Annotated in this window: 108 protein-coding genes, 3 tRNA genes, 1 other RNA gene, 4 pseudogenes and 1 other annotated feature; of the genes and pseudogenes, 50 read left to right on the top strand and 66 right to left on the bottom strand. The window is 46.3% G+C overall.

Translation table 11 applies throughout. The features are described from left to right. The coding region (locus tag HH682_RS09720; protein WP_214237472.1) for an IS1 family transposase at positions 1–127 on the top strand (127 nt) is incomplete at its 5' end. A gap of 121 nt (positions 128–248) precedes the next feature. Here the strand turns inward: HH682_RS09720 and HH682_RS09725 are convergent. From HH682_RS09725 to HH682_RS09735, 3 genes and pseudogenes are all read right to left on the bottom strand, one after another. Further along, positions 249–815, bottom strand: coding sequence for a hypothetical protein (locus HH682_RS09725; protein WP_214237373.1), 567 nt, complete (start codon positions 813–815; stop codon positions 249–251). 1 nt (position 816) lies between these two features. Next, positions 817–1,260: a hypothetical protein gene (locus tag HH682_RS09730; protein ID WP_214237374.1), complete on the bottom strand. Its 444-nt coding sequence runs from the start codon at positions 1,258–1,260 to the stop codon at positions 817–819. Between the two features lie 80 nt (positions 1,261–1,340). Further along, a pseudogene (locus HH682_RS09735) lies at positions 1,341–1,688 on the bottom strand (site-specific integrase); the annotation flags it as partial. Positions 1,689–1,761: 73 nt separating this feature from the next. On the opposite strand from HH682_RS09735, the pseudogene HH682_RS09740 reads away from it, so the two are divergent. Continuing rightward, positions 1,762–2,097: pseudogene (locus HH682_RS09740) on the top strand (IS1 family transposase); the annotation flags it as partial. Between the two features lie 110 nt (positions 2,098–2,207). Here the strand turns inward: HH682_RS09740 and HH682_RS09745 are convergent. The 4 genes from HH682_RS09745 to nhaA form a co-directional block, all read right to left on the bottom strand. Further along, on the bottom strand, positions 2,208–2,654 hold the full coding sequence (locus tag HH682_RS09745; RefSeq protein ID WP_214237375.1) for a DUF943 family protein: 447 nt from the start codon (positions 2,652–2,654) through the stop codon (positions 2,208–2,210). Continuing rightward, complete coding sequence (locus HH682_RS09750) at positions 2,647–2,913, bottom strand: DUF3289 family protein (RefSeq protein WP_250318652.1); 267 nt, start codon at positions 2,911–2,913, stop codon at positions 2,647–2,649. Before HH682_RS09750 ends, HH682_RS09745 begins: the two co-directional genes overlap by 8 nt. Further along, positions 2,894–3,145 (bottom strand): hypothetical protein, encoded by a 252-nt coding sequence (locus HH682_RS09755; protein ID WP_214237376.1) that lies wholly within the window; start codon positions 3,143–3,145, stop codon positions 2,894–2,896. The genes HH682_RS09750 and HH682_RS09755 overlap by 20 nt, the downstream gene beginning before the upstream one ends. A 908-nt stretch (positions 3,146–4,053) precedes the next feature. Then, positions 4,054–5,199: a Na+/H+ antiporter NhaA gene (gene nhaA, locus HH682_RS09760; protein ID WP_214237377.1), complete on the bottom strand. Its 1,146-nt coding sequence runs from the start codon at positions 5,197–5,199 to the stop codon at positions 4,054–4,056. Between the two features lie 205 nt (positions 5,200–5,404). On the opposite strand from nhaA, the gene HH682_RS09765 reads away from it, so the two are divergent. Together HH682_RS09765 and HH682_RS09770 are read left to right on the top strand one after the other, a co-directional pair. Then, the gene (locus HH682_RS09765) at positions 5,405–6,427 is read left to right on the top strand and encodes a S66 family peptidase (RefSeq protein ID WP_214237378.1); all 1,023 of its coding nucleotides are present in this window, start codon (positions 5,405–5,407) and stop codon (positions 6,425–6,427) included. A 204-nt stretch (positions 6,428–6,631) separates the two neighbouring features. Then, positions 6,632–7,223: pseudogene (locus HH682_RS09770) on the top strand (recombinase family protein). A 21-nt stretch (positions 7,224–7,244) separates the two neighbouring features. Here the strand turns inward: HH682_RS09770 and HH682_RS09775 are convergent. From HH682_RS09775 to cysS, 4 genes are all read right to left on the bottom strand, one after another. Then, the gene (locus HH682_RS09775) at positions 7,245–8,441 is read right to left on the bottom strand and encodes an aspartyl protease family protein (protein ID WP_214237379.1); all 1,197 of its coding nucleotides are present in this window, start codon (positions 8,439–8,441) and stop codon (positions 7,245–7,247) included. A gap of 231 nt (positions 8,442–8,672) precedes the next feature. After that, on the bottom strand, positions 8,673–8,849 hold the full coding sequence (locus HH682_RS09780) for a hypothetical protein (RefSeq protein WP_214237380.1): 177 nt from the start codon (positions 8,847–8,849) through the stop codon (positions 8,673–8,675). Positions 8,850–9,120: 271 nt separating this feature from the next. Further along, on the bottom strand, positions 9,121–10,851 hold the full coding sequence (locus tag HH682_RS09785) for a phosphoethanolamine transferase CptA (protein WP_214237381.1): 1,731 nt from the start codon (positions 10,849–10,851) through the stop codon (positions 9,121–9,123). A 302-nt stretch (positions 10,852–11,153) separates the two neighbouring features. Beyond that, the gene (gene cysS, locus HH682_RS09790; RefSeq protein WP_214237382.1) at positions 11,154–12,533 is read right to left on the bottom strand and encodes a cysteine--tRNA ligase; all 1,380 of its coding nucleotides are present in this window, start codon (positions 12,531–12,533) and stop codon (positions 11,154–11,156) included. A 207-nt stretch (positions 12,534–12,740) separates the two neighbouring features. Here cysS and ppiB point away from each other — a divergent pair, with 207 nt between their 5' ends. From ppiB to HH682_RS09820, 6 genes are all read left to right on the top strand, one after another. Then, positions 12,741–13,235, top strand: a complete 495-nt coding sequence (ppiB, locus tag HH682_RS09795) for a peptidylprolyl isomerase B (RefSeq protein WP_214237383.1) — start codon at positions 12,741–12,743, stop codon at positions 13,233–13,235. After that, positions 13,235–13,951 (top strand): UDP-2,3-diacylglucosamine diphosphatase, encoded by a 717-nt coding sequence (locus tag HH682_RS09800; protein WP_214237384.1) that lies wholly within the window; start codon positions 13,235–13,237, stop codon positions 13,949–13,951. Before ppiB ends, HH682_RS09800 begins: the two co-directional genes overlap by 1 nt. Positions 13,952–14,059: 108 nt before the next feature. Next, positions 14,060–14,569, top strand: a complete 510-nt coding sequence (purE, locus tag HH682_RS09805; protein ID WP_214237385.1) for a 5-(carboxyamino)imidazole ribonucleotide mutase — start codon at positions 14,060–14,062, stop codon at positions 14,567–14,569. Then, a complete protein-coding gene (purK, locus tag HH682_RS09810; RefSeq protein ID WP_214237386.1) occupies positions 14,566–15,627 on the top strand; it encodes a 5-(carboxyamino)imidazole ribonucleotide synthase in 1,062 nt (353 codons plus the stop codon). The genes purE and purK overlap by 4 nt, the downstream gene beginning before the upstream one ends. A 98-nt stretch (positions 15,628–15,725) precedes the next feature. Beyond that, entirely contained in the window at positions 15,726–16,511 is a 786-nt protein-coding gene (locus HH682_RS09815; RefSeq protein WP_214237387.1) for an SDR family oxidoreductase, read from the top strand. Positions 16,512–16,586: 75 nt separating this feature from the next. Continuing rightward, entirely contained in the window at positions 16,587–17,444 is an 858-nt protein-coding gene (locus tag HH682_RS09820) for a thioredoxin family protein (RefSeq protein ID WP_214237474.1), read from the top strand. A gap of 4 nt (positions 17,445–17,448) precedes the next feature. On the opposite strand, the gene cueR is transcribed toward HH682_RS09820, so the two are convergent. Next, on the bottom strand, positions 17,449–17,856 hold the full coding sequence (gene cueR, locus HH682_RS09825) for a Cu(I)-responsive transcriptional regulator (protein WP_214237388.1): 408 nt from the start codon (positions 17,854–17,856) through the stop codon (positions 17,449–17,451). A 93-nt stretch (positions 17,857–17,949) separates the two neighbouring features. Between cueR and HH682_RS09830 the strand changes: the two genes are divergently transcribed. From HH682_RS09830 to ybaK, 3 genes are read left to right on the top strand one after another with little or no spacing between them, the layout of a single operon-like run. Next, the gene (locus tag HH682_RS09830) at positions 17,950–18,153 is read left to right on the top strand and encodes a cation transporter (RefSeq protein ID WP_214237389.1); all 204 of its coding nucleotides are present in this window, start codon (positions 17,950–17,952) and stop codon (positions 18,151–18,153) included. After that, the gene (locus HH682_RS09835; protein WP_214237390.1) at positions 18,146–18,967 is read left to right on the top strand and encodes a TraB/GumN family protein; all 822 of its coding nucleotides are present in this window, start codon (positions 18,146–18,148) and stop codon (positions 18,965–18,967) included. The genes HH682_RS09830 and HH682_RS09835 overlap by 8 nt, the downstream gene beginning before the upstream one ends. Beyond that, on the top strand, positions 18,964–19,443 hold the full coding sequence (gene ybaK / locus HH682_RS09840) for a Cys-tRNA(Pro)/Cys-tRNA(Cys) deacylase YbaK (RefSeq protein WP_214237391.1): 480 nt from the start codon (positions 18,964–18,966) through the stop codon (positions 19,441–19,443). Before HH682_RS09835 ends, ybaK begins: the two co-directional genes overlap by 4 nt. Here ybaK and HH682_RS09845 read toward each other — a convergent pair. Beyond that, positions 19,440–20,306, bottom strand: a complete 867-nt coding sequence (locus tag HH682_RS09845) for a LysR family transcriptional regulator (protein WP_214237392.1) — start codon at positions 20,304–20,306, stop codon at positions 19,440–19,442. The two genes, ybaK and HH682_RS09845, sit on opposite strands and share 4 nt — an antisense overlap. Before the next feature lie 76 nt (positions 20,307–20,382). Here HH682_RS09845 and HH682_RS09850 point away from each other — a divergent pair, with 76 nt between their 5' ends. Continuing rightward, positions 20,383–20,817 carry a PACE efflux transporter gene (locus tag HH682_RS09850; RefSeq protein ID WP_214237393.1) on the top strand — a complete coding sequence of 145 codons (435 nt, stop codon included), beginning with the start codon at positions 20,383–20,385 and terminating at the stop codon, positions 20,815–20,817. A gap of 129 nt (positions 20,818–20,946) precedes the next feature. Continuing rightward, positions 20,947–22,638 carry a YbaL family putative K(+) efflux transporter gene (gene ybaL, locus HH682_RS09855; RefSeq protein WP_214237394.1) on the top strand — a complete coding sequence of 564 codons (1,692 nt, stop codon included), beginning with the start codon at positions 20,947–20,949 and terminating at the stop codon, positions 22,636–22,638. Between the two features lie 32 nt (positions 22,639–22,670). Here ybaL and HH682_RS09860 read toward each other — a convergent pair whose 3' ends face one another. The 8 genes from HH682_RS09860 to apt form a co-directional block, all read right to left on the bottom strand. Continuing rightward, positions 22,671–23,972, bottom strand: coding sequence for an inosine/guanosine kinase (locus tag HH682_RS09860; RefSeq protein WP_214237395.1), 1,302 nt, complete (start codon positions 23,970–23,972; stop codon positions 22,671–22,673). Positions 23,973–24,055: 83 nt separating this feature from the next. After that, entirely contained in the window at positions 24,056–25,015 is a 960-nt protein-coding gene (hemH, locus tag HH682_RS09865) for a ferrochelatase (RefSeq protein ID WP_214237396.1), read from the bottom strand. An 87-nt stretch (positions 25,016–25,102) separates the two neighbouring features. After that, complete coding sequence (gene adk / locus HH682_RS09870) at positions 25,103–25,747, bottom strand: adenylate kinase (protein ID WP_214237397.1); 645 nt, start codon at positions 25,745–25,747, stop codon at positions 25,103–25,105. A gap of 109 nt (positions 25,748–25,856) precedes the next feature. Next, a complete protein-coding gene (gene htpG, locus HH682_RS09875; protein ID WP_214237398.1) occupies positions 25,857–27,725 on the bottom strand; it encodes a molecular chaperone HtpG in 1,869 nt (622 codons plus the stop codon). A gap of 105 nt (positions 27,726–27,830) precedes the next feature. Further along, a complete protein-coding gene (gene recR / locus HH682_RS09880; RefSeq protein WP_214237399.1) occupies positions 27,831–28,436 on the bottom strand; it encodes a recombination mediator RecR in 606 nt (201 codons plus the stop codon). Next, a complete protein-coding gene (locus HH682_RS09885; protein ID WP_214237400.1) occupies positions 28,436–28,765 on the bottom strand; it encodes a YbaB/EbfC family nucleoid-associated protein in 330 nt (109 codons plus the stop codon). The genes recR and HH682_RS09885 overlap by 1 nt, the downstream gene beginning before the upstream one ends. Before the next feature lie 53 nt (positions 28,766–28,818). Continuing rightward, positions 28,819–30,723, bottom strand: coding sequence for a DNA polymerase III subunit gamma/tau (dnaX, locus tag HH682_RS09890; RefSeq protein WP_214237401.1), 1,905 nt, complete (start codon positions 30,721–30,723; stop codon positions 28,819–28,821). Then, positions 29,419–29,480: a sequence feature (DnaX frameshifting element), on the bottom strand. It overlaps the preceding gene by 62 nt. A gap of 153 nt (positions 30,724–30,876) precedes the next feature. After that, positions 30,877–31,431 (bottom strand): adenine phosphoribosyltransferase, encoded by a 555-nt coding sequence (apt, locus tag HH682_RS09895; protein ID WP_214237402.1) that lies wholly within the window; start codon positions 31,429–31,431, stop codon positions 30,877–30,879. A 127-nt stretch (positions 31,432–31,558) separates the two neighbouring features. Here apt and priC point away from each other — a divergent pair, with 127 nt between their 5' ends. Together priC and HH682_RS09905 are read left to right on the top strand one after the other, a co-directional pair. Beyond that, positions 31,559–32,050: a primosomal replication protein PriC gene (gene priC, locus HH682_RS09900; RefSeq protein ID WP_214237403.1), complete on the top strand. Its 492-nt coding sequence runs from the start codon at positions 31,559–31,561 to the stop codon at positions 32,048–32,050. A 57-nt stretch (positions 32,051–32,107) separates the two neighbouring features. Further along, a complete protein-coding gene (locus HH682_RS09905; RefSeq protein WP_214237404.1) occupies positions 32,108–32,275 on the top strand; it encodes a DUF2496 domain-containing protein in 168 nt (55 codons plus the stop codon). On the opposite strand, the gene acrR is transcribed toward HH682_RS09905, so the two are convergent. Further along, positions 32,245–32,910 (bottom strand): multidrug efflux transporter transcriptional repressor AcrR, encoded by a 666-nt coding sequence (gene acrR, locus HH682_RS09910; protein ID WP_214237405.1) that lies wholly within the window; start codon positions 32,908–32,910, stop codon positions 32,245–32,247. The genes HH682_RS09905 and acrR overlap by 31 nt on opposite strands. 166 nt (positions 32,911–33,076) lie before the next feature. On the opposite strand from acrR, the gene HH682_RS09915 reads away from it, so the two are divergent. The 4 genes from HH682_RS09915 to HH682_RS09930 all read left to right on the top strand — a co-directional run bounded on the left by HH682_RS09915 (position 33,077) and on the right by HH682_RS09930 (position 38,315). Continuing rightward, the gene (locus tag HH682_RS09915; RefSeq protein ID WP_214237406.1) at positions 33,077–34,255 is read left to right on the top strand and encodes an efflux RND transporter periplasmic adaptor subunit; all 1,179 of its coding nucleotides are present in this window, start codon (positions 33,077–33,079) and stop codon (positions 34,253–34,255) included. 28 nt (positions 34,256–34,283) lie between these two features. Further along, positions 34,284–37,400, top strand: coding sequence for an efflux RND transporter permease subunit (locus HH682_RS09920; RefSeq protein ID WP_214237407.1), 3,117 nt, complete (start codon positions 34,284–34,286; stop codon positions 37,398–37,400). Positions 37,401–37,717: 317 nt separating this feature from the next. Continuing rightward, on the top strand, positions 37,718–38,059 hold the full coding sequence (gene tomB / locus HH682_RS09925; protein WP_250318653.1) for an Hha toxicity modulator TomB: 342 nt from the start codon (positions 37,718–37,720) through the stop codon (positions 38,057–38,059). A gap of 31 nt (positions 38,060–38,090) precedes the next feature. Continuing rightward, positions 38,091–38,315, top strand: a complete 225-nt coding sequence (locus HH682_RS09930) for an HHA domain-containing protein (RefSeq protein WP_214237408.1) — start codon at positions 38,091–38,093, stop codon at positions 38,313–38,315. A gap of 82 nt (positions 38,316–38,397) precedes the next feature. Here HH682_RS09930 and ffs read toward each other — a convergent pair. Continuing rightward, positions 38,398–38,494: signal recognition particle sRNA small type (gene ffs, locus HH682_RS09935), an RNA gene on the bottom strand. 126 nt (positions 38,495–38,620) lie between these two features. Here ffs and HH682_RS09940 point away from each other — a divergent pair. Beyond that, positions 38,621–38,935 (top strand): MGMT family protein, encoded by a 315-nt coding sequence (locus HH682_RS09940; RefSeq protein WP_214237409.1) that lies wholly within the window; start codon positions 38,621–38,623, stop codon positions 38,933–38,935. Between the two features lie 25 nt (positions 38,936–38,960). On the opposite strand, the gene HH682_RS09945 is transcribed toward HH682_RS09940, so the two are convergent. Then, the gene (locus tag HH682_RS09945) at positions 38,961–39,431 is read right to left on the bottom strand and encodes a YbaY family lipoprotein (RefSeq protein WP_214237410.1); all 471 of its coding nucleotides are present in this window, start codon (positions 39,429–39,431) and stop codon (positions 38,961–38,963) included. 173 nt (positions 39,432–39,604) lie between these two features. Here HH682_RS09945 and HH682_RS09950 point away from each other — a divergent pair, with 173 nt between their 5' ends. Then, positions 39,605–40,477 carry an acyl-CoA thioesterase domain-containing protein gene (locus HH682_RS09950; RefSeq protein WP_214237411.1) on the top strand — a complete coding sequence of 291 codons (873 nt, stop codon included), beginning with the start codon at positions 39,605–39,607 and terminating at the stop codon, positions 40,475–40,477. Between the two features lie 50 nt (positions 40,478–40,527). Here HH682_RS09950 and amtB read toward each other — a convergent pair whose 3' ends face one another. The 3 genes from amtB to HH682_RS09965 all read right to left on the bottom strand — a co-directional run bounded on the left by amtB (position 40,528) and on the right by HH682_RS09965 (position 42,816). Further along, on the bottom strand, positions 40,528–41,817 hold the full coding sequence (amtB, locus tag HH682_RS09955; RefSeq protein ID WP_214237412.1) for an ammonium transporter AmtB: 1,290 nt from the start codon (positions 41,815–41,817) through the stop codon (positions 40,528–40,530). A gap of 25 nt (positions 41,818–41,842) precedes the next feature. Then, positions 41,843–42,181: a P-II family nitrogen regulator gene (gene glnK / locus HH682_RS09960; RefSeq protein WP_092675984.1), complete on the bottom strand. Its 339-nt coding sequence runs from the start codon at positions 42,179–42,181 to the stop codon at positions 41,843–41,845. Between the two features lie 179 nt (positions 42,182–42,360). Beyond that, complete coding sequence (locus tag HH682_RS09965; RefSeq protein ID WP_214237413.1) at positions 42,361–42,816, bottom strand: Lrp/AsnC family transcriptional regulator; 456 nt, start codon at positions 42,814–42,816, stop codon at positions 42,361–42,363. 107 nt (positions 42,817–42,923) lie between these two features. Here HH682_RS09965 and queC point away from each other — a divergent pair, with 107 nt between their 5' ends. Beyond that, positions 42,924–43,619, top strand: coding sequence for a 7-cyano-7-deazaguanine synthase QueC (queC, locus tag HH682_RS09970; RefSeq protein ID WP_214237414.1), 696 nt, complete (start codon positions 42,924–42,926; stop codon positions 43,617–43,619). 34 nt (positions 43,620–43,653) lie between these two features. On the opposite strand, the gene HH682_RS09975 is transcribed toward queC, so the two are convergent. The 8 genes from HH682_RS09975 to bolA form a co-directional block, all read right to left on the bottom strand. Continuing rightward, positions 43,654–43,983 carry a ComEA family DNA-binding protein gene (locus tag HH682_RS09975; RefSeq protein ID WP_214237415.1) on the bottom strand — a complete coding sequence of 110 codons (330 nt, stop codon included), beginning with the start codon at positions 43,981–43,983 and terminating at the stop codon, positions 43,654–43,656. Between the two features lie 133 nt (positions 43,984–44,116). Then, positions 44,117–45,985 (bottom strand): peptidylprolyl isomerase, encoded by a 1,869-nt coding sequence (ppiD, locus tag HH682_RS09980; RefSeq protein WP_214237416.1) that lies wholly within the window; start codon positions 45,983–45,985, stop codon positions 44,117–44,119. 173 nt (positions 45,986–46,158) lie between these two features. Further along, a complete protein-coding gene (hupB, locus tag HH682_RS09985) occupies positions 46,159–46,431 on the bottom strand; it encodes a nucleoid-associated protein HU-beta (protein WP_214237417.1) in 273 nt (90 codons plus the stop codon). A gap of 171 nt (positions 46,432–46,602) precedes the next feature. Beyond that, positions 46,603–48,960 (bottom strand): endopeptidase La, encoded by a 2,358-nt coding sequence (lon, locus tag HH682_RS09990; protein WP_214237418.1) that lies wholly within the window; start codon positions 48,958–48,960, stop codon positions 46,603–46,605. A 180-nt stretch (positions 48,961–49,140) separates the two neighbouring features. Next, positions 49,141–50,412 (bottom strand): ATP-dependent protease ATP-binding subunit ClpX, encoded by a 1,272-nt coding sequence (gene clpX / locus HH682_RS09995; protein WP_214237419.1) that lies wholly within the window; start codon positions 50,410–50,412, stop codon positions 49,141–49,143. An 89-nt stretch (positions 50,413–50,501) separates the two neighbouring features. Beyond that, positions 50,502–51,125, bottom strand: a complete 624-nt coding sequence (gene clpP, locus HH682_RS10000) for an ATP-dependent Clp endopeptidase proteolytic subunit ClpP (protein ID WP_214237420.1) — start codon at positions 51,123–51,125, stop codon at positions 50,502–50,504. Between the two features lie 218 nt (positions 51,126–51,343). After that, entirely contained in the window at positions 51,344–52,642 is a 1,299-nt protein-coding gene (gene tig / locus HH682_RS10005; protein ID WP_214237421.1) for a trigger factor, read from the bottom strand. A 278-nt stretch (positions 52,643–52,920) separates the two neighbouring features. Then, entirely contained in the window at positions 52,921–53,235 is a 315-nt protein-coding gene (bolA, locus tag HH682_RS10010) for a transcriptional regulator BolA (protein WP_214237422.1), read from the bottom strand. A 157-nt stretch (positions 53,236–53,392) separates the two neighbouring features. Here bolA and HH682_RS10015 point away from each other — a divergent pair, with 157 nt between their 5' ends. The 8 genes from HH682_RS10015 (at position 53,393) to HH682_RS10050 (ending at position 62,125) form a co-directional block, all read left to right on the top strand. Then, complete coding sequence (locus HH682_RS10015) at positions 53,393–53,977, top strand: lipoprotein (RefSeq protein WP_214237423.1); 585 nt, start codon at positions 53,393–53,395, stop codon at positions 53,975–53,977. Between the two features lie 42 nt (positions 53,978–54,019). Then, on the top strand, positions 54,020–55,492 hold the full coding sequence (locus tag HH682_RS10020; protein ID WP_214237424.1) for an AmpG family muropeptide MFS transporter: 1,473 nt from the start codon (positions 54,020–54,022) through the stop codon (positions 55,490–55,492). Positions 55,493–55,883: 391 nt separating this feature from the next. Continuing rightward, the gene (cyoA, locus tag HH682_RS10025) at positions 55,884–56,810 is read left to right on the top strand and encodes a cytochrome o ubiquinol oxidase subunit II (RefSeq protein ID WP_214237425.1); all 927 of its coding nucleotides are present in this window, start codon (positions 55,884–55,886) and stop codon (positions 56,808–56,810) included. A gap of 2 nt (positions 56,811–56,812) precedes the next feature. Further along, positions 56,813–58,795 carry a cytochrome o ubiquinol oxidase subunit I gene (gene cyoB, locus HH682_RS10030; RefSeq protein ID WP_214237426.1) on the top strand — a complete coding sequence of 661 codons (1,983 nt, stop codon included), beginning with the start codon at positions 56,813–56,815 and terminating at the stop codon, positions 58,793–58,795. Then, on the top strand, positions 58,795–59,403 hold the full coding sequence (locus HH682_RS10035; protein ID WP_214237427.1) for a cytochrome o ubiquinol oxidase subunit III: 609 nt from the start codon (positions 58,795–58,797) through the stop codon (positions 59,401–59,403). Before cyoB ends, HH682_RS10035 begins: the two co-directional genes overlap by 1 nt. Continuing rightward, on the top strand, positions 59,403–59,732 hold the full coding sequence (locus tag HH682_RS10040; protein ID WP_092675588.1) for a cytochrome o ubiquinol oxidase subunit IV: 330 nt from the start codon (positions 59,403–59,405) through the stop codon (positions 59,730–59,732). The genes HH682_RS10035 and HH682_RS10040 overlap by 1 nt, the downstream gene beginning before the upstream one ends. Before the next feature lie 14 nt (positions 59,733–59,746). Continuing rightward, complete coding sequence (gene cyoE, locus HH682_RS10045) at positions 59,747–60,637, top strand: heme o synthase (RefSeq protein WP_214237428.1); 891 nt, start codon at positions 59,747–59,749, stop codon at positions 60,635–60,637. A gap of 126 nt (positions 60,638–60,763) precedes the next feature. After that, positions 60,764–62,125 (top strand): MFS transporter, encoded by a 1,362-nt coding sequence (locus tag HH682_RS10050; protein ID WP_214237429.1) that lies wholly within the window; start codon positions 60,764–60,766, stop codon positions 62,123–62,125. A 61-nt stretch (positions 62,126–62,186) separates the two neighbouring features. On the opposite strand, the gene HH682_RS10055 is transcribed toward HH682_RS10050, so the two are convergent. Next, positions 62,187–62,678 carry a YajQ family cyclic di-GMP-binding protein gene (locus HH682_RS10055; RefSeq protein WP_214237430.1) on the bottom strand — a complete coding sequence of 164 codons (492 nt, stop codon included), beginning with the start codon at positions 62,676–62,678 and terminating at the stop codon, positions 62,187–62,189. Between the two features lie 99 nt (positions 62,679–62,777). Between HH682_RS10055 and panE the strand changes: the two genes are divergently transcribed. Both panE and HH682_RS10065 read left to right on the top strand, forming a co-directional pair. Next, positions 62,778–63,695, top strand: coding sequence for a 2-dehydropantoate 2-reductase (gene panE, locus HH682_RS10060; protein ID WP_214237431.1), 918 nt, complete (start codon positions 62,778–62,780; stop codon positions 63,693–63,695). Beyond that, positions 63,652–64,248 (top strand): DJ-1/PfpI family protein, encoded by a 597-nt coding sequence (locus HH682_RS10065; RefSeq protein WP_214237432.1) that lies wholly within the window; start codon positions 63,652–63,654, stop codon positions 64,246–64,248. Before panE ends, HH682_RS10065 begins: the two co-directional genes overlap by 44 nt. A gap of 30 nt (positions 64,249–64,278) precedes the next feature. Here HH682_RS10065 and thiI read toward each other — a convergent pair whose 3' ends face one another. Further along, positions 64,279–65,727, bottom strand: a complete 1,449-nt coding sequence (thiI, locus tag HH682_RS10070; protein WP_214237433.1) for a tRNA uracil 4-sulfurtransferase ThiI — start codon at positions 65,725–65,727, stop codon at positions 64,279–64,281. A gap of 216 nt (positions 65,728–65,943) precedes the next feature. Here thiI and xseB point away from each other — a divergent pair, with 216 nt between their 5' ends. From xseB to dxs, 3 genes are read left to right on the top strand one after another with little or no spacing between them, the layout of a single operon-like run. Further along, complete coding sequence (xseB, locus tag HH682_RS10075; protein WP_214237434.1) at positions 65,944–66,183, top strand: exodeoxyribonuclease VII small subunit; 240 nt, start codon at positions 65,944–65,946, stop codon at positions 66,181–66,183. 2 nt (positions 66,184–66,185) lie between these two features. Next, a complete protein-coding gene (gene ispA / locus HH682_RS10080) occupies positions 66,186–67,085 on the top strand; it encodes a (2E,6E)-farnesyl diphosphate synthase (RefSeq protein WP_214237435.1) in 900 nt (299 codons plus the stop codon). Between the two features lie 19 nt (positions 67,086–67,104). Then, complete coding sequence (dxs, locus tag HH682_RS10085; RefSeq protein WP_214237436.1) at positions 67,105–68,970, top strand: 1-deoxy-D-xylulose-5-phosphate synthase; 1,866 nt, start codon at positions 67,105–67,107, stop codon at positions 68,968–68,970. 60 nt (positions 68,971–69,030) lie between these two features. Here the strand turns inward: dxs and thiL are convergent, their stop codons facing one another. The 5 genes from thiL to nrdR all read right to left on the bottom strand — a co-directional run bounded on the left by thiL (position 69,031) and on the right by nrdR (position 72,624). After that, a complete protein-coding gene (gene thiL, locus HH682_RS10090) occupies positions 69,031–70,005 on the bottom strand; it encodes a thiamine-phosphate kinase (protein ID WP_214237437.1) in 975 nt (324 codons plus the stop codon). A gap of 63 nt (positions 70,006–70,068) precedes the next feature. Further along, positions 70,069–70,488 carry a transcription antitermination factor NusB gene (gene nusB / locus HH682_RS10095; protein ID WP_048911678.1) on the bottom strand — a complete coding sequence of 140 codons (420 nt, stop codon included), beginning with the start codon at positions 70,486–70,488 and terminating at the stop codon, positions 70,069–70,071. Positions 70,489–70,504: 16 nt separating this feature from the next. Next, positions 70,505–70,975, bottom strand: coding sequence for a 6,7-dimethyl-8-ribityllumazine synthase (ribH, locus tag HH682_RS10100; protein WP_214237438.1), 471 nt, complete (start codon positions 70,973–70,975; stop codon positions 70,505–70,507). A gap of 78 nt (positions 70,976–71,053) precedes the next feature. After that, a complete protein-coding gene (ribD, locus tag HH682_RS10105; RefSeq protein WP_214237439.1) occupies positions 71,054–72,172 on the bottom strand; it encodes a bifunctional diaminohydroxyphosphoribosylaminopyrimidine deaminase/5-amino-6-(5-phosphoribosylamino)uracil reductase RibD in 1,119 nt (372 codons plus the stop codon). Beyond that, on the bottom strand, positions 72,172–72,624 hold the full coding sequence (gene nrdR / locus HH682_RS10110; RefSeq protein WP_214237440.1) for a transcriptional regulator NrdR: 453 nt from the start codon (positions 72,622–72,624) through the stop codon (positions 72,172–72,174). The genes ribD and nrdR overlap by 1 nt, the downstream gene beginning before the upstream one ends. A 177-nt stretch (positions 72,625–72,801) precedes the next feature. On the opposite strand from nrdR, the gene lysM reads away from it, so the two are divergent. Beyond that, positions 72,802–73,239, top strand: a complete 438-nt coding sequence (gene lysM, locus HH682_RS10115) for a peptidoglycan-binding protein LysM (RefSeq protein WP_214237441.1) — start codon at positions 72,802–72,804, stop codon at positions 73,237–73,239. A gap of 37 nt (positions 73,240–73,276) precedes the next feature. Here lysM and proY read toward each other — a convergent pair whose 3' ends face one another. From proY to phoB, 4 genes are all read right to left on the bottom strand, one after another. Then, entirely contained in the window at positions 73,277–74,647 is a 1,371-nt protein-coding gene (gene proY / locus HH682_RS10120; protein ID WP_214237442.1) for a proline-specific permease ProY, read from the bottom strand. A 61-nt stretch (positions 74,648–74,708) separates the two neighbouring features. After that, positions 74,709–76,049, bottom strand: a complete 1,341-nt coding sequence (gene brnQ / locus HH682_RS10125; protein ID WP_214237443.1) for a branched-chain amino acid transport system II carrier protein — start codon at positions 76,047–76,049, stop codon at positions 74,709–74,711. Positions 76,050–76,533: 484 nt separating this feature from the next. Further along, the gene (phoR, locus tag HH682_RS10130; RefSeq protein ID WP_214237444.1) at positions 76,534–77,829 is read right to left on the bottom strand and encodes a phosphate regulon sensor histidine kinase PhoR; all 1,296 of its coding nucleotides are present in this window, start codon (positions 77,827–77,829) and stop codon (positions 76,534–76,536) included. An 11-nt stretch (positions 77,830–77,840) separates the two neighbouring features. Then, positions 77,841–78,530: a phosphate regulon transcriptional regulator PhoB gene (gene phoB / locus HH682_RS10135; RefSeq protein ID WP_214237445.1), complete on the bottom strand. Its 690-nt coding sequence runs from the start codon at positions 78,528–78,530 to the stop codon at positions 77,841–77,843. 186 nt (positions 78,531–78,716) lie between these two features. Here phoB and sbcD point away from each other — a divergent pair, with 186 nt between their 5' ends. The 3 genes from sbcD to rdgC all read left to right on the top strand — a co-directional run bounded on the left by sbcD (position 78,717) and on the right by rdgC (position 84,604). Beyond that, on the top strand, positions 78,717–79,940 hold the full coding sequence (gene sbcD / locus HH682_RS10140) for an exonuclease subunit SbcD (protein ID WP_214237446.1): 1,224 nt from the start codon (positions 78,717–78,719) through the stop codon (positions 79,938–79,940). Between the two features lie 3 nt (positions 79,941–79,943). Beyond that, positions 79,944–83,615: an AAA family ATPase gene (locus HH682_RS10145; protein WP_214237447.1), complete on the top strand. Its 3,672-nt coding sequence runs from the start codon at positions 79,944–79,946 to the stop codon at positions 83,613–83,615. Between the two features lie 77 nt (positions 83,616–83,692). Beyond that, positions 83,693–84,604, top strand: coding sequence for a recombination-associated protein RdgC (gene rdgC, locus HH682_RS10150; RefSeq protein ID WP_214237448.1), 912 nt, complete (start codon positions 83,693–83,695; stop codon positions 84,602–84,604). A gap of 40 nt (positions 84,605–84,644) precedes the next feature. Here the strand turns inward: rdgC and ppnP are convergent, their stop codons facing one another. Further along, positions 84,645–84,929: a pyrimidine/purine nucleoside phosphorylase gene (gene ppnP / locus HH682_RS10155; RefSeq protein ID WP_214237449.1), complete on the bottom strand. Its 285-nt coding sequence runs from the start codon at positions 84,927–84,929 to the stop codon at positions 84,645–84,647. A gap of 60 nt (positions 84,930–84,989) precedes the next feature. Beyond that, positions 84,990–85,517 carry a shikimate kinase AroL gene (gene aroL / locus HH682_RS10160; protein ID WP_214237450.1) on the bottom strand — a complete coding sequence of 176 codons (528 nt, stop codon included), beginning with the start codon at positions 85,515–85,517 and terminating at the stop codon, positions 84,990–84,992. 237 nt (positions 85,518–85,754) lie between these two features. Here aroL and HH682_RS10165 point away from each other — a divergent pair, with 237 nt between their 5' ends. Beyond that, a complete protein-coding gene (locus tag HH682_RS10165) occupies positions 85,755–86,432 on the top strand; it encodes a DUF2076 domain-containing protein (protein ID WP_214237451.1) in 678 nt (225 codons plus the stop codon). A gap of 15 nt (positions 86,433–86,447) precedes the next feature. Here HH682_RS10165 and HH682_RS10170 read toward each other — a convergent pair whose 3' ends face one another. Further along, a complete protein-coding gene (locus HH682_RS10170) occupies positions 86,448–86,888 on the bottom strand; it encodes a YaiI/YqxD family protein (protein ID WP_214237452.1) in 441 nt (146 codons plus the stop codon). A gap of 90 nt (positions 86,889–86,978) precedes the next feature. On the opposite strand from HH682_RS10170, the gene proC reads away from it, so the two are divergent. Further along, on the top strand, positions 86,979–87,791 hold the full coding sequence (gene proC, locus HH682_RS10175; RefSeq protein ID WP_214237453.1) for a pyrroline-5-carboxylate reductase: 813 nt from the start codon (positions 86,979–86,981) through the stop codon (positions 87,789–87,791). Between the two features lie 116 nt (positions 87,792–87,907). Here proC and HH682_RS10180 read toward each other — a convergent pair whose 3' ends face one another. The 3 genes from HH682_RS10180 to HH682_RS10190 all read right to left on the bottom strand — a co-directional run bounded on the left by HH682_RS10180 (position 87,908) and on the right by HH682_RS10190 (position 89,131). Further along, positions 87,908–88,210, bottom strand: a complete 303-nt coding sequence (locus HH682_RS10180) for a PsiF family protein (protein ID WP_214237454.1) — start codon at positions 88,208–88,210, stop codon at positions 87,908–87,910. Between the two features lie 370 nt (positions 88,211–88,580). Continuing rightward, positions 88,581–88,871 (bottom strand): I78 family peptidase inhibitor, encoded by a 291-nt coding sequence (locus HH682_RS10185; RefSeq protein WP_214237455.1) that lies wholly within the window; start codon positions 88,869–88,871, stop codon positions 88,581–88,583. A 71-nt stretch (positions 88,872–88,942) separates the two neighbouring features. Then, positions 88,943–89,131, bottom strand: a complete 189-nt coding sequence (locus HH682_RS10190; protein ID WP_214237476.1) for a hypothetical protein — start codon at positions 89,129–89,131, stop codon at positions 88,943–88,945. Positions 89,132–89,280: 149 nt separating this feature from the next. Here HH682_RS10190 and HH682_RS10195 point away from each other — a divergent pair, with 149 nt between their 5' ends. After that, positions 89,281–89,463: a hypothetical protein gene (locus HH682_RS10195; RefSeq protein WP_214237456.1), complete on the top strand. Its 183-nt coding sequence runs from the start codon at positions 89,281–89,283 to the stop codon at positions 89,461–89,463. 2 nt (positions 89,464–89,465) lie between these two features. Beyond that, positions 89,466–89,768 carry a hypothetical protein gene (locus HH682_RS10200; RefSeq protein ID WP_214237457.1) on the top strand — a complete coding sequence of 101 codons (303 nt, stop codon included), beginning with the start codon at positions 89,466–89,468 and terminating at the stop codon, positions 89,766–89,768. Between the two features lie 27 nt (positions 89,769–89,795). Here the strand turns inward: HH682_RS10200 and HH682_RS10205 are convergent, their stop codons facing one another. From HH682_RS10205 to HH682_RS10215, 3 genes are all read right to left on the bottom strand, one after another. Beyond that, positions 89,796–90,227, bottom strand: coding sequence for an OsmC family protein (locus tag HH682_RS10205; protein ID WP_214237458.1), 432 nt, complete (start codon positions 90,225–90,227; stop codon positions 89,796–89,798). A gap of 64 nt (positions 90,228–90,291) precedes the next feature. Further along, entirely contained in the window at positions 90,292–91,314 is a 1,023-nt protein-coding gene (gene adhP, locus HH682_RS10210; RefSeq protein WP_214237459.1) for an alcohol dehydrogenase AdhP, read from the bottom strand. 134 nt (positions 91,315–91,448) lie between these two features. Continuing rightward, positions 91,449–92,732: a cystathionine gamma-synthase family protein gene (locus HH682_RS10215; protein WP_214237460.1), complete on the bottom strand. Its 1,284-nt coding sequence runs from the start codon at positions 92,730–92,732 to the stop codon at positions 91,449–91,451. A 316-nt stretch (positions 92,733–93,048) separates the two neighbouring features. Between HH682_RS10215 and HH682_RS10220 the strand changes: the two genes are divergently transcribed. Beyond that, positions 93,049–93,864: an RNase A-like domain-containing protein gene (locus tag HH682_RS10220; protein ID WP_214237461.1), complete on the top strand. Its 816-nt coding sequence runs from the start codon at positions 93,049–93,051 to the stop codon at positions 93,862–93,864. 8 nt (positions 93,865–93,872) lie between these two features. Further along, on the top strand, positions 93,873–94,211 hold the full coding sequence (locus tag HH682_RS10225; RefSeq protein ID WP_214237462.1) for a contact-dependent growth inhibition system immunity protein: 339 nt from the start codon (positions 93,873–93,875) through the stop codon (positions 94,209–94,211). Between the two features lie 15 nt (positions 94,212–94,226). Here the strand turns inward: HH682_RS10225 and HH682_RS15830 are convergent. From HH682_RS15830 to ffh, 6 genes and pseudogenes are all read right to left on the bottom strand, one after another. Then, positions 94,227–94,559 (bottom strand): annotated as a pseudogene (locus tag HH682_RS15830) (hypothetical protein); the annotation flags it as partial. 134 nt (positions 94,560–94,693) lie between these two features. Next, positions 94,694–95,041 carry a 50S ribosomal protein L19 gene (rplS, locus tag HH682_RS10240; protein WP_048912526.1) on the bottom strand — a complete coding sequence of 116 codons (348 nt, stop codon included), beginning with the start codon at positions 95,039–95,041 and terminating at the stop codon, positions 94,694–94,696. A gap of 41 nt (positions 95,042–95,082) precedes the next feature. Further along, on the bottom strand, positions 95,083–95,844 hold the full coding sequence (trmD, locus tag HH682_RS10245) for a tRNA (guanosine(37)-N1)-methyltransferase TrmD (RefSeq protein WP_214237464.1): 762 nt from the start codon (positions 95,842–95,844) through the stop codon (positions 95,083–95,085). Positions 95,845–95,877: 33 nt separating this feature from the next. Then, positions 95,878–96,426, bottom strand: coding sequence for a ribosome maturation factor RimM (gene rimM, locus HH682_RS10250; protein ID WP_214237465.1), 549 nt, complete (start codon positions 96,424–96,426; stop codon positions 95,878–95,880). An 18-nt stretch (positions 96,427–96,444) separates the two neighbouring features. Continuing rightward, positions 96,445–96,693, bottom strand: a complete 249-nt coding sequence (gene rpsP / locus HH682_RS10255) for a 30S ribosomal protein S16 (protein WP_214237466.1) — start codon at positions 96,691–96,693, stop codon at positions 96,445–96,447. A 142-nt stretch (positions 96,694–96,835) separates the two neighbouring features. After that, on the bottom strand, positions 96,836–98,197 hold the full coding sequence (ffh, locus tag HH682_RS10260; protein WP_214237467.1) for a signal recognition particle protein: 1,362 nt from the start codon (positions 98,195–98,197) through the stop codon (positions 96,836–96,838). 168 nt (positions 98,198–98,365) lie between these two features. On the opposite strand from ffh, the gene HH682_RS10265 reads away from it, so the two are divergent. From HH682_RS10265 to HH682_RS10275, 3 genes are all read left to right on the top strand, one after another. Next, positions 98,366–99,157: a cytochrome C assembly family protein gene (locus HH682_RS10265; RefSeq protein ID WP_214237468.1), complete on the top strand. Its 792-nt coding sequence runs from the start codon at positions 98,366–98,368 to the stop codon at positions 99,155–99,157. Positions 99,158–99,168: 11 nt separating this feature from the next. Continuing rightward, the gene (locus tag HH682_RS10270; protein ID WP_214237469.1) at positions 99,169–100,446 is read left to right on the top strand and encodes an HlyC/CorC family transporter; all 1,278 of its coding nucleotides are present in this window, start codon (positions 99,169–99,171) and stop codon (positions 100,444–100,446) included. A 157-nt stretch (positions 100,447–100,603) separates the two neighbouring features. Next, positions 100,604–102,430: a glycoside hydrolase family 15 protein gene (locus HH682_RS10275; RefSeq protein WP_214237470.1), complete on the top strand. Its 1,827-nt coding sequence runs from the start codon at positions 100,604–100,606 to the stop codon at positions 102,428–102,430. A gap of 177 nt (positions 102,431–102,607) precedes the next feature. On the opposite strand, the gene luxS is transcribed toward HH682_RS10275, so the two are convergent. From luxS to HH682_RS10300, 5 genes are all read right to left on the bottom strand, one after another. Beyond that, positions 102,608–103,123 carry an S-ribosylhomocysteine lyase gene (gene luxS, locus HH682_RS10280; protein WP_092675735.1) on the bottom strand — a complete coding sequence of 172 codons (516 nt, stop codon included), beginning with the start codon at positions 103,121–103,123 and terminating at the stop codon, positions 102,608–102,610. Positions 103,124–103,271: 148 nt separating this feature from the next. Further along, on the bottom strand, positions 103,272–104,834 hold the full coding sequence (gene gshA / locus HH682_RS10285) for a glutamate--cysteine ligase (protein WP_338049335.1): 1,563 nt from the start codon (positions 104,832–104,834) through the stop codon (positions 103,272–103,274). A 182-nt stretch (positions 104,835–105,016) separates the two neighbouring features. Beyond that, positions 105,017–105,093: transfer RNA gene (locus HH682_RS10290), tRNA-Arg, on the bottom strand. Between the two features lie 47 nt (positions 105,094–105,140). Continuing rightward, positions 105,141–105,217 (bottom strand) — tRNA-Arg (locus HH682_RS10295). 47 nt (positions 105,218–105,264) lie between these two features. Then, positions 105,265–105,341 (bottom strand) — tRNA-Arg (locus tag HH682_RS10300). Positions 105,342–105,479 lie beyond the last annotated feature (138 nt).

A 105,479-nucleotide genomic window follows, 5' to 3' on the forward strand; every position in this document is an offset into this window, starting at 1 on the left:
AACAATCTGCTTCTCACGCACAATAGAGCGACATGAAAAAGTCATCGGGGCCTTCATTGAAAAATATATGTTCTACTCATTGGAGTCATTACCCGCAAAACGTCGAGATAGTGTTCACTCCCCCTAAAATGAGACAGCTATAATTCGACAGTCCAATATAGACGGTATGCATTCGGTGAACCGCTTGTTTTTTCAGCGATGAAAACATATTGACGGAACTGTCGGGGGACATTTCTCCCGGAAATGATTTATGGAAAAAATTCATGCAACATTTTTTCTTTACCCAACGTGAATATTAAGAAATCACTCTCTTTGAATTTATTTTCTTTGATGAGCTGGTGTTTTACTGTGTTAAATTTTTTTGTGTCGGTAAAGAAGAGTGCCGTTACATAATCTGAATCTATCAAATTCTGTTTTTCAGAAAGATGTACAACATCTTCGTAGCAACCTCTTTCCTTGCCTCCTAATCTTTGTGTTAACATGCATTGTGTCAGTAAATACGTGCGAATTGGTTTTTTTTCATAGAGAATCTTAAGGAAGTTAATTCCTTCTTTATAGTGTTTTTCGCCTATGAGACTATTAATATACATTAAAAGAATGTCGGTATTTTCGGGATGTTTTTTGCGAATTGAATTAATTTTTAAAAGGATTTCGGTACTCTGCCTGGAGTCAGCCATAACTAGTTTTTCAACTAAATGAGCTACCTCAGCTATAGGGCTGTTTTTGATTGAAAGAGGTTCAGGATAAGAATTTGTATAGCTGCACAGAAGAAAAAAAAGTGCCATTAATTTGAAAGGGGATAATATGGCTTTCATATTAAACCTGCTTGAATCTATTCAGTGAGATATAATGTGTTGCTTTCTTGGGGATTGGAGCTAGCGACCCCGTATATCCTGTGTTTAAAACGTATCCGGTTTCTATTTTTAAAACGGGCTGAATTTTTTTGCTCGATTTTATAGTAAACTGGGTGGCTCCAATAAGAATTTCATCCTGAGTGAGAGCAAAAGATCTATCTCTGGAATCTAAAACGTGCTTTTTATGATCGATATTATTTTCAACTGTGCACCAGGGTTTAATCGCGCCTGATCCGTAAGCTCTGGCTGCATTACATAACATCGATGCGGATAAAAATAACTTTTTTTCTTCTTTTACATCACTTTCAGTTACATTCAGAAGCAAAGTATAAGATGCATGTAAAGCACCGACCCCTTCGAGAGCCAAATAACCTAAAGTCGAAAACCTAAACGATTTTGTTGCCATTATATCCTCCTTGAAAAATCAATATAGCTCCTTGCGCCCCTTCCCTGAACGGTTATCCTCTGGAACGCCAAGGTTTAACTTTATGAATCTATGCCAATTTGTGCATTATGTGAACCTAAATTTGTTAAAGACATTAATTTCTCTTCCCATTGATCAATAATTTCACGTTTTTCTCTCAGGTAATCGTAACGATTATAGTGCTTGGTCGATACCCCCGGTTTTTTGTGATTTTGCAGCCGGTCGCGAATTTCTGAACTGATACCCATATTCCAGGCCAAAGTCTTAAACGTCCGTCTGATGTCACGAGGTGTGAAATTACTGAATCCGGTACGCTGGCAGAATTTTCGCAACTGCTTACTATACTCAGCAGACAGCAAATGGCCTTCTTTGGTATTGCCGTGGAATAGAAATGCCGCGTCTGGGTATTTTTAATGTTGGTTCAGTCTTACTTAATGTGGGTTCAAATCGTAATTTGGTTGGTTCACTTTTTGGGGTCAGCCCAAGCACTGGCTTTGGTACGCATACAACACTAAAACAAGTGGCATTCTGGCTTATACATTCGGACCACGGACGGATGGTACCTGTCGTGAACTTCTGGCCCTGCTCACTCCGTTTAATATCGGCATGATAACAAGCGATGACTGGGGACGTTATGCCAGAGAAGTACCAAAGGAGAAGCATCTGACAGGCAAACTATTCACTCAGCGTATTGAGCGTAACAATCTTACGCTAAGAACCCATATCAAGCGTTTAGCCCGAAAAACAATCTGCTTCTCACGCACAATAGAGCGACATGAAAAAGTCATCGGGGCCTTCATTGAAAAATATATGTTCTAATAATTGGAGTCATTATCCCCGTTCATCGAGCGTGAGCATTATGTACAATAACCGGATCTATATATTGAATACGTGACCTGTAATGATGATTAATGAAAAATTTCCTTTTTTTATTTTGGTATTACTCTGCCATTAGGATTTTGGATATACGTTTTATCGCCTATATTTATAAATGCGTCTCCATCGATGCTCCCTCTTACGATTAATGCTATGCTGTTATAAACACATTTATTATGCTCGCCATTGGTATCATCAAAGCAGGTATAGTCATCAATTGAACCATTTGTGGTTCCTTTTGGTAATTTTTCATAACCACTGAAATTCATGACGATTACTGTGAAGTTATCAGGAGTGTTGATAATATGATATTTATTCTGAATTGAGTCTTTGTTTTTCAACCACCAATTTAGTTTTCCATCCTTAGTCATCGGTAAATGTTCTACAAAAACCGCACCATTATCAACTCTGATTATTTTAGCTGGTCTTAGAGTAATCCATATGCAGTATGCTATTATTAAAAATACTAAAATTGCTCCAATCCTTTTATAGTTAAACATTGTTTTCTCCTGTCAATGTTATGGTTGCTTCGAAATTTGTGAAAAATGGCTTTTGAGCAACATCCTTAGCCCTCTGTAGAACGAACCATATTCTAAAGAAACTAATTGAGTTGAATTTAGCCTCTAAGATATCTTCTTTATCTAAGCCAAAATGGTCTTGTGCTCTATATTTGACAACCGCAGTATATTTATTGCCTTGGAAGGTCAAGCTTTCAATAGAAAATTCTGTGCTGTTTATGTCATGGACGGTGATTCCCATACCATTGAGGCTCTCCGCTTTTTGACGCTAAAAATAGTTCTCGGTGAAAGGTAATAAAATCTACCGTCTTAGCAAATCCTACCCCTAATAACCCCACCAAACTCCCCACAATTGCGGAGAGAAGTAATATTTTAATCGATGCGGTATCACGAGTTAACAGCCGATGCATAATTCGATGGCGTCGTCTGGCTCGACGACTTAAGGAATGTTGCTTAATTTTTGCTTTCCGCATCACTAATCCACATAAATTTATTATCTATCTGAACGATACGCTTATCCGTTGCAGATCAAAAGCAGTTGTTTTAATCAGTTCTACGCACTAATCAGCGCGATATGAAGAGAAGTGGGATAGCGTTAAATGCATCCAGTTTCTGACTATCGTAAAGCCCTAAATAAATTTCAACGAGAGGACTCACTGTCTTACTACCAATATAGTGCCCCGCCACAAAGATAGTACTGAATAAATTTTTTAGCGTTAAATTTAAGGCTTCAGATAATTTGCGCCATTTGTTATGTCACAGAGGTATTGCCAACGCTCCCGAGTAAAACACAGTATTGATTATTACTTATGCAGGAAACTTAAAAACGGCGCTATCCGTCCATGCCCACAGTCAAAAAATCCTACATTCACTGACTCAGACCGCATAATGCGGTCTTGTGTAGCATAAGCTATAGCCAAGTATTTCCCCTATACATTGCAGCAAGCACTGCCTCCCTGAGGGATTTGTGCTGGCTATCAGATTTGTATCGTTTAAATCTGGTAATAATTTATTAATCAACTATGGTTATCGACAGGGGAGATTACAATGCAAAAATGTCAGATATGTAACAGTAAAAAAGTCACAGCGTGTGGTGCACGAAGGCTAAACTCGTTATTTCAAACGAGTGATTTTACACATTCTCACTGCGGTAAACTCTCCGGGGGATTTATCCGTGCGATTTTCCCTATTGCCGAATCTGTAATGAGAAATATTGAACAGTTACTGGGAATTCACGCTTTTAGACCGGCTATAGTTACTGAGATCTCACCCTCTGACGACGTGATACTCCTGTGTCGGGCTTGCGGCCTTTGGTATAAACCACAGCATTGAAGACGCCTTCTTTAAGAAGGAGCCCTCGATACCGCCCCCCCGATCAGCGTTATGTTCTCCCATTGCGACGATAGGCCACTTTCAAGAGCACCACGCCAACCACTGCCGACAGTAATGAGCCGCCCAACACCCCTATTTTTACTTCGTCTAGCAGTAAGGGAGCATTTGGGAACGCAAGCCCACCAATAAATAAGCTCATGGTAAAACCAATTCCACATAGCATCGCTACGCCATAAAATTGTAGGTTGCTCGCGCCTTTAGGTAATTGCGCGACCCCAAATTTGATCAACAGAAAAGCAATCAGGCCAATCCCAAGCTGTTTACCAACAAATAACCCGAGCATAATACCGAGCGGTACTGCGCTGAATAACTGGTCAGTGGTTACATGGATAAAACTGACACCCGCATTCGCAAAACCAAAAATCGGGATAATCAAAAAGCTCACCCAAGGGGCAAGGCAGTGTTCAAGCTTGAGAAGGGGTGAGGCCTGCCCAAGTTTTTGCCCCGAGTGCGGAATACATAATGCGAGTATGACGCCTGCCACCGTCGCGTGGATCCCCGACTGATAAATGAAATACCACAATAATACACCTAAGGATAAGTAGAGGGGTAAGGCGATCACGCCACGCCGATTGAGTAACATCAAAATAATAACCGTTACTAAAGCGCCGCCAAGCATTTCACTATTAATCCCTGCTGTGTAAAACAACGCGATAATAATGACTGCCCCTAAATCATCAATGATTGCCAGTGCCGCTAAAAAAACTTTTAACGATGTCGGTACCTTGCTGCCAAGCAAAGATAATATCCCTAAAGAAAAGGCAATATCGGTTGCCGAGGGGATTGCCCAACCCGATAAGGTTTGGTGATCATGTCGATTAATCAGTAAATAGAGGGCAGCTGGAAACACCATTCCCCCCACCGCTGCCGCGCCTGGCAGAACACGTTGCGACCATTGTGCAAGCTGCCCGGTTAAGAACTCGCGTTTAATCTCTAAGCCAACCATTAAAAAGAATACGCTCATCAATACATCATTGACCCATTTTTCAATCGGCAAGCCGGCGATCGACGTGTGGATAAATGCAGAATAAACGTTTTCGCCGCCAGTATTACAGAGAATAATGGCCCCGAAAGAGGTGATAATAAGCAAAACCCCTGCCGCTAAGGGTGAATGCAAAAGCTTGTTCAAAGACATACAAAAATCCTAGGGTTAACAGTCCATGCTGAGGGCTAGTGTATAATAAACCGCGGGTTAGCACGATCATTGTCGGTAGGAATGAGTCATAACAAGAGCAGAGAATATTGATAAAAGCTATTCTTGCTATCATCAGGATATTTACAGTTAGCATTCCCTGCTTTATGGTTGAACCATCATCAGATTGGCGTTGAGGTTCTTTACAGTGAAAGCTCCCTCTCCTTTACTCGCTCCTCGATTAGCCTTGGGCGATACCATTGGTTTTTTCTCACCCTCCTCACCCGTGACGGTGAGCGCTCCAGAACGTTTTACCCGTGCTAAACATTTTCTAGAAAAAAAAGGCTTTTTACTTCACGCTGGGCGACTCACTGGGCAATCGGATTACTATCGTTCCGGCACAATTCAAGACAGAGCAGCAGAATTAAATCAGCTCATTCGTGACCCGAAAGTGCGTTGTATTATGTCCACCATCGGGGGTAACAATAGTAATGCCCTGCTACCGTACATTGATTACGATGCGTTGCGACAGGATCCAAAAATCATCATTGGCTACTCGGATGTCACAGCCCTGTTAGCAGGCATTTATGCAAAAACCGGCCTCATCACCTTTTATGGCCCAGCGCTGGTTGCCTCATTTGGTGAGTTAGCCCCTCTGGTTGAACACACCTACCATAGTTTTCACACTATTTGCCTCACCCAGCCCAAGCTACCTTACCCCTATTCGCTGCCGGAATATTGGACTGATGAGCGGTTAAACTGGGACCATATAGAAGCGGACAGAGGCAAAACACTCTATAAAAATCAGTGTGAGTTCATCGGCAGTGGCACTGTTCAAGGGCGGGTGCTGGGGGGAAATTTAAACACCTTATCGGGTATTTTTGGTACACCTTGGATGCCCAGCATCCATCATGGCGATATTCTGTTTATCGAAGATAGCCTCAAGAATATTGCTACGGTTGAACGTTCTTTTTCTCACCTTAAACTGAGTGGCATTTTCGATAAAGTCAGCGCAATTATACTCGGCAAACATGAGCAATTTGATGCGGCAGACAGTGGTCGGCAGCCTATTGATGTACTGCGAGAGGTGCTTGGTGGTCAAACTATCCCGATCGTTAATGGCTTCGATTGTTGCCATACCCACCCAATGCTCACCCTGCCCCTGGGGACGAAAATTAAGATTGATTTTGATCAGCGTTCGATCAGTCTTATCGAGCGTTATTTAACCTAGAATATTATTCTTAATGTGGATAATGAACCCGGTACTACTAGGGGGAGTGACCGGGTAACGGCGATAACTGCCAACTATTCTCCCCTCCAACTTCACGCATAAACGTTCGTTTATGTAACCATCCCCGTCCCAACGTAACGTTGCGGCCTTATACATTGCAAAAATGTATTGCAATATAAAATCAAATGGCAACAGGAAATCGCAATCACGCTCATCGGATACGCCCGGGTTTCGACACAGGAGCAGGAGACTCAGTCTCAGATATCAGCACTAAAGTCAGCCGGGTGTGAATTGAGATTCTAGGAGAAAGCTTCGGGAGGACGATGGGATCGACCCGAGCTACAACGTCTTTTGCAGCAGCTACGTAAAGGTGATCAGGTTATTGTATGGAAACTGGATCGTCTTTCCCGTTCTCTGAAGGATTTATTGTTGACGCTAGAGAAGATTGAAAACACGGGGGCTGATTTCCGCAGTATTACCGAAAATATTGACACATCCACTCCGGCAGGAAGGATGATGATGCAGATCGTTGGCTCCTTTGCTGAATTTGAACGCGCCATGCTTCGTGAACGGACAAAGAACGGGCTTGCGGCGGCACGCCAGGAAGGTCGGGTTGGCGGACGGCGCCCCAAATTAACGCCACAGCAGCAAAAAGAGATTATCTTGCTCGTCACGTCGGGCCATAAAACAGGCGCTGATGCCGCCCGCCTGTTCCGCGTTCACCCTTCCACCCGTTGTACGACTCCTAGCCAGACACCGCATGGGTGAAAGCATATCAACACAGGCACCATATTAATATGCTCAAATTAAGGTGCAATTACAAATGAACTTCCTGACGTTGAGTTTCTCGCTGGATTGTAAGTGTGAGTTTTCCCTTCGGGGTCAGTTCCAGTATTTCCCTGACCTTATCAATCTGTGTCGGAGGGTAAGCCGTACCGTTGATTTTTAGCAAAATATCTCCATTGCGTAGTCCGGTATTTTTTAAATTATCATCAGAATTATAAAAAATCTCTATATGCTGCCCTGTATAACGGATGGAGAGACTACGCTGCGAAGTTAGTCCATATCGTTCAATCGAAGACACATCATAGCAAAACATCATTCTGGACGGGATAAATGCATAACGTGTAAAACGCGACAAAAAATCCATTCCTACTGCATAAAGTTGGTTCGGGTTTTCTGATACCTTTAATTCACCCAGCGGCATATTACTGAACTTTAATCCCCTTAGAATATAAAGCGGAGTGTTATAATTACCAATAATATCTCCATTACGGGAGACTGGATTATCTAACACTAGAGTCCCTTTTTGTTTTTTTGCAAATTCTATAAACTCTTTACCTACATAGCTACCGCTGGCACCCGTATCTACGCGAAAACCTACATCGTCATTGCCATACGTAAGCCAGAGTAGTGGTGAGCGATTATAGCTGTCATCATAGCCCGTACACCGTTTCCAGTCGCGGGCAGAAGGAGCATCTTTGGTCAGTAACAGGCGTTTTTTGTTATTATCTACCTGCCAGTTTAATTTTCGAATTGTATCAATACCAATGACCCCGCTAATCTCGGTTCCCAGAGCCTGACTGAACAGAGTGGTGTCAGCGGCAATCCAGACATCGTTATCCCTAATTTCCTCACTGCCAATGAAAAATGGTACAGGCTTAACCAGCGTATAATGCTGTTGTTCAAGTACACCATTAACGGCAGTAATACCTGACAGTGCTTCGCGATAGTCTGGCGGTATTTCATCGGGCCGCATTGGTCGGGTCAACTTCTCAGCCAATTTTTTATCAATCACTGTAAGGCTAGCACCAGTGTCTACAATGAATTTATAATTTTTGCTTTTTATAGTGACAGGTATGATGAGGCTGGTTTCGAAATGCGTATCCAGTACGGGGACAGACTGTATTTCCCCTTCCTTATGACTGATTTGATGACTGACGCAGCCTCCAACACCAGAAATAAAAAATAATAACGCAATGACTGATAAGCGTTTTCTGCATGTCTGTTCCATGATCTACTTCCATTGTATGCTGAAGGGGCCAATAATGAAAAACTCAGGCCTCACGGAGCGCGGAATACCGTGATAACGAGACGAGTGAGGTTAGCAGCTTTCTGTTCCCCAAGGTATTGTCTTTAATAACAAAAAAATTCAGTGTCTTCAATATGTGAGTTTAGTCAGGGCATCCCCCAAAATCCTGCACGTGGCAATCTCGCTGAATTCAGAATTATATTTAAATTAACGTTATGGTAACACTGATAATGGCGCGGCAAAATGAAACGGAACTGGAATATTGATGAACTGGCAGAACACTGGACAATCCGTTAACGTTATGGGGAATTTTCCACAAGAGTCAGCAATACCGTCGAGGTTGGTATTACCTTTAAGTAGCCACTTGAAATAGCGAACTTCTCTGATCATCTCTAAGTCCCATGAACGATGTCATCGTTGATACAAAGTTCAGGATGTTGATAACAGGCACGATGATCGCCTTTAGTAATCAATAATTCACCAGACAGAACCAAGGGCGGTTCTACTCATTTTATGGTAAGCCTCTAAGCAACCAGATTTAGCTTATCAGTCTCAGTGTAAAAAAATAATCTGAGTTACATGTTAAGCGCGAATGAGCGGTATCTAGGAAACTGACTGAATTTTTTGTGAATGACTATCCCCCCGAAGGGGGATAGTTTTTTTACTGGTTACCGACTTGGTCACCGAAAGGTAAAGCGTCGTAATCTTGCAATCCATTCTTTTTATAAGGGTTACCGATCCAACGTGTCACTCTCACAAAGTCAGGACTGGTAATAGACCGCGTTGCATCATAGCCTTGATAGCTAAGTCCAGCGAGATCAGACCAGGTATGAATTAATTGTGAACTGCTGTATTGACGATTAATATCCGCCGAAAAATCACGCGGGTGAGCAGCTTGCCAAGAGGTGGACGTCCACAATAAGAAAGGAATTGTGTACATATGCCTGGTCGGTGTCTGTTCATTACGTCCCTGTGTCTGATGCGGCGGCGTATCATACACTTCCTCACCATGGTCAGAAAAGTACAGCAAGAAACCATTCGGATCAGTCGCCCGATAATCCTTGATAATCTGTGTCACCACTTTGTCGTTAAAGTGTTGAGCACTGTCATAATCATTATAGGTAGCCACTTGTTCCGGCGTTAGCCCTGCAGGCAGGTGCTGCGTATTGCCGTCAAACACACCTTCGTTTTCTGGATAGCGGAATTTGTATTTTATATGGGTGCCAAGTAGGTGGATAATAATAAACTTCTTCGGCGCCGGATCATTGAGCACTTTTTGGAATGGCCCCAGCACATTGGTGTCGTATTCACGCGCACTTTGCGTCCGTTGCTGATTCATGTAGTACTGCTGGTCGGTTTGTTTGGAAAACACAGTCAGCATCGTATTACGTTCTGTCATCGTTTGCTGATTGGTTATCCAGAACGTTTTATACCCTGCTTGTTTCATCATATTCATCAACGAAGGTTGAGTGAGATAACGATCAGGATATTGCTCATCCGCGAAGGTTAACGCTTGTTGTAGTATTTCAATCGTATACGGACGAGAAGTCACAACATTATTAAACACAGTTAACCGCGGATCGGTTTTATGCATATCGTCCAAACCTGGCGTCGTTTCACGCGGATAGCCATAAAGACTCATTCTGCCACGTTGCGTCGACTCACCAATGACTAACACTAAGGTACGAGGTGCATTGCCTGAACTGTCTTTTAAATCAGCTAAAGGGGGGAGCTGGTTATTTTTGCTAAGCAGCTTATCCATCTCTGTTAACTGTTGACGATATTGATAATACCCCGTCACAAACTGCCAAGGGGCAGCAGGTTCCATTCTTGATGCAAGACTATTTAATGTGTTGTCGAACGGTCGATGGTTGATCCCCGTATTGATTACGATGGGGTTCAAAATCAAACCATAAAGTAATCCAAAACTAACCACCCATCGCCAAACGTTAGGCAAATAAACCGGGCGTAAACGAGTCCATAAAAACAGGGCGATAAGCGTGTAAACCACCACTACTGCAATCATTTTCAGACTGAAATATTGGCTTAAATACTCACTTGCCTCATTAGCATTGGTTTCGAACATCACAAAAAGAACACTTTGTGAAAACTCTTGCCCATAAATCACATAATAGCCTAACGCGGCAACCGAGGCGGCCCACAGCACAATACCGATAAGCGCTGCCAGCACTTTCGTTAAGCGTGGAAAGAGCAGAATGGGAATCAACCATAACGAACTGAATAATAAAGAATCCCGTAATCCATTTGTTCCGCTATAGCCACTTGCGACAATCACAATCTGTAAAAAAGTTGAGAAAAACCAAAAGTAAATGAGCGCTATCCCCAATGCTTTCCAACTGAATTTGGGGGACGCAGACTGATTTATATCCATAAAGAGTCCTGTAAAAAGCAGCATAAGCCCTGTATGGCACGCTGACAGACAAAATAACGAAATAAGAATGAAAACACGCTAAGGGTATAAGATTATTCCGAGCATTAATATATTCGAAACGGTCTAGGGCATAAATTAACATCATCTATAATAATTTGTAGTGATGAGTATGAATAATTAAAACGAAAAGTGATGATGCGCACTATGGGTTGAGGAATTAACTCAAAACGTCGCGTTGAAGAAGGTGTAAACGGTGATTAATTAGCCATTCAAGAAGATTTCCCCTTGAATGGCTATGTCGATTATTGACGACGCCAGGTGGTACCTTGCGCGCCATCTTCAAGAACAATACCTAATGCATTCAATCTATCGCGCGCAATATCGGCTTGTGCCCAATCTTTCGTTTGACGTGCGTGATTGCGCATCGCAATCAGTGCCTCAATCTCCGCGACATCTTCATCTTGGATCCCTTGCTGTAAAAAGGTTTCCGGCGATTGTTGTAAAATACCGAGTACGGCCGCCAATTCTCTTAATTTTGCCGCAGCCGCATTTGCCCGCTGCATATCCTCATTTTTCAAGCGATTCACTTCACGCGCTAAATCGAATAGCACCGAATAGGCTTCAGGTGTATTGATGTCATCATCCATCGCTTCACGAAAACGCTGTTCATAGCCCGCATCAGCCATAGGGGTTGCTTGAGGATCCGTTCCGCGTAAGGCGGTATACAGGCGCTCCAAACTCGCCCGTGCTTGTTCCAAATTCTCTTGTCCATAATTCAACTGGCTACGGTAGTGTCCTGACATCAGAAAGTAACGCACAGTCTCCGCATCAAAGTGACGTAGCACATCCCGAACCGTGAAAAAATTACCTAGGGATTTAGACATCTTTTCACGATCGACCATCACCATGCCAGAATGCATCCAGTAGTTAACGTAAGGACCATCGTGTGCGCAGGTGGATTGCGCAATCTCATTTTCATGGTGGGGGAACATTAAATCGGATCCGCCGCCGTGAATATCAAAATGCGTGCCGAGCTGCTGGCAATTCATCGCAGAACATTCGATATGCCAACCTGGACGCCCTATCCCCCAAGGAGAATCCCAACCTGGTTCATTCGGTTTAGCCATTTTCCACAGCACGAAGTCCATTGGATTCTTTTTAACTTCGGCTACTTCGACCCGCGCACCGGCTTGCAATTGCTCAAGATCTTGACGAGACAGGATGCCATACTGTTTGTTGGTCATCACATCAAACATCACATCGCCATTATCTGCGACATAAGCGTGACCGCGTGCCAGCAGTGTTTCGGTTAAGGTGATAATATCACCAATATGCTTAGTTGCTCGCGGTTCGCTATCTGGAGGGAGAATATTGAGTGCAGCGAAATCCTTGTGCATCTCCGCAACCATCCGGTCGGTCAGTTGCTCGATCGTTTCGTTATTTTGATTAGCACGCTTGATGATCTTATCATCAACGTCGGTGATATTGCGTACATAATTAAGCTGATAGCCGCTATAACGTAGATAACGTGAAATTACATCAAACGCCACAAAAGTGCGACCATGCCCGATATGACACAGGTCATAAACCGTAATGCCACAGACATACATTCCAACTTTACCCGCATGAATTGGCGTGAAAGTTTCTTTTTGTCGACTTAGCGTGTTAAAAATTTTCAGCATGTAACTCTTCCGTATTGATGTGTCGCGACTTTTTTGCGTATTGTGCCGTATTTTTATTCCTCAAGCGAATGAATGCAAGCCCTCTCACCTCGACTTGGACAATACTGACGTAATGCATCAATTTATGTTATAAAATAGGGTCTCTGGCGGGACAAACCGCTGGAGAAAATTAGCAAGTAGTCATTTTAACCCTGACAGGAAATCATTATGGTCACCTTCCAAACGAATTTTGGCGATATCGTCATCAAAACTTTTGATGAGCAAGCACCAGAGACAGTAAAAAACTTTCTAAGCTACTGCGGCGAAGGGTTTTACGACAACACCATTTTCCACCGTGTAATCAATGGCTTTATGATCCAAGGCGGCGGATTTGAACCTGGTATGCAACAGAAAAATACCAAAGCAGAAATTCGTAATGAAGCTAACAATGGCCTAAAAAACACCCGTGGTACGTTAGCGATGGCGCGTACTTCCGCACCTCACTCCGCCACTGCACAGTTTTTTATCAACGTTGCAGACAACGATTTCCTCAACTTCCGTGACGAAAGCGTTCAAGGCTGGGGATACTGCGTGTTCGCTGAAGTTATCGAAGGTATGGACGTGGTTGAGAAAATCAAAGCCGTTTCAACGGGTCGCAGCGGTATGCATCAAGACGTACCTAAAGAAGATGTTGTGATTCAAAAAGCGATCGTGACCGAGTAATGTCACGAATCCTGTTTATCGCAGATCTTCATCTGTGTCAGGAAGAACCGGCAATTACTGCCGGTTTTCTGCATTTTCTCTCCGAACAAGCCTTAGACTGCAGTGAACTCTATATTTTGGGGGATCTATTCGAAGCTTGGATCGGGGATGATGACCCCGCCCCACTCCACCAGCAAATTGCCCAGGCTATTGCTGCGTTACCCATCCCCGTTTATTTTATCCATGGGAACCGTGACTTTTTAGTCGGTGAACAGTTTGCCCATCAAGCCGGTATGCAACGACTTCCCGAAGAGGTTGTGCTTGAGCGTTTTGGTCAACGTCTGGTCATCATGCACGGCGATACTCTCTGTACCGATGATGTGGGCTATCTAAAATTTCGTAAAAAAGTTCATACGCCATGGATCCAATGGCTCTTTTTACGTCTTCCTCTCGCATTACGACTTGGTATCGCTGCAAAAATGCGTCAAAGCAGCCAACACGCTAACCAACATAAAACAATGGCCGTGATGGATGTGAATCAACACGCGGTGATCGAGGTCCTTAACCGTCATCAGGCAACGTTACTGGTGCACGGTCATACTCATCAGCCCGCTATCCATTCAGTCACAGAGGTTTCCCCGTCAGCACAACGGGCGGTACTGGGTGCTTGGCACCATGAGGGATCGATGATCGAGTGGACAGAAAAAGGGTTAACGCTTAGTCATTTTCCTTGGTAATAATACCACGCAACCGTTTTCCTCCCCGAATTGACATGCTATTCTTGCGCCCTAATTATCGCGAGTCATACAAGCTTGTGTAGGTTTTAGGATCGAGGAGTTGAGTTCATGTCGTTAAGTTCTGCCCCCGCCAAAGTAGCAATAGTAATGGGTTCAAAAAGTGACTGGGCTACAATGCAGTCTGCCGCAGAGGTATTAACAGAGCTAGGAATTGCCCACCATGTGGAAGTGGTTTCCGCCCACCGTACCCCCGATAAACTCTTTAGTTTTGCAGAGAACGCTCAACAACAAGGTTTTGCTATTATCATTGCAGGCGCAGGCGGCGCAGCGCACCTTCCCGGTATGTTAGCGGCTAAAACCTTAGTGCCTGTCTTAGGTGTCCCAGTACAAAGCGCTGCCTTAAGTGGTATCGACAGCCTTTACTCCATTGTACAAATGCCTAAGGGAATTCCGGTAGGAACCTTAGCGATTGGTAAAGCCGGTGCAGCGAATGCAGCCCTCCTAGCCGCACAAATTCTTGCCTTGCATGACTCGGTTCTCGCTTCACGTTTGACAGAGTGGCGACATCAGCAAACTGATGCGGTGCTTCAAAATCCTGATCCGCGGGAGGACGTATGAAGTCGGTATGCGTGCTCGGAAATGGTCAGTTGGGCCGAATGCTGCGCCAAGCGGGCGAACCCTTAGGAATTTCCGTCTATCCCGTTGGGATTGATGCCAATCCTGATGAACTTCCGATTAAGCAAAGTATTATTACCGCTGAAATCGAGCGTTGGCCACAAACGCCTCTTACCCGTGAGCTAGCCTCCCACGATGCTTTTATCAATCGTGATATTTTTCCTCGCTTAGCTGACCGTCTGCCTCAGAAACAATTACTTGATCAACTTGGCTTAGCCACTGCCCCTTGGCAACTCCTGCGCTCTGCCGAGCAATGGCCAGTAATTTTTTCACATTTTGGTGAACTCGCCATTATTAAGCGCCGTACTGGCGGCTATGATGGCCGAGGCCAATGGCGACTAACAGCACAGACCACTGCCGAACTGCCGAGCGATTGCTATGGCGAATGCATTGTTGAACAAGCGATAGACTTTAAGGGTGAACTTTCACTGGTCGGTGCAAGAAACGCCGCGGGAGAGATCGTTTTTTATCCAGTCACACACAACCTACACCAACAGGGTATTCTCTTTGCGAGTGTCGCCCATCCACAGGCAAACTCTGCGCATCAGCAACAAGCCGAAGCGATGCTGACCGCAATTCTGACTGAATTGAATTATGTTGGCGTGATGGCCATGGAATGCTTTGTCACAGACGACGGGTTATTAATTAATGAATTAGCCCCACGCGTCCACAATAGCGGACATTGGACACAGAATGGCGCATCGATCAGCCAATTTGCTCTGCATCTGCGTGCTATCTGTGGTTTACCTCTGCCACGCCCCGTGGTGGAATCCCCCGCGGTGATGATTAACCTGATTGGCTGCGAGCTCGATTACCGCTGGCTAGCCGACCCGCTTATACACTTGCACTGGTACGACAAAGACGTTCGTGCGGGTCGTAAAGTAGGCCACTTAACGCTTTGCAGTGCAAACAGGGGTGCCTTGCATCAGAGCTTAACGCACCTCAGTACGTTACTACCTGCCGAATATGCCCCTGCAATTTCGTGGGCGAAAGACCAATAGTCAATCCTTGCTGGGGCTAATCCCCCAGCATTACTGGTACTTATCCCTCTCTCTATGCTAGCGTAGAATACCTCTTATCATCGTGAGCCATAGAACCTGTGCAAAAAAACATCCTTATTACTGGCTGCTCAAGTGGCATCGGCCTGATTAGCGCCCTCGACCTTAATCAGCGTGGGTATCGTATTATCGCTGGGTGTCGAAAACCCGACGATCTGGTACGACTCAATGCGTTGGGATTAACAGCAATACAGATTGATATGGATGATCCAGCCTCTATTGAGCAGGCCATTGAAAACGTTCACACACTGACCGAGGGAAAATTGTTTGCCCTCTTTAATAACGCAGGTTATGGCCAATATGGTCCTTTAACGACCATTAGCCGACAGCAAATGGAGCGGCAATTTTCGACCAATTTCTTCGGCGTTCATCAGCTCACCCTCGGCCTACTCCCGCTACTGCGTGCGAATGGTACCGCACGGATCGTGAATACAAGCTCAGTGATGGGCTTTATTGCAACACCGGGACGCGGTGCCTATGCCGCCAGTAAATATGCATTGGAGGCGTGGACCGATACCCTACGGATGGAGCTGGCTAATGAACCGATTTATGTGAGTTTGCTAGAACCCGGGCCGATAACGACGGCTTTTTCAAGTAATGTCCATCAAGGCGATGACGCCAATCCGGTTGAAAATCCAGGGATAGCGGCAAGATTCGCCCTCCCCCCTGAAGCGTTGCTTCCCAAAATTCGTCACGCGCTAGAGAGCCGTTCACCGCAACATCGCTATCCGGTCACCTTGGTGACTCACGCTATGGCCATCGCAAAACGCCTTTTACCCAGTTGCCTGATGGATATGATTCTTAATAATCGCACGAAGAAATCGTGAGTTTACCTTGAAGCTGGACGCAAACATCCCCATGTTTAGCATCAAGCGAAGAGTTAATAGATGAGGAATATTATGATGTCACCCCAGGCTTCGATTATCGAGATCGACGAGAGCAATCTTCAACAAGTATTAGAACAATCGACCCACGTGCCGGTAGTCTTTTACTTTTGGTCTGAACGCAGTCAGCATTGCCTAGAGCTTACCCCTGTATTAGAAAAACTGGCCAATGAGTACGCGGGACAATTTATATTAGCGCGCCTCGACTGTGATCTGCAGCAACATATTGCTAGCCAGTTTGGACTGCGTGCCATTCCCACCGTCTATCTCTTCCAAAATGGCCAACCGGTGGATGGATTCCAAGGGCCACAACCTGAAGCCGCTATTCGCGAACTTCTCGCCAAAGTCTTACCCCGCGAAGAAGAACTGAAAGTGCAACAAGCGCAAGCCCTGTTAGCCGAAGATAAACCTCTGGATGCACTGCCATTGCTTCGTGATGCGTGGCAACTGAGTGAAAAGAATAGCGAGATTGGCTTTATCTATGCCAAAACGCTACTCGACCTTAATCGCAGTGAAGAAGCCGAAGAAGTGTTAAAAAATGTCCCCTTGCAGGATCAAGATAGCCGCTATCAAGGACTTCTTGCGCAAATTGATCTCCTCAAGCAAGCCGCTGACTCGCCGGAAATTCAACAGCTCCAGGCCGAACTCGCCACCGATCCTGAGAATGCTACGGTGGCTAATCACCTCGCCATTCAGTTACAGCAAGTAGGACGTCATGAAGAAGCTTTAGAATTATTGTTTACCCTGCTGCGCAAAGACCTTAGCTGTGGTGAAGGTCAAGTGAGAAATACCTTCCAAGAAATTCTTGCCGCATTAGGCACGGGCGATGCGTTGGCCACACGTTATCGTCGACAGCTTTATTCTCTGCTTTACTAAGCTGCTAAGGGTTGTCTATCTGGCAACCCTTTGTCCATCCAGAAATAATAGGACACGCTGCATTGTCATCCCCTGGGCAATGCGCGGCGAGACGAATTAACTGCTCCCGCATCTGGGTGATTTCGGCTAGCTGGCGAGTCAGTTGCTCGATTTTTTGCAGCGTTCTGGCTTTAATATCCGCGCTGCGGCGGTGAGGATCATGGTAAAGTCCAACTAATTCGCGACACTCCTCCAAAGAAAATCCAGCGGCCTTAGCTTGTCTAATCAAGGTCAACTCTTCAATGTGCTGCTCATGATAGTCTCGGTAGCCATTTAGGGATCGTGGTGGTGGAGTGAATAACCCTCTGTCCTCGTAGAAGCGTATGGCTTTACTGGTCAATCCTGTCCGCTGTGCTGCTTGGCTAATATTCATTTTTTTACTCTTGGATTAGTGTGCAAGACTTGACCTCCCCCTAAGGATAAGGTCTACACTACAAACTCTATACCCTCTGAATTAGGAGCGACGATGTCTACAACATTACAATTCACTCTCAGTGGTCTATCTTGCAATCATTGTGTCTCACAAGTTAAAAAGATACTCGAACAACGCTCTGATGTCACCTCAGCGCAAGTGAGCATTAACCACGCCGCGGTGGTCACCACGGCAGCGCCAGAAGTGTTAATCGATGTGATTAGCGATGAAGGTTACCAAGCCCATCTCGATGACTAAGCCTCATTTTTTGGCAAAAATTCGCCAGTGGCTCAGGCCAAACCGCGAATGGCTTTCCCTCACCTGTTCGTCAGGGGAAAGAGAATTTATCTTAGTCGGGAGTATCCATATGGGGGTGCCGGCCATGGCCCCCCTTCCGGGTGGACTGCGAAAAGCGCTCTCGCAGTGTCACGCATTGGTTGTCGAAGCGGATATCACTTATACGCAAGCTCCTAAAGTCGAGTCTTCTACGCAAGCTCCTCCTCTACAGCAGGTATTAACCTCTGAGCAGTGGCAAATGTTCGATGCCGCCTGCCAAGAGTGTCATCTTGATGCCCAAATGCTTGCACAGTTCCCCGCGTGGCAAATCGGCCTGACTTTGCAGCAAAAACAGGCTTATTTATTGGGGCTACGCCCTGAGTTTGGTATCGATCACCAGCTCTTGACTCTTGCCCACGACGCCAATCAGCAGGTCATTGCCTTGGAAAGTCAGCAGCAGCAGCTCGATCTATTGACCACCCTTCCTGACCATGGCCTCAATTTACTGTTGGATAGTCTGACGCACTGGCGCAGCAATGCCCGGCAACTTCAAAAAATGATCGATTGGTGGCTATCGAAAAGCCAACAACCTTATTCGTCGTTACCTGAGTTATCGCGAAGTTTCGGTAATGATTTACAACATACTTTTATTACTCAACGTAATAAACAGTGGGCAAGACATCTGCTTGCACTGCCAGCAGGACGCTATCTCGTCGCCGTGGGCGCATTACACCTAAGTGGCCCAGAAAATTTGATTGACCTTCTCACCTCTTCTTATGCCAGAGAGCCACTATGACACCTGCTATCCTACAACTCGATAAAGCACATATCACTTACCAACAACACAGCTACGATCATGATCCTAATGAGACACATTTTGGTGAAGAGGCCGTTGAAAAGTTAGGATTAGTGGCGTCGAGTGTCTTTAAAACCTTATTGGTCGCGATGAACGGCGATAATAAGCAGTTGGCGGTGGCGGTGACGCCGGTATCAAGTCAGCTTGACTTAAAAAAGGTTGCCAAGGCATTGCAATGTAAGAAAGTCGATATGGCCGATCCGCTTATAGCTGAGCGGACTACTGGGTATAAAGTCGGCGGGATCAGTCCTATCGGTCAAAAAAAACGATTACCCACCTTGATAGACAGTAGTGCTGAAGAGTTACCCAAGATCTATATTTCCGGCGGAAAACGCGGGCTGGATATCAGCCTTTCACCGCAAGACTTGGCCTCCCTACTCCGTGCCCACTTTGTGGCTATTGCACGTGACCGCTAATCTTTCGCCGCAGTAAGTTGATCGACCATCCATAAGCAGGCTGGGCCTAACGTATGGCGGGCTGACCAAATAATGTCTAGGTTAATTTTTTGCGGCCAGCCAGCTAAGGGGAGTAATGTTAAACTATCATTTCCGAAATAGTCCACCATCCAACAGGGAAGTTTCGCCCAGCCAAAACCTTGCTGTGCCATATCCAGTAAAAGAATATAGGAAGAGGCCGACCAAACAAGTCCCTCACTACGTTGGATCCCCGCACGACTCCAAGTATTAAGCTGTAATTGACGTATTCCCTTCAGATCGTCAAGTGTTAATGTCGATTGCTGACAGAGGGGGTGGTCTTTAGACAAGTAGATTCCGGTATGCCCGGAAATCGCTAAACTTCGGCTAACCAGTTCAGTCGGAAGATGCGGTTGCTTAGTAATCAACCCTAGTTGCGCCCGACCGCTTTTTAGTAACTCAATAACATCTTCATTTTCAGCAATTAAGCACTCGAATTCGACTTCAGTAAACATCTGAGCAAATTGACTTAATAATCGATCATGGTGACCAGCCGGCCAATGGTCAGAAATCGCTAATGTCACACGTGGTTCAATGCCTTGAGCCAGGCGCAAGGCCACATCATCAAGGCGTCGGTTTGCCGCTAAAATGTCCCGTACTTGGGCTAATACTCTCCGTCCCTCTTCTGTCAGCACTAAATGCCTTGAGGTACGTTCGAAAAGCGCAAACCCGAGGTGGTCCTCTAGGCTGGATACGGCCACACTGATGGTTGATTGACTTTTTCCTAGCGCACGGGCAGCTCCTGAAAAGGATCTGCTTGCAACAGATTGAACAAAGGCTTCCAGAGATTCGGGGGAGTAATACATCGTTACCTATCGTTTTTTACGATACAAGCTAGTTTGTACTATACACCCTTACCATCGAAAATATAGCGCTAGAAAAATGAGTCACAAATCGCTTAAAGAGAGAACTCTTCACGCCGTAGGGTATGAAGTCACTGCACTATTAATCACCATCCCTGGTGCTGCGCTGCTTTTACAGCGCCCAATCGGACACATCGGGGTAACAGTCATTGCCATTGCTTTATTGGCGATGGGTTGGAATATGGTGTTTAACGCCTTATTTGATCGCGTTTATCCTCCACGTGCACCTCGTAATTTTTATGTACGATCATTACAAGCGATTGGCTTTGAAGGAGGACTATTGGGTATGGCCTTACCCTTAACGGCTTGGTGCATGGAGATGTCTTTACAAAAAGCCTTTACGATGGATATTGGGTTACTCTTTTTTTATCTCCCTTACACCTATCTCTATAACTGGGTATGGGACAGCGTAGTGAACCATTATTTGAAACGTAACGTCGCGGAAAATAGATAACGTCTTGCGCACTACGGCAGCGCATCAGTCATACTTTGTAACCTTTACTTATACTTACTCACGGTTTCGCCTGCTCACTCCTTTTATTTGTTAAGGTAAGACATTATTCCCTGCAAAATGGAGAGGCCGATGCATTCAACCACCCCCTTAATTACGACACTTGTCGGCGGATTGGTGCTTGCCTTTCTTTTTGGGATGCTCGCGAACCGCCTACGCATCTCTCCTTTAGTGGGTTATCTGTTAGCCGGTGTTTTAGCAGGGCCTTTCACTCCTGGTTTTGTGGCCGATACCAATCTTGCCCCTGAGCTCGCAGAGTTAGGCGTGATCTTGTTAATGTTTGGCGTGGGCTTACATTTTTCGCTCAAAGATTTGATGTCGGTGAAATCAATAGCGATACCTGGTGCGGTTGCACAAATCATTGTCGCCACCTTACTTGGCATGGGTCTCTCTAGCTTACTCGGGTGGCCATTAATGAGCGGACTAGTATTTGGTCTCTGCTTATCCACCGCCAGCACCGTTGTTTTGCTCAGAGCTTTGGAAGAACGACAACTGTTAGACAGTCAACGCGGACGCATCGCTATCGGTTGGTTGATCGTAGAAGATTTAGTGATGGTTCTGGCGTTAGTACTGCTTCCTGCAATGGCGGGCGTATTAGAAAAAGGAGATGCCAGTTTTACCCTTCTCGCCTGGGATCTTTTACTCACCATTGGCAAAGTTATCGCTTTTATGCTGCTGATGATGATTGTCGGTCGGCGGGTGATCCCTTGGATCCTCTCACGTAGCGCGGCAACCGGATCACGAGAGCTTTTTACACTGTCAGTACTCGCCCTCGCATTGGGTATCGCCTTTGGCGCAGTGGAACTTTTTGATGTCTCGTTTGCGCTCGGGGCTTTCTTCGCCGGTATGGTATTAAACGAGTCAGAACTCAGTCATCGCGCCGCCCACGATACACTGCCCTTACGCGATGCCTTCGCGGTACTTTTCTTCGTCTCGGTAGGCATGCTGTTCGACCCTCATATTTTAATTGAGCGTCCTTTTGCGATTATCGCCGCACTTATTATTATTCTTTTTGGAAAGTCAGTTGCCGCTTGGTTGCTGGTTAAAGCTTTAGGTCACTCCAAGCGTACCGCAATGACTATCGCCGTAAGCCTCGCGCAAATTGGTGAATTCTCATTCATTCTTGCAGGCCTCGGAATAACCTTAAATCTGCTCAGTAAACAGGGGCAGAATTTAGTTCTGGCCGCAGCAATCCTCTCTATTATGCTTAATCCGATTCTTTTCACCCTAGCTGAACGCTGGATGAAGCGAGAAAAGAATGAAACGAAAGAAGAGCAAGACGTTGAATTGGTGGCAGAGCTACCGCAAGTGCCGATCACCCTATGCAATCATGCCTTAATTGTCGGCTATGGGCGCGTCGGACGCCTACTCTATAAGCAGCTAACCGCTGAGGGGATCACGGTAGTGGTGGTTGAGAATAATCGTAGCCGGATTGATGAAATGCGCGAAATGGGTATCTTAGCGATTTATGGGAATGCAGCGAGACCGGAAGTGATGGAGTTAATGCGTATTGACTGCGCACAATGGTTATTACTGACCATCCCTAATGGCTATGAATCGGGGGAAATCGCCATCACTGCACGCGAGAAACGCCCTGACTTATCTATTTTCGCTCGGGCTCACCATGATGATGAAGTGGATTACCTGCAAGCACACGGCTGTAATCATATTGTCATGGGGGAAAGGGAAATTGCTTATAGTCTACAGCAAGCGGTTCAACGAACATTGCCTCAGCAACAGAGCGCCTTTTGCCCCCTGACGTAGTATTCGCCCCCGCCGCTAACGGGGGCGATCAATTAACGATCCCAATAAGCCTCTTCTAGGCTATCTTCTCGCTCAGGCAGACCACGGCTTAATCGAGGTGAATGTTGGTTCAGCACTTGATAACTCACTCGGTTGGCATACTTACAAACTTGCGCCAGCGAAGAATAGGTTAAGTATGGATGCTGATGTTTGTTGGAATTCGGGACTTTATGGCGATGATAAATATTAGCCGAAAGGTCATGCAGCAAGGCGGCTAAGGCGCCATCACCCGCCCCGTTAGTATTCATTATTTTTTCAGGGCCGCCCATATAGGGAGCAATATGTGAATAGACTTTTAAGGGCTGCTCGCAATCGTCTGCACGCATCGCTCGGCTAAATTCATACTGATTAAATTCGGCAATTGCCCCAGGAAGTAAAGGAAGATTAGTGTTACGCTTGCTTGCTTCTTCGGTATAACCGCCCATATATAAGCCCGCAGGCCCTGCTGTACATAAGGTTAAATCGACCCATTCTAACGCTTTATCTGTCGCTAAAAGCGGATCGATTTCACCGGTTAGCTCCAGGGCTTCTTCTTCGTTCATAGCCAAAATGGACACATGATCTCGTAAGAAATCACGCCAGAATTGCGGATCGTCGGCAATAATATGCCGGGTCCCAAGGGTCAATACGACCGGGACTTGGTGTTTTTTCGCATACTCAATGGCCTGCATTGCCGCTTGTGGCATTGGCTCACCGGGTTTAGCGCGTAAAAGATAGGAGGTGAGCAATAGTGCTGAAGCGCCAGCAATCACCTCTTCAGGAATACTTTCTGGCCGTAGTTGATTAATATCGCCCGGGTTGATGGCGAAAGTTCGCTCTCCTGCCGAATTAATCAAGGTATAACAGCGACCAATTGCCCCTTCCACGCCTTGCATATGGTTAAGATCCATACGGCTAGAAGTGTTACAGAGATAACGATAGGCATAGTCACCGATATGGATGTTATTACAAATGACGCCCAAAAGAATCGATCGGTCATCCGCTAAGACTGAGTAGTTATGCAGCGTGTTACCTACCGTGCCGCCTGCGAATTGATGTGACAGGAGATTACGTTGGCGAAGTTCTTGGTAAAGCGCCTCAGAGACGTCGTCTTCAAGGATAAAAGAATATCCCCCAGTTAATCCATAACGGCTGAGAAAGTCATCATCAACCTTTGCCTCAATATCAACCATTGTTTGGTCAATGCCGACCAACCAGCCCATGGATTCAGCTTCAACCGGCACTGAGTTCAGTAATGGGTCACGTGCGTTAACAGGGAAGTAGTGCTTTGATTTACGTTTACCAGGAAATTTCATAGTGGAGATTAATCAGGGGAAATAGGCGCAGAATAGTAGCATAATTCCCCTGTTCTTTACTAAGTGATCTCGTTGGGTTGAGATTATTTGAATTGATTTACGAGTGCCAACATCATATCAATATGCAAGGGATCCGCATTGAGCGCTGGAATATAGTGGAAAGTTTCACCTCCCGCATGCATAAAAAATTCCCGGTTTTGTTCGTTAATCTCTTCAAGCGTTTCTAGACAGTCCGCAGAGAAGCCTGGAGACATCACTTGAATATGACGGATCCCTTTGTCGGGTAGGGTCTTAATCGTTTCATCAGTGTAAGGCATTAACCACGGCTCACGGCCAAAGCGTGACTGATAAGTCATCATAATCTGCTCCGAGGATAAACCCAGTGCTTGTGCTAAGGCATGATAAGTCTGTTCGCAACGTTTGGGATAGTCATCACCTTGGTTAGCAAAGCGTTGAGGTATACCGTGAAACGAAAGTAATAATAAGTCAGGTTTTCCGTGCTCAGCAATGCTACGCTGAACAGAGTCTTTCAACGCCTCAATATAAAGAGGATGCGTGGCATAATCGCGAATAAACTTGATGGCTGGCATCGTGCGACGTTTACGGAAAGTGTTATACAGACCGTCCCATACCGCGGAGACCGTCGACGACGAAAACTGCGGGTAGAGTGGCAAAACAATCAAACGTGTTACACCTTGATCAAGCAACGTATCGACTGCGTGTTCCAAGGAGGGATTGCCATAGCTCATCCCTAAAGCAACCGGCATATCCGTTTTTTGCGCCAATGCTTCACGTTGCTGTTGGCTAAAGACTAATAGCGGAGAGCCCCCTTCCATCCATACCGAGGCATATAGCTTGGCGACTCTCGGAGACCGAAAAGGCAGGATTGCTCCTCGCAGGATAGGTTGCCAGAACAGGTCAGGGACATCTACAACCCGTTTATCACTCAAGAACTGTTTTAAATAACGCTTTACCGCGGCAGTCGTCGGGGCATCAGGCGTGCCGAGATTAACTAATAACACGCCCGGTTTATCTACGGTCATATACTTTTCCTGGTTTAAAAAAAGCGAATCAGTTAAGGCAAACAGCGGTGAGAGGCCGAACAGTTAAAGACAGTTCGGCACTTAGGATTAGCCGAGTAACGACTTGAGTTGGGCACTCACTTGCGCGACGGGTTGTGTGCCGTCGATTTTTTCATAGCGCGTTTCACCGTTTACCGCAGCTTGAGTATAGTAGTTAATTAACGGTGCAGTCATTTGATGATATTCAACAAGACGATTGCGAACCGTCGCCTCTTCGTCATCTTTACGGATAGTTAAGGGTTCACCGGTGAGATCATCTTTATCCGCTTCTTTCGGCGGGTTATAAGCGATGTGATAAACGCGTCCAGAAGGTGCGTGTACACGACGCCCCGCAATACGTCCAATGATTACGTCATCTGGAACCGCAAACTCTAAAACAACATCAATCGCGATATCGGCTTCTTTCATCGCATCGGCTTGCGGAATCGTCCGTGGGAAACCATCAAGTAGGAATCCTTTTTGGCAGTCTTCTTTGGCAATGCGTTCTTTGACTAAGGCAATAACCAGTTCATCGGTCACTAATTTCCCAGCGTCCATTAGTTCTTTGGCTTGCTGACCTAATGGAGAGCCTGCTTTCACGGCTGCACGCAGCATATCACCTGTTGAAATTTGTGGTATGCCGTAGTTCTCCATGATGAACTGCGCCTGAGTACCTTTACCTGCGCCCGGGGCTCCGAGCAAAATAATACGCATTGCGTAATACCTCTTGCGAATTGCACTAAACTTATGAAGTGGCAAAAATAACACTATGTTGCATTCACCACAAGACAAGGCGTCGCTTTCACGACGCCTTGGAGGGGGGCTACGCGAGGAGTAACTGATTCATTCTACGAATAAATTGGTTCGGATCTTCTAAGGTTCCACGCTCAGCGAACAGCGCTTGATCGAGTAAAAGTTCAATCCAGTCTGCAAAGCGCGAGTCATCTTGAGTATCAGCGGCCTGTTTCACCAAACGGTGCTCAGGGTTGATCTCAAAGATATACTTCACCTCAGGTGCGTCTTGGCCTGCTGCGGCAAAGAGTTTCGCCATCTGCGTACTCATTTCATTCGCATCAGTCACGACGATTGCTGGGGTATCGGTGAGACGATGTGTTAAGCGCACCTCTTTCACTCGCTCGCCCAGTAAGCTTTTAACCCGCTCAACAAAGGGCTCTAGCGCCTTTTCGTTCTCTTTTTGGGCTTCTGTTTCTTCGTCGGCTAATTTGTCTAAAGAATCATCCGCTTTACTGACCGATTGGAACATTTTTCCATCAAACTCGGTAAGGTAAGACATCATCCACTCATCAATACGATCAGAGAGCAGTAACACTTCAATTCCTTTCTTACGGAATAACTCTAAGTGCGGGCTGTTCTTCGCAGCGGCATAACTATCCGCAGTGATAAAGTAAATCTTTTCTTGCCCTTCTGCCATGCGTGCCACGTAGTCTTCAAGCGTGACGGTTTGTTCCGCACTGTCATTTTTGGTCGACGCAAAGCGCAGTAATTTAGCGATAGTCTGCAAGTTAGCAGGATCTTCTGCAGGGCCTTCTTTCAGCGCCATCCCGAAAGCTTTCCAGAACGTCAGGTACTTTTCGCTGTCGTCTTTCGCCAGCTTTTCAAGCATTTGCAGCGTACGTTTAGTCAGTGCCGTACGCAGGCTCTGTGTCACGCGGCTATCTTGTAAAATTTCACGAGAGACGTTTAGAGGAAGATCATTTGAATCAATCAGGCCGCGAACGAAACGTAAGTAAGTCGGCATAAATTGTTCAGCGTCATCCATGATGAAGACGCGTTGCACATAAAGCTTTAAGCCATGCTTATGGTCGCGATTCCACATGTCCCAAGGTGCTTGAGCAGGAATATACAACAGGCTGGTGTATTCCTGTTTACCTTCTACGCGGTTATGGCTCCAAATCAGTGGATCGGCAAAGTCATGAGAAACATGTTTATAGAATTCTTTATACTCATCTTCACTGATCTCCGATTTATTTCGGGTCCACAGCGCTTGTGCTTTGTTGATTTTTTCCCAGGTCGTCGTTTCTGCTTCGTCGTCTTTTTCTTCGATTTCAACAGGTAGAGCGATATGGTCGGAGTATTTACCAACAATATTTTTCACACGCCAAGCATCTAAGAACTCGTCTTCACCTTCACGTAGGTGCAGTGTGATCTCAGTTCCACGATCCGCTTTTTCGATATCAGCTAAGGTGTATTCCCCTTCGCCCGCTGACTCCCAGTAGACCGCTTGGTCTGCCGCCGCGCCCGCAGCACGCGTGCGTACCGTGACCTTATCTGCCACGATAAATGCTGAGTAGAAACCGACACCAAATTGACCGATCAACTGGCTATCTTTAACCTGATCAGAGCCCATCGACTCAAGGAAAGCTTTGGTTCCTGATTTTGCGATGGTTCCTAAGTTTTCGATCACTTCATCACGCGTCATACCGATCCCGTTGTCACTTAACGTGAGCGTACGGGCGTCTTTGTCTACTGATAAACGAACACGTAGATCACCATCACCTTGGTAGAGGTTCGCATCAGAAAGTGCTTTGAAGCGCAGTTTATCTGCGGCATCTGAGGCATTGGAGATCAATTCACGGAGGAAAATTTCTTTATTTGAGTAGAGAGAATGGATCATCAGGTGCAGAAGTTGTTTTACTTCTGACTGAAAGCCACGGGTTTCTTGTCCTTTCATTTTTTATTCATCCTCAACAAAATGACGGGTTAACAATGTTGTTTAAGGAGATGGGGACAGTTTTTCGCTTTTCAAGCTGATGCCGTGAATAACATCAGCAAGCGATTAATATTTAAACTTTTGGCGACCAGCCAGCGAATGGGAAAGCGTGGTACCGTCAACCAATTCTAATTCACCCCCGACAGGGACACCGTGCGCAATACGAGTGGCTTCCACCCCATATTGGCGACAAAGGGAAGCAATAAAATTTGCCGTTGCCTCACCTTCCACAGTGGGATTGGTGGCAAGAATCACTTCCGTTAAGGTTTCCGTTTGAAGGCGCTGTTCGAGTATATCTAGGCCGATATCGTCAGGACCAATACCATCTAAGGGTGAAAGATGCCCCATCAGGACAAAATAGCGCCCGGCAAATTGCCCCGTTTGTTCAACCGCTTGGATGTCTGCAGGACTTTCCACAATACAAATAATCCCGTTTTCCTGACGGCGACTATTGGTACAGATCGCGCAGATCTCTTTTTCAGTGAAAGTTCTACACTGTTGGCAGTGACCAATTTCAGACATTGCGGTCGTTAAGGCTTGAGCCAAGCGCATTCCCCCACTGCGATCACGCTGCAGGAGATGGAACGCCATCCGCTGTGCTGATTTAGGCCCTACGCCCGGTAAGCAGCGTAGGGATTCCATCAAAGTTTCCAATAATGGGCTGGATTGCATTAGAATGGCATCTTAAAGCCAGGCGGTAACTGCATGCCGTTTGAGACAGAAGCCATTTTCTCTTTTTGCGTCTCCTCAATACGACGTGCTGCATCGTTAAATGCCGCAGCCACCAAGTCTTCCAGCATATCTTTATCATCGTCGAATAAGCTAGGGTCGATCTCAACACGACGACAATTATGTGCACCGTTGATGGTCACTTTCACTAGGCCAGCACCCGACTCACCCGTCACTTCTAACGCGGCGATCTCTTCCTGAACTTGTGACATTTTATCTTGCATTTGCTGGGCTTGCTTCATCAAGTTACCCAGACCACCTTTACCAAACATATCGCTCTCTCTCTGCTAAGGCCACAGCCATCCTATGATGGCCTGTAGCGGTGTTAAACGGGACGTATACTTTCTTCATCCACCTCTGCATCAAACATTTTACGCAAAGTCTGGATATGTGAATCATTTATGACAGCCTCTTTAGCCTGCAGTAAACGCTCTTCATAAATGACCTGACGCCATTCGAGTGGCGTTAAGTGTTCAGGATTATCATCGGACTCAATCGTGAGTTCAACCGTTTCTCCCAATAACTGATGAAAGGCGTTGGTCAGTACCTGCTGCGCCGAGCTGGAATTTAAATGCTTCTGATGACTGCGCAGTTTAATCACAATGTGCTTATCGATCTGCTGTTTCCAGCTATTTAGGGCCAATTGCTGCACCAATTTAGGGAGCGACATGCCAGCAATCTGTGCCGCCCACGGATCGCGTTGGCAGGTCTCCACAATCAATTGCTGCATGAGTTCTGGATTTTTCTCGTGCTCTAGTGCGCTACGCAGCGCCTTAGGGGTTGCAACAGAGACTACCGTCGCCTCTTCAGTACGTTGCGATGTCCACCGGTAGCTCTCTTTTTTCTTAACAACGTTCTCGCTCGGGGGGTGTCCCACTGCAGACGCTTTACGCTCAGTGAGCGTCGCTAATCGCTCAAGCGCCGATTGTGCCGGTCGCGGACTCGACGCAACCGGCTCACTCTTTTTTGCTTGGGAAGCCCCTTGCCGCATCAAAGCCGTTCTCGCTTGCAGTAATTGACTGGTGGCATCATTTCCCACCGCCTGTGTTGGCGATGATACCTCGGCTGGGGTGGGCGCGACGGGTTTTTCCGGTATCGCTTCTCGAGTCTGTGGCGCGGGCGATGGCTTCGGCGATCCAGCGTTTAAAGGATGAAAAGCCAACGCACGCAGTAGCGTCATCTCAATCCCCATACGCGCTTCAGGCGCAAGGGGTAGCTCTTTACGCCCGGTTAAGATAATTTGGTAATAAAGCTGGAGATCTTCCGGGGGGACGCGACGCGCTAATTCGCGTAGTTGGGTTTCATGTTGTCGATACGCTTCATTCAATGAGTCGGGTATCAGTTGCAACATCGCAATGGTGTGCAAAACTCTGAGCATTTCGGCCAGCAAGGCATCCCATTCAGTCGCTCGGCTAGCTGCCTCCGCCACCAGAGACAAGGCACGCTCGCCATTACCTTTAACCAATGCTTCGACTAACCCTAACGGCTGTTCATCATCAAGGGTGCCTAGCATCTGCATGACGTCATGATCGGTAACGCGCCCATCCCCTGCGGCAATCGCTTGGTCAAGCAGACTCAGTGCGTCGCGCAAACTACCTTGTGCCGCGCGCGATAAGTATTGCAATGCCCGTACGTCAAAACTAATCTGATCACTATTCAGAATATGAGACAGTTGTTGTTGAATCTGATCGGTATCCAATGCTTTTAAGTGAAACTGTAAGCAGCGGGACAGAATAGTGACGGGAAGTTTTTGCGGATCAGTGGTCGCGAGTAAAAATTTTACATGCTCAGGCGGCTCTTCAAGCGTTTTTAGTAATGCATTAAAACTATGCCGTGACAGCATATGGACTTCGTCAATAAGGTAAACTTTAAAGCGGCCACGAACCGGCGCATATTGGACGTTATCCAGTAACTCCCGAGTATCTTCCACACGTGTACGCGAAGCGGCATCGATTTCAATTAAATCGATAAAACGTCCCTGCTCTATCTCAATACAGTTATCGCATTTTCCGCAAGGGGTAGCCGTGATACCCGTTTCACAATTTAACCCTTTGGCAAACAGTCGGGCGATACTGGTTTTCCCGACACCGCGTGTGCCAGAAAAAAGATAAGCGTGATGCAGTCTGCCAAGGTTTAGACCGTTAGCCAGCGCGGTTAATACATGTTCCTGACCCACAACATCAGAAAAAATTTGTGGTCGCCATTTTCGTGCGAGAACCTGATAACTCATGGAGATCGTATCACTTGATAGGAGTTAAATACCGACAACCGCGCTCACTCACGCGGCCGTCACATGACGATGCTTACCGTAGCGTAATGCGCTCAGTTTAGCAGTCTGGTCGAGCGTTGCCCATCTATTTTAAGCCAAGCCCGAATGAGGATATTAGTGACCCGGGAAGTCAACAACACTGAAGCAGTTGAGGCCAAGCTGATTCAATCGGCGCTCTCCTTCGAGATCGAAAAGATTAATCACGAATGCAGCATCTTCTACCTGAGCACCCGCGCGACGAATAAGCTTAACTGTCGCTTCTATCGTCCCACCTGTTGCGAGTAAGTCATCAACAACCAGCACCTTATCGTTTTCAGTGAGTGCATCTTGGTGGATTTCGAGGGCATCTGTACCGTACTCCAGCACATAGGTTTCCTGCCAAACCGCACGAGGCAGCTTACCGGGTTTACGAACCGGAACAAATCCAACCCCTAATCCTAAAGCTACCGGCGCGCCGAATAAGAACCCTCTCGCTTCAGTTCCTATCACTTTGGTGATCCCTTTATCGCGATAACGTGCGACGATAAGTTCAATCGTAGCAGCGTAGGCCTGTGGGTCTTCTAATAGGCTCGTGACATCGCGAAACAGTATGCCTGGCTTTGGGTAGTCGGGTACACTGCAAATGCTGTCTTTGATCAGTGCGAGTTGAGCGTGGTGTGTAGTGGTCATGATATTGTGCCTGGTGACATGTGAAGAGTGAGGCGCCCTGTACTAACAGGATATGTGCGATGAAGAAATTGCCGCCTACGCATCAAAACCGTCAAATTTAAGCAAAGTAAAGGATAAATGCAACTCTATGAACCAGAAAGTCGTCATTAACCAGCTACGTAAACTCGTGGATCATCTAACCAATCAGGTTAAGGGGCTGGGCAACCCTCGCTTAAAAGCTATCGGTTTCGAACGACAACTCTTCAAAAATCATTACGCCACGCTGAACGGCTACTTACAAGAATGTGCTCATACGCTCAATAATCTTGAGCAAAGCGATCCCAGTCTATCAACCAAACAGTGGCAACTCGAACATCTGGTTGAACAATGTCAGGCGATACAGAAAGTCATTCACACCCTTCCAGCTGGAAAAATCAATATCGTCACACCACAAGAAGAGCTGGCTGGCTATGAGCGCAGGTTGTTGAAAATGGTTGCCGACCTTGAGCATCAGGTGGCTACCGCTAGCGGTTTTCACGAACAGCAGCAATTGCTGTCAACCTTGGCGAGCACTCGACAACGTCTAACCCGTTGTCAAACTGCGCAAAAAGACTATTCTTGGAAGAAAAATATGTCGTAATGAGTTGATGAACTCGACGGCTACTCACTCCTTTCTACTATTGCAGGCGCTTTACGTATGTCGTTACATTCCGCTCCCCTCGAAACTCAATTAGCGATTGATCTCATTATGCTGCTGGAAAACCATAATCTTCCAATTCAGGTAGTGTTAGAGGCCTTAAAAATCGTAGAGCGAGATTTTCAACATAAATTAGATCAAGAAACGTTATCATCGGATTCAGCGTGAGGCGTAATACGCAAAGACGGGCTATATTGTAATAAATCTATCATAGCCTGCACTAACGTTGGGGCAAGTGCCTTCATATCAAAACTAGCGGGTGAAAATAACCAATTTTCAATGATACCTGTAATGTAGGCTCTACACACCACAGCAGAACGCTGCGTATCCAGAGTGCTCGGTAATTGCTGAGCATGAATACAGAGGGACAGTTTTTCGGCAATCTTAGGGTAATCTTCTAAAACTAATTTTTGATCAAGTTGGTTTATAGATTGCATCTCCCCTACGAACTCACACTTATGGTAAATAATTTCCATAATTTTACGCCGACGCTCATCGACGACTAAAGATTGCAAAAAAGAGATTAAAAAGTGCTTTAATTGCCCAAGCGGATCGTTAGGATAGAGAGAAGCAAACTCGAGGTGTAGACGGTCGATCTCCTCATCACTGTTTACCCAGATCGCTTTGAATAGTTCCGTCTTGTTTTTGAAGTGCCAATAAATAGCACCGCGGGTCATGCCTGCATGCTCAGCGATATCAGATAACGATGTGGCGGAAACACCTCGACCGGCGAAACAATCGATCGCGGCTTCAATGAGTAAAGATTTGGTTTCCAGCGCTTGTGCTTTAGTTTTTCGTGCCATAGTGAATTATTTAGCTTTAAATTCTGCGTTATTGTTAGAATAATTGTTGCACTAATGCTTACATACATTCATGTATATATGTACTATAACACGCATTATCTTTACACACATTTCTCGACACCATTTATTGTCGCGTACTTAATTCCGGACGAGTAGAGGTTTTACTATGAAAATGAACAGAGGATTGACACCTCTGGCAGCAATTCTGATGTTATCAGGCGCAGTTGTGCTAAGTGGTTGTGATGATAAATCGCAACAGTCCGCACAAAAATCTGCGCCTGAAGTCGGTGTTGTCACGTTGAAAGCCGCCCCTATAGATATGACTACTGAGTTACCAGGAAGAACCTCTGCTTATCGTGTAGCTGAAGTACGCCCTCAGGTTTCAGGGATCATCTTAAAGCGCAATTTCGTAGAAGGGACTGATATTAAAGCGGGTGAATCCCTTTACCAAATTGATCCAGCACCTTATCAAGCAACCTATAACAGTGCGCTAGGAGATCTCGCTAAAGCCCAAGCGAACGCGCGTATCGCACAAGTGACGCTGAACCGTTATAAACCCTTGTTAGGCACAAAATACATAAGCCAACAAGACTACGACACGGCAGCCGCTACCTTAGCGCAGAATAATGCAGCGGTTCGCTCAGCGCAGGCTGCGGTGGAAAATGCGCGCATTAACCTCGCCTACACCAAAGTCTCGTCACCGATTTCTGGTCGTATCGGTAAAACAGCCGTCACCGAAGGTGCTTTGGTACAGAATGGTCAAACTACTGCCTTGGCGACCGTTCAGCAACTTGACCCGCTCTACGTTGACTTAACGCAATCCAGCGACGACTTTATGCGTTTACGTAATCAGTTATCGTCCGGTGAGCTGACGCAAGGTGAAGGTAAAGCCCCTGTCACTATCGTGTTAAACGATGGTACCACCTTGAAACAAAAGGGAACCTTAGAGTTTTCTGATGTGACTGTCGATCAAACTACGGGTTCCATCACGTTGCGTGCCATTGTCCCTAATCCTGATCACAGCTTGCTGCCGGGGATGTTTGTTCGCGCACGTGTAGAGGAAGGCGTTAACCAAAATGCCCTGCTCGTTCCACAACAAGCCATTACCCGTACGCCTACTGGTCAAGCCACCGCGATGATCGTCAATGCTGAGGACAAAGTCGACGTTCGCCAAGTGACTGCCCAAGAGGCAATTGGTGATAAATGGCTGGTAACCTCTGGCCTCAAGGCGGGAGATCGCGTGATTTCTCTTGGTGTTCAACGTGCCGTTCAAGGTGTGAAAGTCTCACCGAAAGAAGTCAGCGCTGACCAGAAAGATGATACTGCATCGACGCAGTCTGAATAATTTTTGCGTTAACAGGAGCCACTGACATATGGCTAAGTTCTTTATAGATCGCCCCATATTTGCTTGGGTACTCGCCATCGTTATTATGATGGTCGGGGCGCTATCGATCATGAAACTTCCGATCGAGCAGTATCCCGAAGTTGCACCACCCGCCGTACAGGTTCGCGCTGCGTATCCGGGCGCTGATGCGAAAACATTACAAGACTCTGTGACTCAGGTTATTGAACAGAACATGAATGGATTAGATGGACTGCTCTATATGTCCTCTAACAGTGATTCTTCTGGTAACTTGCAGTTAACGCTGACCTTCGCGTCAGGAACCGATGCAGATATTGCGCAGGTTCAGGTTCAGAACAAACTGCAGCTAGCGATGCCATTGCTGCCGCAAGAAGTCCAACAACAGGGGATTAACGTTCAAAAATCCTCCAGTAGCTTCTTGATGGTTGCGGGGTTTGTGAGTGAAGACGGCACTATGGATATGAATGACCTTGCCGATTATATCTCCTCTAACGTCAAAGACCCGATCAGTCGGACGACTGGTGTGGGCGACACGCAGCTGTTCGGTGCGCAATACGCGATGCGTATTTGGATGGACCCTGCGAAGCTAGTCAATTATAACCTCACCCCGAGTGATATCATCACCGCTATCAAAGCCCAAAACTCCCAAGTCTCCGCGGGGCAATTGGGAGGAGCGCCAGCTGTTGCTGATCAACAGTTGAACTCCTCAATTATTGCTCAGACTCGACTGACCAGTCCTGAAGAGTTCGGGAAAATTTTGTTAAAGACTAACACCGATGGTTCAACCGTCCGCCTAAGTGATGTTGCAACAATTAAGTTGGGGGGAGAGAACTACGAGGTAGTCGCACGCTTCAATGGTCACCCTGCATCAGGGTTAGGGATTAAACTTGCCACTGGGGCTAATGCACTGGATACCGCCAACGCGGTGAAAGCACGCCTGAAAGAAATGGAACCTTTCTTCCCGCATGGCATGAAGTTGGTTTACCCATACGATACGACTCCATTTGTAAAAATCTCAATTTTTGAGGTAGTCAAAACACTCTTTGAAGCCATCGTATTGGTTTTCTTAGTGATGTATATGTTCCTGCAAAGCTTCCGCGCCACGCTAATCCCGACCATCGCGGTGCCGGTCGTTTTATTGGGAACATTCGGCATAATTAGCGCCTTCGGTTACTCGATAAACACCCTCACCATGTTCGGACTGGTCCTCGCCATAGGACTCTTGGTCGATGATGCCATTGTGGTGGTTGAAAACGTCGAACGGGTGATGGAGGAGGAAGGATTAGATCCTAAAGAGGCAACTAAGCGCTCTATGGAGCAGATCCAAGGTGCGTTAGTCGGGATTGCCTTAGTCCTTTCTGCCGTCTTCATTCCCATGGCATTCTTCGGTGGCTCCACCGGGGTAATCTACCGTCAGTTCTCGATTACCATTGTTTCAGCGATGGTGTTGTCGGTACTGGTTGCGATGATCTTGACCCCTGCTCTCTGTGCGACCTTGCTTAAAAAACATGATAATAACGACCACAAAGAGAAAGGTTTCTTTGGCTGGTTTAACAGAATGTTTGATAAGAGCACCAACCACTATGTAAACAGTGTCAGCCATATTATCCGCCGTACCGGCCGCTACTTAATTATTTACGTCGTGATCGTGGCCGGAATGGTTTGGTTGTTTATGAAATTACCGACCTCCTTCTTACCTGAAGAAGATCAGGGTATATTAGTGGTACAGGCACAATTACCTGCAGGCGCGACGCAACAACGTACCGAAAAGGTGCTTGATCAGGTTACTGATTACTTCCTTACTCATGAGAAAGAGGCAGTTAAATCTGTCTTTACGGTAAACGGATTTGGTTTTGCCGGACGCGGACAAAACACCGGTATCGCCTTCTTAAGCTTAAAGCCTTGGGAAGAGCGGACAGCCGCCGCTGACAAAGTCGAGGCGATTGCAGGCCGCGCTATGGTCGCCTTAGGCCAGATTAAAGATGCGATAGTCATTCCGTTCAACCTTCCTGCAATTATCGAGCTGGGTAATGCGACAGGCTTTGACTTTGAACTGGTGGATAATGCCAACTTAGGTCATGACAAGTTGATGCAAGCCCGTAACCAATTACTGGGTATGGCGGCTCAACATCCTGACGTGTTAGTAGGTATGCGTCCTAATGGTTTGGAAGATACACCGCAATATAAGCTCATCATTGACCAAGAAAAAGCGCGTGCGCTTGGCGTGTCAATCTCTGATATCAATACCACGCTCAGTGCGAGCTGGGGCGGTAACTACGTCAACGACTTTATTGACCGTGGACGGGTGAAGAAAGTTTACGTGATGGGTGAAGCTGATTCCCGTATGTTGCCTAGCGATATCAATAAGTGGTATGTACGCAACAGTGACGGCGAGATGGTGCCCTTCTCAGCTTTCACTAGTGCGAAATGGCAGTACGGTTCCCCACGTTTAGAACGTTATAACGGATTACCTTCATTGGAAATTCTCGGTCAGGCAGCTCCCGGTAAGAGTTCCGGTGAAGCCATGAACTTGATGGAACAATTGGCTTCCAAGCTGCCACAAGGTATTGGTTACCAGTGGACCGGTATGTCATACCAAGAGCGTATGTCAGGAAACCAAGCGCCAGCGTTATATGCTATCTCGTTGATTGTAGTCTTCCTCTGTTTAGCCGCACTCTACGAGAGCTGGTCGATACCTTTCGCTGTCATGTTGGTGGTACCACTCGGTGTTATCGGTGCCCTTGCCTTCACAACGCTTCGCGGTATGAGTAACGATGTTTACTTTGTCGTCGGACTCTTAACCACTGTCGGGATATCTGCAAAGAATGCTATCTTGATTGTTGAATTCGCGGTCGATTTAATGAAGGAAGGCAAAGGTCTTATGGAGGCAACTCTGGATGCGGTACGCATGCGTCTACGTCCGATCTTAATGACTTCTATGGCCTTTATGCTGGGTGTACTCCCCTTAGCGATCAGTTCAGGTGCAGGCTCCGGTGCTCAGAATGCTGTAGGGACTGGAGTTATTGGGGGAATGGTGACAGCGACGTGTTTAGCGATCTTCCTTGTACCTGTCTTCTTTGTCGTTGTTCGCCGACGCTTTGGTGGACAAAAAGAGAAAAAACAGTAATCCCCTTCTCTTCTTATCATGGGCTGCTTAGGCAGCCCTTTTTTCGCCACAATGTAATCATTTATTAATCATTTTTGTCCATTGATTTTGACTGAGGCTTTTTGAATTTAGCCAAGTGGTTTATAATAAATATGTCGTCGTCGATAGTTAAAACCCATCTATTAAAAGGATGAATACACGTACAATTGAAGTAATCTTACCCAATGTAAGGGTGTGATGTGTTCAAGCGTCATCCGACTAGGACAGAAATATAAAGCGACTGACAAAATTTGGTGTCGACTACGCGATCACTTTTCAATCTGAAGATGAAGAGGTGAATGATGGATGAATATACGCCAAAATATTTCGATATTGCGCAACTAAAATATCTTTGTGAAAAACTCTATACTGAATGTGAACTGTTACTCAGCGAAAATACACTTTTCACTGTGAACGACCCTACCGCAATAGAATCTTTGTTATTGAACGACTTCATTGAACATATCGCTAATGTAGGAATCAATTACAGAATCAAATATTCACGGGATACTGCATTAACCGAAGCGCTTGATCAATTTTTAGACCATTCATCCCAGTTATTGGGAAATTATGGCGTAACACCCAAAGAAATAACGCAATGGAAACAAATGTCCGATACACTTTTCCAATATTTTCATTAAAACAATAAATAAGTATGAGTAACTAATAATAATGAATACCAACACCTTGCCATTGACTAAGAATGACTATTTGATGCGTCTAAGACGTTGCCGCTCTCTTGAAACACTTGAGAGAGTGATCGAGAAGAATAAATATGAGTTAGCCGATGATGAATTAGTGGTTTTTTACTCCGCCGCTGATCACCGTCTCGCTGAGCTAACAATGAATAAGTTATACGACAAAGTTCCTGCAACGGTATGGAAATACGTCCGCTAGCGAAACACTCAAGGTGAAAGGAGTCTATGGCAAGGATGCTATGAACGTGATGTTATAGGATGGTACAAGGATTGGGTGGGGCCCTTGCCAGCGACATCCCGGCACATGTGTTACCTGCTGCGGCTGCTTCCTTCCGGACCTGACCGGGTTAACAGGTTAACATTGCGGGAGAACCAACAAGGTCCCCATTGAGTTGCTCATAAGAGCGAGTGAGATTATGGTAGATGGGCGTTAGAAATGCAAGCGCGATAGCACCAACCGCTGTTTTATTAAGCATTCCACTACACAACGGATGAATTATTCACATGTCTCCTCAAGAACCCTCGTTTGAACAGCGCGTTTGGTTAGTCGTCGATGCCATACCTTACGGTAATGTGGCCAGTTATGGCGATATTGCACTGTTAGCAGGTCATCCTCGCGCTGCACGACAAGTAGGGAGAATACTTAAGTCTCTCCCCAACACCTCTCTGTTACCTTGGCATCGTGTTATTTCGCAGCAAGGAAAAATCTCATTACCGGGTTCGCAGGGAAGTAAGCAAATCGATGCGTTACGTAAGGAAGGGATTGACGTTACTCAGGCAGGAAAAATTGATATGAAAAGATATCGTTGGCGGCCATAGTCCGCCAACGATACTCGCTTACTCACTACTGCCCTGATACCGGAAGAGCAACTTGTGGAACAGCCACTAAATTAATGTCTTTTTTCTGGCTCGCTACACTAGTGATAGATTGTAGTTTCTCAGACGCAAAAATCACTTTACCGTTCAAGGTAATTGCTGCGGTTAACAACGCTTGGCTATTCGCACCAAGCTGTACGCCTTGTAGCGGGAGTACATAGTTAAACGGTGATTGTTTACCAGACAATGTCTGCACTTGCTGCGCTAATACTTTAGTTTGTCCAGGACCGCCTGATACATCAGATAGCGTTACTGTTAGCGCGGCATTCGCAGGAATCGCCATACGCTGATGGACAAAGACTGAACCGCTTAGTGAGAATGGTGCAACAGCTTTGGTAGTCGGGTCGTTAGCAATTGGCACAGGTGAACCGCTGTGGCTCGCGCAGGATGTAACTGCTAGTGAGATAAGTAATCCGCCCAATACGTGTTTTGTTTTCATTGATGTCTTCTCCTTTTGAACCAATCTAACCACAATATTGTTTTAATTTTGCCAATAGGGTAGCTATCGTAACAAAATAATTGTGGCACATAATCGAAAATATGCCTGTTAAATCCGCTATTTTTTGATTTTAATTAATGTTATGTCGGATGAGTCTTCAAGAGGATAGACAAATGAGTCAAGCGCTTAACGCGTTAACCGAATTACTCAGCCTAAGAAAAATCGATTCCCTGCAGTTTATTGGGCAGTGTGAAAATCTAGGGCTTCGTCAAGTATTTGGGGGACAAGTGATTGCTCAAGCGATCAGTGCCGCACAACAAAGCACCCACAACGAACGCCTTATCCACTCTTGCCATAGCTATTTCCTACGTCCTGGCGATAGCACTCTGCCAATTAACTATGAAGTGGAAGTGTTGCGTGATGGCAGAAGCTTGAGTGCAAGGCGTGTTAAAGCCTTACAGAATGAACAGCTAATTTTTACTATGACTGCTTCATTCCACGCTGAAGAACCTGGCTTTTCGCATCAGGCTATAATGCCTTCAGCCCCCTCCCCCCTGATGCTAGCGACGGAGCAAGAGTTGGTTAGCCAGTTATCACCCACCGCCATTAATCAACGTTTTGTTAAAGCGTTCAGTGCAGAGAGGGCGTTAGAGATCCGACCCGTTCAACCCTTTAATCCCTTAAAAGGCCATGTGAGTGAAGCGCGACGTCAGTTATGGTTAAAAGCTAATGGTCAGATTGCTGAGCACTCTTCGTTACACAGCGCTCTATTAGGCTACGCTGCAGATCTAAATTTTCTTCCCGTGGCCTTACAGCCGCATGGTAAAGGTTTTTTAGAGGAAGATATGCAAGTCGCGACCGTTGACCACTCAATGTGGTTCCACCGCCCTATCAATATTAATGATTGGCTACTCTATGACATTGAGAGCCCTACAGCTCAAAATAGTCGTGGATTTGTACGGGGTGCATTTTACGATCGGCAAGGTAGATTAATTGCTTCAACGGCACAGGAAGGGATTATTCGGCAACGCGGTGATAAGCAATAAAAAACTCAGCCTGGTCCGTTGCCAGGCTGAAATAATTCATCAATTCAGGATTATTGGTTGTAGGCGTTTTCACCGTGACTGTTAACATCAAGGCCTTCGCGTTCTAAATCCTCACTCACTCTTAGACCAACCATCATATCGGCAATCTTGAAACTAATGAATGCCACGACACCGGACCAGACAATCGTTACTAGACAACTGAGTAACTGAATCCAAACCTGATGCCCCATCGTAACACCCTCTGCGTAGCCTACGCCGCCTAGCGAGGACGATGCAAAAACGCCCGTGAGCAAGCAACCAACGATACCGCAAACACCGTGTACACCAAATACATCACAAGGATCATCAACTCTTAAGAAGCGTTTCAAGCCAGTGACGCCCCAAATACCTGCTAGTCCACCCACAACACCAATGACCAGCGCACCACCAACCCCAACATAGCCACAGGCCGGGGTAATGGCCACTAAACCCGCTATAAAACCTGAGCAAGCACCCAGTAATGAGGGTTTACCTCGAACGGCCCACTCACCAAACGTCCAGGATAGAATAGCACCTGCTGTCGCAACGATAGTATTCACAAAAGCCAGAGCTGCAATTTCATTAGCTGATGCTGCCGACCCTGCATTAAACCCGAACCAACCAATATAGAGAATAGCGGTTCCGGTGAATACCATTGGGAGGTTATGAGGCTTAAAGGCTTCTTTACCAAAACCACTACGTTTACCTAACACCCATGCGCCCACCAGTCCACCAATTGCTGCATTAATATGAACAACAGTCCCCCCAGCAAAATCCAAGGCACCATCTTTTGCTAAGAGACCATTTGCCCAGACCATGTGAGCGATAGGGAAGTAGGAGAACGTTACCCATAATAGCGAGAAAATTAGTACCGCAGAAAAACGAACCCGTTCAGCTAATGCCCCCACCACCAGGGCAACAGTAATACAAGCAAACGAGGCTTGATAGGCGACATGGATATATTGATAAATGCTACCCATTACCGCTTTCAGTTCAATACCTTTTAATAGTGTCCATTGGAACCCGCCAAAAAAGTTGTTCCCTTCACTGAAGGTCAGCGAGTAGCCATAGACCACCCACACGACACAGACTAGGGCAAAAGTGACTGATACTTGGGTCATCAATGATAAAACGTTTTTTCCACGAATTAAGCCACCGTAAAACAGTGCCACCCCTGGAACGGTCATAAACAATACTAACGCCGTGCAGATCATCATAAAGCCATTATCAGCGCCGCTAACCGTAGGCTCAGGTGCTGCAAAGGCTAAGTTCGGTAGCCCTAGCGCAACGAAGAAACTGAGTAGTGATGCTATTTTTTTCATATTTTTCTCCAATCGCTGCATAACATTACAGTGCCGACTCATCAATTTCGCCGGTACGGATACGGATCACTCGCTCCAGATTCGAGACAAAGATTTTGCCATCTCCGATCTTTCCGGTATAAGCCGCCTTAGTAATGACCTCGATGACTTCTTCTAGCTGATCCTCAGCAATCGCAATATCGATTTTGACTTTAGGCAGGAAATTCACACTATATTCTGCACCGCGATAGAGCTCTGCATGCCCTTTCTGGCGACCGAAGCCTTTAACTTCCGTTACTGTTAGACCTTGAATCCCAATAGAAGATAACGCTTCACGGACATCTTCGAGTTTGAAAGGTTTGATCACTACCGTCACTAGTTTCATTTATTTTCCCCAAACATCCTGCCAACATTTCTTCTGATTAAGCAACAAACGTGCCATGTTGCAAATCAATGCCGGCATTCAGAAAAGGATGATAAGGGCATACTGGCTAAAGCGAGCGAAGGGAAGGTGCACCGAATGGGTGCGTCCCGAGAGCAGTGAGAACTATTTTAGTGCACCTATTACAGCGGGAAGGCTGTAGTGTATTTAATTTCCTCCATTGAGAAGCTTGATGTCACCACACTCAACCCCTCGATACTATTAACCAGCGTTTTGTAAAAGCTGTCGTAGCACTTCATATCTTTGACCTGAACACGTAATAAGTAGTCGTACTCGCCTGTCAGGCGGTGACAAGCCAGCACTTCAGGCATCGTTTTGATCTGGTGAACAAAATCAATATACCATTCACGATTATGATGTAACGTTTTTAAAAACATAAATGCAGTAAGAGTGAGTCCCAATTTTTCTGGATTTAGCAGCGCAACCTGTGAGCGAATCACGCCCTCTTCTTCTAATTTTTTTAGTCGCTTCCAACAAGGCGTGGCCGTTAGGTTCACGGCATCAGCTAAGGCCTGTAAAGAGAGACTGCAATCCTCTTGCAGTAAGGCGAGTAACTTACGATCTGTTTTATCTATCATGCACATACCTATGGTCAGGGCGAAATGAGAACTATCATACTGCTAATTTTGCTGTGACTCCCCTTATCGAGGTAAAATAGCGAAAATTTTCTATAGAGGCCCTAAAGATGAAAAAGGCAGTTGTCGTATTTAGTGGTGGCCAAGACTCAACCACCTGTTTAGTGCAAGCTATGCAACACTATGATGAGGTTCACTGTATAACGTTCGATTATGGACAACGTCATCAGCAAGAGGTCGATATCGCCAAGCAACTCACTGAACGATTAGGAGTGGCTGCGCATAAAGTCATGGATGTGACCTTGCTCAACGAATTGGCTATTAGTAGTCTGACGCGGGACAATATTCCCGTTCCCGGCTATCAACCTGACACTACTGAACTACCCAGTACCTTTGTGCCGGGCCGTAATATCCTGTTTCTCACCTTAGCATCGATTTATGCCTATCAGGTGGAAGCAGAAGCGGTGATCACCGGTGTTTGTGAGACCGATTTTTCAGGCTACCCTGATTGTCGCGATGAATTTGTCAAAGCGCTGAATCAAGCCGTAGTTCTCGGGATGGCTAAAGACGTTCGTTTCGAAACACCATTGATGTGGCTCAATAAGGCAGAAACTTGGGCACTTGCCGACTATTGGGGGCAACTGCCCTTAATTAAAGACCATACGCTGACTTGTTACAATGGAATAGCCGGCTCGGGCTGCGGAGAGTGTGCCGCTTGCCATTTGCGGGCCAAAGGGCTAGATGAATACCTCAATGCCCCAGAAAAAATCCTGCAACAATTAAAGCAAAAAAACCAGCTTAACTAGAAAGAGAGGGGTTACCTCGGTAACCCCTCTCTTTCTATAAAGTTAGCTTTGCAATCACCCGATTTACCAGGTTTTCGCCGAAACCTGGTACTTCAACTAACTGCTTTACATCGGTGAATAAGCCATATTTTTCTCTGTACTCAATAATGGCTTGCGCTTTTTTTAACCCGACTCCATTGAGTTTATCGGCTAAGGTTGCTGCATCCGCAGTATTAAGATTGACCTTATCTGTGATCGATTTTTGCGTGACTTCAGCATTTTTTTCCGTGTGTTTAGGCGTTACCGACGGTTGATTGCCAGCGTGCGTAAAAGTACTTACCACAGCGAACACTATAACGAGAATATTCATTTTTTTACGATACATAAAAGCTCTCCTATTTGGTGAATAGACAGGCTATGCCGAAGAGAAGAGGTTGCCAATTTAGCTCATAAAAAAATGGAAAAGGCCGCATAAGCGGCCTTTAATTTATCATAGAAACGATAAGAATTTGTGAGCGTTATTGCAGTTGTACCGCATCGCCATACTTAATCTTCGCTTCCTGACGTAATTGCTCAAGCAGTGAGGTAAAGGCAAGCTGCGCATTATTATTCGCAATGCCGTTGACCATTTGTGCTTTCTGCGCTGCAGGCATCTCTACAGTAATGACTTTATCCAAGGCGATAATCACAACATTTCCGTTGCTGCCTTGGGTAAAGCTATAACTTGGAGTGGTACCTTGCGGCGGCGTTAAGCCAAATACCGTCTCTGATAAGGCAGATTGTTGATTGCGTTGCAAGGTTTGCATAGCGCCAAAGTGTAATCCTGCTTGTGTAAAGCGGGTCTCTTTTCCTTGGCGTAACTCGGTGACTATCGAGTCAGCCTGGGCTTTCGCTGCAGTAACCGCTTTATCGTGTTTAATGGCATCAGTAATTTGCGCCGTAACCTCTGCTTGAGGTTTCACTTTAGCAGGTTGATGTGCAGAGATACGCACGACAAAAGCACGGTCACCCTCTACGGTGATGATGCTGGAGTTACTGCCAGGAGTACCTTGTTCACCCAATAAGCTACCGTTGAAGATAACATCTTTGATTTGGTCAAAGTTTAGCGCGTCCGGTACAGATTGCTGGCTGAACCAAGAGGTTTCAACTGCTTTCGTTCCAGCAACCTGCTCAGCGGCAGCCAATGAATCATTGTCATTGCTCGCAGCATCATTAACTTTCTGCTGCAATGCATAAAACTGACTTATAGCCGTCTCTTGTTGCACTTTATCTGCTACGGCTTGATGAACGACTGAAAGCGCTTGCTGTTGTTCCGGTTGGAGATCATCCAAACGAACAAGTAAATATCCAACAGAGCTTTTGATCACGCCAGAGAGCGCACCCTTTTCAGTCAGCTTCGCCGAAGTAAGTTCGTCAGGAATAGAATCTTTCTCCATCCATCCCAAATCGCCACCTTGCTTAGCCGAAACCGAATCTTGAGAGTTTTGACGCGCAAGATCAGCAAAGTCAGCACCTTGTTGTAATTGCTTCAACAAATCGTCCGCTTGTTGCTGAGTTTTGACTTGTATAACACTATAGCGTTGACGTGCTTGCTGACTGTAATCGGCTTTATGGCTATCGTACCATGTCTGAATTTCTTGCTCAGTCGGCGCTTTTTGCATCGCCTTAGCATCCAGCTTGATATAGCTGACTTTAAATTGTTCAGGCAGTTTGAAAGAGGCTTGATGAGATTGGTAATAGCCTTTGATTTCAGCATCGTCGACTTTTTGCTGAGCAGCCAAGGCATCGATATTTAACGTAGCTTGACGAATTTGACGTTGCTGGGAGACGAGATTTGCGATCCGGTCAGCTTCACTTTTCAGAACAAAGTCAGTATTACCAACCGCCTGTGCCAACTGTTGATTAGCTAAACTCTTACGCAATGAAGCCGCGTAGCTATCGGGTGTATAGCCAACACTGCTTAACACGGAGTTATAAAGAGCGTTATCAAAACGACCATTCGTCTGGAATTGCGGTACAGCAAAAATAGCCTGCTTAATCTGTGCATCCGTCACTGCTAAATTGAGTGAATGCACGTATTGTTGTAAAAGCGTTTGGTCCACAAGTTGGGAGAGCGCTTGCTGACGAAGCTGTTGCATAAATTGCTCATTGCCCGCAAGTTGTGCATATTGTTCACCCAGTTGCTGCTGCTGACGTGCGCGTTCATTATTAAACGCATTTTCGAATTGAGCTCGGCTAATTGTTTCACCGTTAATTTTTGCAGCATAATCATGATTTCCGCCGATCAAATAATTACTGACACCGGTCAGTACGAACGAAATAATGATTATTCCCAGTATGATTTTAAGCACAACGTGATTAGACGCTGAGCGTAAATTGTCCATCATGATTTGGCAACACTCCACTGTGGTGTAAATTTAACGCTGACCGATGTGGCCTTTGACAACCCATATAACTTTCCAGAAAAAAAGGCACATCGCTTGATGTGCCTCTATGTTACATGAGAAGCGTTATCGCGTCCTCATTCCATGAAAGAAATAGTTTCATGGTTCAGTAAGACTTAATTAACTGAGTCTTTTAATCCTTTACCTGCACGGAAGCCAGGGACTTTACCTGCAGGGATAGTAATTTCTTTACCTGTTTGCGGATTGCGGCCAGTACGCTCAGCACGGTCTTTCACCGCGAAAGTTCCGAAACCGACTAGTGCAACGTCATCACCAGCTTGTAATGATTCAGTTACCGCACCAATAAATGCGTCTAAAACACGTCCTGCAGCTGCTTTGGAAATATCTGCATCAGCAGCAATTTTATCAACCAATTGTGATTTATTCACGTTAACATCCCCTTTATTATTTCATGTCGCAGAGAGTCTCCCCTCTCACTTATGAGCTGCTTGTTATAGCAGGCATCGACGCGCGAAACAACGTAAATGCTCTTAATGGCTCGCAAAGATCAACTTTATTATATCGAATACCGACTCTCGGTATTCGATAATTTCTTCATGTTATGCTGACGTGTTAACAACTTCAATCCCTTCAGGTGCGCGCTCGAGGGCAATTTTCAACACTTCCTCAATCGTTTTCACCGGATGAATACTTAAATCAGCAATGACATTTTGAGGAATTTCTTCCAAATCGCGTTTATTCTCATAAGGAATTAACACCGTTTTGATACCACCACGGTGTGCTGCTAACAGCTTCTCTTTAAGACCCCCGATAGGTAAGACTTGACCACGTAATGTAATCTCTCCCGTCATCGCTACCTCTGCTTTGACAGGATTACCGGTCAAGCTCGATACCAAGGCAGTACACATTGCGATCCCCGCACTTGGGCCATCTTTTGGTGTTGCGCCTTCCGGTACATGCACATGAATGTCACGTTTCTCGTAGAAATCATTATTAATACCTAATGATTCTGCACGAGAACGCACAACCGTCATCGCTGCTTGGATAGATTCTTGCATCACTTCACCCAATGAGCCGGTGTAAGAGAGCTTGCCTTTGCCTGGGACACTTGCTGTTTCAATGGTTAACAGATCGCCACCCACTTCAGTCCATGCCAGCCCTGTTACTTCACCGATACGATTCTTCTCATCGGCACGGCCATAATCGAAGCGTTGTACGCCAAGGTACTCACTAAGATTATCTGCATTAATCGTGATGTGCTTTAGCTTTTTATCTAACAATAGCGCTTTCACCGCTTTACGGCAGAGCTTAGAGAGTTCTCTTTCTAAGCTACGTACTCCCGCTTCACGAGTATAGAAGCGGATGATACCCATGATGGCGCTATCTTCAACCGTCAGCTCACCCGTTTTCAGCGCATTACGCTCCATCTGTTTAGGTAGGAGGTGATCTTTTGCGATATTTAACTTCTCATCTTCGGTGTAGCCAGAAAGACGAATGACTTCCATACGATCCAGCAATGGACCCGGAATATTCATAGAGTTAGAGGTCGCCACGAACATTACATCGGAAAGATCGTAATCCACTTCGAGGTAGTGATCGTTAAAGGCATTGTTTTGCTCTGGATCTAAAACCTCTAACAGTGCGGAGGCAGGATCGCCGCGCATATCTGCGGACATCTTATCAATTTCATCGAGCAAGAAGAGAGGATTACGCACCCCTACTTTAGCCATCTTTTGAATAAGTTTACCCGGCATAGAACCGATGTAAGTACGGCGGTGACCGCGGATCTCTGCTTCATCGCGTACGCCACCCAAGGCCATACGAGTATACTTACGGCCTGTCGCTTTAGCGATGGATTGGCCTAATGAGGTTTTCCCGACGCCTGGCGGTCCAACTAAGCATAGAATCGGTCCACGAATTTTATTCACTCGACTTTGTACCGCGAGGTATTCAAGAATACGATCTTTCACTCGGTCTAAGCCAAAATGGTCTTTGTCTAAGGTTTCTTGCGCTTTACGCAGGTCTTTCTTGACCTTACTGCGCCCTACCCAAGGAACCTGAACCATCCAGTCGATATATCCGCGCACGACTGTTGCTTCTGCAGACATCGGTGACATCATCTTAAGCTTTTGTAATTCGGCTTCCGCTTTTTCTTTCGCTTCCGCAGGCATCTTCGCTTCATCAATCTTGCGTTTTAGCGCTTCAAATTCATCCGGAACATCGTCCATTTCGCCAAGTTCTTTCTGAATCGCCTTCATTTGCTCATTCAGATAGTACTCGCGCTGGCTCTTCTCCATCTGTTTCTTAACGCGATTGCGAATACGTTTTTCAACCTGCAGCAAATCAATTTCTGATTCCATCATTGCCATCAAGTACTCTAGACGTTCGTTCACGTCTGACATTTCCAGTACTGATTGTTTATCTGCCAACTTAAGTGGCATATGAGCGGCAATGGTATCGGCTAAGCGTGCAGCATCCTCAAGGTTGTTGAGTGAAGTCAACACTTCCGGTGGGATCTTTTTATTGAGTTTGATGTAGCCTTCAAATTGGCTAACTGCTGCACGGATCAATACCTCTTGCTCGCTATCATCAATCTCAGGACTTTCAATGTACTCAATCTGAGCCGTGAAATATTCTTGGCTATCATCGAGCGAGGTCAATGTTGCGCGCTGTACCCCTTCGACCAGTACTTTGACCGTACCATCCGGTAGTTTTAGCATCTGTAGGACTGAAGCGACCGTTCCGACAGTAAATAAATCGTCAATACTCGGCTCATCTGTTGTCGCTTCTTTCTGCGCCACCAGCAGAATTTTCTTATCGTTATCCATCGCTGACTCTAAGCAGCGGATAGATTTTTCGCGACCCACGAATAACGGTATCACCATGTGCGGATAAACCACTACATCGCGTAAAGGTAACACGGGAATATCAATGTGTTCGGAACGCTCAGAAGTCATAGAGCTCTCTCTTAGTTTAATTTCCGCCGGAGTGTGATAGGCCTAACTCTGTGACTTATCACGTCTAGATGATCAACATATGGGGGTGATATTATGATATTCAACGGTCTATACGTAAGAAAAATAAAGGGGAAATTGAATTTCCCCTTTATAGGCGTATTACTCTAAATACTCGGCTATTTACTCGCCAGAGGCTTGCGCTTCTTGCTTACCATAAATTAGCATCGGTTCAGAGGTTCCCCCGATAACATTCTCGTCGATAACCACTTTTTCAACGCCTTCAATTGAAGGAAGTTCATACATGGTTTCGAGCAATGCTGCTTCAACGATGGAACGAAGCCCACGTGCGCCAGTCTTACGGCTCATCGCTTTCTCAGCAATAGCCACTAAAGCTTCTTCACGGAACTCTAACTCTGCCCCTTCAAGACTAAACAGCGCTTGATACTGTTTGGTTAGCGCATTTTTAGGCTCACGCAAGATCTGAATCAGAGCTTCTTCACTCAATTCACTGAGGGTCGCTACGACAGGTAGACGCCCGATGAACTCAGGAATAAGTCCAAATTTGATCAGATCCTCTGGTTCAGCCAGTGCCAGTAATTCCCCTTCTGCGGCTTTCTTAGATGGATCTTTTACCGTTGCAGCAAAACCAATACCTGATCCCGTTTCTACACGTTGAGCAATAACTTTATCTAATCCAGCGAAAGCACCACCGCAGATAAACAGAATTTTTGACGTATCGACTTGTAAAAACTCTTGTTGGGGATGTTTACGACCACCTTGTGGAGGAACTGCTGCCACGGTGCCCTCGATGAGCTTCAGCAAGGCTTGCTGAACCCCCTCACCAGAGACATCACGCGTAATGGAAGGGTTGTCTGACTTACGAGAAATTTTATCAATTTCATCAATGTAGACAATACCACGTTGGGCTTTCTCAACGTCATAATCGCATTTTTGTAGCAATTTCTGGATGATGTTTTCAACGTCTTCACCAACATAACCCGCTTCTGTAAGGGTTGTTGCATCAGCCATAGTGAAAGGAACGTCCAGTAAACGCGCCAATGTCTCAGCTAATAACGTTTTGCCACTTCCGGTTGGCCCGATCAGTAGAATATTACTTTTACCCAGCTCAACACCATTTGACGTATCACCATTACGTAAACGCTTGTAGTGGTTATAAACCGCTACAGAAAGGACTTTCTTCGCCTTTTCTTGGCCAATCACGTAGTCATCGAGATGTGTACGAATCTCGCGTGGCGTCGGCAGTGCATTGCGCTCGCGATGTGGAGCAACTTCTTTTATCTCTTCACGAATAATGTCATTACATAAATCAACACATTCGTCGCAGATATACACTGACGGTCCGGCAATTAGCTTACGTACTTCATGCTGGCTCTTGCCGCAGAAAGAGCAGTACAGCAATTTACCTGAACCCTCTTTGCGCTTATCAGTCATCAGTTAGCCTCTTCTCAGTGTAATCAGTGCCAGCATTATCATTGTTGGATAATGCTCGACGTTTAGGTGTACAGTGTCGCTTAGCGCTTTTACTTGCGGTGAGTCAGGACGGAATCAACCAGTCCATAATCTACGGCTTCTGCTGCAGAGAGGAAGCGGTCCCGCTCAGTATCACGCTCAATTTCTTCTAAGGTTTTACCTGTGTGCTTCGCCATTAACTCATTCATGCGCTGTTTAACTTTAAGAATTTCTTTAGCATGAATTTCGATATCGGTAGCTTGGCCTTGGTAACCCCCTAACGGTTGGTGGATCATCACACGAGAGTTCGGTAAACAAAAACGTTTACCTTCTGCCCCTGCTGTTAACAGAAAGGCACCCATCGAGCAGGCCTGTCCCATACAGATAGTGCTAACATCAGGTTTGATGAATTGCATCGTATCATAGATAGACATTCCCGCCGTAATCACACCACCTGGCGAGTTAATGTAGAGATAGATATCTTTCTCAGGATTTTCAGCTTCAAGAAAGAGCATCTGCGCGACGATCAGGTTTGCCATATGGTCTTCAACCTGACCGGTCATGAAAATAACGCGTTCTTTTAATAAGCGTGAATAGATATCGTAAGAACGTTCGCCACGCGAAGTCTGCTCGACAACCATGGGAACCAGAGCCATTTGGGCAGCCGTCATTTCGGGTTGATTACTGTATGACATAAACCATCTCCTGGGTAAATTTCTTGAGCAACGCTTGTCGCCTTAAGTAACAGCAGCCATTGATGCAGCGTATTTTACATTCATTTAAGCATAACAAGGTTTTTATTAATACGCGAAGTAGATTACTGAGGTTCAGAAAATTCTTTTCAAGGGGCACTACAAAAAAAGGCTCGTGACTTGGGATCACGAGCCTAATTCAATAGCTAAGCTATTACGTCTTAAGCCGGTTGGTTCATCAGTTCTTGGAACTTAGTCGCTTTTTCAGTAAGTTTTGCTTTTTCAAGAATTAAATCAACAGCTTGCTCTTCTAGCGCAACGTTACGCATGTTGTTCATCATCTCTTTATTTTTGCTATAGTACTCGATCACTTCTTGTGGATCTTCGTACGCGGCAGCCATATCAGCAATCATGGTGTTCACACGCTCTTCGTCAGCTTTTAGCTCATTGGTGTTGATGACTTCACCCAATAGTAAGCCAACCATTACGCGACGTTTCGCTTGCTCTTCGAATAGCTCACGAGGCAGCTCTAACGCTTGTTGCTCGTTACCACCAAAACGTTGTGCGGCTTGACGACGTAATACATCGATCTCACCATCAATTAATGCAGCAGGAACGTCGATTTCGTTTTGTGCAAGTAAGCCGTCAATAGCTTGGGTCTTGATACGGTTACGCACAGCACCTTTCAGCTCACGTTGCATATTTTTGCTGATTTCAGCACGCAGGCCGTCAATAGAACCGTCCGCAACGCCGAAACGTTGAATGAACTCTTCAGTCAATTCTGGCAGTTCACGCTCTTCAACTTTTTTCAGAACGATGTCGAACTTAGCGTCTTTTCCTTTCAGGGTTTCAGCGTGGTATTCTTCAGGGAATTTAACATCAATAGTAAATTCTTCACCTGCTTTATGACCCACTACGCCCTCTTCGAAGCCTGGGATCATACGACCTTGGCCCATTGCCAGAACGAAGTCAGAAGATTTTCCACCTTCAAACTCTTCACCGTCGACAGAACCAGAGAAATCGATAGTAACGCGGTCTTCAGCGGTAGCCGCTTTATCTGTTTCTTTCCAATCTGCTTGTTGCTTGCGCAGAGTGTCCAGCATTGCATCAACGTCTTCATCGTTAACGTCAACAACAGGTTTCTCGATTTCGATGTTCTCTAACCCTTTCAATTCAACTTCTGGGTAGACTTCGAATTCAACAGAGTAAGTGAAATCTTCACCTAACTTATATTCGCCTGGAACATAGTTTGGTGCACCCGCTGGATTGATCTTCTCTTTAATGATCGCATCAATAAAATGACGAGACATAAGTTCGCCCAGAACATCCTGACGAGCAGAAGCACCGTAACGCTTTTCAATGATGGTCATTGGCACTTTGCCTTTACGGAAACCATCGATACGCGCTTTTTTAGCGATATCAACCAGTTCTTTCTTCACCGCACCTTCAATGCTGTCGGCAGGGATAGTCATGGTAATGCGACGGCCTAGGCCCTGAGTTGTTTCAACTGAAACTTGCATCTTGTTACCTCAAAAAATCACGTGCTCGATTGGCCTCATGGAGAACAGCGAGGTGACCCACTGTTCCGCAACAGAACATGTTGATACGGTTTGAACAACATCCCTGTTACCAGAAGCTTCACGAAGACATTCTGGAAAAATAGACGCCGCATTATAGCGGCATCAGCGATATGAGTCGAGATTTGGCAGGGTTTCGAGGGGAGATTCTGCGAAAATTTTATCAATTAAGGGCACATTTTGAGACAAATCAGAAAATAGATGATCAAACTGTCTTTTTTTTAAGCAATCATTCCTGCACCACGGCAGTCGGGTGAGGACAATACCGTATCTTGTAATCCTTCCCACTCTTTAGGCGTGTAAGTATGTAATGCTAAGGCGTGCACTCCGCCAGCCAGTTCAGCGCTCAGAATGCTGTAAATAGAACGATGTCGAGCAAGAAAACGTTGATTAGTAAATTGCTCTGACACGACGATCACTTTGAAATGGCTTTCAGCACCCGCCGGAACATTGTGGCGATAGCTCTCATTCTGCACATCAAGGTGAGAAGGGGAAAAAGCCTGAAATAATTTTTCTTCAATTGTCTGACGTATCATAATAAGTCCCTCGCTATTAAGGCATCCAATGACCTTAAATAAATTGTAGCGTTTATTTCTTGTTACATACTACTTTTGCGAAAAAAAAACGTGCTATTTTAGTGGCGGTTCCGCATAAGCGGTTTAATTCCTCTATGAACTATCGAGTGGCAAATTCATGGCTCTTTTGAAAAAGTTTGGTTTCCCGTTACTGGCCTTATTTTTACTGGCGGGTTGCGCCGCACCAAGCAACACCATTGATGTAACTCCCCAAATTCGTCTACCTCAGCAAGATCCTAGCTTGATGGGTGTCACTATCAGTATTAATGGTGCCGATCAGCGTACCGACCAAGCGCTAGCAAAAGTGAACCGCGACGGTCAATTAGTGACACTAACCCCTTCACGCGATCTGCGCTTTCTTTTACAAGAAGTGTTAGAAAAACAGATGACGGCTCGCGGTTATATGGTCGGCCCTTCAGGGGCAGTAGATTTACAGATCATTGTTAACAAACTCTACGCTGACGTTACGCAAGGAAATGTGCGCTACAGCATCACTACTCAAGCTGACGTCTCCATCATCGCCACAGCGAAAAATGGGAATAAGCAGGTTAAAACTTATCGTCAAAGTAACAGTATACAAGGACCATTTAGCGCCACGAACGCCAAAATTACTTCGGCAGTCAACAGTGCATTAACCGATGTAATGAGCGATATGGCTGATGACACCTCAATTCACGAGTTTATTAAACAAAACGCTCACTAACTGATACTATGGCTGTATGTTTTCTGCCTACAGCCATTCATCATGACCACACCCTCACGATTTGTCACTTTTTCTCGTACTACCTTGGTCCTATTACTGCTCGGATTTTCTTCTGGACTCCCCTTGGCGCTTACGTCAGGAACGCTGCAAGCTTGGATGACAGTTGAGGATATCGATCTGAAAACCATTGGTTTTTTTTCTATGGTAGGCCAAGCATACGTTTTTAAATTTCTCTGGGCACCCATGATGGATCGCTATTCTCTTCCTTTCACTGGACGGCGACGTGGGTGGTTGGGGGTATGCCAATTTATATTAATTCTGTTAATTGTCATGATGGGTACAATTAACCCGAATTCTAGTTTACTGTTACTCGCGATACTCGCTGTGGCTGTCGCCTTTTTCTCTGCATCACAAGATATCGTGTTTGATGCGTGGAAAACCGATGTTCTTTCTGCAGAAGAACGGGGTAACGGTGCTGCATTAACAGTACTCGGTTATCGCCTCGCTATGTTAGTTTCTGGAGGCTTAGCGCTATGGCTTGCTGACCGCTATCTCGGCTGGCATAACACCTATTTTCTAATGGCTGGGCTAATGTTGCTGGGTCTATTAGGGACGCTACTCGCTAAGGAATCGGAGCAACCTGTCTCACCTCCCCTATCGTTACGTCATGCTGTGGTCGATCCTCTCAAGGATTTCTTCACCCGCAACAACACCTGGTTAATGATTACGCTTATCATCTTTTATAAATTAGGCGATGCATTTGCGGGGGCGCTGAGTACCTCTTTTCTGATTAGAGGGCTTGGATTCAGTGCTGGGGATGTTGGACTGGTCAATAAGTCATTGGGCTTAGTCGCCACCATTATCGGTGCCTTGTACGGCGGTGCGATGATGAGAAAATGGAGCTTGTATCGTGCCTTAATGATTTTCGGTATAGCTCAAGCCGTTAGCAACTTAGCCTATTGGCTACTGACAGTGATCCCTAGCCATATATGGTCCATGGGAAGCGCGGTATTTATCGAAAATCTATGTGGTGGAATGGGGACTGCTGCGGCTGTGGCATTGTTAATGTCTCTGTGTAATCGCCGCTTTTCAGCCACGCAATTTGCCCTCCTTTCTGCACTGAGTGCCATGGGTCGCGTGTACGTGGGACCTATTGCTGGCTGGCTGGTGGACTCTTGGCACTGGTCAGGTTTCTATGCCTTTACAGTACTGGCCTCTCTGCCGGGGTTACTGTTACTACGCGCCGCGAAGACCTCACTGCTTAAGCTTGATGATAACACCCATTTCACGCCTCGTTGCCACTACGCCACTGGCTATTCACTCACGGCTAAAGGTTTTTTACTTGGCGCTATATTGGCGACGTCGGGGCTGATTATAATGTTAATCACTTACCTGTTCGATTTGCCCGAGTTGGTCATAACACAGCCACTGATCCGCTATGGGGTGATGGTCGCTGCAATTGCCACAGTGGGGGGGGTGACACTGGATATCCTTTCGAGGGAAAAAGCAGCATAAAATGCTATTTTTTTTGTTATTAGGAAAAATTCTGTTTATCGAACTAATAATTCATTCGGTACTTTGGGTGCAGGGAATGAAAGACAAGATGAGGGAATGTGAATAAATGATACAATCAATGGTTATTTATGTTAAATAAATGATACACAAACTTCGTGGTTATAGCTCTAAAAATTATGAACGCAGTTTATCAATAGGATTTTGTTATATTAAAGCCAACTAATTGATGGTGTTGATAATTTCATCCTGTGAATAAAATTTGTTAAATGTCTCAAATAACCATCTACACTTTACTGACAGAACCTCAAGCAGGTTTACACTACTCCAACGTTACCGTAAAATACCGATACACTTAAACGACAATACAGCCCTTTGTCATTGAGGTCGTTAAATGAGACTCAAGAAATACAAAAATAGTTTGGGGATTTTGTCATTAATTTCAGCCACTCTGCTCATGAGTGGTTGCGATAGTGCGCTTTTAAATCCTAAAGGTCAGATTGCACTGGAGCAACGTTCATTAATACTGACAGCCTTCGGCTTGATGTTGATTGTCGTCATTCCAGCAGTCTTCATGGCAATTGCATTCGCCTGGAAGTATCGGGCATCGAATACAAATGCTAAATACTCACCTAACTGGTCACACTCTAATAAAGTGGAAGCAGTAGTTTGGACCGTTCCGATCCTGATTATTGTTTTCTTAAGCGTGCTGACTTGGAAAAGTACTCACTCTCTAGAACCAAGTAAACCTATCGTTTCTGATGTAAAACCTGTCGAAATTGATGTCGTTGCTTTAGACTGGAAATGGCTGTTTATCTACCCTGAGCAAGGTATTGCAACAGTTAATGAGATTGCTTTCCCAGCAAATACTCCGGTGCATTTCAATATCACGTCAAACTCTGTGATGAACTCATTCTTTATCCCAACACTGGGTAGCCAAATCTACGCTATGGCAGGAATGACAACGCAATTGAACTTGATTGCGAACGAAGCAGGGACTTTTGATGGGATCTCCTCTAACTACAGTGGTCGTGGATTCTCTGGTATGAAGTTTAAAGCCATTGCAACCAACACCAGTGCTGAATTTCAGCAGTGGGTAGATAAGGTCAAAACTGCACCTAATACACTGACTACCATGGATCAGTTTGAGAAGTTGGCTGCGCCAAGCGAAAACAATCCAGTGGAATATTTCTCAAATGCTAATCCTGAACTGTTTACACAAGTTGTTGACAAGTTTATGTCTAGCCACGGAAAAATGAACATGCCTGCTCACGCTGGTATGGACATGAATCACACCGCTTCAGCCGGAGCAGAGGAATAATCATGTTAGGAAAATTAACATTAGCGGCGGTTCCCCTCGACGTACCAATCGTCATGGTGACCATCTCCGCTATTATCCTTATTGGTCTGGCACTCGTTGCCGCCATCACTTACTACGGTAAGTGGAAGTATCTGTGGACAGAGTGGTTTACCTCTATTGACCACAAAAAACTCGGCATCATGTACTGCATCATGGCTTTCGTGATGTTGCTTCGTGGTTTTGCCGACGCCATCATGATGCGGAGCCAACAGGTTCTTGCCTCAGCGGGTGAAGCGGGCTTCCTTCCGCCGCACCACTACGATCAAATCTTTACCGCGCATGGCGTGATTATGATTTTCTTCGTAGCGATGCCTTTCGTTGTTGGTCTGATGAACATTGCTGTACCGCTGCAAATCGGTGCACGTGATGTTGCTTTCCCATTCCTGAACAACTTAAGCTTCTGGTTCACGGCAATCGGTGTCATCTTGGTAAACCTTTCACTGGGTGTGGGCGAGTTCGCGCAAACCGGTTGGCTGGCCTACCCTCCTCTGTCGGGTGCTGAATACAGCCCAGGCGTAGGGGTTGACTACTGGATTTGGAGTTTACAGCTATCAGGTATTGGTACAACGCTGACAGGGATTAACTTCTTCGTCACAATTTTGAAAATGCGTGCCCCAGGCATGACTATGTTCAAAATGCCAATTTTCACCTGGACCGCGCTGTGTACTAACGTCCTGATTATTGCGGCGTTCCCAGTATTGACTGTGACCTTAGCACTGCTGACCTTGGATCGTTACCTTGGCTTCCATTTCTTTACTAATGAAATGGGCGGTAACATGATGATGTACGTCAACCTGATTTGGGTTTGGGGACATCCAGAAGTTTATATCCTTGTTCTGCCTGTGTTCGGTGTCTTCTCTGAAGTTACTGCGACTTTCGCTAAAAAACGCATGTTTGGTTACACCTCAATGGTGTGGGCAACTGTTGCGATCACCGTCCTGTCATTCATCGTTTGGTTACACCACTTCTTCACTATGGGATCCGGTGCCAACGTCAATGCCTTCTTCGGTATCATGACAATGATTATCGCAATCCCAACTGGGGTTAAGATCTTCAACTGGTTGTTTACGCTGTATCAAGGCCGTATCGAAATGACTGCGCCTATGCTATGGACCATCGGCTTTATCGTCACCTTCTCGGTGGGCGGTATGACAGGTGTTCTGTTAGCGGTTCCTGGTGCTGACTTCGTATTACACAACAGTCTATTCCTGATTGCTCACTTCCATAACGTTATTATCGGTGGTGTAGTCTTCGGTTGTATGGCAGGTGTGACTTACTGGTTCCCGAAAGCCTTTGGCTTCAAGCTTGACGAGAAATGGGGCAAACGCTCTTTCTGGTTCTGGATCATCGGGTTCTTCGTTGCCTTTATGCCGCTTTACGCATTAGGCTTCATGGGTATGACCCGTCGTTTAAGTCAAAATATTGATCCACAGTTCCACCCACTGCTTGTTGTTGCAGCTTGTGGTGCTGGCCTGATCGCACTGGGTATTCTCTGCCAGCTGATCATGTTCTATGTCTCAATCCGTGACCGTGAACTGAATCGTGACCTGACTGGGGATCCATGGGGCGGGCGTTCTCTTGAGTGGGCAACATCATCTCCACCTCCGTTCTACAACTTTGCGGTTATTCCAGAAATCAATGAGCGTGACTCATTCTGGGAAATGAAGCAAAAAGGTGAAGCCTATAAGAAACCTGCGCATTATGAAGAAATTCATATGCCTAAAAATAGTGGTGCTGCAGTAGTTATCGCTGCCTTCGCAACTATCTTTGGTTTCGCAATGATCTGGTACATCTGGTGGTTGGCGGTTGTCTCTTTTGTTGGAATCTTGGCGAGCTGGATCATCAAGAGCTTTGACGAAGACGTGGATTACTACGTTACCGTTGAAGAGATCGAACAGATTGAGAACAAACACTTTGAAGAACTTAGCAAAGCAGGTGTGAAATAATGTCTTCTCTATCTAAACACCACGACGCCCATGGAGAGCATGGGCATCACGATGCAGGAGCCAATAAGATTTTCGGCTTCTGGATCTACCTGATGAGTGACTGCATTATCTTTGCAACCTTGTTTGCAACCTATGCAGTGATGATGAATAGCACCGCAGGGGGTCCTGCAGGACGTCAGATCTTTGAACTGCCTTATGTTCTTGGTGAAACCGCCCTACTCCTCCTAAGTTCTATTACTTACGGCATGGCAGTTATTGCCATGAATAAAGGTAATAAAGGAACGGTTAATGCTTGGTTAGTATTAACTTTCCTGTGTGGTCTAGGATTCATCGGGATGGAAATCAATGAATTCCATCACCTGATTTCTGAAGGCTTTGGCCCTCAGCGTAGCGGCTTCCTGTCTGCGTTCTTTACCTTAGTCGGTACCCACGGACTTCACGTAACTTGTGGTCTGATCTGGATGCTGGTTCTGATGTTCCAGATCGCGACTCGTGGTCTGACAGCAACTAACCGCACTCGTATCATGTGCCTAAGCTTATTCTGGCACTTCTTAGATGTGGTGTGGATCTGTGTGTTTACCATTGTCTATCTGATGGGGGTCATGTAATGAGTCATTCAGCAACCGAACATGGCGCATCGCATGGTAGCGTGAAGTCGTACATGATTGGCTTCATCCTTTCTATCATCCTGACTGGAATCCCTTTCTGGATGGTAATGGATGGAAGTTCTGCACACTCCACTACACTGGCTGTAGTGGTGATCTGTGCCGTAGTTCAGGTTATTGTCCATCTGGTCTATTTCCTCCACCTCGACAGTAAGTCTGAGGGCGGCTGGAACCTAGTAGCCATTGTCTTCTCAGCAATCATCATCTTGATTGTTGTGGTAGGCTCGCTGTGGATCATGTGGAACCTTAACTACAACATGATGCCCCACTAACTGAGTTAACCGTAATGATTAAGCAATACCTACAAGTGACAAAACCAGGAATTATTTTCGGAAATTTAATTTCTGTGATCGGGGGTTTTTTGCTCGCCTCTAAAGGCAGCATCGACTTCCGCTTATTTTTCGTCTCACTGATTGGCGTTTCTCTCGTCGTCGCATCAGGTTGTGTCTATAACAACGTGATCGACCGCGATATTGACCATAAGATGGAAAGGACGAAAAACCGAGTTCTGGTGAAGGGGCTCATTTCAACAAAAGTGAGCTTGGCATATGCCACTTTGTTAGGTATTGCTGGTTTTGCGGTACTCTACTTTGGTGCAAATCCGCTGGCTATGTGGCTGGCGGTAATGGGTTTCGTGGTTTATGTCGGTGTCTACAGTCTCTACATGAAACGTAATTCTGTTTATGGAACGTTAATTGGAAGCTTGTCAGGTGCCGCTCCTCCCGTGATTGGCTACTGTGCCGTCACGGGCAGTTTCGATGCGGGTGCATTGATCCTACTGGCTATCTTCAGCTTATGGCAAATGCCTCACTCTTATGCCATCGCTATCTTCCGCTTTAAAGATTATCAAGCGGCAAATATTCCGGTGTTACCCGTTGTTAAAGGTATCTCCGTCGCGAAAAACCATATTACGCTGTATATCATCGCGTTTATGGTAGCGACCTTAATGCTCTCTTTAGGGGGCTATGCTGGCTATAAATATTTAGTGGTTGCCGCCGCAGTCAGCTTATGGTGGTTAGGGATGGCGCTCTCTGGTTATAAATCAGAAAATGACGACCGGGTCTGGGCGCGCAAACTGTTTGTCTTCTCTATTGTCGCCATCACCGCGTTAAGCGTCATGATGTCAGTCGACTTTATGGGCCCGGGCTCCCCTGAGCTACTGACCTACGTGCGTTAATCCCACTCTTAGCTTTAAGGCGCGAATTTCGCGCCTTTTCTTTTTGTTACCTAAGCTTAAGATCTATTCATTTACCCAACCTACACAACTCCTTAGACTAGAAACAGAATTAAATTAGAGGTTGTAATGAACGATAATAAAATGACCCCGCTCGAGTTGCGAGCAACTTGGGGATTGGGCACGGTATTTTCTTTACGCATGCTGGGTATGTTTATGGTACTACCCGTACTGACCACATACGGCATGGCTTTACAGGGCGCAACGGAAGGTCTTATTGGACTAGCCATCGGTATTTACGGACTCGCACAAGCCATCTTCCAAATTCCCTTTGGATTACTCTCCGACCGCGTAGGGAGAAAGCCTCTTATTGTGGGCGGATTGCTAGTGTTTGTGATAGGAAGTATCGTTGCCGCGACGACCACCTCGATCTGGGGAATAATTCTTGGTCGAGCCTTACAAGGGTCTGGCGCTATTGCAGCCGCGGTCATGGCGCTATTGTCTGATTTAACCCGCGAGCAAAACCGCACTAAAGCGATGGCCTTTATTGGTATAAGCTTCGGGGTAACCTTCGCCATTGCTATGGTGCTCGGCCCTATTGTGACTCATCTCCTTGGACTACACGCTTTATTTTGGATGATTGCCGTGCTGGCGACGTTAGGGATCATTATTACCCTATTAATCGTCCCTTCTACTACAGAGCATGTGCTAAACCGTGAATCGGGTATGGTAAAAGGCAGTTTTCGTAACGTTTTAGCCAACCCCAAATTACTCAAGCTGAATGCCGGTATTTTATTTCTGCACATTTTATTAATGTCGAGCTTTGTTGCGCTACCCGGAGAGTTTGAACAAGCGGGCTTACCTGCTGCCGATCATTGGAAGGTTTATCTTGTCACCATGCTGATCGCTTTTGTTGGTGTGGTGCCTTTTATCATTATTGCTGAAGTTAAACGCAAGATGAAGTTGGTCTTTGTTAGCTGCGTCGCACTATTACTCGTTGCTGAGTTAGTCTTATGGCAAGCTGGAGCCCATTTCTGGACACTGGTCATTGGCGTTCAACTCTTCTTCTTTGCATTTAATTTGATGGAAGCAATCTTACCATCGCTGATCAGTAAAGAGTCTCCTGCGGGTTATAAAGGCACCGCGATGGGAATCTATTCAACAAGCCAATTTCTCGGCGTTGCCATTGGTGGCAGTATGGGTGGCTGGGTTTTCCAACACCTAGATGCTCAAGCGGTATTTCTGTTGGGCGCAGTGATTGCTGGAGTGTGGTTACTTGTCAGTTTGACCATGCAAGAACCTCCCTACGTCAGCAGCCTTCGCGTGGTTCTCCAACACACTGGCAATACTGAGCTGCTTGAACAGCGATTACGTCAAGCACCAGGGGTAAGTAATGTACTGATTATTCCTGAAGAGCGGGCGGCTTATATCAAAATTGATAGCAAAACGACTAACCGCCAAGTAATCGAAGCACTGATTGCGGCAAACTAGTCCCCTCCCCTCTTGACCACTTACCTGAAACTTATTCCAGGTAAGTGGTAGATAGTTAACACTAATCGCGGAAGTTTTTAAACTGGAACGGTTGCCCCAAATTAGCGCCTTTCACTGTCGCCATTGCGGTTTGTAAATCATCACGGGACTTACCGGTTACGCGCAGAGAATCCCCTTGAATCTGGGCCTGCACTTTCAGCTTGGCATCCTTGATAACTTTAACGATTTTCTTGGCTATATCCGTTTCAATTCCTTTCTTCATCTTAATGTCTAGGCTCCAACTTTTACCACTGTGGGTAATTTCTTCGGGAACATCTAGCACCGCTCCTTCAATGCCGCGCTTTAGCATTTTTTCGCGTAAAATGTCGATAATTTGACGAACTTGAAAATCAGACTCACTGCTTACCGTAATAACTTCGTTCTTTTCATTGAGTGTCACTTCTGCAGTCACATTGCGAAAATCGAAACGAGTAGATAACTCACGGTTCGCATTTTCTACAGCATTTTTCACTTCTGGCATTTCCACTTCTGAAACTATATCGAAAGATGGCATATTTTCTTCTCCTCTTGAATCGTTGACATGCATAATACCGATCTGTAAAGACGACACAACTGTTCAGCAAAAAATGGCGAAGGATTGCGAGGGAATTTTATGAGAATAACAATACTAGGCTGTGGTGCCCTAGGTCAGATATGGTTATCCGCTCTGTCAAGAGCTGGCCACGATATGCAAGGGTGGCTTAAGGTGCCACAACCACAGCTTCAGATAAAGGTATTCACCCCTGAACAAGACTCTTTTAGTCACGTCATCACCGTAAACGATAGTCAGCACTTACAGCAGTGTGAGCTGCTACTCGTTACGTTGAAAGCACAACAGTTACAATCGGGATTAACACCGCTTTTATCTTCGCTACCCGCTAACTGCCCTATTGTCTTAATGCATAATGGGCTGGGTGTTATGGATGATCTCCCCGCTCTCACTCAGCCCCTTTGCCACGCCGTTACCACACAGGCGGCCTATCGTACTTCAGTTGCTACACTGCATAAAGCTTGGGGAATCACCCAGCTAGGTCCTTTGAACCATGCTGCTAAATCGGTTAGTCATATTGCTGATGTGTTACATCAAGCCCTTCCCGATGTAGCTTGGTATGACGAGATTAAAATCTCAGCATGGAAAAAATTAGCGGTCAATGCGGTGATTAATCCTTTAACCGTAAAATATGACTGTCATAATGGACAGTTAATGAGTGTTCTCAACGAGGTGAATACGCTTTGTCGTGAGCTCGCAACGGTGATGAACCGTGAGGGGATCCATACCGACCCCCATCAGTTATTCGACGATGTCGTCAACGTCATCCAAAACACGTCGACTAACATCAGTTCAATGCGACAAGATATCCAAGCACACCGCTTAACTGAAATCGACTATATCAATGGCTATCTACTTAAACGTGCGCGCTGCTATGGGTTGACTCTTGCCCACCACACGGCTCTTTATCAATGGATTAAACAGAAGGAATCCGAATATGTCGGCGATGCCCTCAGTGCTACTCTGCCTCGCTCATGGTAATGATGCCATAGAAATCACCACTTTTTTAAGTCTACTGCCACGTGCCGGTATTACTGTTACCGTTGCGAGTGTAGAAGGAGACGGTGCGCTAACAATTCAAAGCGCAGAGGGGCTCACTTTTCAGGCCGACATCCCCCTCTGCCAAGCTGTCGATAAAGCGTCTGATTTACTTCTATTACTGGGGGGTAAAGAGAGTTGTGATACCTACGCGCGTAGCGACTTGGTAGTAGAATCGATGGCTCAATTTACTGCCACTCAACGTTATGTGGCTGCTATGAGCCATGTTGTACCGGGACTAATCGATAAGAGTGAACGCTATCAGGGGGCGAACGTTACCTGCCTCCCTCAACAGTCCTCTCTCCTGCAGCATACTCAATGGCAAGAGCGACGCGTTGTTGTTGATCCCCGCTATCTTCTGCTTACCGGACAAGGGCCTTTGTGTGCAACCGATATGGCGCTAAAGATAATAGAACTTCTGAAGTGTAAACAGGATGCCCACGCAATCACCCATGATCTTGCTTTACCCATCGGAATTTATAATTATCAAGAGTAAAAAAAAGCCTCATTATTGAGGCCTTTATCGTTATGGGCGATAGACTTTAACGTTAGTAAACCCTTGCTCGTGCAAGTACAAGGCTTGTAATCGGCTCATTACGCCACGTTGGCAATAGAGCAACCATGTGCGCGAGCGATCTAAATCACCAAATTGTGTGCTCAGTCTGTAGAAAGGTATCGATTTGATTTCCACACCACTGATCTCTAATGGCTTATCATCTTGCTCATCAATCGAACGAATATCCAGAATGGAATCTTGACCAGTCAACTCACTGACTGACTCAATTTCCACTACTTCTGCTGTCGTTTCGACCGCAATTTCACGAATATCGATATTACGTGCTTCAGAGATTACGCGCTCGAGGATAGTAAAATCAAAATTATTCTCTTCCTCTTCGATCTTCGCCTCAACCGCTTTGACAGTAGGACTTTTTGAAATCACACCGCAATACTCAGGCATGGTTTTCGCAAAATCCTCCGTACCAATCTGGCGTGCCACTTTGATGATATGTTCTTTATCATGCGAGATAAGTGGACGAAGAATTAGGGTATCGGAAACGTTATCGATGAGACGCAGATTGGTTAGGGTTTGACTTGAGACTTGGCCAAGCGCTTCACCCGTGACGAGCGCTTGTACACCGTATCGCTCCGCAATTTGGGAGGCTGCACGTACCATCATACGCTTCAGTACGACTCCCATCTGTCCATCATCGACTTTCTCTAAAATTTCCCCCACAACCGGTTCAAAGTCGATAGCAATGAAGCGGACACGATGGGAGCGCCCAAAGGTATTCCACAAAAAGTGAGCAACTTGACGTACGCCAATTTCGTGAGCAGCACCGCCGAGATTAAAGAAGCAGTAGTGAACCCGGCTGCCACGACGCATCAGCATATAACTCGATACACCTGAGTCAAACCCACCGGAGATAAGCGAAATGACATCTTCTTGCGTACCAATTGGGAAACCGCCGAGCCCTTCATAACGATCAGTAATGAGCAATAACCGGTCTTCATCAATCTCTAAGTGAACGGTCATATCAGGGTGTTTAAGCTTGACTGAGGCTGACTCAATATGCTGATTTAGACCACCGCCCACATAACGCTCCACCTCATGAGAGGTAAATTCATGCTTACCGCGGCGTTTGGCACGTACACAGAAGGTTTTACCCTCTAGTTGTGATTGGTACATGGCCAACGTCTGCTCAAAGATGTCATGCAAGCTGGTAAAGGTACGATCTTCAACGGCGAGCACATGATGGATTCCCGGTATTCGGGTGAGCGCTTCCGCCACAGCTAAACTGAGTTCTGGTTTTCGCGTACGGACCGTAATGTGGTCCCAAAGGCGGACAACTGCAATATCTTCATCAATACTTTTCAGTACGTTTCGTATATTACTGGATAAAATTTTAATAAAGCGTAAACGTACAGATTGGCTTTTGATCGTTATTTCTGGAAATAATTTTACGATAAACTTCATAATGGCACTAACTTACGTGGGAATAAACGTTAATTATTAATCGTTTATATGTTAAAATAGGTTTCAGGGTTACCCTCTGATTTAAGCGCGCGTAGTATATCACTATTAGATTGTCATAGCTTGTTTTAGTCGTGCGACACAGAGTATTTTGCGAAAACCCTCTAGTCAGCTAACATATATCCCAATTATCGTTCACTCACCAAGCCGGTACTGCATATGCCTAAAAAACCTGCGTCGACGATCAGCTTTGAACAATCTCTTTCTGAGTTGGAAGTCATTGTACAACGCTTAGAAAGCGGTCAACTGCCGCTAGAGGATGCCCTCAACGAATTCGAAAAAGGGGTTACCCTTGCACGCCAAGGCCAACAGCAGCTACAGCAAGCCGAGCAACGGGTTCAAATTCTTCTCGCTCAAGATGAGCATGCTGAATTATCAACGTTCACACCGGAAAATTGATAATGGATCTCTCCACCACCTTAACGCATTACCGCACCCGTATTGATCGGGTGCTACAAGAATGTTTAGAGAATCTTACTTTTCAGTCTATTCCCTTATATAAAGCCATGCATCATGGCGTATTATTAGGGGGAAAGAGAATGCGTCCTTTTCTGGTCTATGCCACAGGAGAGATGTTCGGTATTGACCCAAAAGTCCTTGATATTCCAGCGTCAGCGATTGAGTTCATTCACGCTTACTCTCTCATCCATGACGACTTACCCGCGATGGATAATGATAGCCTACGACGTGGGCAGCCTACCTGTCACATTGCTTTTGGCGAAGATACGGCTATTTTAGCCGGTGATGGATTACTGACGCAGGCGTTCACAATATTGAGCGACAATGCGATGCAAGGTGTCTCGGATACAACGCGGCTTGCGATGGTCAGCGAATTGGCCCGCGCGAGCGGTGCAGCGGGTATGGTTCTCGGTCAAGCCTTAGACTTACAAGCAGAAGGTAAAACGTTAGATTTGGCAGCGTTAGAGACTATCCACCGTCATAAAACCGGGGCGTTAATTCGTGCCGCTATTCGGTTAGGGGCTTTGTGTGCGGGTGAAGAGAGCCGCCAATACTTACCCATTCTTGACCGTTACGCAGAAGCGATTGGTCTCGCCTTTCAGGTACAAGACGATATATTGGATGTCACAGGCGATAGCCAAGTAACGGGTAAACAACAGGGGATGGATGTCGCACTCGGCAAAAGTACCTACCCTGGATTACTCGGGCTTGCCCAAGCACGTAATAAAGCCCAAGAGCTTTACCAAGAAGCTATTAATGCCTTAACACAGCTTGAAAAGCATGGTTTTAACACCCAGCAATTACAGGCGTTAGCGAGTTATATCGTTGAACGTAATAAATAAATTCTATGATGAGTCTCTGATGAGTTTTGACAATACACTATATCCCACTCTGGCCTTGGCTGAGACCGTTCAGCAATTACGCCAACTTCCTAAAGAGAAGTTGCCACAGCTTTGCGAAGAATTACGTGCGTATTTGCTTAATAGTGTGAGTCAATCGAGTGGGCACTTTGCCTCTGGCCTCGGTGTCGTTGAACTTACTGTCGCATTGCACTATGTCTATAATACGCCCTTCGACCACTTGATATGGGATGTGGGCCACCAAGCATACCCCCACAAAATTCTTACTGGTCGCCGTGATCGTATTGGTACTATTCGCCAAAAAGGGGGGCTTCACCCGTTCCCATGGCGTGCCGAAAGCGAACACGATGTATTAAGTGTTGGGCACTCATCAACCTCCATCAGTGCAGGTTTAGGTCTGGCGGTGGCGGCGCAAAAAGAACAAAATGACCGTAAAGTTGCCTGCATTATTGGTGATGGTGCGATCACCGCAGGGATGGCGTTTGAAGCGATGAACCATGCAGGTGATATCAAACCCGATATGTTAGTTATCCTTAACGATAATGATATGTCTATCTCTGAAAATGTCGGTGCGCTGAATAATCGTGTCGCTCAGCTTCTCTCGGGTAAAACCTATTCTAAACTGCGTGAAAGTGGTAAACGCGCCTTTGATAATTTCCCTCCGATTAAAGAGCTTCTTAAACGTACGGAAGAACATCTCAAAGGTATGGTATCCCCTGGGACCCTGTTTGAAGAGTTAGGGTTTAACTATATCGGCCCAGTGGATGGCCACGATGTACTCACCCTAGTCAGTACTTTATGCAACATGCGTCAGCTAAAAGGCCCACAATTCCTGCATATTATTACGCAGAAAGGGAAAGGCTATGCCCCAGCTGAAAAAGATCCTATTAGCTGGCATGCTGTCCCTAAATTTGATCCCGCGAGCGGTGTGTTACCCGCCAGTAAGCCGAGTATCGCCCCTACCTATTCAAAAGTCTTTGGCGACTGGTTATGTGAAGTCGCGGCGCAAGATCCTAAACTGATGGCCGTCACTCCAGCGATGCGTGAAGGCTCAGGCATGGTACGTTTCTCACGTGAATACCCGGAACAATACTTTGATGTCGCCATTGCCGAACAACACGCTGTGACCTTCGCTGCAGGGTTAGCGATCGGCGGTTATCACCCCGTGGTCGCTATTTACTCCACATTTTTACAACGCGCTTACGATCAACTGATTCATGATGTGGCGATTCAAAAGCTCCCGGTATTATTCGCCATCGATCGTGGCGGAATTGTAGGCGCCGATGGTCAAACCCACCAAGGGGCGTTCGATATTGCCTTTTTACGCTGTGTGCCTGACTTAGTTATTATGACACCGAGTAATGAAGATGAATGTCGACAAATGCTTTATACCGGCTACCAATATCGTCAAGGGCCCAGTGCCGTGCGCTACCCAAGGGGAAACGGTATAGGCTTGGTGGAACGTCCGCTAAGCGGCCTACCCATCGGTAAAGGTCATGTTGTACGAGAAGGTACTGAAGTGGCTATTTTAAACTTTGGTACGCTGCTTGAAGAAGCAAAACAAGCGGCTGAGCAATTAGGTGCGACCCTAGTTGATATGCGCTTTGTTAAACCTCTAGATGAAGCCTTAGTGCTTTCACTGGCTGAAACACATCATACTTTTATCACGCTCGAAGAAGGGGCAATCAAAGGTGGTGCCGGGAGTGGCGTTAATGAACTGCTTATGGCACATCGACTCATGCGTCCTGTCCTTAATCTAGGCTTACCGGATGAATTTATCGCACAGGGTACGCAGGAAGAAGTTAGAGCCTCTCTCGGCTTAGACAGTCAGGGGATCACCGACAGCTATCAGCAGTGGTCTGAATAAAAAAAAGTGCCAATCTGAAGTGACCCCCGATAGTTGGACAACCTATTATCGGGGATTTTTTTATACGGAGAAGTGGTCAAAGCCCTTCGGCTGGTAAGCCAATTTTTTGCCTTGATCAAATAAAGCAATACCTTCGGATGCGGGTAAAATTTGTCCAATACACCGCCCCTCAACGCCTAGATTATCTAGCGCTACTTTGATCGCCTCACGATTGACCTCAGGGACAGTAAAGCAGAGTTCATAGTCTTCCCCACCGTTTAAGGCAAAATCTATCGCCTCTTCTCGTGTAACCACTTCTTGTAGAACAGCTGATAACGGTAGATGAGCCTGTTCGATTTTCGCTCCAACGCCACTGGCTTGCAGAATATGTCCTAGATCCGACAGCAACCCATCTGACACATCAATCGCTGAAGAGGCCAAATCGCGCAATGCTTGTCCTTGTAAAATACGGGGCGTCGGACGAAGATGGCGTTTTAATAAATAATCACGCTGCTCACTCGTTGAAGTGGTTAACTTATTTTGTAATAGGGCTAGCCCCGCCGCACTATCGCCCAACGTGCCAGTGACAAAAATCCAGTCACCATGTTGTGCGCCACTTCTTTTCAACGCCTTCCCCGCAGGCACCAACCCATGGATCCCTAATGTCATGGACAGTGGACCGCGCGTCGTATCGCCACCGATCAGTTGCATATGGTAGTAGTCTAATTGCTCGAATAACGCGTCACTGAACGCTTGGAGCCAAGGGTGATCGATGTGAGGGAGGCTAATTGCTAACGTCAACCAAGCAGGGTCTGCGCCCATTGCAGCTAAATCACTAAGGTTAACGGCTAACGCCTTATAGGCAAGGTCGTCTGGGGCAATATCGTGATAAAAGTGTGTACCTTCCACTAATGTATCAACACTAATGGCTAATGTCTGATTGGGAGCAAGATTCAATAATGCGCAGTCATCACCAATCCCTGTTTCTACATCTCGTCTATAAGTCGTTTTACGATTGAAATAACGACTAATAATCTCAAATTCTCCGCCAGCCATCACGCTTACCTTTTTTGTCTTGCTGTGCCATAAAAAAAGGCCGGAATATCCGGCCTCATAGAGTTATTTACGGCGGGGTCTAATTTGTGGAGCAACCTTATCCAATACACCGTTTACAAACTTATGGCTATCTTCTGCACCAAATGTTTTGGCCAGTTCAATACCTTCGTTGATAGCAACTTTGTACGGGACATCATCACGCTTGCTTAATTCGTAAAGCGAGATGCGTAAAGCGGCTTTTTCAACCTCACCCAACTCATCAAGACGACGGCTCAGGTGCGGTTGCATCAGCTTGTCAAGATAATCACTGTTGTTCGCGACGCCTGTCAGGATCTCCCGAAAGTACAGCACATCAACGTCTTTGACGTCGTTTTCAGCAAGGAACTGATATTCAACATCAGCAATGTCGTTATTAGATAGTTGCCAAGAGTAAAGTGCTTGAAGAGCACACTCTCGGGCGCGGCGGCGAGCAGCAGGTTTCACTAAAATCCCCTCAGAATCAGGCGTTAATCGCTTTTAATACGTTAATCATTTCGAGTGCGGTTAGAGCAGCTTCTGCTCCTTTATTACCCGCTTTAGTTCCAGCACGCTCAATAGCCTGCTCGATGTTTTCTGTTGTTAATACACCAAAGGAGACTGGGATGTCGCTGTTCATCGCAACATTCGCAATACCCGAACTGGCTTCTCCTGCCACAAACTCAAAGTGTGCAGTACCGCCGCGGATTACAGTTCCTAGCGCAATAACTGCATCATATTTTTTGGTATGTGTTAAGGCCCGTGCGGCGAGTGGCAGTTCATAAGCACCCGGTACCCACACCACGGTAATGTTTTCGTCTTTGACCTGACCAATACGTTTTAACGCATCGACTGCACCTTGAAGCAAGCTATCGTTAATGAAGTTGTTGAAACGAGCGATAACAATCGCAATATTTGCTTCTGGCGTAGCAACCGGCGCTTCGATAATTTTCATAAATATCCTTCAGGTTAAGAGTTAGACGCCCAACAGGGCGCGAATTCTAGCATAATGTTTAACGAACTGCTTAGGCTTTTACGCAGACACTGAGGTTGGCTGTAAAATAATACGTAAATCAGGGCCGACTTGTTGAATATCTTGTATCTCAAATCGTAAGGCTTGTGTAAGGTGCTCAAGACCGGGTAGCACACAAAGCCCACGTGCATCCGTTCCCATTAAGGTCGGTGCCATATACAGGATTAACTCATCCACGACACCTGCTTGTAATAGCTGGCCTGCCAACGTGGCACCGGCTTCCACCCACACACTGTTAATGTCCTGTTTACCTAGAACCATCATCAATGCGACTAAATCGATATTATCTTGGTGCTCGGGAACCACTAACGTTTTCGTCCAGCGAGAGGAGTCCTCCGCGGGCTGGGTTACCACTCGCCATGTCTGCGCCTCAGTAGTCGTAAACAGTGTCTGATCGTCGTTCACGTGACGGTGGCGATCCAGCACCACACGAATCGGTTGGCGCAGCAGATCTTCTCCACCGATTACCGCTTGGATCTCAGGCGTTAACACCGCCCAACGTACATTCATGGTCGGATTATCAGCAAGTACGGTTTGACTGGTGGTGAGAATCGCTGAGGATTGCGCGCGAAATGTCTGCACATCTTGTCGTGCTGCGGACGAGGTAATCCACTGACTCTCGCCATTCGCCATGGCGGTGCGGCCGTCGAGTGAGGCAGCCATTTTTAGTTGTACCCAAGGAAAGCCCGTGCGCATCCGCTTGAGAAAACCACGGTTTAAACCTTCCGCTTCGGCGGCCAATACGCCAAATTCCACCTCAATACCCGCTTGACGTAAACGATGTAAACCTCTACCAGCAACCTGCGGATTAGGATCTTGCATTGCCACCACCACCCGTGAAATGCCGGCCTCGATAAGGGCTTCACAACAGGGAGGCGTTCGACCATGGTGGCTACAAGGTTCGAGGGTGACATAAGCGGTGGCTCCTCGCGCTTTATCACCAGCCTCGCGCAATGCATTGACTTCTGCATGCCCCTCACCCGCTTTTTTATGCCACCCTTGTCCGACGACTTCACCAGCGTTGACAATGACACATCCTACATTCGGATTAGGACTGGTGGTAAAACGTCCGCGTGCAGCGAGTTGCAAAGCCTGTTGCATAAAATCATAGTCTGACATTAGTCGCTCCCCAGTTTAGCAATTTCTTCACCGAATTCGCGTACATCTTCAAAACTACGGTAGACAGAGGCAAAGCGGATATAGGCCACTTTATCTAATAACTTTAATTCGTCCATTACGTAATTCCCTACCACCTTACTTGGTAGCTCACGTTCTCCTGTCGCCCGCAATCTCGCTTTAATTCTATGCACTGCATTGTCTAATGCATCGGCACTGACCGGGCGCTTCTCCAGCGCTTTCATTAATCCACGCATCATTTTTTCTTCATCAAAAGGCTCTCTGACCTCATCACTTTTGATAACCCGTGGCATGACTAGCTCAGCAATCTCGAAGGTGGTAAACCTTTCGCTACAGAGTAAACATTGCCTGCGGCGACGCACTGATGACCCTTCACTGACCAAACGAGAGTCAATGACTTTAGTATCAACAGCGTTACAAAAAGGGCAATACATAGTGGCTCCTAAACTGAGGCAGCAGGGTCAACTAGTGTAGCGCGAACCCCTTTTGACAGAAACGTCTACCGATAAATTTATTCGCTACAGCCAGATATCTCTCATTGTGGAATGAAATAGTCTATACTTTACGATGAAATACTTAATGTTTTCACGACCTAAAAACAGGAGTTTGCAATGGGCTTATTTGATTTTGTTAAAGAAGCAGGTGAAAAAATTTGGGACTCAGTCTCCTCACATGACGATGCAGCGACTAAAATTCAGGACCACCTCAAGAAACTGGGTATCCCTGGCGCAGACAACGTGCAAGTGAATGTTGATGGCGATAAAGCAACAGTGAGTGGCGACGGAATCAGCCAAGAGCTGAAAGAGAAAATCTTGGTTGCTGTCGGTAACGTTGCGGGGATTAGTAATGTTGAAGACAATGTTAAAGTGAGCGATGCAGCGGCTGAGAGCAAATTCTACACCGTTAAGTCAGGTGACACGCTGAGTAGTATTGCGAAGCACGTCTACGGAGACGCTAACCAGTACAACAAAATCTTCGAAGCAAATAAACCGATGCTCTCGCATCCAGATAAGATCTACCCAGGTCAATCTTTGCGTATTCCTGCCTAGTACAACTCGCTGCCGACGTCTCGGCAGCGATTCTTCTCTAGGGTTTCGTCGACTTATTGTTACGGCGAGTCAATGGATAGCCTAACATTAAGACCACCACCCACACCGCACCGGCATATAATGACAGGCGTGTATCGGGGAAATAGCCAATTAGGGCGATAATAAACACCAAAAACAGCACCGCAACACTCGACAGCACGATGCCGCCGGGTAGCGCAAATTTCAGCGATTTTGCCGCCTCTTTCCCCATTTTAATCCGTGATGCAATTTGAGAAAGTAGGATCATGATCCACACCCACACCGTTGCAAAGGTGGCTAATGAGGCGATCACTAAAAAGACTTTTTCCGGCATCAAATAGTTTAGTAGTACCGCAATTAATAATGCGGCCATCATCACCACCACCGTGACCGCCGGGGCACCGCGTGAAGAGACTTTACGGAAAATAGCCGGCGCTTGCCCCTGCTCAGCCAATCCATGCAACATACGACCCACGCCGAAAATATCACTATTGATGGCAGACAATGAGGCCGTGATCACCACGAAATTGAGAATAGAGGCCGCGGCAGCAATGCCAAGATGTTGGAACGTCAATACGAACGGACTGCCATGAGTCCCCACTTGGTTCCACGGGTAGATAGCCATAATCACGAACAGCGTCGCAACATAGAAAACCAATATACGCCAAGGCACCGAGTTGATTGCTTTAGGAATCGATTTTTCAGGATTTTCAGCCTCACCCGCCGTGATCCCAATAATCTCAATACCGCCATAGGCAAACATCACCATTTGCAAGGAGAGTAACATCCCGACTAAGCCATGAGCAAAAAATCCGCCATGAGTCCACAGGTTGGAGATACCCGTCGGCTGCCCACCATTACCAATCCCCCAAATAATCATCCCAAACCCAGCGATAATCATTAGAGTGATAGTGGCAATTTTGAAAAATGAGAACCAGAACTCGACTTCACCGAACGTTTTCACGCTCATCAAATTAATCGCGCCAATAATAAAGACGACGCTCAACACCCAGATCCAATGAGGGACTTCCGGAAACCAGACTCCCATATAGACGCCAAATGCCGTGACATCAGCGATACCGACTATCAATATTTCAAAACAGTAAGTCCAGCCGGTCAAATACCCCGCCCAAGGCCCTAAGTAATCATTGGCATAACGCGAAAACGAACTGGCTGAGGGGTTATTTACCGACATTTCACCTAGCGCACGCATGATAATGTAAGCGACTAAGCCACCAATAATATAAGCCAGCAGTACACTTGGCCCAGCCATACGAATCGCATCCGCTGAACCATAGAATAAACCCGTACCTATCGCCGACCCTAACGCCATAAAACGGATATGCCGAATACTCAATCCCCGCTTTAGGGTATTTTTTTGTTGCGTCATTTTCCGATCCCACAAATAAAAACCACGAGCCTTAGCCCGTGGTTGTTCACTTCAACACTGTTTACTGCGTGGTTTTCACGCTAACAGCCTTGCCCTTCATTCTATCGATGATAGCCGCCACAATAATAACCACTAACGCAGGGGGTAACCACGATAAACTCTGTTCTGATAAAGGCAAGTGTTGCAAACTTGCCGGCACCCATGAACTGAGATAACTTGCTTTTAATCCATCGATGATTCCGAAGAGTAAGCTAACCGCCATAGCTGGTTTAATGATACGCCCCGCTTCTTGCCACCAATTTAAGGTAAAGCTTAGCAGTACTAATACGATACACGGAGGGTAAATAGCGGTTAACACTGGCACTGAAATAGCAATCAGATCGGTTAGGCCAAGGTTTGAGATAATCATCGCAAACACGCCGAGGATCACCACCAGCACCTTATAAGGTAGTGGAATATATTGGGCAAAAAATTCTGCACAGGCGCAGGTCAAGCCAATCGCCGTCACCATACAGGCGATAAAAATCAGTACCCCTAAGAATAAGCTACCGCCTGCACCAAAGGTATGTTGCACATACGCATGTAAAATCGCAGCACCATTATCCGATTGGCTCGCTAAGCTGCCACTGTCTGCGCCTAATTTGAACAGCGAGAGATACACTAAGGTTAACCCAATTCCGGCGATTAACCCTGCCAGAATAGTGTAACGGGTAAGGAGTTTAGGATTATCGATACCACGAGAACGGGCGGCATTAACGATCACAATACCGAACACTAAGGCTCCTAGGGTATCCATGGTGAGATAACCATTTACAAAGCCATTTGAAAAGGCCGCTTGTTGATACACTTCCGTCGCGGGTGAATAGTTTCCTGCCGGCCAAAGTAAGGCCGCAACGCCTAAGATGGCTAACGCCACAATTTTTACTGGCGCTAAGAAATGGCCAACCGTATCGAGTAACTTTCCTGGGAAGAGCGAGATGAAAATAACTAAGCTGAAGTAGATGGCGCTGTAGATCCCTAGCGCCCATGAGCCTTGTGCCTGAAGAGGACCGATACCCACCAGCGGACCGATACCCACCTCAAAAGAGACGGTTGCGGTACGTGGGGTAGCAAAAAGCGGTCCGACGGCCAAATAACAGACCATCGCCAACACAATACCTGCCGCTTTACCAACTGGAGTGCTGAGGCTATCCACCCCTCCCCCCACGCGTGCCAGTGCAATCACGGTGACAACGGGTAATCCTACTGCGGTAATCAAGAAACCAATAGCAGAAACCCACACATGTTCGCCTGATTGAATACCGACCATCGGTGGGAAAATAATATTACCCGCACCGACAAACAGCGCAAAAGTCATAAACCCCAGCGCTAAAATGTCCCTAGTTGTTAAACGTTTCATCATAAATACTCTATGTCGCCCTGTCGTTTATAAAAGTTATAGTTTGTTGACGATCACTTCCCCTTCTCTATAGGCGCACGCCAGCGGGGGTAAAAAGTGAGATGGCGTTGAGCCACAAGCTCCGTCAAGGTCATAAGTAAATCTTTTATAACAAACAAAGGCAACAGAGTCACAGCAATGCAGGAGGATATTCTAAAAAAGAGGATTAAAACAGTAATTATGCTAAGTGTAGAGCGAGACATTTAGAAAATGATATGAGTGTTTTTTGTTCAGTATAATATCATAGCCTAAAAATGGATCACAACCACCTATTATGCCTACACCATTTTGGCGAATAGCTCCTTGCTTAATCACTTCCCAAAATTGAGGGTAATGGCTGCCAGACCTCAACGGGTGATCATGAATAGGAATTGGTTGTTATCGTGGCGGATCTCGTCACGATAATAGCCAGTCGTTACTTGTATTACCGTGATAGACTCGCCCACTGTTAATGCCCTTCAGACAGGATATGGGCTTTACTCAGTTGAAAACTGAACACGGTCTGTTGATGGGGCTGGCTCTCAATCCGTAATTTACTGCCATGATGGCCTAGGGCGTGTTTGACTATTGCTAAACCTAATCCGCTGCCTCCCGAATGGCGTGAACGGGCACCATCCACCCGATAAAAGCGCTCAGTCAGCCTCGATAGATGTTCCGGGGCAATACCCGGCCCATTATCACTGACCTTAAACTCGGCACCATACAGCGTTTTCTGCCAGCTAATCGAAATCGTTGTGCCAGTCGGGGTGTGATTGATGGCATTAAACACGAGATTAGAGAGCGCACTGCGTAATTGCTCCTCATTTCCTCGCACAGATAAGGTTTTATCCACATCACAGATCACTTGATGCCGTCCTTCACTTAAGGCTGTCGCATCGTGATATACCTGTTCCAATAGATGGGGAACGTCGATTTGCTGACGCATTTCATAAGCAGGCGTTGCTTCGATTTTTGAGAGGGTTAGGAGCTGCTTAACGAGTTCTGCCATTCGCTGGGTTTGTGATTGCATAGATGCCAACGCTTTTTGCTGGCTAGCGGGCGGCATTTCCCCCTGCTCCATCATCTCCAGATACCCTTGTAGCACGGTAAGCGGAGTACGCAGTTCATGACTGACATTAGCGAAGAAGTTACGGCGCATATTTTCGAGTTGATGAATTTGACTCACATCCCTACCCACAATCAACCATTGTTGATCACTATAAGGCATCACCCGAAACTCCATCTGCTGCCCATTATTCAATGCTTGCACTAAAGGTTGAGTAAACTGGCGCTGCTGGAGATAGCGAGAAAATTCGGGATAACGCAGGAGGTTTTGAATATTTTGACCACTATCTTCGGGCCAACGAAGCCCTAGCAAATGTTGGGCTAATCCATTACACCAAAAGATATTCCCTTCTTCCGTCACCAAGACTAATGCATCAGGCAGCGACTCTGCACCACTTCGAAAGCGTTGAATTAAAGAGCGTAATTCACTCCTTCTACGCTTATTGCGCTGTTGCATCAGCAGCAAGCCATAAAAGAGTGGTTCCCAACTACCACGTCCAGAGGGGGGCGTCATACTTCGGTCGGTCCAGAGCCAATGTGACAGACGGAGCAATTGTCTAAAGTGCCAGCCTATCAACACCAAAAGCCCCAAAATAATGGCGATGGCCGGTTGATGAAAAAAAAATCCGATGACCGAGGCTACAATAAGGACAATAAACAGCTCAAGCAATAACGATTTAAGCGATAATTTATCAAGCACCGCATTATCCCCTAATAGCGTACTGAGAAGCGGTAACCTGCGCCACGGACTGTCTGAATCATCTTTTCATAGCCAGATGTTTCTAACGCCTTACGTAACCGTCTAATGTGGACATCCACCGTCCGATCTTCCACGTAAACATTGGTTCCCCAGACCTGATTGAGCAAGTGTTCACGGGTGTAAACCTTTTCGGGATGCGACATGAAAAAGTGTAATAAGCGATATTCTGTCGGCCCCATATCAATTGGCACCTCACCGGCCATGACACGATGCGAACTCGGATCAAGAATGAGTCCTTGAACATCAATCACTTCATCTTCAGGCATCGGCGAAATACGTCTAATGATCGCTTTAATCCGTGCAATCAGCTCTTTAGGCGAGAAAGGCTTAAGCATGTAATCGTCAGCTCCGGCATCAAGACCACGAACCCGATCTTCTTCTTCCCCTTTCGCGGTCAACATCAATACCGGAATATCGCGGGTGAAGGCCTCTTTTTTCAAATGCCGAATATACTGAATACCACTGCCGCCAGGCAGCATCCAATCAAGTAAAATTAAATCTGGCCAAGGCTCAATTAATTGTCGGAGAGCACGATCATAGTCTTCTGCTTCGATTACGTCATATCCATTCTGTTCTAATACAAAACAAATCATTTCACGAATGGGGGCTTCATCTTCTACTACTAAGATCCGCTTGGCCATTTTATCTCCAAAATTAACCACTTACTTAGGCATGAACGCCATTATCTGTCACTTTTATTACAGTTTTATGAATAACGTTAGTAACTAATCATCTTCGCTTAACTAATGCAAGTTTGTGCTAGGGTGTTTTTTGCCTTATCGCTAAAGGCTATACTCGTGGCTTTATAACTCAAGAAGTGAAGCCTGATGAAAATAGTTCATACCTCTGATTGGCACTTAGGCCAGTTTTTTTATGCTCGGAGTCGCGCAGCGGAACATCAGGCTTTTTTCCACTGGTTGAAGGCCTTAGTGATCGATCAAGGTGTCGAGGCGATCATTGTGGCCGGCGATATTTTCGATACCGCCACCCCCGCCAGCTACGCCCGTGAACTGTTAAACCAATTTATTGTTTCGCTGCAAGAGACAAGCTGTCAGCTTTATCTTCTCGCGGGAAATCATGATTCTGTGGCGACGCTCAATGAGTCGAGAGATCTCGTTGCCTGCCTCAATACCCATATCATCACTGGTCCTTCTGAGCAGGGGGCCGACTCAACGCTGTTCCCACTGAAAGATGCGCAAGGCAATATTGCTGCATTACTCTGCGCGATACCTTATTTACGCCCGCGAGATATTCAGCTTAGCCAAGCAGGACTTTCGGGAAGAGAGAAACAACAGGATCTGTTGCAAGCCATCACGCGCTATTATCATGATATTTTTCAGCAAGCGCGTGACTATCAACAACAGAATCAACGCGATAACCTCCCAATTATCGCGACCGGACATCTCACCGCACTAGGGGTAACGAAAAGTGATTCCGTTCGCGATATCTATATTGGTTCCTTAGAAGCCTTTCCTGCGAGTGCCTTTCCACCAGCTGATTATATTGCACTGGGGCATATTCATCGGGCACAAAACGTCAGCGGTGATAAGCCAATCCGCTACTCCGGATCCCCCATTCCGTTGAGTTTTGACGAACTAGGTTCGCCAAAGAGTATTACGCTGATTACTCTGACGGAAAAAGAACCCCTAAGTTGGCAGACTTGCGAAATCCCATGTTTTCAACCCATGCAGGTACTGAAAGGGACGTTAGGTGAGCTTGCTGAACAGCTTGCAGTACTGGAGCAGCCGAAAAATGGACAGAAAATCTGGCTCGATATTGAAATCCATCACGAAGAATATCTCAGCGATTTGCAACAACGGGTCGAAAAGATGACTGAGAACCTTGCAGTAGAAATTCTATTACTACGCCGTAAACGTGTGCAGGCCGCCGCCGCCCTCTCCACAAAAATAAAAGAGACCTTAAGCGAATTGACCCCAGAAGAGGTTTTTCGTCGGCGCTTAGCACAAGAGACACTGGACGATGCCCAACAACGCACCATGCTGCAAATGTTCCGAGAAGTCTCTGCACAGCTTGATGAGGAGCAGGGGTAACCGATGAAAATATTAACGTTACGCCTTAAAAATTTAAATTCACTGCGCGGCGAATGGTTTATCGACTTTAGGCTGCCTCCTTTTCGCGATAATGGTTTATTCGCCATTACCGGGGAAACCGGCGCCGGGAAAACCACGCTGTTGGATGCAATATGTTTGGCGCTTTATCACCAGACGCCACGCTTGGGGGCTATCTCGCCCACTCAAAATCAGCTGATGACTCGTGGAACCAGCGATTGTCTGGCAGAAGTCGAGTTTGAAATTAAAGGGGAAGCTTGGCGAGCGTTCTGGAGCCAAAACCGTGCGAGAAACGATCATCGCGGTAAGCTACAGCCACCCAAAGTTGAACTGGCCCGGTGTGCCGATAACAAAATTTTTGCGGATAAGGTCTCAGACAAGCTGAAGACAATCGAAACGCTCTCCGGCCTCAACTTCCAACGATTCACCCGTTCAATGATGCTTTCACAAGGGCAGTTTGCCGCGTTTCTTAATGCTCCTGTGACTGAACGGGCGGAGTTGCTTGAAGAATTAACCGGCACAGCCATTTATGGGCGCATCTCACAGCAGGTTTATGAGCAACATAAACACTATAAAATTGAGCTAGACCACTTGCATGCCAAGCTCTCTGGCGTGACGTTACTTGACGAAACACAGCGTGAAGCCTTACATCAGCAGCATAATGACTTAGCGCGGCAACGCGATGCCCTGCATCAACAACTTGAACAATTACAGAATGCTTTGCATTGGCAGCACTATCATCAGCAACTGAGTCAACAGGTCACCCATAGCCACCACGAGTTAGCCACAACTCAGCATCAGGCAGAAGCACTCGCGCCGATACGTGCCCAACTTGCTGCTTATCAACCCGCGGCTCAGCTTTTGCCGTCATGGCAGGCCCTGCAGCAGTCGACGCATACCTTAGAGGCGACGCGCGCTCAGCAGTCGGCGTTACAACAGCAGTATGAACAAGCAGAACAGCAGCTACAGGTCCGTTATCAAACTTGGCAAACCAAGGTCGAAGCGGAGCAACAATTTCAGAACCACCAGCAGCAACAACAACAGATACTGGTGGAGAAAATTATTCCTCTTGATGAGCGGACCAAACAGTTAACTCAACAACAGCAGGAACTCGAACACCAACAACGTCCGCTGCAACAGGCTTACCACGATACGGCTCAGCAGATCACCTTATTGACTCAACAAGCGGAAAGTCAGCAGCAACGTATTCGCGCGATTGATAACTGGCAAAACCGTTATGCCACACTGAGTCATTGGGGGCCTGAACTGGTTGGCTGGCAGCATAATGCCGAGCAGCTATTACGGGATATGAATGCTCACCAAGCTATTGTTGATCAGGTAAAACCGCGCGAACAACAGCTGCACTCATTAAGTCTTGATCGGATCCGCCAACAGCAGCTCATTGATGAATCGCAACGTCTTGTCACACAAAGTGAAGCCACCTTGACGGCATTGCAACAACATCCGGCGGCACAAGCAGACGCCACGGTACTTGAAGCCTTAGCGAGCTGGCATCAACAACAGGGCCATTTAACCCCCAGCTACCAGCAATTATTACGCTGGTCCGATCAATGGCAAGAACTGACGACAACAGGTCATCAAGCTCAGCAGGCGCTTACCCGCAGTGAACAGCAGTTGACCCTATTACAACAGCAACTTGATGTTCAGTCCCAACAACTCAATAATGAGACAGCGCAACTCAGTGCCTTAGAAAAACTTTGTGTATTAGAGCAACAGGTCGCGGACTTACAACGATTACGAGAAAGTTTACAGGATGGAGAACCTTGTGCGGTGTGCGGGTCAACTACCCACCCTGGCCATCAGGATAGCGCTTCTTTAGTCTCGACTAACCACTTTTCTTCTCGCGATGCACAAAGGGAAGCTGTCGATCGCCTTAGGCAAGCACTCACGCGCTTGGAGGCCGATCGTGAAAATAGTCAGCGCGAGGCACAACAGCAACGCGAAACACTCACACAAGTGGAACAGCGTATCGCGGCGCTGCACTCAACCTGGCAGAGCGAGACACTGCAATATGAAATCCCCCTAACGCTTGATGATCGCCAAGGTCTTGAACAGACTTATGCCCAACATCAGGATCACCAACAGCGTTATCAACAGGCCCTTCAGCAACAGCAAAGCCGTCAAGCAGAGCGCTATCAAACCGAGAAAACGCTCCATCAACACCAACAACGCCTGCAACAGCAACAGCAAGCAGCGGCTTTAATTGATCAGCAGTCCCAGCTTGAACAGCAACAGCTGAACACGATGACACAGCAGGCTGATACGGCTCATAAAGCCTTCCAACAGGCTCTCGACAATCTGTTACAACAACTGGCCCAACATCAATTACCGCCATTGCCTTTAGCGCAACTTACTGAAACCTTAGCCGAATACCAGAGGATTTGGCGTGAGTACCAAGAGAGGCAGATAGAGCGCCTAGAGTGTGAAACGGCCCACCATGCCCTGACTGAACGGATGGCGTCTCTACAGCGCGAGCAGACCTTGCGTTCAGCAGATATAAACCAGCGTCAACAACAGCTGCTCGCCACGCAAAACGCTCATCGGCATAGCCTCGAAGAGCGCCGTGCGTTGGTCGGTGAACAGTCGGTGCACGACTTGCGACAAGCACTTGATGAACTCGCTGCACGGCATCGCCAAGATGAACAACAACATCGGCAACAGTGGCAACACAGTAAGGACCGTCAGCAACAGATTAGTGGTGAGATGCGTCAAATCACCACGCATCTTAATAGCCTGCAGTCGCAGTATCAGCAGGCAGCACAACACTTTACTCAAGCGTTGCAAGCATCAGTTTTCACCGACCAGCAGCAGTTTCTTAACGCTATTTTGCCAGAGTCGATAGTCAGTGAATATCAACTCAAGTTAGATCATGCTGCGCAGCAGATTGATCGTGCAAAAACCCGGCTTCAGCAGGCGGAACAGGCCGTGCAACAGCACAGTCAAACACCTCCGCCCCTTGCGATGGAAGCTGAACAGCCGCTCACGGTGTTACGCCTTCAGCAACAGGAACGCTATCAACAGGTGTTAGTCCAGCTAGGTGAAGTGACTCAACAGCTCCAATCAGACGATAAGCTGACCCAGCAGCAATCAGCCCTTGTGGCAACGATTGCCGAACGGCAAACACACCTTGCCACCTGGGATCACCTTAACGATCTTATTGGATCGGCCAGCGGTGATAAATTCCGACGTTTCGCACAAGGCTTAACGCTTGAGCACCTCGTTTGGCTCGCGAATCAACAACTTGAACGCTTACACGGCCGCTATCGTTTGCAGCGGACCGAACGCGACTTACTTGAATTGCAAGTGGTTGATCAGTGGCAAGCCGATGAGTGCCGCGATACTAAAACGCTTTCTGGGGGCGAGAGCTTCTTGGTCAGCCTTGCGCTCGCCTTAGCGCTATCCGACTTGATGAGTGAAAAGAACCATATCGATTCCCTGTTCTTGGACGAAGGCTTCGGGACACTTGACTCCGCCACCTTGGATACCGCGCTGGATGCGCTCGATAGCCTTAATGCCTCGGGTAAAATGATCGGTGTTATTAGCCATGTGGAGGCGATGAAAGAACGTATTCCGGTGCAGATTAAGGTGAAAAAGGTCAATGGCCTAGGCTTTTCTTCCTTGGTCATCAGTCAGTAATCGCGTGCTATAGTGGCTGAAACCCTCAGGTAAATTCAGTATGATACACGCAGCCAAAAGCAAACAGAGGAAAGCGAATGTTGTGGTTTAAAAATATGATGGTCTACCGATTAACCCGAGAGATCCCTCTAGTTGCTGAAGAGATTGAAACGCAATTAGCGTCCAGCCAGTTCACGCCTTGTGGAAGCCAAGATAAACTCGCCATGGGCTGGGTTTCCCCCCTCGGCCCGCAAGGGAAAACCTTAGTTCATGCTAGCCAAGGTCAACTTCTTCTTTGCGCACGCAAAGAAGAGAAAATGCTGCCAGCCACCGTGATCAAGCAAGCGCTTGAGGCAAAAGTCCATAAACTTGAAACTGAGCAACAGCGTCGCTTAAAGAAGACGGAAAAAGATTCCTTAAAAGATGAAGTGATCCATAGTCTGCTGCCTCGTGCCTTTAGCCGCTACAGCCAAACGTGGATTTGGATCGATGTTCAACATCAACGAGTCATCGTGGATAGCGGCAGCGCTAAAAAGGCGGAAGATGTCTTGGCCTTGTTACGTAAAAGCCTCGGCTCTTTACCGGTTGTGCCTCTTACTCTGCAAACCCCAGTGGAAATAACGCTTACTGAGTGGGTGCAGTCTGGAACGCCAAGTGCTGGATTTACACTGCTGGACGAGGCCGAGTTAAAAGCGACCTTGGAAGAAGGCGGTGTGATTCGCTGTAAGAAACAAGAGTTAGTCTGTGATGAGATAGCCCACCATATTGAGTCGGGTAAACGTGTGACTAAGCTGGGAATTGATTGGCAAGAGCGCGTGCAGTGCTTACTCAATGAAGATGTGTCGATTAAACGGATAAAATTTAGCGACACGTTGCGTGAACAAAATGATGATATTAGCCGTGAAGAGGCCGATTTACGCTTCGATGCTGATTTCGTACTGATGACTGGCGAATTAGCGGCATTTATTGATTCACTTACGGAAAGCCTAGGTGGTGAGGCCGAGCACTAATTGACTTAACTAGGCTGCCGAGAGTCGGCAGCCTTTTCGCTTAAAGATAGCGGCAAAGATAAGCAGAAGGTTCTGCGACCTGTAAGTGAAATTCACTGTGTTCCGGCACATTAAAGGCTGTACCCGCTTCAAACCACTGCCACTCAGTCTCACCTGGTAACAGCACTTTTAGTGCGCCACTGATAACCGTCATCTCTTCAGCCTTTGCCGTGCTAAAAGTATATTCGCCGCTCTCCATCACCCCAACACTGGCTTCGCCAGATTGGCTATTTTCAAATCCAATCGATCTAACTTTACCTTCAAAATACTCGTTCGCTTTAAGCATACTATTTCCTTTTTAGAAATAAGGGTGAGTGATTAATGGCCTACTGAAGATAGCGCGAAACTAAGCCGTCAACGAATCACGACTTAATGCCGTCAAAATATCTATTACAATTTTTTCCGGCGGTTGATTGGCATCGATAATATGATGTGCCGCCTGCTGATAAAGCGGAAGGCGTTGTTGGAGAACATCGTAAAGTTCTTCCGTAATCGGTCTTCCGGTTAAGGTTGGACGTTGTCCAATTTCAGGATCGGCGGTAAGCCGGTTAACTAGCACATGATGATCTACACTTAACCAGATCACTGCACCGGATTCACGCATATGTTGACGGTTATCGTCGCGAAGAATGATGCCTCCCCCCGTCGCTACGACGGTATTGTCTGAAGTGACAGTGAGCAGTGCATGATGTTCTTGTTGGCGAAAAGTGCCCCAACCGTGCTGCGCGACGTAGTCTGCTATGCTTTGTTCTAATTGTTGTTGCAGCTGCTGGTCTGTATCGCAAAAATGATAGCTGAGTTGACGAGCGAGTAATTTCCCCACAGTCGTTTTACCACAGCCTCGGGCACCGATGAGGTATACCGGAAATGACATAATCAGAACATCCTCTACCGCCACTTGGCGGACGTCTCCATAGTAAGTGATCTGTAGGCATCATAACTTTATTACCGGTTAACGGCTATCCCGCTTAGGGTAAGAAAACACATTTATTTACGGCTTCCCCCTTCCCTTTGGATTAAGTATCCCCATATCATCAGCTAAGCAGAGCGTTCCAGCCTTTTGCAGGAGTGCCAATGTATCTTGTTGCTTTTAAGAAAAGAGAGGTTTCTGATGCAAACTGAAGAACAAAAACTCATCGATGACCTGTTTGGTCGCCTGCAACAGGCAGAAACGCAATCCAGCGCGCGTGATAGCGGTGCGGAACAGCGTATTAAACAGCACTTACAGTCCCAACCGGACGCGCCTTATTATATGGCTCAAGCCATTATTATTCAGGAAGCGGCGTTAAAGAAATTGAATGACCGCGTGGCGCAACTTGAACGTCAGGCCGCCGAGCAGCCAAAACAGAGCAGTGGTGGTTTTCTTTCCGGCCTGTTTGGAGGCGGGAATAGTCGCCCGCAAAGCGCTCCCCAACAAAATAGCGGTTGGGGTGGCAACACACAAAACACTGCCCCTCAGCAAGGTTACAATAGCGCACCTCAGCAACCTGCGGCGCGCAGCACCGGCTTCTTAGGCGGGGCATTACAAACGGCCGTTGGCGTTGCAGGAGGGGTAGTCATGGCAGATATGCTGACCAGCATGTTCCACCATTCACAACCCGAAGAGATCGTGAATATTATTAACGAGCCACCGCTCGAACAACCTAACCTCGATTCAAACTTAGATACGTTCAATCAGCAAGCAGATTCCAGTGATTTCAATAATGACTGGGAGTCTCCACAGAATGACAATAGCAGTAGCTTCTTTGGTGACAGCAGCTTTGGTGATGATGACGATAGTTTCCTATAAACTCGATACTAAGGTTTATCCTGCCCGAAACCACTTATCAAGTTCGTTAGCAAAGAGCTGACGATCTTTTTGACTTAACGCTGCGGGCCCTCCAGAGGGTATCCCACTGGAACGCAGCGTTTCCATAAAGTCACGCATGACTAAACGTTGTTTAATTGTCTCACGAGAATAACGTTCTCCTCGCGGATTCAGCGCCTCTCCTCCTTTTTCCAATACTTCTGCGGCTAAAGGAATGTCACTGGTGATCACTAATTCCCCCTGACCGACACGTTTTACAATTTCGTTATCCGCCACGTCAAAACCCGCTGCCACTCGAAGCGTGCGTAAATACTCTGACGCCGGTACGCGTAAGGACTGATTAGCCACAAAGGTCACCACGGTTTTGGTTCTTTCAGCAGCACGGTAGAGCACTTCCTTAATGACTACCGGACAGGCATCGGCATCGACCCATATCATGTTTATTCTCCATCTATACTTATGGTGAAAGATAATTGTGTATAGTAATAACTTCTAGTGGATTTGTCATAGAGAAGGTTTAACAGCAATATGAAAAACTTAACGATAGGCTTTTTAGGGTGCGGCAATATGGCGAGTGCGATGATCAGTGGTTTGGTCAACAGTAAGGCCCTCCCCGCTGAAAATATTCTCGTCTTTGACCGTAAACCGAAAACAAACAGTGATCTCCACGACCAATTTGGCGTCACCGCTATGGACAGTGCAAATCAATTAGCCGAAAAAGCTGACTACTTAATTGCTGCGGTAAAGCCTAATGTGTTGTTGGATACGCTCAACAAACTTTCCAGTCATCTGCGTAACGAGACGGTGATTGTCTCCGTTGCAGCAGGCGTGACGCTGGCATCTTTAGCCTCTGCCTTACCGAAAGAGCAAAAAATCGTCCGTGTAATGCCAAATACCCCCTGTTTAGTGGGTGAAGGAATGAGCTCAGTCACTCCTAACGCTAAGGTGACCGAGCAAGAAACTGACATGGTGGTGACGATATTTAGCCAATTTGGTAAAGCTGAAGTGGTCAGTGAATCCTTAATCCATGCGGTTGTGGGTGTCAGTGGCTCTGCACCCGCCTATATTTATATATTAATTGAAGCGATGGCGGATGCGGCGGTATTGGCAGGAATGCCTCGCGCCAAAGCGTATCAATTTGCCGCGCAGGCGGTAAAAGGTTCTGCTGAAATGGTACTAGAGAGCGGTAAGCATCCTGGAGAGTTAAAAGATAATGTCTGCTCGCCAGGCGGTACCACTATTGAAGCGGTTGCGATGCTGGAAGAGACCGGCTTTCGCTCATCGATTATGCAAGCAATGCAGGCATGTATTGCAAAGTCTGATGCGCTAAGCAGCAAATAGCGATTACTCGGGGAAAGTGATATGGGCGTTTTATCCGCCTAACGTTTCGCTCTGGCCAAGATCCTGAAGATAAAAATTCACCCAATACTGAACACGCCGTATTGGGTGAATAGAGTTTAAGACTTTTTCAGACAGCCACTCATAAATGACTTACGCTCTGCACCCGCTAATTTCTTATCTTTAGCCGTAGCATTACAGGTCTTCATTTTTTGCTGTTGAGCTGTCAGGCCTGTTGTTTTACTGTCTTTTTTCAAACAATTACTCATAAAGCTCTTACGGCTATCACCTTTTAAGCTTTGCGAGCTGGCCTGCTGGTTACATACCGTCATCTTTTGCTGCTGGGCGGTTTTTTCAGCCGCTGAAGCGTAGCCAGCGACTAAAGTTGTTGCTAAGGCAAGCGTCATTAACATCTGTTTCATTCTACTTCTCCTTATGGGTCAATAATGTAATTCACAGACACTCTGTAGAATTATTTATAAGAATACACCGCTTTTATGAAGGTTCGAAGAAACTATTTGTTAATTATCGTGATTGGCTAAAACCATAGTGATGACCACCACCTGACCCTCCCCAAGGGGACATAATGCAGCCACTTAAGCTGGCGGTGAGTACCAGCACCGATACAATTTAATTAATGTTTTCATCTGCACCTCCTTATTTTTCTCAGAAATTGAACGCTATCGCGAGAATGAACCAGAAAAATCTGCAACTGATTTGGGTTAATACTTAATAACCTTATTTTACCCAAACCCAACATTTGGCTAATTATACGCTTGCACTCTTAACCGATTACCCGCAATACACTCGGGTAATTATCCCCTTCTCGTCCGCTAAGAAGTTAATCCGGCGCAGAGAAAAATCCATAGAGACAGATGCATAAGCAGGGATCGCCCGTACAGGCTCATCGAGTTGTAAGTCATCGACTGCGGTTAACGGTTTCCCGACATACTTCTGGAATTGCGAGGCACTACACATATCATCATCAGGGAGATAACGCGGACTGGCAACTTGATGAGAATGACTGCAAGCGGTAATCAACGTACAGAGTGCAAGGGAAGAAAGTAGGATGAAAGGTTTCATAAAAGCCTCATATAACCTCATCTCACTCGGGAGCCTGGTTATTTATTGTTCCCATACTCCCGAGTAAGCGGTCACTTATTACAATCCTGTTCAAAGTGTTTTTTGAACTGCTCATAAATCGATAGCATATTACTGGCGTCGCCCTGCAGAGGGCTTAACTTTCCGGCTCGTACGAGTTCGACCACTAATTGCAGAGCGGCTTGTTTAGGATGTTTGTCCGGGTGAGCGATATTTTCATTATCAAGTGGACGTGAAGGCATTTCCGACATAGTAAACCTTATTTTCTTAAACGTAATGGCAAGGATAGTGTAACTCAGTTGACGCTTTTCTGGCAGAATAGTGGCATTGAAAATCAGATTATCTCATTTAATCACAATGAGCCTTCCCTAAACCCACACAGGAGTCAGGTATGCTAATAGGATTTGTATTACTGGTGAGTGCTTGTGGAAATGATGCTTGCGATGCCCTACCAGTGACAGAGACTATTTATCCCACTCTGGCAATGTGTCAACAAATGGAAGCGCGTGTCCACAAGGTTAGACCCCATGTTGTATTGCTCTGTGGTGAGGTACATCGGGATCACCCCGATTGATAATGCTCGACGATTCGTCCCAACCCTCGGAAATTAATAACGTGAAAGCTACGATTCGCCGTCCACGCAGGCCTACTGGTCACTGGGTCTACTATTCGCTCGAAGAGGGGTTATTATGGCCCTGCCCAGTCCATTGGGAATGGGAGAGTAGCTATGGCGGTTGGCTTCCATTTTATTGCTCACCGACATTGGATTATATTGCTGCGGATCCCACCAAGGTAGTGAAAAGACCTAAGACGGCTGTATCGACAATAGCGACCGTGGCCCGTTTGCGAGAGCAAAAATTACAAGGTAGGGAAGAGTAAAGTGGCGCCTGAACGCCACTAAAAAGATTACGCGTTGAGCGTGTAGTCGAGAGTGATTTCCGTGTCGAACAGTTGTGACACTGGGCAACCCTCTTTAGCCTGATTAATAATTTTATCGAACTCTTTCTCATCAATACCCGGCAGATCGACTTTGCTGTTCAGTGCGACTTTGGTGATTTTAAAGCCTTCACCAGCTTTATCTAGAGACACAGTCGCGGTGGTATCAATACTTGTTGGGGTATGCCCTGCATTCCCAAGCATTAGCGATAGCGCCATGGAGAAGCACGCAGCATGTGCACCGCCCAGTAATTCTTCCGGGTTTGTGCCAGTTTTGCCTTCAAAGCGGGTATTAAACCCATAAGGCTGAGCACTTAATGCACCACTTTCGGTACTTACGGTGCCCTTACCTTCTTTGATTGGACCTTCCCAATGTGCTGAACCACTTTTCAGAATCGTCATAACCACTCCTATACAAGGTATGTTTCTCTCAGTATAGAAGTGATTACCAATTCTTCAACCTCGCCTATGACCTTGCACTATTTTTAAAGTCAATCACCACTCGGCCTGCAATTTTTCCTGCTTGCATCTCGTCAAAAATGGTATTGATTGCTTCGATGGGACGCAGTGCGACTTTAGGGGCGACTTTTCCTTCTGCAGCGAACTGAAACGCTTCCGCCAAATCAGTACGTGTTCCCACTAGGGAGCCGACCACTTGAATACCATCAAGGACTAAACGGGGGATATCCAATGCCATAGATTCTGGCGGTAAACCTATTGCGACCACTTTAGCCCCCGCCCTGACACTGAATACCGCCGATTGAAACGCCGATTTTGCCACCGCCGTCACCAGCGCTGCATGGGCCCCGCCACATTTTTCTTGAATGATCGCTTGCGCATCCTGATCACGAGAGTTAATCACTAAATCTGCGCCTAGGGAGGAGGCTAAGGACAATTGCTGCTCATTAATATCGACAGCAATAACTTTGGCATTGAAGACATTTTTCGCGTATTGCAAGGCAAGATTGCCTAAGCCCCCTAAGCCGTAAATTGCTACCCACTCTCCCGGACGGATTTCACTGACTTTAAGCCCTTTATAAGTGGTGACACCTGCACAGGAGATACTGCTCGCGGCAGCAGAGGCTAAACCGTCAGGGACCTTTACCGCATAATCGGCTTGAACGATACATTGCTCAGCCATCCCGCCGTCAACACTGTATCCGGCATTTTTTACCGAGCGACAAAGCGTTTCTCTTCCAGTATTGCAATATTCACAATGTCCACAACCTTGATAAAACCATGCAACGCTGACCCTATCACCGAGGTTTAAGGCGGTGACCCCAGGCCCGAGCTCGCTAACAATACCGATACCTTCGTGACCGAGGACCACCCCCGTTTTATCCCCAAAATCGCCATTCTTTACATGTAAATCGGTATGACAAACGCCACAACACTCCATAGTGAGTAACGCTTCGCCATACTCTAGGGATCTTAGTTGTTTATCTTCAACACTTACTCGATGATCATGAGTGACTATAGCGGCTTTCATCTCGTACCTCTCAGTGAAGGTTATTAACAATTCACCCTCCACTCTACGCCGTTGATCATAGAGTAAATTGATTAAGATCAAATATTACCAAGCGGATACTCAATAATATCTACTCTCTTACCTGTCGATACGCTTCATAATGTATCCAGAGCTTGACCTATATCGGCGATCAGATCGTCGGCATATTCAATACCTATCGAGATACGAATCGTGGTCTCAAAGATGGAAAATTTCTCACGCACTTCCCTTGCTACGCCAGAGTGAGTCGTCGAGGCTGGATGGCTAATCAATGACTCCGTACCTCCCAAACTCACCGCTAATTTAAATATTTTTAATGCATTGAGAAAACGGAAAGCGTCTGCCTCATTACTCCCGACTTCAAATGAAAAGGTGGAGCCACCGCCGGTACACTGTTTATGGTAAAGCGCACTCATTCGGCTATCTGCATTAAAAAGAGGCGGATAAGTAACGGCTGAGATTTTCGGGTGTTGGCTAAGATATTGCGCGACCTGCTGCGCATTGGCCGCAGCTTTTTCCATTCTAAGTTGTAACGTTTCTAATGAGCGACCCAACATCCAGCTAGTATGAGGGTCTAACTGGGTGCCAATTGCACTGCGCATTTGCTTAATCTGTGCAATCCTCTTTTGACTTCCCATTGCAGCGCCTGCGACCAGATCTGAGTGGCCCCCTACATACTTAGTTAACGAATAGACACTAATATCGGCACCCAGCGCCAAAGGCTTCTGGAAAATGGGCCCTAATAGGGTGTTATCACAAACCACCACCGGTCTGACACCCTGTTGGTGCTCAAGCTCATCCGCTAACTGTGCAAGCAGGCTGATGTCGGCCATGGAATTAGTCGGGTTGGCGGGGGTTTCGACAAAAATTGCGGTGATAGGCCCTTGCTTACTAGCTTGGATAGCATCCTGTCGCAATGCAGAGGCATCACTTGCATCCTGTAGCGGGAAAGTATTAATGCCAAAACGAGAGAGTGTCTTGTTAAAGAGAGTTTCCGTTCCACCGTATAACGGTTGGGATTTTAATATTGTATCGCCTGGCTGACAGAGAGCCATCAAGACAGTAGTTATCGCAGACATCCCCGAGGAGAACAGCACACATCGCTCAGCCCCTTCATAAAGGGCTAAACGGTCCTCAACAATTTCACTATTAGGGTGATTAAAGCGTGAATAGACTAAGCCCTCTTTTTGTCCTTCTGGTGCCGGAGTTCGGCCACTGGTGACGTTGAAGAATTCTTTACCCTCTTCTGCCGTACGAAAAATAAATGTTGAGGTTAAAAATATGGGCGGTTTAACCGCCCCCTCCGACAACATGGGATCATAGCCATAACTGGTCATCAGCGTTTGCGGATGCAGAACGTGCTCGCCCTGTGCCGTGTTGAGTGTTTTACGATCGCTCATGGTATCTCCTTGTCGTGGTGAAGCTAAATAGGGGTGTTAACCGAAGGAAGGAGTGTAGCGAAAGTTTTCAGTTTTGCTTAATCGTATTTAATTCGAAGATTATACTAATAAATAATAATAACTCAGAGAATGGTTTGGTAGTAATGCTTATATCCAGAAAAAAAGGGCTGGCCATTGGCCAACCCCTTGTTCGTTATTAACTTTTCGATGTCGCGTTAGCGAGACCTTAGTTCATATTGGTTATTGAGTGACTGCCTGCAGACTGATACCCTCACCGCGGTTCTAAACTCATGTTCACTGTTAAAAGGATTTAAAAATGAACGAGAATGAAGGGTTAACATTTGCTTTATCACCCGTACAAATGGCCGCAATCGTTCGGCGCAAGAACGTTAGCAAAGGTGAAATATTAAGTAATCGGCTTTGGGGTGGCCTTGGTGTAGTTGGCAGCGTTGCTGAAATATTTGGCGCTGGCGTTTTATGTATTGTGCCAGAACCGACCATGATCACTAAAGCTGGCTGCGTTGTAGTGGGTGCCCATAGTCTAGATACGCTCAATGCTTCTTTAAAACAAGTCTGGACCGGGTGTAAAAGGGAAACTGCCACAGCGCAATTAGCTGAAATAGCGGCGGGTGAGTTAGGTGCGGATTCTGCAACGGCTTACAAAATCGGAGTAACCGTTGATCTTGCTGTACCCTTTATTTTTGCCTCAGCCGCGGGGGCTGCAAGACTTGCCTCAGTGTATTCAGGTCGTATCAGTCTGATGGAACATGAGGGAGGGGCGCTGGGTCATACGATTGCGCGTCATGTTGGAAAAACGCCAGAACAGCTTATCGCCCGTTTATCTGAGCCTCGCGCGCCCCGTGCAGTAAGCAGTTTTAAAAATCTCAAGCAGGCTGAGCGGGTCATATCTGATGTTTTGTCGCTTAAAAGCAGGCAGATTGAATATGCTTTAAAGTATTCAAATGCGCGTACGACGCTTGTTTATGAACACAAATTTAATTTTTCAATTGGTATTTATATTGAAAGAGGCGCGAGTGAGGTTAAGAAAGCCTACGGTGTTCGAATAGTCATCAGGCCAACTACATACAATGGCAAGCAATATTACCTAGTTACTGCGTTTCCTACGCTATAAGGAATTTCATGGATACTGATATGACTAAGTCCTGTGAAATGGACAATCTCGTTGGGGCATATTTCGGTCAGGATTGCGATATATTCGATCCAGATTGTGATTTTGACAATCTGTTGAATGAATATCTGAATACTTCGCCTCCTTTCAACCTGAGAATGCTACTGGCTAATATTTATGAGTTTGAGCAGGAGCCTGAAGGTTTACATATCTTTGACAAACGATATAACTTTGATTTTGCGCCTGACCGATGGGAGATGACTTCCGCCCAGTGGCTTCATGCCGTTAAAGAAAGGGTAATCGGACATCTTTATGCTCATGGGCATTCATCAGAATTGTCGAAATTCTGAGCTAACCCATGAAGGCTAGCAAAGTGCATATCTACGCGGCATGAATTCGCATGACCCCAAAATAATCGTTGATGCTGAAGCGCGCCAGTTCTGGTACGCTTTTCGTATGTCATGCCGGTACGTGAGTTCATTACGCACAAAAACCTTGCTAACCTTTTCCACGTCACCGAACCCGCCCGTGTTGCTGGGGATAACCCTCATCAGCTAAGGCGGCATAAGATTTACGACCAGCATGTTGTCGCAGCTCACGTTTTTAATGTTCAGGAATTCATCCTTTGCCGCCACCTCTGAAAGCGGGATGACCTGGATTCCATCCTTTTTCCCGTTCGGGCTGTAGGTAGCAGCATTCACCAAGATGATACCCACGACTGACCACAAAAAATCTGCGTAGCCAATCCGTGGACCAGCCAATAAAAAAAGGGGCTGGCCATTGGCCAACCCCTTGTTCATTATTAACTTTTCGATGTCGCGTTAGCGAGACCTTAGTTAAGACGCTCTTTGATACGAGCTGACTTACCAGTACGCTCACGCAGGTAGTACAGTTTAGCTTGACGTACAGCACCACGACGTTTGACAGTAATGCTGTCAATAACAGGTGAGTGAGTTTGGAAAACACGCTCAACACCTTCGCCGTTTGAAATCTTACGAACAGTGAATGCAGAGTGCAGACCGCGGTTACGGATAGCGATAACCACGCCCTCGAATGCCTGCAGACGTTTTTTAGAACCTTCAACGACCCATACTTTCACTTCCACGTTGTCACCTGGACGGAAGGAAGGTACGTCCTGTTTCATCTGCTCTTGTTCAATTTGTTTAATAATGTTGCTCATAATTGTATCTCTTTTCCTGGGTAAACTGATATTAAGGGAAGTCAGACTTCCTCATCATCATGTTGTTGTTGATATTCCTCACGGAACGTTTTCAACAATTTTACTTGCTCTTCAGTCAGAGCCAGGTTTTCCAGAAGTTCAGGTCTTCTTAACCAAGTACGTCCTAGCGACTGCTTCATGCGCCAGCGCTTTATCTCAGCGTGATTTCCCGACAGCAGCACTGCTGGGACCTCTTCGCCTTCTAACACCTCAGGCCGGGTATAATGTGGGCAGTCGAGTAAACCTTCAGAAAACGAATCTTCCTCTGCCGACGCTTGTTTTCCCAATACCCCAGGGATAAACCTGGAGACTGAGTCAATCATCGTCATGGCCGGTAACTCTCCACCACTCAACACGTAATCGCCAATTGACCATTCTTCATCAATTTCGGCATTGATTACACGTTCATCAATCCCTTCATAACGGCCACAGACAAAAATTAATTTGTGCTGTGTCGCTAATTCACAAACCCCTTGTTGATCGAGTTTGCGACCTTGAGGCGAAAGATAAATCACTTTCGCATTATCACCCGCTGCGGCTCTTGCTGCATGAATGGCATCCCGTAAGGGTTGTACCATCATTAACATTCCAGGCCCCCCACCATAAGGACGATCGTCCACGGTGCGGTGCTTGTCATGCGTGAAATCACGAGGACTCCAGCATTGAATGTCTAGCAGGCCATTTTTGACTGCTCGGCCAGTTACCCCGTACTCGGTAATTGCACGAAACATTTCAGGAAACAGGGTGATAACACCAATCCACATATTTCGTCGCTCAGTTACCGTGATATCCGGAGATCAAAAACCAGGATCCCAATCGACTTCAATAGTTGAAGTCTTGAGATCGACTTTTCTGATAACCTGTTCATCAAGAAACGGAATTAACCGCTCCTTCGCACCAAAAGCATCTTTCAGGTTTGCCTTAACGACTAATACATCGTTCGAGCCGGTTTCCATCAAATCAATGACTTTCCCCATCTCGTAGCCTTGGAGGTTAACTACCTTACAACCCATTAGGTCTTTCCAGTAGTAATCACCATTATCCAACGCAGGCAAGTCAGCAGCGTTAACCGATATCTCGGCATTCGTCAATTGAGCTGCTGTATCACGATCATCAATACCTTTGACCTTGATGATCAGATCCTGATTGTGATGACGCCAACTCTCCAGTTCAATCAACTGCCATTTACCGGCGTGTTGAATAAACCAAGGTTGATAGTCAAAAATACTTTCAGCATTTTCGGTGGAGGAAAACACTTTGAGCCAACCGCGAATCCCGTAGGGCGCACCCAACTTACCCAAAATGAGTGGGTTAGCCGGAGGCTGTGCGGAGTTAGTTTTGGTCATGCTCACCACCGTGACAGATTAAGCTACTTTTTTTGCTTCTTTGATCAGTGCATTCACACGATCAGACAGAGTTGCACCCTGACCAACCCAGTGTTCAATGCGATCTAAATCAAGACGCAGACCTTCAGCCTGGCCAGAAGCAACCGGGTTGAAGAAACCAACACGCTCGATAAAACGACCGTTACGTGCATTGCGGCTATCAGTGACAACCACTTGGTAGAACGGACGCTTTTTTGCGCCGTGACGTGCTAAACGAATTGTTACCATAACATCCTCTTGAGTTAATAAAACAACTGGGCCCCATCGAGGAACGGGGCCCAGGTGCAATATAAAAGCCCGAAAATTTTACTTATTTTGGCGCAAAAAGCAACCGATAATGTAAAAACGCTCGAGTCTTTTCGTTTTAGGCTTAACGCCCAGGGAATCCAGGCGGCATCATGCCTTTCATGCCACGCATCATCTTGGCCATACCACCCTTCTTCATTTTCTTCATCATCCGCTGCATATCATCGAATTGCTTAAGCAGGCGGTTAACATCTTGTACTTGTAATCCACAGCCTGTGGCGATACGGCGTTTACGTGATCCTTTGATAATCTCAGGCTTGGCACGTTCCTGACGCGTCATGGAATTGATAATGGCTTCCATACGCACCAGAACTTTATCGTCCATTTGCGATTTCATGTTGTCGGGCAGTTGTCCCATACCTGGCAGTTTCCCCATTAAACTGGTGAGTCCGCCCATGTTTCGCATTTGCTTCAGTTGTTGCAGGAAGTCGTCTAAGTCGAAGCCATCACCGCTTTTTAGCTTTTTCGCGAGCTTCTCAGCTTCTTTATGGTCGACTTTACTCTCAATATCTTCGATAAGAGAGAGCATATCGCCCATCCCTAAAATCCGCGAAGCAATCCGATCGGGATAGAAAGGATCTAAGGCTTCCGTCTTTTCACCCACACCCATAAATTTAATGGGTTTACCCGTGATATGACGAATAGAAAGTGCCGCACCACCCCGCGCATCACCATCAACTTTGGTCAAGACCACACCGGTGAGCGGTAACGCTTCGTTAAAGGCTTTAGCCGTATTTGCCGCATCTTGACCGGTCATGGCATCGACCACAAACAGTGTTTCGACTGGATTCAGGGCAGCGTGGACATCTTTAATTTCGTCCATCATTGCTTCGTCGACGTGTAAACGACCGGCGGTATCGACGATTAAGACATCATAAAATTTTAACTTCGCTTCTTTCAAAGCAAGGTTTACGATATCAACTGGCTTCTGACTGACATCAGACGGAAAGAAGTCGATATTCACTTGCTCGGCTAAGGTTTCAAGTTGACGAATCGCCGCGGGGCGATAGACGTCGGCCGACACCACTAACACTTTTTTCTTTTGCTTTTCGTGCAGAAATTTACCGAGTTTACCCACGCTGGTGGTTTTACCGGCACCTTGTAAGCCCGCCATTAAGATGACCGCAGGAGGCTGTGCAGCGAGGTTTAGTGCGTTATTTTCAGCGCCCATGGCGGCAACCAGTTCATCACGAACAATTTTGATGAACTCTTGGCCCGGCGTGAGGCTTTTATTGACATCATGCCCAACGGCACTCTCTTTTACCCGAGCAATAAAATCGCGTACAACGGGAAGTGCGACGTCGGCTTCAAGCAGAGCCATGCGCACTTCGCGCAGTGTTTCTTTAATATTTTCTTCGGTCAGCCTGCCGCGACCGCTGATATTGCGCAGTGTTTGCGACAATCGATCTGTTAAGTTATCAAACATTATCCACTACTCAGATATAGGCTGGCGAAGCCGCCTGTGAGACATATTGTGCCTATCATAGCATGAAGTTACAGAGATCTCTGCAATTGTACTGAGATCGTTTGGCGCGGGCAGCAGGTAACGTTATACTGGACGTTTAATGGCAATATTTAAACGAATCCATCATCTATGTCTTTGTTTGCGATAGTGGCGTTATTCGCCTACTCCCTAAGTCTTGCGTTAATCATACCGAGCCTGCTGACTCGCAGTAATGGCTGGCGGATGATGGCTATGCTTTCAGCCATTGTGGCGCTCATTTGTCATGGCGTCGCTATTGAGCAACGGATCTTTAACCTTGAAAGCAGCCAAAACTTTAGCCTGCTTAATATTGGTTCGGTGATAAGCCTGATCATTTGTGCGGTGATGACCGTAGTCGCTTCGCGTAATCGTGGCTGGCTGTTGCTACCCTTTGTATATACCTTTGCTTTAATTAATCTCGCTTTTGCAACCTTTGTTCCCAATGCGTTTTTAACGCATCTTGAAGCGACCCCAGGGATTTTAGTGCATATCGGCTTAGCGCTATTTGCCTACGCGACGCTGATTATTGCTGCGTTGTATGCCCTGCAACTGGTATGGATTGATTATCAGCTTAAAAATAAAAAACTCTCTTTTAACCATGAAATGCCACCGCTTATGGTGTTAGAGCGTAAGATGTTCCATATCACTCAAGTTGGATTTGTCTTACTCACCTTAGTCTTGGCCAGTGGTATTTTTTATTTACAGAATTTTTTTAGCGCTGAGAACATGGATAAAGCTATCCTTTCTTTCTTAGCCTGGTTTGTCTATCTCATTTTACTGTGGGGACATTACCAAAAAGGTTGGCGAGGACGCCGTGTCGTCTGGTTCAACTGTAGTGGCGCCCTTCTGCTAACGATGGCTTACTTTGGTAGCCGCGTACTTCAGCAATTACTCACTCATTAAGGATTGTTTCAGTGGACTCTGTCTCGACCACGTCGTTGATTATTATTTTAGTTGTTATGGTTTTAGTTTCTGCTTGGTTCGCCGGTTCAGAGACCGGCATGATGACACTTAACCGTTATAAGTTACGGCATCATGCAAAGCAGGGAAACCGAGCGGCTAAACGTGTGGAGAAACTCCTAAAGCGCCCTGATTTATTGATAAGCTTAGTCCTTATCGGTAATAACTTAGTTAATATTCTGGCCTCTTCGCTGGCGACCATTGTCGGCATGCGCCTTTACGGTAATACCGGTGTCGCGATTGCGACCGGGGTATTAACCTTTGTAGTCTTAATTTTTGCAGAGGTTTTACCCAAAACGATTGCCGCGCTCTACCCGGAAAAGGTTGCCTACCCAAGCAGCTTATTACTGGGTCCCATTCAAACGATCATGCTGCCTATCGTCTGGTTATTGAATACCATTACCCGCTTTTTAATGCGCTTAGTCGGTATTAAAACTGAGAATTCAATGAGTTCTGCACTCAGTAAGGAAGAGTTACGGACCATTGTTTATGAGTCGCGGAATCTGATGTCGCGCCGCAACCAAGATATGTTGCTGTCCGTACTGGATCTCGAAAAAGTCACCGTTGACGATATCATGATCCCGCGTAACGAAATCGTCGGCATTAACATCAATGACGATTGGAAAACGTTGATCCGCCAGCTTACCCACTCACCACATGGCCGTATAGTGCTTTATCGAGATACCCTTGAAGACTGTGTCGGAATGCTTCGTGTACGTGAAGCCTGGCGTATCATGAACGACAAGCGTGAATTTACTAAAGAGAATTTGCTGCGTGCAGCAGATGAAATCTATTTCATCCCTGAAGGTACAGCGCTAAACCAACAGTTAGTAAAATTTCAGCGTAATAAGAAAAAAACTGGCCTTGTGATTGATGAGTACGGCGATATTAAAGGGTTGGTGACTATCGAAGATATTTTGGAAGAAATTGTTGGTGATTTTACCACGTCGATGTCCCCTTCTTTAGCCGAAGAAGTGATGCCTCAAAATGACGGTTCGGTATTGATCGACGGCAGTGCGAATATACGAGAGATCAATAAAGCGTTTAACTGGAGCCTGCCAGAAGATGGTGCTCGAACCATCAATGGAATGCTGCTTGAGTTTCTAGAAGAAATCCCGGAAACGAATACCAAAGTAACTCTGAGTGGCTTCGCTATCGATATTCTTGATGTACAAGATAATAGGGTGAAGCAGGTACGTGTCGTGCCAAATAAACCGTTGAAACAGAGTTAATCCCCCTTCCTTAAAACGCGACATCTTGGTCGCGTTTTTTATTTATCCCGCAATATCTTCCTGTTTTCAAGACAAAATCACTTTCTGTGCCATGCTTAAATGACTCATTAACAATCAGATTTCACTTAGCTCGTTCGTGCGCCACAAGGAGAAACGCTTGAAGAATAGTCAATATCATTCACCTATTCGCCAGCAGGGAACTGTCGGTCTTGGCGACTATGCCGCCATTGGCGAAGGACGTTCCGTCGCACTCATTGCGCCTGATGGCGGCATCGACTGGTGGTGCGTACCCCATATAGACTCGCCTGCATTATTTGACCGATTACTGGATAGTGACATTGGCGGTTACTTCAGTTTGACGCCTATCGAAGAATATAGTGTTCAACGACGCTATCGCGAAAACAGTAATATCTTAGAAACTGAATATATTACCGCTTCAGGCCGCGCCTTATTAACGGAATCCATTAACAGTAATCTTGCCGGCCCCCTTCCCTGGAACGAATTAGCCAGAAGAATTGAAGGGAAAGAAGGAAAAATCGACTTTCGACTCAGCATTCGTTTTGGGACACAAGTCGAAACCCGTTCACCTTGGCTCGACACCACTGACCAAGGGAATGTCTTCCATATCGGCGACTTGATGGTCATGCTCCGCTGCAGTGATGATTTTGAGGTTGAAACGTGCGAAAGCAATGAGGTGAGAGCGCTATTAACCACTCATCCCTCTTCGTCTTCGTTGTGCGCCCTCTTGGTCTCGCGGTCAGAACCCCTAGCGGTCCCCACATTACAATCGATTGATAAACGTATCGAAACTAGCCACCTTGCTTGGCAAAGCTGGGTGGATAATTTGAGCTATCAGGGAAGCTATCCACAATATGTTACCCGTTCAGCCCTCGCCCTAAAATTTTTATGGTTTTCGCCAACCGGTGCACTGGCGGCAGCGGCCACCACCTCACTTCCAGAAGGGATTGGCGGAGAAAAAAATTATGATTATCGCTATGCATGGATCCGCGATGCCTGTCTAATTATTAAGTCTTTCGTATACTTAGGCGCGCTAGAAGATTGCCAAGCCGCTTACTCTTGGCTGTCAAAAACCATTATGCGCCATGGTGAAGAACTGCTCACCTGCTACACGCTAGAAGGCGGAGAGGTACCAGCTGAAACTTATTTAGACTTACAGGGCTATAAAAATTCGTTACCGGTCCGTAAAGGTAATAACGCACGCGACCAACGCCAACTCAGTATGTATGGTGATATGTTGGCCGTCGGGCAATTATTCGTAGAATCTGGGCATATCCTTGATTTAGAGACTTCACGGTTGTTGAGTCGCTTAGCGAATCAATGTGCTGATCGCTGGCGCTTGAAGGATTCAGGTATGTGGGAATTGCCGGATCTGCAGCACTACACCCATTCTAAGATGGCCTGCTGGTTAGCCCTTGATGCCGCGGTAGAATTAGCCGACGCTGGTCATTTAGAAGCAACATGGCGTGATCGTTGGGCGGCTGAACGTGATCACATTGCACAATGGGTTGAACACCATTGCTGGTCTGAAACACGTCAAGCTTACCGATTTTATTCTGACGATAATGATGAACTGGATGCAGCGCTAACCTTGGTGTATCGCTATGGTGCACGCATCAATAAGCCACGCATGCTTTCAACATATCATGCCATCATCGAAGAGCTGGGTCACGGTGGACCTCATCTGTATCGCTACAGCCACGTTGAAAAAGAGGAGAGTACTTTTGTTGCCTGCTCGTTTTGGATGGTCGAAGCACTGGACGCTTTAGACGACAATGCGTTGGCCCAGAAAAATATGGAAACAATTCTTAAAACATTGTGTGATAGGGGAAATGTTGAAACATTTAATGAAATGTTTGATATTCGAACCGGGGAATGGCGAGGAAATCTGCCGCAAGGATTGAGTCATTTAGCATTAATTTGTGCTGCACAAGCTCTGGGTAACCAGTCACTGTCGGGCTTATGATCAGGATGCTACCAGCCGAAGGCTGGTAGCAAGAGTCTTTAGACCGCTTTCCACTCTTGTTCAACTTCTTGCAACGTCTTAGACAAAATGACTTTGTTATTGTCAGCGCCAATGAAAAAAGCCGCGACACAGTAATACCCGGCGCGGCTTTTGAAGCGAATAACTAAATGATAAGTGTTAGATCTCTAACTCTTTAAGTGTTTCAGGAGGGAGTTCTAACTCTTGGTTATGGTTAACACGCACATCATGAGAAATGATATGACGCGCAATATCTTGCGCTTCGCTCAGGGAGTGCATCTCATAAGTGCCACACTGATATTCGTTCAATTCAGGAATTTTCTTTTGATCCTGAACCTTCAATACATCTTCCATCGCCGCTTTCCAAGCTGTGGCAACACGTTGCTCAGCTGGCGTTCCAATTAGGCTCATATAGAAACCGGTACGGCAACCCATTGGAGAAATATCGATGATTTCCACACCATCACCATTTAAATGATTACGCATAAAACCGGCAAATAGGTGTTCTAACGTGTGGATACCACGTTCAGGCATCACTTCTTTGTTAGGAATACAGAAACGGAGATCGAATACGGTGATGGTATCGCCATGTGGAGTATTCATGGTTTTCGCCACACGAACTGCTGGGGCAGCCATGCGTGTGTGGTCTACTGTAAAGCTATCCAATAATGGCATATTTCACCTCGCTAAAAAAAATTTTCGATTTGATGAACTTTATACACGCTACGACGTCTTAATCTATGAAAGACGCGCATTTGTTATCATCATCCTGACAACTAAGATGTTATTCGGCCACAATGATGTGGCCATTTTCTTTTCTTGCCTACCCGTTTCGGGAAGCTAAATATTCTTCAAACGAGAGCGTATCGCTCGCTTCAATATTCTTCTGTTCGGTAATCGATTCAATTGCTTTTTCGGTAAAAATTTCCGCAGTCAGAATTTCGAGAGGTTCTTGTATCAATGCTTGACGATAATTCTCTGCCAAGGTGATACCGCTACCAATAAAACCCTCTTGCTTAATTACACTTAAGATTTTACCCGAATACGTGCTATCAGGATCAGTAATCATGCCATGTAATGTCTGACACGTCGTCTGATAAGCGGTGTCCGCTCCCTGATCCAGGATCTTAGCGATTAAGGCTAATCCATCGAATAGTGCTGACCCTGCCTCTTGCAACGAGAAATCCTGCTGTCCACACTCCGCTTTCAATTTAAGGCCTGGTCTACGCCCTTCTAAAATAACGGTATTCCAATTGCCCTTAACAAAGCTCAGTTGCGCTTGATCCATATCAGGTGAATCAATTAATGCACACCAGATGAGAAACAGATCAAGAAAACGTACCTGCTCTTCACTGATGCCCGTGGCGGAGAATGGATTGATATCCAATGAACGCACTTCAATATATTCAATCCCCCCACGCATCAAGGCATCCGAAGGTGCTTCCCCCGGACGAATGACTCGCTTAGGACGGATTGGCGCATAGAGTTCATTCTCAATTTGCAACACGTTAGTATTGAGTTGAATACGGCGCTGATGCGCATCAAATAATCCCATTTTCTCATGAGACTCTGATGGGGTGGCTATCGCTCGTTTTAAACCAGCAACATACTCATCCAATGAATTAAATGAGATTTCCAAACCACTTTGGGATTTGTTGGTGTAACCGAGGTCACTCAGTCGTAACGACGTCGCATAAGGGAACCAACGTGCCCCTTGCCCATCGCTTTCCATCGTCTTCAATACCGGATTGTCACCCAGGAAGCTTTCGCAGACCGCCGGCGAAGCACCAAAAAGGTAAGGAATAATCCAGCCAAAGCGATAGTAGTTACGAATTAGACGTAAGTAGCCGTCAGAAGCGATCACTTGTACAGGGCGGGAATCGTTATAGGCTAATGCTCTCGCTTCCCAAAAGGCGATCGGTAAGGAAAAATTATAATGAATACCTGAAATCACCTGCATCAACGAGCCATAGCGGTGTTTTAAGCCCTGACGATAGATATGCTTCATCTGACCAAGGTTAGACGAACCATAATCGGCTAGCGCAATAGTTTCCGCATCGGCAATGGTACCAGGAATACTAAACGGCCAAAGTCTCTCTTCACCAATATTCTTTGCAACATGGCGATGCAGGTCTCGTAAAAATGTCAGTAGATGAGGGATATCACGATCAACAGGTGTGACAAACTCCATTAATGATTCGGCGAAATCAGTAATTATCCAATCGTGGGTCAGTGCTGATCCAAGCGCTGTAGGATGGCCTTGTTCCGATAATGAGCCATCAGCCCGAACACGCAGGGATTCCCGTTCGATTCCTCGTCCGATCCCAGCTAAGAGCTGTGGCTGTTGTTGTAGCCAGCGTAACGCGTTAGTAACGTCAGGTAACACTGACACCTCCCTTGGTGAAAGTCTTTTTAATTCAATCATTAGTCAGGCAATACTCTAGCCGATTGTCGGCCCGTTGTCGCGGACATGAGTAAACCTTAGATGCTATGGCGGTAAAAAGCTATCTTAGCGCAGAACAATTGAATTATTTAATAAAGATTATAGATTTAGGGAAGAAAAGCGAATGGTGCATCCGGGAGGATTCGAACCTCCGACCGCTCGGTTCGTAGCCGAGTACTCTATCCAGCTGAGCTACGGATGCAGAGTGTGGGGTAATGCGAGTTATAGCCTGGGGAACTACATGACTAATGGTGCATCCGGGAGGATTCGAACCTCCGACCGCTCGGTTCGTAGCCGAGTACTCTATCCAGCTGAGCTACGGATGCAGAGTATGGGGTAATGCGAGTTATAGCCTGGGGAACTACATGACTAATGGTGCATCCGGGAGGATTCGAACCTCCGACCGCTCGGTTCGTAGCCGAGTACTCTATCCAGCTGAGCTACGGATGCATTGCAGAATTCTTGTAACTGACAGGTAACAAACTTACCAAAGAAGTGTGTAACAACCATTATGGTGCATCCGGGAGGATTCGAACCTCCGACCGCTCGGTTCGTAGCCGAGTACTCTATCCAGCTGAGCTACGGATG

This window comes from Rosenbergiella gaditana (assembly GCF_018494065.1).
GTDB lineage: Bacteria > Pseudomonadota > Gammaproteobacteria > Enterobacterales > Enterobacteriaceae > Rosenbergiella > Rosenbergiella gaditana.

Bases quoted from the DNA above. Each gene is read 5' to 3' on its own strand.
- cueR (WP_214237388.1), bottom strand. From the start codon at position 17,856: ATGAATATTAGCCAAGCAGCACAGCGGACAGGATTGACCAGTAAAGCC.
- HH682_RS10170 (WP_214237452.1), bottom strand. From the start codon at position 86,888: ATGATATGGGTCGATGCCGATGCCTGTCCGGTAGTCATTAAGGAAGTG.
- ispA (WP_214237435.1), top strand. From the start codon at position 66,186: ATGGATCTCTCCACCACCTTAACGCATTACCGCACCCGTATTGATCGG.
- HH682_RS09780 (WP_214237380.1), bottom strand. From the start codon at position 8,849: ATGATCAGAGAAGTTCGCTATTTCAAGTGGCTACTTAAAGGTAATACC.
- HH682_RS09800 (WP_214237384.1), top strand. From the start codon at position 13,235: ATGTCACGAATCCTGTTTATCGCAGATCTTCATCTGTGTCAGGAAGAA.
- adhP (WP_214237459.1), bottom strand. From the start codon at position 91,314: ATGAAAGCCGCTATAGTCACTCATGATCATCGAGTAAGTGTTGAAGAT.
- queC (WP_214237414.1), top strand. From the start codon at position 42,924: ATGAAAAAGGCAGTTGTCGTATTTAGTGGTGGCCAAGACTCAACCACC.
- hemH (WP_214237396.1), bottom strand. From the start codon at position 25,015: ATGACCGTAGATAAACCGGGCGTGTTATTAGTTAATCTCGGCACGCCT.
- HH682_RS09785 (WP_214237381.1), bottom strand. From the start codon at position 10,851: ATGGATATAAATCAGTCTGCGTCCCCCAAATTCAGTTGGAAAGCATTG.
- HH682_RS09885 (WP_214237400.1), bottom strand. From the start codon at position 28,765: ATGTTTGGTAAAGGTGGTCTGGGTAACTTGATGAAGCAAGCCCAGCAA.
- ppnP (WP_214237449.1), bottom strand. From the start codon at position 84,929: ATGCTTAAAGCGAACGAGTATTTTGAAGGTAAAGTTAGATCGATTGGA.
- ybaL (WP_214237394.1), top strand. From the start codon at position 20,947: ATGCATTCAACCACCCCCTTAATTACGACACTTGTCGGCGGATTGGTG.
- HH682_RS09860 (WP_214237395.1), bottom strand. From the start codon at position 23,972: ATGAAATTTCCTGGTAAACGTAAATCAAAGCACTACTTCCCTGTTAAC.
- rdgC (WP_214237448.1), top strand. From the start codon at position 83,693: ATGTTGTGGTTTAAAAATATGATGGTCTACCGATTAACCCGAGAGATC.
- lon (WP_214237418.1), bottom strand. From the start codon at position 48,960: ATGACTTCTGAGCGTTCCGAACACATTGATATTCCCGTGTTACCTTTA.
- apt (WP_214237402.1), bottom strand. From the start codon at position 31,431: ATGACCACTACACACCACGCTCAACTCGCACTGATCAAAGACAGCATT.
- HH682_RS09830 (WP_214237389.1), top strand. From the start codon at position 17,950: ATGTCTACAACATTACAATTCACTCTCAGTGGTCTATCTTGCAATCAT.
- brnQ (WP_214237443.1), bottom strand. From the start codon at position 76,049: ATGATGAAACGTTTAACAACTAGGGACATTTTAGCGCTGGGGTTTATG.
- tomB (WP_250318653.1), top strand. From the start codon at position 37,718: ATGATGGATGAATATACGCCAAAATATTTCGATATTGCGCAACTAAAA.
- aroL (WP_214237450.1), bottom strand. From the start codon at position 85,517: ATGTCATTTCCGGTATACCTCATCGGTGCCCGAGGCTGTGGTAAAACG.
- HH682_RS09725 (WP_214237373.1), bottom strand. From the start codon at position 815: ATGAAAGCCATATTATCCCCTTTCAAATTAATGGCACTTTTTTTTCTT.
- HH682_RS10180 (WP_214237454.1), bottom strand. From the start codon at position 88,210: ATGAAACAGATGTTAATGACGCTTGCCTTAGCAACAACTTTAGTCGCT.
- rimM (WP_214237465.1), bottom strand. From the start codon at position 96,426: ATGACCAAAACTAACTCCGCACAGCCTCCGGCTAACCCACTCATTTTG.
- cyoA (WP_214237425.1), top strand. From the start codon at position 55,884: ATGAGACTCAAGAAATACAAAAATAGTTTGGGGATTTTGTCATTAATT.
- dnaX (WP_214237401.1), bottom strand. From the start codon at position 30,723: ATGAGTTATCAGGTTCTCGCACGAAAATGGCGACCACAAATTTTTTCT.
- glnK (WP_092675984.1), bottom strand. From the start codon at position 42,181: ATGAAACTAGTGACGGTAGTGATCAAACCTTTCAAACTCGAAGATGTC.
- thiI (WP_214237433.1), bottom strand. From the start codon at position 65,727: ATGAAGTTTATCGTAAAATTATTTCCAGAAATAACGATCAAAAGCCAA.
- HH682_RS10215 (WP_214237460.1), bottom strand. From the start codon at position 92,732: ATGAGCGATCGTAAAACACTCAACACGGCACAGGGCGAGCACGTTCTG.
- ppiD (WP_214237416.1), bottom strand. From the start codon at position 45,985: ATGATGGACAATTTACGCTCAGCGTCTAATCACGTTGTGCTTAAAATC.
- nhaA (WP_214237377.1), bottom strand. From the start codon at position 5,199: ATGTCTTTGAACAAGCTTTTGCATTCACCCTTAGCGGCAGGGGTTTTG.
- HH682_RS09965 (WP_214237413.1), bottom strand. From the start codon at position 42,816: ATGATAGATAAAACAGATCGTAAGTTACTCGCCTTACTGCAAGAGGAT.
- purK (WP_214237386.1), top strand. From the start codon at position 14,566: ATGAAGTCGGTATGCGTGCTCGGAAATGGTCAGTTGGGCCGAATGCTG.
- phoB (WP_214237445.1), bottom strand. From the start codon at position 78,530: ATGGCCAAGCGGATCTTAGTAGTAGAAGATGAAGCCCCCATTCGTGAA.
- acrR (WP_214237405.1), bottom strand. From the start codon at position 32,910: ATGGCACGAAAAACTAAAGCACAAGCGCTGGAAACCAAATCTTTACTC.
- HH682_RS09940 (WP_214237409.1), top strand. From the start codon at position 38,621: ATGTCTCCTCAAGAACCCTCGTTTGAACAGCGCGTTTGGTTAGTCGTC.
- nrdR (WP_214237440.1), bottom strand. From the start codon at position 72,624: ATGTATTGCCCTTTTTGTAACGCTGTTGATACTAAAGTCATTGACTCT.
- rpsP (WP_214237466.1), bottom strand. From the start codon at position 96,693: ATGGTAACAATTCGTTTAGCACGTCACGGCGCAAAAAAGCGTCCGTTC.
- HH682_RS10220 (WP_214237461.1), top strand. From the start codon at position 93,049: ATGAACGAGAATGAAGGGTTAACATTTGCTTTATCACCCGTACAAATG.
- HH682_RS09750 (WP_250318652.1), bottom strand. From the start codon at position 2,913: ATGGGAATCACCGTCCATGACATAAACAGCACAGAATTTTCTATTGAA.
- lysM (WP_214237441.1), top strand. From the start codon at position 72,802: ATGGGCTTATTTGATTTTGTTAAAGAAGCAGGTGAAAAAATTTGGGAC.
- thiL (WP_214237437.1), bottom strand. From the start codon at position 70,005: ATGGCTGGCGGAGAATTTGAGATTATTAGTCGTTATTTCAATCGTAAA.
- HH682_RS09920 (WP_214237407.1), top strand. From the start codon at position 34,284: ATGGCTAAGTTCTTTATAGATCGCCCCATATTTGCTTGGGTACTCGCC.
- HH682_RS10165 (WP_214237451.1), top strand. From the start codon at position 85,755: ATGCAAACTGAAGAACAAAAACTCATCGATGACCTGTTTGGTCGCCTG.
- sbcD (WP_214237446.1), top strand. From the start codon at position 78,717: ATGAAAATAGTTCATACCTCTGATTGGCACTTAGGCCAGTTTTTTTAT.
- rplS (WP_048912526.1), bottom strand. From the start codon at position 95,041: ATGAGCAACATTATTAAACAAATTGAACAAGAGCAGATGAAACAGGAC.
- ribH (WP_214237438.1), bottom strand. From the start codon at position 70,975: ATGAAAATTATCGAAGCGCCGGTTGCTACGCCAGAAGCAAATATTGCG.
- HH682_RS09930 (WP_214237408.1), top strand. From the start codon at position 38,091: ATGAATACCAACACCTTGCCATTGACTAAGAATGACTATTTGATGCGT.
- HH682_RS10265 (WP_214237468.1), top strand. From the start codon at position 98,366: ATGTCTTTGTTTGCGATAGTGGCGTTATTCGCCTACTCCCTAAGTCTT.
- HH682_RS09905 (WP_214237404.1), top strand. From the start codon at position 32,108: ATGTCGTTACATTCCGCTCCCCTCGAAACTCAATTAGCGATTGATCTC.
- HH682_RS10195 (WP_214237456.1), top strand. From the start codon at position 89,281: ATGCTAATAGGATTTGTATTACTGGTGAGTGCTTGTGGAAATGATGCT.
- htpG (WP_214237398.1), bottom strand. From the start codon at position 27,725: ATGAAAGGACAAGAAACCCGTGGCTTTCAGTCAGAAGTAAAACAACTT.
- dxs (WP_214237436.1), top strand. From the start codon at position 67,105: ATGAGTTTTGACAATACACTATATCCCACTCTGGCCTTGGCTGAGACC.
- tig (WP_214237421.1), bottom strand. From the start codon at position 52,642: ATGCAAGTTTCAGTTGAAACAACTCAGGGCCTAGGCCGTCGCATTACC.
- adk (WP_214237397.1), bottom strand. From the start codon at position 25,747: ATGCGTATTATTTTGCTCGGAGCCCCGGGCGCAGGTAAAGGTACTCAG.
- clpX (WP_214237419.1), bottom strand. From the start codon at position 50,412: ATGACTGATAAGCGCAAAGAGGGTTCAGGTAAATTGCTGTACTGCTCT.
- panE (WP_214237431.1), top strand. From the start codon at position 62,778: ATGAGAATAACAATACTAGGCTGTGGTGCCCTAGGTCAGATATGGTTA.
- priC (WP_214237403.1), top strand. From the start codon at position 31,559: ATGAACCAGAAAGTCGTCATTAACCAGCTACGTAAACTCGTGGATCAT.
- ffh (WP_214237467.1), bottom strand. From the start codon at position 98,197: ATGTTTGATAACTTAACAGATCGATTGTCGCAAACACTGCGCAATATC.
- clpP (WP_214237420.1), bottom strand. From the start codon at position 51,125: ATGTCATACAGTAATCAACCCGAAATGACGGCTGCCCAAATGGCTCTG.
- HH682_RS09745 (WP_214237375.1), bottom strand. From the start codon at position 2,654: ATGTTTAACTATAAAAGGATTGGAGCAATTTTAGTATTTTTAATAATA.
- HH682_RS09835 (WP_214237390.1), top strand. From the start codon at position 18,146: ATGACTAAGCCTCATTTTTTGGCAAAAATTCGCCAGTGGCTCAGGCCA.
- HH682_RS10185 (WP_214237455.1), bottom strand. From the start codon at position 88,871: ATGAAACCTTTCATCCTACTTTCTTCCCTTGCACTCTGTACGTTGATT.
- HH682_RS09820 (WP_214237474.1), top strand. From the start codon at position 16,587: ATGTCACCCCAGGCTTCGATTATCGAGATCGACGAGAGCAATCTTCAA.
- HH682_RS10050 (WP_214237429.1), top strand. From the start codon at position 60,764: ATGAACGATAATAAAATGACCCCGCTCGAGTTGCGAGCAACTTGGGGA.
- ybaK (WP_214237391.1), top strand. From the start codon at position 18,964: ATGACACCTGCTATCCTACAACTCGATAAAGCACATATCACTTACCAA.
- HH682_RS10205 (WP_214237458.1), bottom strand. From the start codon at position 90,227: ATGACGATTCTGAAAAGTGGTTCAGCACATTGGGAAGGTCCAATCAAA.
- xseB (WP_214237434.1), top strand. From the start codon at position 65,944: ATGCCTAAAAAACCTGCGTCGACGATCAGCTTTGAACAATCTCTTTCT.
- amtB (WP_214237412.1), bottom strand. From the start codon at position 41,817: ATGAAAAAAATAGCATCACTACTCAGTTTCTTCGTTGCGCTAGGGCTA.
- HH682_RS09975 (WP_214237415.1), bottom strand. From the start codon at position 43,983: ATGTATCGTAAAAAAATGAATATTCTCGTTATAGTGTTCGCTGTGGTA.
- cysS (WP_214237382.1), bottom strand. From the start codon at position 12,533: ATGCTGAAAATTTTTAACACGCTAAGTCGACAAAAAGAAACTTTCACG.
- trmD (WP_214237464.1), bottom strand. From the start codon at position 95,844: ATGTGGATTGGTGTTATCACCCTGTTTCCTGAAATGTTTCGTGCAATT.
- ribD (WP_214237439.1), bottom strand. From the start codon at position 72,172: ATGTCAGACTATGATTTTATGCAACAGGCTTTGCAACTCGCTGCACGC.
- cyoB (WP_214237426.1), top strand. From the start codon at position 56,813: ATGTTAGGAAAATTAACATTAGCGGCGGTTCCCCTCGACGTACCAATC.
- HH682_RS09950 (WP_214237411.1), top strand. From the start codon at position 39,605: ATGAGTCAAGCGCTTAACGCGTTAACCGAATTACTCAGCCTAAGAAAA.
- HH682_RS09775 (WP_214237379.1), bottom strand. From the start codon at position 8,441: ATGGAACAGACATGCAGAAAACGCTTATCAGTCATTGCGTTATTATTT.
- luxS (WP_092675735.1), bottom strand. From the start codon at position 103,123: ATGCCATTATTGGATAGCTTTACAGTAGACCACACACGCATGGCTGCC.
- HH682_RS10225 (WP_214237462.1), top strand. From the start codon at position 93,873: ATGGATACTGATATGACTAAGTCCTGTGAAATGGACAATCTCGTTGGG.
- purE (WP_214237385.1), top strand. From the start codon at position 14,060: ATGTCGTTAAGTTCTGCCCCCGCCAAAGTAGCAATAGTAATGGGTTCA.
- HH682_RS10015 (WP_214237423.1), top strand. From the start codon at position 53,393: ATGGCTCTTTTGAAAAAGTTTGGTTTCCCGTTACTGGCCTTATTTTTA.
- proY (WP_214237442.1), bottom strand. From the start codon at position 74,647: ATGACGCAACAAAAAAATACCCTAAAGCGGGGATTGAGTATTCGGCAT.
- HH682_RS10200 (WP_214237457.1), top strand. From the start codon at position 89,466: ATGCTCGACGATTCGTCCCAACCCTCGGAAATTAATAACGTGAAAGCT.
- cyoE (WP_214237428.1), top strand. From the start codon at position 59,747: ATGATTAAGCAATACCTACAAGTGACAAAACCAGGAATTATTTTCGGA.
- HH682_RS10190 (WP_214237476.1), bottom strand. From the start codon at position 89,131: ATGCCTTCACGTCCACTTGATAATGAAAATATCGCTCACCCGGACAAA.
- HH682_RS10055 (WP_214237430.1), bottom strand. From the start codon at position 62,678: ATGCCATCTTTCGATATAGTTTCAGAAGTGGAAATGCCAGAAGTGAAA.
- HH682_RS10145 (WP_214237447.1), top strand. From the start codon at position 79,944: ATGAAAATATTAACGTTACGCCTTAAAAATTTAAATTCACTGCGCGGC.
- ppiB (WP_214237383.1), top strand. From the start codon at position 12,741: ATGGTCACCTTCCAAACGAATTTTGGCGATATCGTCATCAAAACTTTT.
- HH682_RS09845 (WP_214237392.1), bottom strand. From the start codon at position 20,306: ATGTATTACTCCCCCGAATCTCTGGAAGCCTTTGTTCAATCTGTTGCA.
- recR (WP_214237399.1), bottom strand. From the start codon at position 28,436: ATGCAATCCAGCCCATTATTGGAAACTTTGATGGAATCCCTACGCTGC.
- HH682_RS09755 (WP_214237376.1), bottom strand. From the start codon at position 3,145: ATGCGGAAAGCAAAAATTAAGCAACATTCCTTAAGTCGTCGAGCCAGA.
- bolA (WP_214237422.1), bottom strand. From the start codon at position 53,235: ATGATACGTCAGACAATTGAAGAAAAATTATTTCAGGCTTTTTCCCCT.
- HH682_RS09730 (WP_214237374.1), bottom strand. From the start codon at position 1,260: ATGGCAACAAAATCGTTTAGGTTTTCGACTTTAGGTTATTTGGCTCTC.
- HH682_RS09915 (WP_214237406.1), top strand. From the start codon at position 33,077: ATGAAAATGAACAGAGGATTGACACCTCTGGCAGCAATTCTGATGTTA.
- HH682_RS10035 (WP_214237427.1), top strand. From the start codon at position 58,795: ATGTCTTCTCTATCTAAACACCACGACGCCCATGGAGAGCATGGGCAT.
- HH682_RS10020 (WP_214237424.1), top strand. From the start codon at position 54,020: ATGACCACACCCTCACGATTTGTCACTTTTTCTCGTACTACCTTGGTC.
- proC (WP_214237453.1), top strand. From the start codon at position 86,979: ATGAAAAACTTAACGATAGGCTTTTTAGGGTGCGGCAATATGGCGAGT.
- HH682_RS09850 (WP_214237393.1), top strand. From the start codon at position 20,383: ATGAGTCACAAATCGCTTAAAGAGAGAACTCTTCACGCCGTAGGGTAT.
- HH682_RS10065 (WP_214237432.1), top strand. From the start codon at position 63,652: ATGTCGGCGATGCCCTCAGTGCTACTCTGCCTCGCTCATGGTAATGAT.
- HH682_RS09945 (WP_214237410.1), bottom strand. From the start codon at position 39,431: ATGAAAACAAAACACGTATTGGGCGGATTACTTATCTCACTAGCAGTT.
- HH682_RS10040 (WP_092675588.1), top strand. From the start codon at position 59,403: ATGAGTCATTCAGCAACCGAACATGGCGCATCGCATGGTAGCGTGAAG.